Source organism: Kitasatospora sp. NPDC048298 (assembly GCF_043201465.1).
Taxonomy (GTDB): Bacteria; Actinomycetota; Actinomycetes; order Streptomycetales; family Streptomycetaceae; genus Kitasatospora.
The window spans coordinates 1-111,232 of sequence record NZ_JBICYZ010000013.1; the positions used below are offsets into that span (position 1 = coordinate 1).

The 111,232-nt window shown below is 75.0% G+C and carries 100 protein-coding genes and 2 pseudogenes (1 of these 102 cut by a window edge); 52 read left to right on the forward strand and 50 right to left on the reverse strand.

The window, feature by feature from the left end:
• Positions 1-94: 94 nt before the first annotated feature.
• Positions 95-1,171 (reverse strand): restriction endonuclease, encoded by a 1,077-nt coding sequence (locus ACGF0D_RS13010; RefSeq protein ID WP_392878099.1) that lies wholly within the window; start codon positions 1,169-1,171, stop codon positions 95-97.
• 110 nt (positions 1,172-1,281) lie between these two features.
• Positions 1,282-2,088, reverse strand: a complete 807-nt coding sequence (locus ACGF0D_RS13015; protein WP_392878097.1) for a hypothetical protein — start codon at positions 2,086-2,088, stop codon at positions 1,282-1,284.
• A 97-nt stretch (positions 2,089-2,185) separates the two neighbouring features.
• Here ACGF0D_RS13015 and ACGF0D_RS13020 point away from each other — a divergent pair, with 97 nt between their 5' ends.
• Positions 2,186-2,383, forward strand: a complete 198-nt coding sequence (locus tag ACGF0D_RS13020) for an inorganic diphosphatase (RefSeq protein WP_392915490.1) — start codon at positions 2,186-2,188, stop codon at positions 2,381-2,383.
• Between the two features lie 49 nt (positions 2,384-2,432).
• On the opposite strand, the gene ACGF0D_RS13025 is transcribed toward ACGF0D_RS13020, so the two are convergent.
• On the reverse strand, positions 2,433-3,701 hold the full coding sequence (locus ACGF0D_RS13025) for a pyroglutamyl peptidase (protein WP_392915493.1): 1,269 nt from the start codon (positions 3,699-3,701) through the stop codon (positions 2,433-2,435).
• A 168-nt stretch (positions 3,702-3,869) separates the two neighbouring features.
• Between ACGF0D_RS13025 and ACGF0D_RS13030 the strand changes: the two genes are divergently transcribed.
• Together ACGF0D_RS13030 and ACGF0D_RS13035 are read left to right on the forward strand one after the other, a co-directional pair.
• The gene (locus ACGF0D_RS13030) at positions 3,870-4,925 is read left to right on the forward strand and encodes a TerD family protein (protein ID WP_392915495.1); all 1,056 of its coding nucleotides are present in this window, start codon (positions 3,870-3,872) and stop codon (positions 4,923-4,925) included.
• A 129-nt stretch (positions 4,926-5,054) separates the two neighbouring features.
• On the forward strand, positions 5,055-5,657 hold the full coding sequence (locus ACGF0D_RS13035) for an SUKH-4 family immunity protein (protein WP_392878093.1): 603 nt from the start codon (positions 5,055-5,057) through the stop codon (positions 5,655-5,657).
• A 79-nt stretch (positions 5,658-5,736) separates the two neighbouring features.
• Here ACGF0D_RS13035 and ACGF0D_RS13040 read toward each other — a convergent pair whose 3' ends face one another.
• Complete coding sequence (locus ACGF0D_RS13040) at positions 5,737-6,414, reverse strand: TetR/AcrR family transcriptional regulator (RefSeq protein WP_392915497.1); 678 nt, start codon at positions 6,412-6,414, stop codon at positions 5,737-5,739.
• A gap of 117 nt (positions 6,415-6,531) precedes the next feature.
• Here ACGF0D_RS13040 and ACGF0D_RS13045 point away from each other — a divergent pair, with 117 nt between their 5' ends.
• On the forward strand, positions 6,532-7,569 hold the full coding sequence (locus ACGF0D_RS13045; RefSeq protein WP_392915756.1) for an aldo/keto reductase: 1,038 nt from the start codon (positions 6,532-6,534) through the stop codon (positions 7,567-7,569).
• A gap of 12 nt (positions 7,570-7,581) precedes the next feature.
• On the opposite strand, the gene ACGF0D_RS13050 is transcribed toward ACGF0D_RS13045, so the two are convergent.
• The 3 genes from ACGF0D_RS13050 to ACGF0D_RS13060 form a co-directional block, all read right to left on the reverse strand.
• Positions 7,582-8,547, reverse strand: coding sequence for a hypothetical protein (locus ACGF0D_RS13050; protein WP_392915500.1), 966 nt, complete (start codon positions 8,545-8,547; stop codon positions 7,582-7,584).
• Between the two features lie 103 nt (positions 8,548-8,650).
• On the reverse strand, positions 8,651-9,073 hold the full coding sequence (locus ACGF0D_RS13055; RefSeq protein WP_392878090.1) for a hypothetical protein: 423 nt from the start codon (positions 9,071-9,073) through the stop codon (positions 8,651-8,653).
• Positions 9,074-9,336: 263 nt separating this feature from the next.
• On the reverse strand, positions 9,337-10,311 hold the full coding sequence (locus ACGF0D_RS13060; RefSeq protein ID WP_392915503.1) for an NAD-dependent epimerase/dehydratase family protein: 975 nt from the start codon (positions 10,309-10,311) through the stop codon (positions 9,337-9,339).
• Between the two features lie 383 nt (positions 10,312-10,694).
• Here ACGF0D_RS13060 and ACGF0D_RS13065 point away from each other — a divergent pair, with 383 nt between their 5' ends.
• The 7 genes from ACGF0D_RS13065 (at position 10,695) to ACGF0D_RS13095 (ending at position 19,868) form a co-directional block, all read left to right on the forward strand.
• Complete coding sequence (locus ACGF0D_RS13065) at positions 10,695-13,439, forward strand: SdrD B-like domain-containing protein (protein ID WP_392915505.1); 2,745 nt, start codon at positions 10,695-10,697, stop codon at positions 13,437-13,439.
• A 129-nt stretch (positions 13,440-13,568) separates the two neighbouring features.
• Complete coding sequence (locus tag ACGF0D_RS13070) at positions 13,569-14,420, forward strand: hypothetical protein (RefSeq protein ID WP_392915508.1); 852 nt, start codon at positions 13,569-13,571, stop codon at positions 14,418-14,420.
• Between the two features lie 185 nt (positions 14,421-14,605).
• Complete coding sequence (locus ACGF0D_RS13075; protein ID WP_392915510.1) at positions 14,606-15,496, forward strand: ABC transporter substrate-binding protein; 891 nt, start codon at positions 14,606-14,608, stop codon at positions 15,494-15,496.
• Between the two features lie 31 nt (positions 15,497-15,527).
• Positions 15,528-16,529: an amino acid ABC transporter permease gene (locus tag ACGF0D_RS13080; RefSeq protein ID WP_392915512.1), complete on the forward strand. Its 1,002-nt coding sequence runs from the start codon at positions 15,528-15,530 to the stop codon at positions 16,527-16,529.
• 2 nt (positions 16,530-16,531) lie between these two features.
• A complete protein-coding gene (locus ACGF0D_RS13085) occupies positions 16,532-17,329 on the forward strand; it encodes an amino acid ABC transporter ATP-binding protein (protein ID WP_392878211.1) in 798 nt (265 codons plus the stop codon).
• Positions 17,330-17,370: 41 nt separating this feature from the next.
• Positions 17,371-18,999, forward strand: coding sequence for an amidohydrolase family protein (locus tag ACGF0D_RS13090; RefSeq protein WP_392915515.1), 1,629 nt, complete (start codon positions 17,371-17,373; stop codon positions 18,997-18,999).
• A complete protein-coding gene (locus tag ACGF0D_RS13095) occupies positions 18,996-19,868 on the forward strand; it encodes a serine hydrolase (protein ID WP_392915518.1) in 873 nt (290 codons plus the stop codon). Before ACGF0D_RS13090 ends, ACGF0D_RS13095 begins: the two co-directional genes overlap by 4 nt.
• Positions 19,869-19,911: 43 nt before the next feature.
• Here the strand turns inward: ACGF0D_RS13095 and ACGF0D_RS13100 are convergent, their stop codons facing one another.
• Positions 19,912-20,835, reverse strand: coding sequence for a LysR family transcriptional regulator (locus ACGF0D_RS13100; protein WP_392878076.1), 924 nt, complete (start codon positions 20,833-20,835; stop codon positions 19,912-19,914).
• A 9-nt stretch (positions 20,836-20,844) separates the two neighbouring features.
• A complete protein-coding gene (gene lysA, locus ACGF0D_RS13105) occupies positions 20,845-22,212 on the reverse strand; it encodes a diaminopimelate decarboxylase (protein ID WP_392915520.1) in 1,368 nt (455 codons plus the stop codon).
• Positions 22,213-22,402: 190 nt separating this feature from the next.
• Here lysA and ACGF0D_RS13110 point away from each other — a divergent pair, with 190 nt between their 5' ends.
• Positions 22,403-23,071, forward strand: coding sequence for a GntR family transcriptional regulator (locus ACGF0D_RS13110; RefSeq protein ID WP_392915523.1), 669 nt, complete (start codon positions 22,403-22,405; stop codon positions 23,069-23,071).
• Between the two features lie 86 nt (positions 23,072-23,157).
• Positions 23,158-24,411, forward strand: a complete 1,254-nt coding sequence (locus tag ACGF0D_RS13115; RefSeq protein WP_392915526.1) for an MFS transporter — start codon at positions 23,158-23,160, stop codon at positions 24,409-24,411.
• Between the two features lie 158 nt (positions 24,412-24,569).
• Here the strand turns inward: ACGF0D_RS13115 and ACGF0D_RS13120 are convergent, their stop codons facing one another.
• The gene (locus ACGF0D_RS13120) at positions 24,570-26,636 is read right to left on the reverse strand and encodes an MDR family MFS transporter (protein WP_392915528.1); all 2,067 of its coding nucleotides are present in this window, start codon (positions 26,634-26,636) and stop codon (positions 24,570-24,572) included.
• Positions 26,637-26,855: 219 nt separating this feature from the next.
• Here ACGF0D_RS13120 and ACGF0D_RS13125 point away from each other — a divergent pair, with 219 nt between their 5' ends.
• On the forward strand, positions 26,856-28,415 hold the full coding sequence (locus ACGF0D_RS13125) for an MFS transporter (RefSeq protein WP_392915530.1): 1,560 nt from the start codon (positions 26,856-26,858) through the stop codon (positions 28,413-28,415).
• Positions 28,412-29,053 carry a maleylpyruvate isomerase N-terminal domain-containing protein gene (locus tag ACGF0D_RS13130; RefSeq protein WP_392915533.1) on the forward strand — a complete coding sequence of 214 codons (642 nt, stop codon included), beginning with the start codon at positions 28,412-28,414 and terminating at the stop codon, positions 29,051-29,053. Before ACGF0D_RS13125 ends, ACGF0D_RS13130 begins: the two co-directional genes overlap by 4 nt.
• A gap of 88 nt (positions 29,054-29,141) precedes the next feature.
• Here ACGF0D_RS13130 and ACGF0D_RS13135 read toward each other — a convergent pair whose 3' ends face one another.
• Both ACGF0D_RS13135 and ACGF0D_RS13140 read right to left on the reverse strand, forming a co-directional pair.
• Positions 29,142-29,996, reverse strand: coding sequence for an ABC transporter permease subunit (locus tag ACGF0D_RS13135; protein ID WP_392915536.1), 855 nt, complete (start codon positions 29,994-29,996; stop codon positions 29,142-29,144).
• On the reverse strand, positions 29,993-30,916 hold the full coding sequence (locus tag ACGF0D_RS13140; RefSeq protein WP_392915539.1) for an ATP-binding cassette domain-containing protein: 924 nt from the start codon (positions 30,914-30,916) through the stop codon (positions 29,993-29,995). The genes ACGF0D_RS13135 and ACGF0D_RS13140 overlap by 4 nt, the downstream gene beginning before the upstream one ends.
• Positions 30,917-31,052: 136 nt before the next feature.
• Here ACGF0D_RS13140 and ACGF0D_RS13145 point away from each other — a divergent pair, with 136 nt between their 5' ends.
• Positions 31,053-32,252 (forward strand): sensor histidine kinase, encoded by a 1,200-nt coding sequence (locus tag ACGF0D_RS13145; RefSeq protein ID WP_392915541.1) that lies wholly within the window; start codon positions 31,053-31,055, stop codon positions 32,250-32,252.
• 5 nt (positions 32,253-32,257) lie between these two features.
• The gene (locus tag ACGF0D_RS13150) at positions 32,258-32,935 is read left to right on the forward strand and encodes a response regulator (protein WP_392878209.1); all 678 of its coding nucleotides are present in this window, start codon (positions 32,258-32,260) and stop codon (positions 32,933-32,935) included.
• A gap of 54 nt (positions 32,936-32,989) precedes the next feature.
• Here the strand turns inward: ACGF0D_RS13150 and ACGF0D_RS13155 are convergent, their stop codons facing one another.
• Both ACGF0D_RS13155 and ACGF0D_RS13160 read right to left on the reverse strand, forming a co-directional pair.
• Positions 32,990-33,829 (reverse strand): SAM-dependent methyltransferase, encoded by an 840-nt coding sequence (locus ACGF0D_RS13155; RefSeq protein WP_392878060.1) that lies wholly within the window; start codon positions 33,827-33,829, stop codon positions 32,990-32,992.
• A gap of 172 nt (positions 33,830-34,001) precedes the next feature.
• Positions 34,002-34,769 (reverse strand): hypothetical protein, encoded by a 768-nt coding sequence (locus tag ACGF0D_RS13160; protein WP_392915544.1) that lies wholly within the window; start codon positions 34,767-34,769, stop codon positions 34,002-34,004.
• A gap of 687 nt (positions 34,770-35,456) precedes the next feature.
• On the opposite strand from ACGF0D_RS13160, the gene ACGF0D_RS13165 reads away from it, so the two are divergent.
• Positions 35,457-37,892, forward strand: coding sequence for a hypothetical protein (locus tag ACGF0D_RS13165; RefSeq protein WP_392915547.1), 2,436 nt, complete (start codon positions 35,457-35,459; stop codon positions 37,890-37,892).
• Between the two features lie 83 nt (positions 37,893-37,975).
• On the opposite strand, the gene ACGF0D_RS13170 is transcribed toward ACGF0D_RS13165, so the two are convergent.
• The 3 genes and pseudogenes from ACGF0D_RS13170 to ACGF0D_RS13180 all read right to left on the reverse strand — a co-directional run.
• Complete coding sequence (locus ACGF0D_RS13170; protein WP_392915550.1) at positions 37,976-38,989, reverse strand: DUF1648 domain-containing protein; 1,014 nt, start codon at positions 38,987-38,989, stop codon at positions 37,976-37,978.
• Positions 38,986-39,333 (reverse strand): GntR family transcriptional regulator, encoded by a 348-nt coding sequence (locus ACGF0D_RS13175; protein WP_392915553.1) that lies wholly within the window; start codon positions 39,331-39,333, stop codon positions 38,986-38,988. The genes ACGF0D_RS13170 and ACGF0D_RS13175 overlap by 4 nt, the downstream gene beginning before the upstream one ends.
• A gap of 23 nt (positions 39,334-39,356) precedes the next feature.
• Positions 39,357-39,551 (reverse strand): annotated as a pseudogene (locus ACGF0D_RS13180) (oleate hydratase); the annotation flags it as partial.
• Between the two features lie 149 nt (positions 39,552-39,700).
• Here ACGF0D_RS13180 and ACGF0D_RS13185 point away from each other — a divergent pair.
• Together ACGF0D_RS13185 and ACGF0D_RS13190 are read left to right on the forward strand one after the other, a co-directional pair.
• Positions 39,701-40,264, forward strand: a complete 564-nt coding sequence (locus ACGF0D_RS13185) for a universal stress protein (RefSeq protein WP_392915555.1) — start codon at positions 39,701-39,703, stop codon at positions 40,262-40,264.
• 6 nt (positions 40,265-40,270) lie between these two features.
• On the forward strand, positions 40,271-40,732 hold the full coding sequence (locus ACGF0D_RS13190; RefSeq protein WP_392915558.1) for a hypothetical protein: 462 nt from the start codon (positions 40,271-40,273) through the stop codon (positions 40,730-40,732).
• Positions 40,733-40,936: 204 nt separating this feature from the next.
• On the opposite strand, the gene ACGF0D_RS13195 is transcribed toward ACGF0D_RS13190, so the two are convergent.
• Together ACGF0D_RS13195 and ACGF0D_RS13200 are read right to left on the reverse strand one after the other, a co-directional pair.
• Complete coding sequence (locus ACGF0D_RS13195; protein ID WP_392878046.1) at positions 40,937-41,365, reverse strand: RNHCP domain-containing protein; 429 nt, start codon at positions 41,363-41,365, stop codon at positions 40,937-40,939.
• A gap of 28 nt (positions 41,366-41,393) precedes the next feature.
• Positions 41,394-41,762: an RNHCP domain-containing protein gene (locus ACGF0D_RS13200; RefSeq protein ID WP_392915561.1), complete on the reverse strand. Its 369-nt coding sequence runs from the start codon at positions 41,760-41,762 to the stop codon at positions 41,394-41,396.
• Positions 41,763-42,044: 282 nt separating this feature from the next.
• Here ACGF0D_RS13200 and ACGF0D_RS13205 point away from each other — a divergent pair, with 282 nt between their 5' ends.
• On the forward strand, positions 42,045-42,641 hold the full coding sequence (locus ACGF0D_RS13205) for a GNAT family N-acetyltransferase (RefSeq protein WP_392915564.1): 597 nt from the start codon (positions 42,045-42,047) through the stop codon (positions 42,639-42,641).
• A gap of 91 nt (positions 42,642-42,732) precedes the next feature.
• On the opposite strand, the gene ACGF0D_RS13210 is transcribed toward ACGF0D_RS13205, so the two are convergent.
• Positions 42,733-43,716, reverse strand: a complete 984-nt coding sequence (locus ACGF0D_RS13210; RefSeq protein WP_392915567.1) for a S1C family serine protease — start codon at positions 43,714-43,716, stop codon at positions 42,733-42,735.
• Between the two features lie 184 nt (positions 43,717-43,900).
• Here ACGF0D_RS13210 and ACGF0D_RS13215 point away from each other — a divergent pair, with 184 nt between their 5' ends.
• Positions 43,901-44,410 carry a Clp protease N-terminal domain-containing protein gene (locus ACGF0D_RS13215; protein ID WP_392915570.1) on the forward strand — a complete coding sequence of 170 codons (510 nt, stop codon included), beginning with the start codon at positions 43,901-43,903 and terminating at the stop codon, positions 44,408-44,410.
• A 48-nt stretch (positions 44,411-44,458) separates the two neighbouring features.
• A complete protein-coding gene (locus tag ACGF0D_RS13220) occupies positions 44,459-45,139 on the forward strand; it encodes a GPP34 family phosphoprotein (RefSeq protein WP_392915573.1) in 681 nt (226 codons plus the stop codon).
• A 127-nt stretch (positions 45,140-45,266) separates the two neighbouring features.
• Here the strand turns inward: ACGF0D_RS13220 and ACGF0D_RS13225 are convergent, their stop codons facing one another.
• On the reverse strand, positions 45,267-45,683 hold the full coding sequence (locus ACGF0D_RS13225; protein ID WP_392915575.1) for a DUF3592 domain-containing protein: 417 nt from the start codon (positions 45,681-45,683) through the stop codon (positions 45,267-45,269).
• Positions 45,684-46,082: 399 nt separating this feature from the next.
• Here ACGF0D_RS13225 and ACGF0D_RS13230 point away from each other — a divergent pair.
• Positions 46,083-46,256: pseudogene (locus ACGF0D_RS13230) on the forward strand (sheath polysaccharide-degrading enzyme); the annotation flags it as partial.
• A gap of 17 nt (positions 46,257-46,273) precedes the next feature.
• Here ACGF0D_RS13230 and ACGF0D_RS13235 read toward each other — a convergent pair.
• The 4 genes from ACGF0D_RS13235 to ACGF0D_RS13250 all read right to left on the reverse strand — a co-directional run bounded on the left by ACGF0D_RS13235 (position 46,274) and on the right by ACGF0D_RS13250 (position 49,583).
• On the reverse strand, positions 46,274-47,536 hold the full coding sequence (locus ACGF0D_RS13235) for an NAD(P)/FAD-dependent oxidoreductase (RefSeq protein WP_392915578.1): 1,263 nt from the start codon (positions 47,534-47,536) through the stop codon (positions 46,274-46,276).
• A gap of 126 nt (positions 47,537-47,662) precedes the next feature.
• Entirely contained in the window at positions 47,663-48,094 is a 432-nt protein-coding gene (locus ACGF0D_RS13240) for a nuclear transport factor 2 family protein (protein ID WP_392878031.1), read from the reverse strand.
• Between the two features lie 7 nt (positions 48,095-48,101).
• Positions 48,102-48,905, reverse strand: a complete 804-nt coding sequence (locus ACGF0D_RS13245) for an MBL fold metallo-hydrolase (protein ID WP_392915581.1) — start codon at positions 48,903-48,905, stop codon at positions 48,102-48,104.
• A gap of 111 nt (positions 48,906-49,016) precedes the next feature.
• Entirely contained in the window at positions 49,017-49,583 is a 567-nt protein-coding gene (locus tag ACGF0D_RS13250; protein ID WP_392878027.1) for a hypothetical protein, read from the reverse strand.
• A 167-nt stretch (positions 49,584-49,750) separates the two neighbouring features.
• Here ACGF0D_RS13250 and ACGF0D_RS13255 point away from each other — a divergent pair, with 167 nt between their 5' ends.
• The 3 genes from ACGF0D_RS13255 (at position 49,751) to ACGF0D_RS13265 (ending at position 52,910) form a co-directional block, all read left to right on the forward strand.
• Positions 49,751-50,608 (forward strand): PhzF family phenazine biosynthesis protein, encoded by an 858-nt coding sequence (locus tag ACGF0D_RS13255; protein ID WP_392915584.1) that lies wholly within the window; start codon positions 49,751-49,753, stop codon positions 50,606-50,608.
• A 129-nt stretch (positions 50,609-50,737) separates the two neighbouring features.
• A complete protein-coding gene (locus tag ACGF0D_RS13260; RefSeq protein WP_392878024.1) occupies positions 50,738-51,976 on the forward strand; it encodes a phosphotransferase in 1,239 nt (412 codons plus the stop codon).
• A 19-nt stretch (positions 51,977-51,995) separates the two neighbouring features.
• The gene (locus ACGF0D_RS13265) at positions 51,996-52,910 is read left to right on the forward strand and encodes a LysR family transcriptional regulator (protein ID WP_392915587.1); all 915 of its coding nucleotides are present in this window, start codon (positions 51,996-51,998) and stop codon (positions 52,908-52,910) included.
• Between the two features lie 9 nt (positions 52,911-52,919).
• Here ACGF0D_RS13265 and ACGF0D_RS13270 read toward each other — a convergent pair whose 3' ends face one another.
• From ACGF0D_RS13270 to ACGF0D_RS13280, 3 genes are all read right to left on the reverse strand, one after another.
• On the reverse strand, positions 52,920-54,131 hold the full coding sequence (locus ACGF0D_RS13270; protein WP_392915590.1) for an MFS transporter: 1,212 nt from the start codon (positions 54,129-54,131) through the stop codon (positions 52,920-52,922).
• Positions 54,132-54,279: 148 nt separating this feature from the next.
• Positions 54,280-54,537, reverse strand: coding sequence for a ferredoxin (locus ACGF0D_RS13275; protein WP_392878018.1), 258 nt, complete (start codon positions 54,535-54,537; stop codon positions 54,280-54,282).
• Positions 54,534-55,748, reverse strand: a complete 1,215-nt coding sequence (locus tag ACGF0D_RS13280) for a cytochrome P450 (protein WP_392915593.1) — start codon at positions 55,746-55,748, stop codon at positions 54,534-54,536. The genes ACGF0D_RS13275 and ACGF0D_RS13280 overlap by 4 nt, the downstream gene beginning before the upstream one ends.
• 689 nt (positions 55,749-56,437) lie before the next feature.
• Between ACGF0D_RS13280 and ACGF0D_RS13285 the strand changes: the two genes are divergently transcribed.
• The 4 genes from ACGF0D_RS13285 to gndA all read left to right on the forward strand — a co-directional run bounded on the left by ACGF0D_RS13285 (position 56,438) and on the right by gndA (position 60,385).
• On the forward strand, positions 56,438-57,523 hold the full coding sequence (locus ACGF0D_RS13285; RefSeq protein ID WP_392915596.1) for an S-(hydroxymethyl)mycothiol dehydrogenase: 1,086 nt from the start codon (positions 56,438-56,440) through the stop codon (positions 57,521-57,523).
• Positions 57,520-58,161 (forward strand): MBL fold metallo-hydrolase, encoded by a 642-nt coding sequence (locus tag ACGF0D_RS13290; RefSeq protein WP_392915599.1) that lies wholly within the window; start codon positions 57,520-57,522, stop codon positions 58,159-58,161. The genes ACGF0D_RS13285 and ACGF0D_RS13290 overlap by 4 nt, the downstream gene beginning before the upstream one ends.
• Positions 58,162-58,258: 97 nt before the next feature.
• On the forward strand, positions 58,259-58,660 hold the full coding sequence (locus tag ACGF0D_RS13295; protein ID WP_392915601.1) for a pyridoxamine 5'-phosphate oxidase family protein: 402 nt from the start codon (positions 58,259-58,261) through the stop codon (positions 58,658-58,660).
• 285 nt (positions 58,661-58,945) lie between these two features.
• A complete protein-coding gene (gndA, locus tag ACGF0D_RS13300; protein ID WP_392878008.1) occupies positions 58,946-60,385 on the forward strand; it encodes an NADP-dependent phosphogluconate dehydrogenase in 1,440 nt (479 codons plus the stop codon).
• Positions 60,386-60,446: 61 nt separating this feature from the next.
• Here the strand turns inward: gndA and ACGF0D_RS13305 are convergent, their stop codons facing one another.
• The 7 genes from ACGF0D_RS13305 to ACGF0D_RS13335 all read right to left on the reverse strand — a co-directional run bounded on the left by ACGF0D_RS13305 (position 60,447) and on the right by ACGF0D_RS13335 (position 69,044).
• The gene (locus ACGF0D_RS13305) at positions 60,447-61,550 is read right to left on the reverse strand and encodes an NAD(+)/NADH kinase (protein WP_392915604.1); all 1,104 of its coding nucleotides are present in this window, start codon (positions 61,548-61,550) and stop codon (positions 60,447-60,449) included.
• A 213-nt stretch (positions 61,551-61,763) separates the two neighbouring features.
• Positions 61,764-63,089, reverse strand: coding sequence for an MFS transporter (locus ACGF0D_RS13310; protein WP_392915606.1), 1,326 nt, complete (start codon positions 63,087-63,089; stop codon positions 61,764-61,766).
• A 299-nt stretch (positions 63,090-63,388) separates the two neighbouring features.
• Positions 63,389-64,126, reverse strand: coding sequence for a class I SAM-dependent methyltransferase (locus ACGF0D_RS13315; protein WP_392915608.1), 738 nt, complete (start codon positions 64,124-64,126; stop codon positions 63,389-63,391).
• A gap of 214 nt (positions 64,127-64,340) precedes the next feature.
• Positions 64,341-65,543, reverse strand: coding sequence for an MFS transporter (locus tag ACGF0D_RS13320; RefSeq protein WP_392915611.1), 1,203 nt, complete (start codon positions 65,541-65,543; stop codon positions 64,341-64,343).
• 139 nt (positions 65,544-65,682) lie between these two features.
• Entirely contained in the window at positions 65,683-65,922 is a 240-nt protein-coding gene (locus tag ACGF0D_RS13325) for a hypothetical protein (protein ID WP_392915613.1), read from the reverse strand.
• 165 nt (positions 65,923-66,087) lie between these two features.
• The gene (locus ACGF0D_RS13330; protein ID WP_392915616.1) at positions 66,088-67,515 is read right to left on the reverse strand and encodes a glutamate-cysteine ligase family protein; all 1,428 of its coding nucleotides are present in this window, start codon (positions 67,513-67,515) and stop codon (positions 66,088-66,090) included.
• Positions 67,512-69,044: a flavin monoamine oxidase family protein gene (locus ACGF0D_RS13335; RefSeq protein ID WP_392915619.1), complete on the reverse strand. Its 1,533-nt coding sequence runs from the start codon at positions 69,042-69,044 to the stop codon at positions 67,512-67,514. The genes ACGF0D_RS13330 and ACGF0D_RS13335 overlap by 4 nt, the downstream gene beginning before the upstream one ends.
• Before the next feature lie 569 nt (positions 69,045-69,613).
• Here ACGF0D_RS13335 and ACGF0D_RS13340 point away from each other — a divergent pair.
• Positions 69,614-69,964: a hypothetical protein gene (locus ACGF0D_RS13340; protein ID WP_392877993.1), complete on the forward strand. Its 351-nt coding sequence runs from the start codon at positions 69,614-69,616 to the stop codon at positions 69,962-69,964.
• Positions 69,965-70,240: 276 nt separating this feature from the next.
• The gene (locus tag ACGF0D_RS13345; RefSeq protein ID WP_392915758.1) at positions 70,241-70,873 is read left to right on the forward strand and encodes a sigma-70 family RNA polymerase sigma factor; all 633 of its coding nucleotides are present in this window, start codon (positions 70,241-70,243) and stop codon (positions 70,871-70,873) included.
• A 37-nt stretch (positions 70,874-70,910) separates the two neighbouring features.
• On the opposite strand, the gene ACGF0D_RS13350 is transcribed toward ACGF0D_RS13345, so the two are convergent.
• Positions 70,911-73,823: a BTAD domain-containing putative transcriptional regulator gene (locus ACGF0D_RS13350; RefSeq protein WP_392915622.1), complete on the reverse strand. Its 2,913-nt coding sequence runs from the start codon at positions 73,821-73,823 to the stop codon at positions 70,911-70,913.
• Positions 73,824-74,097: 274 nt separating this feature from the next.
• Here ACGF0D_RS13350 and ACGF0D_RS13355 point away from each other — a divergent pair, with 274 nt between their 5' ends.
• The gene (locus tag ACGF0D_RS13355) at positions 74,098-76,782 is read left to right on the forward strand and encodes a BTAD domain-containing putative transcriptional regulator (protein WP_392915625.1); all 2,685 of its coding nucleotides are present in this window, start codon (positions 74,098-74,100) and stop codon (positions 76,780-76,782) included.
• Between the two features lie 342 nt (positions 76,783-77,124).
• Positions 77,125-79,557 (forward strand): ATP-binding protein, encoded by a 2,433-nt coding sequence (locus ACGF0D_RS13360; protein ID WP_392915628.1) that lies wholly within the window; start codon positions 77,125-77,127, stop codon positions 79,555-79,557.
• A 90-nt stretch (positions 79,558-79,647) separates the two neighbouring features.
• Here ACGF0D_RS13360 and ACGF0D_RS13365 read toward each other — a convergent pair whose 3' ends face one another.
• The gene (locus ACGF0D_RS13365; RefSeq protein WP_392915631.1) at positions 79,648-80,934 is read right to left on the reverse strand and encodes a serine hydrolase domain-containing protein; all 1,287 of its coding nucleotides are present in this window, start codon (positions 80,932-80,934) and stop codon (positions 79,648-79,650) included.
• Between the two features lie 333 nt (positions 80,935-81,267).
• On the opposite strand from ACGF0D_RS13365, the gene ACGF0D_RS13370 reads away from it, so the two are divergent.
• The gene (locus ACGF0D_RS13370) at positions 81,268-82,164 is read left to right on the forward strand and encodes an alkaline phosphatase family protein (RefSeq protein ID WP_392877983.1); all 897 of its coding nucleotides are present in this window, start codon (positions 81,268-81,270) and stop codon (positions 82,162-82,164) included.
• Between the two features lie 194 nt (positions 82,165-82,358).
• Positions 82,359-82,952, forward strand: a complete 594-nt coding sequence (locus ACGF0D_RS13375; protein ID WP_392915634.1) for a hypothetical protein — start codon at positions 82,359-82,361, stop codon at positions 82,950-82,952.
• Positions 82,953-82,987: 35 nt separating this feature from the next.
• Here the strand turns inward: ACGF0D_RS13375 and ACGF0D_RS13380 are convergent, their stop codons facing one another.
• Complete coding sequence (locus ACGF0D_RS13380) at positions 82,988-84,085, reverse strand: hypothetical protein (protein ID WP_392915636.1); 1,098 nt, start codon at positions 84,083-84,085, stop codon at positions 82,988-82,990.
• 136 nt (positions 84,086-84,221) lie between these two features.
• Complete coding sequence (locus ACGF0D_RS13385) at positions 84,222-84,704, reverse strand: DUF1348 family protein (RefSeq protein ID WP_392915639.1); 483 nt, start codon at positions 84,702-84,704, stop codon at positions 84,222-84,224.
• Positions 84,705-84,804: 100 nt separating this feature from the next.
• On the opposite strand from ACGF0D_RS13385, the gene ACGF0D_RS13390 reads away from it, so the two are divergent.
• From ACGF0D_RS13390 to ACGF0D_RS13400, 3 genes are all read left to right on the forward strand, one after another.
• Positions 84,805-85,368 carry a TetR/AcrR family transcriptional regulator gene (locus ACGF0D_RS13390; protein ID WP_392877975.1) on the forward strand — a complete coding sequence of 188 codons (564 nt, stop codon included), beginning with the start codon at positions 84,805-84,807 and terminating at the stop codon, positions 85,366-85,368.
• Between the two features lie 120 nt (positions 85,369-85,488).
• A complete protein-coding gene (locus ACGF0D_RS13395; RefSeq protein ID WP_392877974.1) occupies positions 85,489-85,632 on the forward strand; it encodes a hypothetical protein in 144 nt (47 codons plus the stop codon).
• The gene (locus tag ACGF0D_RS13400; protein WP_392877972.1) at positions 85,625-85,804 is read left to right on the forward strand and encodes a hypothetical protein; all 180 of its coding nucleotides are present in this window, start codon (positions 85,625-85,627) and stop codon (positions 85,802-85,804) included. The genes ACGF0D_RS13395 and ACGF0D_RS13400 overlap by 8 nt, the downstream gene beginning before the upstream one ends.
• A gap of 13 nt (positions 85,805-85,817) precedes the next feature.
• Here the strand turns inward: ACGF0D_RS13400 and ACGF0D_RS13405 are convergent, their stop codons facing one another.
• A complete protein-coding gene (locus ACGF0D_RS13405; RefSeq protein ID WP_392915641.1) occupies positions 85,818-87,089 on the reverse strand; it encodes a DUF5685 family protein in 1,272 nt (423 codons plus the stop codon).
• 231 nt (positions 87,090-87,320) lie between these two features.
• Here ACGF0D_RS13405 and ACGF0D_RS13410 point away from each other — a divergent pair, with 231 nt between their 5' ends.
• From ACGF0D_RS13410 to ACGF0D_RS13420, 3 genes are read left to right on the forward strand one after another with little or no spacing between them, the layout of a single operon-like run.
• A complete protein-coding gene (locus ACGF0D_RS13410) occupies positions 87,321-87,884 on the forward strand; it encodes a helix-turn-helix domain-containing protein (protein WP_392915644.1) in 564 nt (187 codons plus the stop codon).
• On the forward strand, positions 87,881-89,407 hold the full coding sequence (locus ACGF0D_RS13415; protein WP_392915647.1) for an MFS transporter: 1,527 nt from the start codon (positions 87,881-87,883) through the stop codon (positions 89,405-89,407). The genes ACGF0D_RS13410 and ACGF0D_RS13415 overlap by 4 nt, the downstream gene beginning before the upstream one ends.
• Before the next feature lie 28 nt (positions 89,408-89,435).
• A complete protein-coding gene (locus tag ACGF0D_RS13420) occupies positions 89,436-90,128 on the forward strand; it encodes an alpha/beta fold hydrolase (protein WP_392915650.1) in 693 nt (230 codons plus the stop codon).
• Between the two features lie 66 nt (positions 90,129-90,194).
• On the opposite strand, the gene ACGF0D_RS13425 is transcribed toward ACGF0D_RS13420, so the two are convergent.
• The gene (locus ACGF0D_RS13425) at positions 90,195-91,643 is read right to left on the reverse strand and encodes a DUF2252 domain-containing protein (protein ID WP_392915653.1); all 1,449 of its coding nucleotides are present in this window, start codon (positions 91,641-91,643) and stop codon (positions 90,195-90,197) included.
• Between the two features lie 244 nt (positions 91,644-91,887).
• Between ACGF0D_RS13425 and ACGF0D_RS13430 the strand changes: the two genes are divergently transcribed.
• Positions 91,888-92,322 (forward strand): DUF2809 domain-containing protein, encoded by a 435-nt coding sequence (locus ACGF0D_RS13430; protein WP_392915655.1) that lies wholly within the window; start codon positions 91,888-91,890, stop codon positions 92,320-92,322.
• A gap of 36 nt (positions 92,323-92,358) precedes the next feature.
• Here the strand turns inward: ACGF0D_RS13430 and ACGF0D_RS13435 are convergent, their stop codons facing one another.
• Positions 92,359-93,141: an SGNH/GDSL hydrolase family protein gene (locus ACGF0D_RS13435; protein ID WP_392877958.1), complete on the reverse strand. Its 783-nt coding sequence runs from the start codon at positions 93,139-93,141 to the stop codon at positions 92,359-92,361.
• A 217-nt stretch (positions 93,142-93,358) separates the two neighbouring features.
• Between ACGF0D_RS13435 and ACGF0D_RS13440 the strand changes: the two genes are divergently transcribed.
• Positions 93,359-94,252 carry a 4Fe-4S domain-containing protein gene (locus ACGF0D_RS13440; RefSeq protein ID WP_392915658.1) on the forward strand — a complete coding sequence of 298 codons (894 nt, stop codon included), beginning with the start codon at positions 93,359-93,361 and terminating at the stop codon, positions 94,250-94,252.
• Positions 94,253-94,478: 226 nt separating this feature from the next.
• Complete coding sequence (gene ddaH, locus ACGF0D_RS13445; protein WP_392915661.1) at positions 94,479-95,306, forward strand: dimethylargininase; 828 nt, start codon at positions 94,479-94,481, stop codon at positions 95,304-95,306.
• Here ddaH and ACGF0D_RS13450 read toward each other — a convergent pair.
• The 5 genes from ACGF0D_RS13450 to ACGF0D_RS13470 form a co-directional block, all read right to left on the reverse strand.
• Positions 95,293-96,012 carry a lactate utilization protein C gene (locus ACGF0D_RS13450; RefSeq protein WP_392915664.1) on the reverse strand — a complete coding sequence of 240 codons (720 nt, stop codon included), beginning with the start codon at positions 96,010-96,012 and terminating at the stop codon, positions 95,293-95,295. The genes ddaH and ACGF0D_RS13450 overlap by 14 nt on opposite strands.
• On the reverse strand, positions 96,009-97,403 hold the full coding sequence (locus ACGF0D_RS13455; protein ID WP_392915761.1) for a lactate utilization protein B: 1,395 nt from the start codon (positions 97,401-97,403) through the stop codon (positions 96,009-96,011). The genes ACGF0D_RS13450 and ACGF0D_RS13455 overlap by 4 nt, the downstream gene beginning before the upstream one ends.
• A 17-nt stretch (positions 97,404-97,420) precedes the next feature.
• Positions 97,421-98,182 (reverse strand): (Fe-S)-binding protein, encoded by a 762-nt coding sequence (locus tag ACGF0D_RS13460; RefSeq protein WP_392915667.1) that lies wholly within the window; start codon positions 98,180-98,182, stop codon positions 97,421-97,423.
• Positions 98,183-98,379: 197 nt separating this feature from the next.
• Complete coding sequence (locus ACGF0D_RS13465) at positions 98,380-99,561, reverse strand: globin domain-containing protein (protein WP_392915670.1); 1,182 nt, start codon at positions 99,559-99,561, stop codon at positions 98,380-98,382.
• Positions 99,562-99,634: 73 nt separating this feature from the next.
• Positions 99,635-100,096, reverse strand: coding sequence for an RrF2 family transcriptional regulator (locus tag ACGF0D_RS13470; RefSeq protein WP_392877948.1), 462 nt, complete (start codon positions 100,094-100,096; stop codon positions 99,635-99,637).
• Between the two features lie 265 nt (positions 100,097-100,361).
• Between ACGF0D_RS13470 and ACGF0D_RS13475 the strand changes: the two genes are divergently transcribed.
• Positions 100,362-101,972 carry a beta-propeller fold lactonase family protein gene (locus ACGF0D_RS13475; RefSeq protein WP_392915673.1) on the forward strand — a complete coding sequence of 537 codons (1,611 nt, stop codon included), beginning with the start codon at positions 100,362-100,364 and terminating at the stop codon, positions 101,970-101,972.
• 261 nt (positions 101,973-102,233) lie between these two features.
• Here ACGF0D_RS13475 and nagB read toward each other — a convergent pair whose 3' ends face one another.
• Both nagB and ACGF0D_RS13485 read right to left on the reverse strand, forming a co-directional pair.
• A complete protein-coding gene (gene nagB, locus ACGF0D_RS13480; RefSeq protein WP_392877944.1) occupies positions 102,234-103,016 on the reverse strand; it encodes a glucosamine-6-phosphate deaminase in 783 nt (260 codons plus the stop codon).
• A 308-nt stretch (positions 103,017-103,324) separates the two neighbouring features.
• On the reverse strand, positions 103,325-103,732 hold the full coding sequence (locus ACGF0D_RS13485) for a hypothetical protein (protein WP_392877942.1): 408 nt from the start codon (positions 103,730-103,732) through the stop codon (positions 103,325-103,327).
• A 265-nt stretch (positions 103,733-103,997) separates the two neighbouring features.
• Here ACGF0D_RS13485 and ACGF0D_RS13490 point away from each other — a divergent pair, with 265 nt between their 5' ends.
• From ACGF0D_RS13490 to ACGF0D_RS13500, 3 genes are all read left to right on the forward strand, one after another.
• Entirely contained in the window at positions 103,998-104,762 is a 765-nt protein-coding gene (locus tag ACGF0D_RS13490; RefSeq protein ID WP_392877940.1) for a serine/threonine protein kinase, read from the forward strand.
• Complete coding sequence (locus ACGF0D_RS13495; protein ID WP_392915676.1) at positions 104,759-106,300, forward strand: serine/threonine-protein kinase; 1,542 nt, start codon at positions 104,759-104,761, stop codon at positions 106,298-106,300. Before ACGF0D_RS13490 ends, ACGF0D_RS13495 begins: the two co-directional genes overlap by 4 nt.
• A 90-nt stretch (positions 106,301-106,390) precedes the next feature.
• Positions 106,391-107,491, forward strand: a complete 1,101-nt coding sequence (locus ACGF0D_RS13500; protein WP_392877936.1) for a calcium:proton antiporter — start codon at positions 106,391-106,393, stop codon at positions 107,489-107,491.
• A gap of 432 nt (positions 107,492-107,923) precedes the next feature.
• On the opposite strand, the gene ACGF0D_RS13505 is transcribed toward ACGF0D_RS13500, so the two are convergent.
• Positions 107,924-108,976 carry an LPXTG cell wall anchor domain-containing protein gene (locus tag ACGF0D_RS13505; RefSeq protein WP_392877934.1) on the reverse strand — a complete coding sequence of 351 codons (1,053 nt, stop codon included), beginning with the start codon at positions 108,974-108,976 and terminating at the stop codon, positions 107,924-107,926.
• Between the two features lie 433 nt (positions 108,977-109,409).
• Between ACGF0D_RS13505 and ACGF0D_RS13510 the strand changes: the two genes are divergently transcribed.
• On the forward strand, positions 109,410-110,786 hold the full coding sequence (locus ACGF0D_RS13510; protein ID WP_392915679.1) for a geranylgeranyl reductase family protein: 1,377 nt from the start codon (positions 109,410-109,412) through the stop codon (positions 110,784-110,786).
• Between the two features lie 212 nt (positions 110,787-110,998).
• A protein-coding gene (locus tag ACGF0D_RS13515) for a TNT domain-containing protein (RefSeq protein ID WP_392915681.1) crosses the window boundary here: on the forward strand, positions 110,999-111,232 show its beginning. It continues 423 nt past the right edge of the window; only the first 234 of its 657 coding nucleotides appear in the window; it begins with the start codon at positions 110,999-111,001; its stop codon lies off the right edge, out of view.

A 111,232-nucleotide genomic window follows, 5' to 3' on the forward strand; every position in this document is an offset into this window, starting at 1 on the left:
GGGTGCTTAGGGTTTGTGCCCAATGGTCGGGGCGCCCCCGGGGGGGGGTGGGGGGGGGGGGGGGGCGGGGGGGGCCCCGGGCCCCCCCGCCCCGTCACGCGTCCACGACCTCCAGCCCGTAGGCGGTCACGGCCTGGCGCAGCCCGCCCGGGTACCCGGCGAGCGCCGGGGTGAACTCCCAGTCCCCGGAGGGCTCGCGGTCGAACCGGCCGAGCCGCATCGCGGTGTTGGTCTCCGCGCCGTCCGCCAGGTGCACCACGGCCGCGTCCTGCCCGGAGCCGGCCTCCAGGATCAGCGCCGGCCCGGCGAACCCGCCCATGGTGGCCCCGGGGTGGTTCTCGGTGTCGGCGGCGGCGATCACGACCAGCCGGTCGACCTCGGCGGGCAGTGCGTCGAAGTCGACCATCAGGCAGGCGTTCGCGTCGCCGTAGCCGGTCACCAGCCGCACCGAACCGTCCGGCGTCGAGGCGTTGTTGTAGAACACCAGGTGGTCGTCGGAGAGCGCCACGTTGCCCGTGCAGACCAGGGCGGCGATGTCGTACTCCTCCTCCCCGGTCCAGTGCAGCAGCAGCCGCGAGGGCTCGGCGGCCACCTCGATGGCGGGCAGCCCGTCCAGGGCGTCGGCCTCGGCGGAGTCCCCGTCCTGGAGGGCCGCGAACACCTCGTGGAAGCCGTGGTGCTTGAGCAGCCCGACCAGCTCGGCGCCGTTGATCAGGCTGACCGGCTTGCCCGCGACGAACTGGTGCGAGCTGGGGCCGAACTTGCTGGTGGTGACCAGGACGGCCTTGGTCGCGTCCCGGTCGTGCCGCAGCGTGCCGTACAGGTCCCGCACCGCGGACGGCGCCACCGTGTCCCGGTACCGCTTCACCTGCACGATGACGTTGCCGCCGCGGAACGGGTCCGGGTCGATGCCGCGGACGTCCACCCCGCCGTCCCGCGACCGGGAGGTGAGCTCGACCTTCATGCCCATCGCCTCCATCAGCCGGGCGATGAGGCCTTCGAACTCGACCGGGTCCATCGCCAGCAGCAGCTGGAGCTCGCGGACGCGCTTGGCCATCCGGCCGCGGTTGGCGTTGGTGTCGTCGCGGAGGTGACGGAACAGCGCGCGCTGGGCGCGGCGTTCGTCGACGTCGGGGTTGCTGAGGCGGTGGAGCTTCCGGCTCCGGGACATGGGCGTGCCCCCTCTTGCATGGTGACGGTTGTTGCAGGCGTCACCGTAGAGGAATCGTGGACGAAGGGATGTCGGGCCGTCAGTTCCGCCGCACAATCGAGATCTGGAGGCTAGCCTGCGTGCAGGCCGAGGGTCCACGCGTGGGTGGTGTAGACGCCCATCCGGGTCGGGTGGCGCTCGACCAGGGTGACGGCGAGGCCGTCGGCGGTGCGGTGCAGCGAGCCGGTGTGGCGCGGCCGGTCCTCCGGGGCGAGGGGGAGCAGCTCGGCCAGTACGGTGTCGTCCAGGTCCCGGCCGACCGCGCGCAGCACGCCCGCGTCCAGCACCAGCAGGGTGCCGTCCGGCAGTACCAGCGGCGCCGGGGCCTGCGGGTCGGCCAGCAGCGGGCCGTGCTCGATCCGGCCGCCGGGCAGCAGCCGGACCACCCGGCTTCCGGTGGGGTGGCGGCGGTCCGTCTCGACCACCCGCAGGGCGCCGCCGACCACATAGTGGCCGTAGCTGGGCCAGGAGTCGACCAGGGTGCCGTCCCGGTCGTACGCCCGGGTGTCGAAGGCGCCTCGGCCCGCCGACCCGAGCAGGAAGCGGCCGCCGCCGAGGGCCGCGCCGCGCTCGCCGCGCAGCTCCGCGAGGGCGGCACCGTCGGCGAGGTCCAGCAGCAGGGCCGGGCCAGGCGCGGTGTAGCCGAAGGAGTCGGTGGTGACCAGCGCCCGGCCGGCCGAGAGGTGCGCCGCGTTCGGACGGCCCGGGCAGGGCCGCCGCCAGCGTTCCCCGCCGGTGGCGTCGACGCGGACGAGCCCGCCGTCCCGGACGTGCAGCTCCGTTCCGTCCCGGCGGGCCAGCGGCCCCTCCGGAAGGCCCTGCGGGCGTCCGCCCGCGCGGCGACGGTGATCCAGGACCGTGACCCGCCAGCTCCCCATGCGCCGGATGGTAGTGGGGCGGGTTGAACGGCGGGGGTGCTTTCGGTGGCCGTCCGGACGGCCGACAATTCCCCCGGAAACCGAGGAGGAGGCCGCGGTGGCGTTCGACGTGGAGTTCGAGGTCATGATCGAGATCCCTCAGGGGTCGCGGAACACGTACGTGATGGACTTCGTGGCGGGCCGGATCCGCCTGGACCGCATGCTCTTCACGGCCACCGCCTACCCCGCCGACTACGCCGAGATCGCCGAGTCGCGCGCCCGCGCGGCGGACGCCCGGTTCGCCGGCCCGGCCTGAACGGGCGCCCGGGGCGGGCCGGTTCCCACCGCCCGCCCCGGAGGCGCCGTCAGAGCCGGGCGGTGCTCAGGATCGCCCGCACCTCGTCGCCGATCGCGGCCTCGTTCTGCTCGAACTCCGGTGCGGTGAGCAGGCTCGGGTCGGCCGGCAGGCCGGTCAGGACCGGGGTGTGCAGATGCCCGCCGGGCAGCCCCGGGGCGAGGAGCGTGCGCAGCCGGTTGGAGCGGTAGGCGACCTCGTTGGACAGGTACCCGCCGCCGCCACCGGAGACCGCGCGGGAGCCGGGGGTGGGGCCGTCCGGCCGGAAGACGGGGTCGGTGGCACCCGCCGGGATCTCGGTGACGAAGGTATTGAGCAGTACCGGGAAGGGCTGCTGGACGGCCCTCATGGCGTCGGTCGGCAGGGTGGTGCGGACGAACTGCGGCCCGGCGGCCAGGCCGGGGGCGTCCACCGGGTGCCGGGTGGTGCCGCCGGAGAGCGCGGCCGCGTTGTCGGTGGCCGGGTCGGCGGAGCGGGCGCGCCCGGCCCACTCCTCCAGGGTGAACTTGCCCGGGTAGCCCTGGCTGATGCTGGTGATCAGGTCGGCGGACTGCCGGCCCGGCCGCAGGTGCGGGGTGAAGGCGCGCTCGACGATGCCCTCGTCGAAGTCCCGGTAGCGCACGGGGAGCACGACCGCCCGGACCTCGGCGGTGCTGCCGTCGGCGAGGGTGATCCGCTGCCCGTGCAGCTGCAGGACGGCCGAGCCGGAGGGGTTGGCGCGGCGCGGCTCGGCGTCCAGGCCGAACGGGTCGAAGCCGCTGACGAAGATCCGCCGGACGCCGGGGGCGGAGTCGAAACCGTCGTCGAGGCCGCGCGAGGCGTCCTCGAAGCGGGCCCGCAGGGCGGCGTGGTCGACGTCGAACCGGGGCTGCCACTGCGCGAGCCGGACGGTCATCGCGAGCCTGGTCCAGTACAGCGGGCGGTCGTCCCTGGCGGGCAGTTCGCCGCTCGGCCGCCGGCCCTGGGCGCGGTCCAGTCCGGCCTGCCAGAGCGTCCGGCCCCAGGTGGTGACCACCCGCTCGGCCTGCCGGGCGTCGCGGGCGGCGCACAGGGCGGACGGGAAGGCCCCGAGCAGCTCTCCCAGCCCGGAGCGCTCGGTGAAACCGGCTGTACGGGCGTCCTGGAGGCGGGCCTGCTCGGCGTCCGACGGCACCGTGGCCGAGGTGCGGCAGCCGGCCGGTGCGGCCGGTGCGGCCTGGGCGGCGGCCGGGGTCAGCAGGGCGGCGAGCGTTCCGGTGAGCGCGGCGGCCAGTCCCGCGGCGCGGCGTAGACATGTCATGTCCGCTGACAATAGGTCCAGACCTTACGGCCCGCCAGAGTGTCGGCACCGTACCTCGCACTGTTGCGGCCCTGACGGAAAGCTGACGGTTCGACCGGGAACCGCCGCGAGTTCTACAGCGTTGTCGTGGAAGAACAGCGGTACTCGTACGGTGGTGGAGGAAGTTCCATGAGCGTGGCCCTGACGAAGGGCGGCAACGTCTCCCTGGGCAGGCAGGCCCCCGGGCTGAGGGTGGTCCGGGTGGGTCTCGGCTGGACGGCCGGGGCGGGGTACGACCTGGACGCCAGCGCGCTGCTCTGCGGGGCGGACGGGAAGGTCGCCTCGGACCAGCACTTCGTCTTCTTCAACAACCTGCAGAGCCCGGACGGTTCCGTCCGGCACCAGGGCGGCTCCGGCGGCGGCTCCGACCGCGAGCAGATCGAGGTCCGGCTCGCGGAGGTCTCCGCCGGGGTGGAGAAGATCGTCTTCGCGGTGGCGATCTACGACGCGGCGCAGCGGCGGCAGTCCTTCGGGCAGGTCCGCGGCGCCCACATCCGGGTCCTCGACCCGGACGGTGGCGCCGAGGTGGCCCGGTACGACATCGTGTCGGACGGCGGCAGCGAGACGGCGATGGTGTTCGGCGAGCTGTACCGGCACGGCGCGGACTGGAAGTTCCGGGCGGTCGGGCAGGGGTACGCCGCGGGGCTCGCGGGCATCGCCACCGACTTCGGGGTGGACGTCCTGCAGCCGGCGCCCGCCGCCGCGCCGGTCGCGCCGCCCGTGCCGGTGAAGCCGCCCGTCGCGCCGGTCGCGGCCCCGGTGCCGACCGTGCCGACCGCCGCCGTACCCGCCGTTCCCACGACCCAGCCAGGGAGCTTTCCCGTGACGTGTTTCTTCGACCCCTCGCACGGCGCCGGCACCACGGCGGTGTACTGGTCGCCGCAGTGGGGCGTGCCGCGCCAGATCGAGGCCTGCGTGGCCTGCGCCCAGCGGGTGCAGACCAACGTCCCGCCGTTCTACACCCCGGCGCAGGCCGGCTACCCCCAGCCGGTCCAGCAGCCGGTCCAGCAGGGCCAGCCGCAGCTGCCCGGCCAGCAGGCCCAGGGCGGGCGGCGCTTCGGCACCGGCGCGCTGATCGGAGCCGGCGCGGCCGGCCTGGTCGGCGGCGCGCTGCTGAACGAGGCCTTCGACGACGACCCCCAGGTGGTCGTCAACAACTACTACGAGGACGACGGCTTCTTCTAGGCCGTCAGGCCGCGGCTGCGCTCGGGCCGCCGGGGATCCTCCCCGGCGGCCTAGAGGGCCTGTCCCGGCTGTCGGCGCGGTGCGCTTCAATGGCGGCAGAGCACCGTTCCGACCGGGGGAGACGCACCGATGACCACGCCCGATGCCGAGCTGCCGGCCGCCGCCGGGAACCCCACCGCCGCCTGGCTGGAGTCCTGCTTCGGCCCCGGCACGCTGTGGCGGCCCGAGCCCGGGGCGCTGCCCGAGCGGCTGACGTCGAAGGCCGCCCGGGCGTTCCTGACCGAGGTCGGCGTCCCGGCCGTCGAGCTGGACTTCCTCGGCTTCGACGCCACCGGCCTGCCCGAGCGCGGCATGTGGGAGGCGGACCTGGACGAGCTGTTCGGCGAGCGCACCCCGGACGACGACACCCCGCCGAGCAACTGGGGGTACTGCGTCGGCACGTTCCACGAGCGGCACCTGATGGTGTCCGGCGACACCGGCACCGTACGGATCTACCACCCGGACGGCTGGGACCACGGGGACGGCTACGGCGGCTGGGCGGCCGACTCGCTGCCCGGGCTGGTCGGCGCGCTGGCGCTGCTGGCCCGCCTGGAGGAGCGGATCCGCGACGGGGACGCCAAGGCCGCGCTGGACGAGTTCGCCGCGCTGGTCCAGGAGTTGGGGCAGGGGCCGGACGAGTCGGACCTCTGGTCGGGCCTGCTGGAGAACCTGCGCGACGAGTACGAGGACTGACCTTCCCCGGTCCCAGCCGGTTGCGAACGGCCGCACGGCGCTTCGGCGCTGTGCGGCCGTTCCTGTCCGACGGTACCTATCAGCCCTGGCGCCGGTACGCCCCGGCCCGGGCCGCCGCCTCGGCGGCCTGCGCCGCGCGGTCCGCGGCCGCCTCGTCCAGCGGCTCCGCGGTGGTGAGCATCCGGTAGTAGAGCGGTGCCGAGACCGCCCGGACGACCTCGAACACGTCGGTGTCCGACGGGAGTTCGCCGCGCTCGACGGCCGCGGTGACGCACGGCGCCCACTCCTCGACCCGGCGCCGGTAGAAGTGCCGCAGGGCCTCGGCCGCGTCGGGGTCGCAGGTCGACGCCACGATGACGGCGCGGAACAGCGCGCCCTGCCGGGGGTCGGCCAGGGTGCGCTGGACGAGCCGGGCGTTGGCCCGGAGGTCCCCGGCGAGGGAGCCGCTGTCGGTGCGCGGCAGCGACTGCTCGGCCATGTCCGCGAGCAGGTCCGCGACCAGCGCCGTGGTGCTGCCCCAGCGGCGGTAGACGGTGGTGCGGCCGACCTCGGCCCGCTGGGCGATGTCGCCGAGGTCCAGGCCGCCGAAGCCGTGCTCGACCAGGGCGTCCTCGGCGGCGCGCAGGACGGCGGCGCGGACCCGGGCGGTCCGGCCACCGGGGCGGACCGTACCGGGTGTGGAGGCCTCGGGCGAGGAGGGCTCCGGTGAGGAGAGCTCGGGCAGGGAGGGCTCGGGCGTGGAGGGCGCGACGGCCATTAACGGGATTCCTGTTCCATTAGCTGGGTGGAGTCTGCTAACTTCGAGACATCCTAACGGAACGGGAGTCCCATTAGGGGCTCCGAGGGGAGAATCGTCATGACCATCGCCACCGACATGGAGTACCGCCGGCTCGGCGCGTCCGGGCTCAAGGTGCCCGCGCTCAGCCTCGGCACCGGCACCTTCGGCGGCCGCGGCCCGCTGTTCGGCGCCTGGGGCACCACCGACGTCCAGGAGGCCCGCCGACTGCTCGACATCGCCATCGACGCCGGGGTCACCCTCTTCGACACCGCCGACGTCTACTCCGACGGCGCCTCCGAGGAAGTGCTCGGCCAGGCGGTCCGCGGCCGCCGCGACCAGGTGCTGATCTCCACCAAGGCCGGACTGCCCACCGGCGACGGCCCCCGGGACGCCGGCACCTCCCGCGCCCGGCTGATCCGCTCGGTGGAGGACGCGCTGCGCCGCCTCGACACCGACCACCTCGACCTCTTCCAGCTGCACGCCTACGACGCCGCCACCCCGATCGAGGAGGTGCTGGCCACCCTGGAGGACCTGGTCCGGGCCGGCAAGATCCGCTACACCGGCGTCTCCAACTTCTCCGGCTGGCAGCTGATGAAGTCCCTCGCCCTCGCCGACCGGCACGGCCGCCCCCGGTACGCCGCCCACCAGGTCTACTACTCGCTCGTCGGCCGCGACTACGAATGGGAGCTGATGCCGCTCGCCGAGGAGGAGGGCGTCGGTGCCCTGGTCTGGAGCCCGCTCGGCTGGGGCCGGCTCACCGGGAGGATCCGCCGCGGGCAGCCGCTCCCGGACGGCAGCCGGCTGCACGACACCGCCGACTACGGCCCGCCGGTGGAGGACGAGCTGCTGTACCGGGTGGTCGACGCACTGGACGAGGTCGCCGCCGAGACCGGCCGCACCGTCCCCCAGGTGGCGATCAACTGGCTGCTGCGCCGTCCGACCGTCTCCTCGGTCATCATCGGCGCGCGCAACGAGGAGCAGCTGCGCCAGAACCTCGGCGCGGTCGGCTGGTCCCTGACGGAGGAGCAGGTGGCCCGGTTGGACGCGGCGAGCGCCCGCACCGCGCCGTACCCGTACTTCCCGTACCGCCGCCAGGAGGCCTTCGCCCGGCTCAACCCGCCGCTGGCGGGCTGAGCCCCGGCGGAGTCAGGAGTGTCCGGCGGTCACGGCCCGGGCGGTCGCCAGCATGGCGTCGTTGCCGGCCTTCGCCGCCGTGAGCTCCGGCAGGCGGAGGCGGATCAGCTCGTTCTCGTAGGCGGTCTCGACGGTGAACCAGACCCCGACCACGTTGGTCCGCTCCTTGCACCGGACGTCCGCGGTGGCCGTGGCGATCTCCTCGGCGGACGGCCTGGTGTTCGCCCCCCACCGGGGGTCCTTCAGGGCGTCCCCGGGGGTGGCATAGGAGTGGCCCCGTTCCGCCATGCAGCGCGACCAGTCCTGGAAGACGGCCTTGACCCGCGGGTCCGACCTCGAACGCTCGAAGCCCTCGAAGTTGATCCCCACCGCGACGTCGGCGTCCCCGCCGGTGCCGCCGTGCGCGATCAGCTCCTGTTGTGCGGCGCTGATGCACCCGCCGGGCGGCAGCTCCTTCCCCCGGAACGAGGAGGCCGTCCCGGGGGCGGGCTTCCCGTCCGTCCCGAGGCCACTGCCGAGCACGGTGTTGACGTCAGGACTCAGCGTGGGCCCATCGGCGGGCTTCTTCCCGTCGGACGGGTCGGGCGAGTGGTAGCCGTTCACGGAGACGTCGGCGAGCTCGACCGGATCGTACCGGTGGGTGGTCTGGGTCCTGGACGGCGCTCCGCCGCCGGTCGGCCGGGTGTAGTCCAGGCCGAAGCCCCGGACGCAGCGGGTGACCAGAACGGCCTCCGCCGCGTGGTACTGCCGGTAGTCCTCCCTGCTCAGCAGGTAGGACTCGATCGGCAGCGTCCGGTCGGCCACCTGGCTCAGCCGGGGTGTGTCGCCGATCGGAGGCGGGTCCATCGGGGTGAGGGAAGCGGGCGGCGGGACGGGGGCGGCGGCGGGTCCGGAAGGGCCGGAGGCGCAGCCGGCGGCGAGGACCAGGGGGATCAGCAGCAGGGCCGGCAGCGAACGGCTGCGGCGGCGGGACGTCATGGCGGGGCTCCTCGGGGCCGGCTCGCGGGGTGGTGCGGTCGGTCGATGACGGCCGGACGGGTGCCGGACCCCCGGCGGGCGGGGGCCCGGCACCCGGTCAGGGCTAGATGTGCTCCCAGCTCTGCGAGTGGTTGTTGTTGCGCATGTCGATGTAGACGCCGGACCACCACACGGTGCCCAGGTTCGCCGAGTGGCCGGCCTGGACGTACTGGTTCGGCCCGGTGTCCCGGAGGCTGTACTCGCGGTAGTGCACGTAGAGGTTGTAGTTGTTGTCCATGTTCTTCACGGACGCGGCGTTGTTCATCACGGGCTGGCCGTTGCCGGCACCGCCGCCGCCGAAGTAGCCGTCGTAGTTGCCGTCCTCGCCCTTGCCGAAGAAGGCGCCCTGCAGGTTGGGGCTGTAGTACAGGCAGGCGTCGCCCGCGATGCAGCCGCCGCTGCTCGCGAGGGCCGGGGTGGCGGCGCCGAGGAGCACCGTGCCGAGGGTGGCCGCGGCCAGGGCGGCGGCTGCCAGCTTCTTCTTCATCCCACTGCCTTCCGTTGGGTGAACCGGAGGGTTTCCGGCTGCCCTTGAGTCTGTGGGGATTCGAAAGCGGGGCCTATCCAGTACCGGCCCCGTCGGGTGTCAAAAGATGGATAGCGTGCCGCTCTCGGGGGCGCTATCGCCGCGCGCGGCAGTGCGCCGCGGGGTGCGGGCGCGCCGTGGGGCCCCGGCCCGGGAGATGTCCGGGCCGGGGCCGGGCCGGCTGCCGCGGGGCGGCGGTCGGCCCGCCGGTGGCTGAACGGGCGTCAGGCCTGCCGGGCGTGCCAGGCGGCGAGCAGTTCGGCCTCCCGGTCGGGGGCGAGGGTCTCCGGCTGGGGCTCGAACGGCTCGATGTCGCGGGCGGTTTCGGCCACCGGGCGGAGGACGAGCCCGGTGGCGAGGGCGGCGGCCGGGTCGGCGGTGCTGGTGGCACGGACCGCCGGGTTGGCGGGCCACAGCGGGAGCGCGCGGTCGGGGACGTCGGTGGCGCGCAGGAAGTCCTCGTCCACCCAGGTGAGGGTGGTGCCGGGCGGGGCGACCGCCGAGGCGACGGCGTCGAGCAGGTCGCCCATGCCGAACGGCGGGGGAGTGGCGGCGTGGTAGGGGCCGGAGGCGCCCTGTTCGAGGAGGGCGAGCATCCAGGCGGCGAGGTCGCGGGCGTCGACCACCTGGAGCGGCGCGTCCGGCCGGCCCGGGGCGAGCACCTCTCCGCCGCGGGTGAGGCGCTGCACCCAGTAGTCGAAGCGGTGGGTGTAGTCCCGGGGGCCGATCACGTACGTCGGGCGCACCAGCAGCGTCTCCGGGCCGAAGGCCTGCCGGGCGGCGCGCTCGCACTGGGCCTTGAGGACGCCGTACGTCGCGGCGGTGACCTCCTCGGCCTCCGGGCCGTTGGAGGGCAGCAGCGGGGAGTCCTCGGCGTAGCCGGGGGCGGCCGGCTCGTCGTAGACGGAGAGGGTCGAGACCAGCAGGTAGCGCCCGGCCGCTCCGGGGTCGACGTTGGCCGCCAACTTCCATACCTGGCGCGGGAAGTAGGCGCAGGTGTCGACGGTGGCGTCCCAGTTGCGGCCGCGCAGCGCGGACAGGTCGTCGTCCCGGTCGGCGATCAGGTGCTCGGCGTCCGGGAGCAGTCCGGCGCCGGAGCGGCCCCGGTGGAGCAGCGTGACCTCGTGCCCGGCGGCAAGGGCCGCCTCGGCGAAGTGGAAACCGATGAAACGGGTGCCGCCGATGACCAGAATGCGCATCCTGACATCGTGCCAGTCCGTGGTGTGGCGGTGCCAATCGGAGTCCGGCTGTTACCCGAGTTGTGGGTGGGGTGCGTGAGCCGGGATCGGTGTGTGTGGTTCCGGTGGGAACTGTGTTCGACGCTCGACGGCCCGTGGCCGCGACCGTTGACGGGGGTGGGGACGCGCCGGAGCGGTCGTCGCTGGTAGGTTGCCCGATGGCGGGAGTGGGGGGCGGGGGTCGCGACGGCCTCGAAACGCCTGATGGGCCGTCAAAGTTCCTTGTTTCCCGGCGAACTTGTGTGAAGGCCCTTTAAGCTCCCGTTAACGATGGCGGTTTTTCGCCGCTCACGAACTCCCTCACGAGGTCGGGCGGAAGGCCCAACTTGACGATGAGAGCAGGGATGACGACGACTAGTGAACGAACGGCCGGTGTCGCGCGCGGCCCGGACCGGCGGCAGGGCGGGCTCGGTCGCACCGTGGCCGGCGCGGCGGCCCTGGCCGTGGTGATCGGCGCCGGCTCGTTGGCGGCGGCCCCCTCGGCCTTCCCGGCGGCCGGCGACGGCACCGTGAAGGTCCGGGTGATCCGGGCCGTCGACACCGACGGGGTGTGGACCCCCGGGCTGGAATCGACCATGGCGGGCGTGAAGGTGACGCTCACCGACGACGCCGGGGTGGCCGTCGAGGGCACCACGGCGGCCGACGGCACGGTGACGCTGGCGCCGGCCACCAGCAAGCTCACCGGCGGCAAGTACCGCGTCCAGGTGGCGAATCCGAAGCCGGGTGTGCTCTACCCGGCCTTCGCCTCGCGCGAGGGCCTGGACGGCGCCCCCAACAAGCTGAGCTCCAACGAGGAGTTCGTCGACCTCTCCGGCGGCAAGACGGTGGAACTCACCACGGGGCTCTGGAGCCCGGGTGACTACTGCCAGAAGAACGCGCCGCTGGTGTCGACCTGTCAGAACCCGCCCGCGGACGGGGACAACCAGCACACGCTGGTGTCCTTCCCGTACGAGTCCCGCGGAACGGCCGGTAAGGGCTTCACCCTGACCGACGTGGCCACGGCCGGGCAGACCGGGAACCTCTACGGCATCGCCTGGAACAGGGCCGACCGCAGGGTGTTCTCCTCGGCCCAGGCCAAGCGGACCACCAGCTACGGCCCCGGCGGCCCCGGCGGGATCTACGTCACCGACTGGGACAAGAAGAAGACCACGCTGTTCGCCACCGTCCCGGACGCGGGCACCACCCCGCACACCCCGGGCAACGACGACGGCTTCCTGGCCCCGGTGGGCAAGGAGAGCCTGGGCGGCATCAAGATCACCGACGACGGCAAGGACCTCTTCGTCGTCAACCTGCACGACCGCAAGCTCTACCGCTACGACGCCACCGCGGCGACGGCGGCCGCACCCAAGGCCGCCTACGCCATCCCGGACCCGGGCTGCCCGGCGGCGGGGGACTGGCGTCCGTACGGCCTCGGCATCCAGGACGGCGTCGGCTTCCTCGGCGGCGTCTGCTCGGGCGAGTCCACCCACAAGGCCTCGGACCTGCGGGCCGTGGTGCTGCCGTTCGACCTGGCGACCGGTGCGTTCAAGTCGGCGGTGCTGAACCAGCCGCTCGACTACACGCGCGGCACCACCGTCGGCGGGCCGTGCCCGGGCACCGGCTGGTTCCCGTGGCAGGACACGTTCCCGACCAGCCAGAACGGTCAGGCCTGCGGGGACAGCTACATGGCCAACCCCGAGCCGGCGGTCGCAGAGATCACGTTCGAGACGGACGGCTCGATGCTGCTCGCCTTCCGGGACCGCTTCGGCGACCAGTCGGCGGCCAGCCCGACGGGCGCCGCGATGGCCAAGGTCCTGCCCGGCGGTGACCTCCTCAAGGCCTGCCCGGCGAACGGCACGTACGTGCTGGACACCAACCTGGGCTGCGGTTCCACGGCCCGGGGCCAGCGGTTCTTCGACAACGCCCGGATCGGCCACAACAACCCCGGCAACGCCGGGATGGCGCTGTCCAAGGTCGAGGACTCCATCGTGACCTCGGGCTACGACAGCGACAGCCAGGCCTACGGCTACGGCAGCGCCTTCCAGAAGCGCAACGGCAAGGCGGACGGCGGCGTCCGGCTCAACACGGCCCCGGGCTCCCCGCCGTTCGGCAAGGGCGCCGCGATGGGCGACCTGGAGGTGCTCTGCGACCAGGCGCCGCTCCAGATCGGCAACCGGGTCTGGTACGACCCCGAGCGCAGCGGCCTCCAGCTGCCGGGCCAGAAGCCGGTGCCGGATGCCACCGTGCACCTGTACGACGAGGCGGGGAAGCTCGTCGGCACCACCAAGACGACCAAGCGCGGCGAGTACTACTTCGACGACGGCAACGTCGACGGAGGCCTCAAGCCGAGGACCAAGTACACGATCAAGCTGGACAACCCGGCGGACTACGCGAAGGACGGCCCCCTCTTCCAGTGGGTGCCGACCGACCACGACGTCGGTGACAACCACTTCGTCGACTCCAAGGGCATCGTCCCCAAGGACGGCAAGTTCCCGGAGCGGGCGCTGACCACCGGCGGCCCCGGCGAGAACGACCACACCTACGACTTCGGCTTCCGCCTGCAGGAGGGTGCGCTGCGCCTGGTCAAGCACGACCAGGACGGCAAGCCGCTGGCGGGCGCCAAGTTCCAGCTGTGGCACGAGACCAACGGGACCGACGGGCTCCAGCCGACCGGCGACAAGCCCGACACCAAGGTCGGCGAGCCCTGCACCACCGGGGCCGACGGCATCTGCCAGGGCACCGGAGTGCCGGGGACGTACTACTGGCAGGAGCTGAGCCCGCCGGACGGCTACTCCGCGCCGGAGGTCACCGTCTTCGGTCCACTGAAGCTGACCTCGGCGAACCTGGACGCCGGCGTGGAGGTGACGGCCGTCAACAAGCTGATCCCCAAGCCGACGCCCACCCCGACCCCGACCGAGACGCCGACCCCGGCGCCGACGTCGGCGGCTCCGGTGCCGCCCGCACCGCAGCCCCCCGCACCCGGGCACCTGCCCAACACCGGTGCGGGTGAGGGGATGCCGATCGCGCTGACCGGCGCGGCGGCGCTGATCGCCCTCGGCACCGCCATGGTGCTGGTGGTCCGCAGGCGCAAGGCCGCCCAGCGCGGCTAGCGGTTTCGCAGTGAGCGGGCCCGGTGGGGGAGACCTCCACCGGGCCCGAATCGGGCGGGTTCGTGGGACCGTTGGGTCCCCCGGACCCGCCCGACTGTCGTGTCCGACCGAGGAGAGGGAGCGGGCCGCATGCCCCGCAAGACGAAGGCCGAGGGTCGAGCGCCCCGTCGGGCCCGGGCCGGCTGGCTCAAGGCCGTGATCGCGATCGTGGTGTGCGGCGCCGCGGCGGGCGGCGTGGCCGTCTACCGGACGGTCTCCGACGAGGCCGTCGAACGCCCGGTGACCACCGACGAGGCGGGCCGGCTCGCCCTGTCGCGCCTGAACCTCTACCAGGCGAGCCCGGTGGCGGTGACGCTCACGGCCGACGAGGGCGGGGGCGTGAGCATCCGGGTCGACGGGGTCGTCGACTACCGCACCCACCGGGGGGTGGGCCGCTACCGGACCACCGGCGCGGGCGGACCGATGGGCCACGGCCTGATCGTCTGGGACACCGGCGGCCTCGGGCTGGCGCCCGACCAGGCCGGAACCGGCAGCACCGGCAGCCCCGGCAGTACCAACAGCCCCGGAAACACCGGCAGCCCCGGTACCGACGCCCCCGCCTGGCAGCAGGCCGAGCACATCCCGCGCCAGGGCTGGTCGCCGCGCACCTACACGGCGGACCCGCTGGACGCCGGACTGAACCTGCTCGTCCAACTCGGCGCGGACCGCCCCGACAACCCGCTGCTGCTCGCCCAGTCCGGCGCCCGCTGGCTGGGCCGGGACCGGATCGACGGCCGGGACTACGACCGCTTCGCCGGTCCGCGCGCCCAGGGCTCCGCGCCCGACGGCGCCCGCTCTCCGCTGACGTACTGGGTGGACGGCGACGGCGGGCTGCGCCGGGTGACGATGCGGATGCCGGGGCTGGGCACCCCGACCACCGTCGAACTCACCGGACGGCAGGCCGACGCCAAGCTGCCCGAGGCTCCCTGGCTCACCGGCTGACGCGCCGGGCCCGCAGGCCCGCAGGCCCGCAACCCCGCGGGCCCGCAAGCCATGCGGAACACCTCCGCAGGGGGCGATCAGCCGTACGAAAATCGTTGGTGAGCCAGCAATAGCTTCATCATCTTCCGTTCACCCGGACCCGGCTGCCAGCATCGGCGCACCGTCACCGCCCGAGGGAGTAGCCGATGAACCGCCCCCGTTCCCTGCGCTGTCTGGCCGCACTGTCCCTGGTCGTCCTGGCCGCCACCGCCTGCGGGCGCTCCGACCAGGGCGGCTCCCCGGCCGCCGGCGCGGCGCAGGCCGCGCAGAACTCCGGGAAGAGCGCCGCCGAGCTGCTCCCGGCGAAGAACAAGCAGAGCGGCGTGCTCAGAGTGGCCACCTCCGTCGGCTACCCGCCGATGGAGATGTACAAGCCCGGGACGACCGAGCTGACCGGCGTCGACCCGGACCTCGCCGCCGCCGTCGCCGGGCGGCTCGGCCTGAAGCTGGAGCTCGCCAACTCCTCCTTCGACGGCCTGATCCCCGGCCTCCAGGCCGGCCGCTACGACCTGGTGATGTCCTCCATGACGGACAGCGCGCAGCGCCGCCAGGCCGTCGACTTCGTCGACTACTTCCGCACCGGCGGCGTGATCATGACGAAGAAGGGCAACCCCGAGGGCATCAAGTCCATCGAGGACCTCTGCGGCAGGAAGGTGGTCCTCGCCAAGGGCAGCTCCAACCTGGAGATCGGCGAGCAGCAGAACGCCAAGTGCGCCGCCAAGATGGCGATCTCGCAGAGCGAGGACGCCCCGACCGGGCTGCTCCAACTGGACAGCGAGCGGGCCGTGGCCACCATCGTGGACTACCCGGTGGCGCAGATGTTCGTGCAGAACAGCGGCTCCTACGAGGTGCTTCCGGATCAGTACGGGACGGCGCCCTGGGGCATCGCGGTGGCGAAGAAGGACTCCGGGCTGCGCGACGCGGTGCAGAAGGCGCTCCAGGAGCTGATCGAGAGCGGCGAGTACCGCAAGGTGCTGGACACCTACCAGGTCGGCGGCAGCGCGGTGGAGCGCGCCACCGTCAACGCGGCGCAGTGAGAACGGCGGTACCGACGAGATGAGCACCGACATGAGAGACCCCGCGACGCCCAACGGCCCCGCGACGACCGCCCAGGCTAGCCCCGCGACGACCTCCGGGGGCGCCGCCGCCGACGACGACCTCGCCTTCGAGGTGACCGGCCGGCCCCGCCCGGCCCGCTGGTTCGCCGTCCTGGCGGCCGCCTTCGTCGCCGTCTGGCTCGCCTGGACCGTCATCGTCAACCCCAACCTGCACTGGGACATCGTCGCCAGGTACCAGTTCGACGGCGTGATCCTGGAAGGGCTCTGGGTGACGGTCCAACTCACCCTGATCTCCCAGGTGGTGGGCATCGTCATCGGCGTGGTGGTCGCCGTGATGCAGCTGTCCGACAGCCCGGTGCTGCGGACCACCGCCGGCGCGTACACCTGGTTCTTCCGCGGCACCCCGCTGCTGGTGCAGCTGATCTTCTGGTTCAACCTGGCGCTGCTCTTCCCGGAGATCAGCATCGGCATCCCGTTCGACGGGCCCAAGCTGGTCAGCTGGCAGTCCAACACCCTGATCACCGGCTTCGTGGCGGCGCTGCTCGGCCTGTCGATCAACGAGGGCGCCTACATGTCCGAGATCGTCCGGGCCGGCATCCAGAGCGTCGACCCCGGGCAGCGCGAGGCCGGTGCCTCGCTGGGCATGTCCAACCGGCAGATCCTCACCCGGGTGGTGCTGCCGCAGGCGATGCGGGTGATCATCCCGCCGTTCGGCAACCAGTTCATCTCGATGCTGAAGACCACCTCGCTGGTCTCCGTCATCGCCGGCGCCGACCTGATGACCGTCTCCCAGCACCTCTACCTCGCCAACTTCGAGGTGATCGCGCTGCTGATCGTCGCGTCCGTCTGGTACCTGGTGCTCACCACCATCGCGAGCGTCGCCCAGCACGCGGTGGAGCGGAGGTTCAACCCGGCCGGGGCCCCGCCGGCGCTGCACCGCCGGGTGCTGGCCAACCTGCGCCCCGGGCGCGGTGGAGCACGCAAGAGCGTCAAGAAGGGGGAGGGCAAGTGATGATGAGTGCGGACCTGGAGAAGCCGGCCACCGAGGTGGTCCTGTCGGCCCGGAAGGTGCGCAAGCACTTCGGGGACCTGGAGGTGCTGCGCGGCATCGACCTGGAGGTCAGGTCGGGGGAGGTGCTCTGCGTGATTGGCCCCTCCGGCTCCGGCAAGTCCACCCTGCTGCGCTGCTTCAACCACCTGGAGAAGATCGACGCCGGGCGGATCGAGGTGGACGGCGAGCCGGTCGGCTACGAGCCGCACGGCGCCTCCGGCAGCAGGCTGCGCGAGCGCCGCCCGCGCGACATCCGCCACCAGCGCGAGCGGATCGGCATGGTCTTCCAGCGCTTCCACCTCTTCCCGCACCGCACCGCGCTGCAGAACGTGATGGAGGGCCCGGTCGCGGTCAAGGGCCGCCGGCGGGAGGAGGCCGAGCGGCAGGCCCGCGAGCTGCTCGCCCGGGTCGGCCTGGCCGACCGCGCCGACCACTACCCGGCCCAGCTCTCCGGCGGCCAGCAGCAGCGGGTGGCGATCGCCCGGGCACTGGCCATGGAACCGACCCTGATGCTCTTCGACGAGCCCACCTCCGCGCTCGACCCGGAGCTGGTCGGCGAGGTGCTCGGGGTGATGCGCGACCTCGCCCGCAGCGGCATGACGATGATCGTCGTCACCCACGAGATGGGCTTCGCCCGCGAGGTCGCCGACCGGGTCGTCTTCATGGACCAGGGCGCCGTCGTGGAGGCCGGCAGCCCGGCCGAGGTGTTCACCGCCCCGCGGCACGACCGCACCCGGGCCTTCCTCTCGACGGTGCTCTGATGGGAGCGATGGGACCAGCGATGGCACAGATGGGAGCGGACGTGACCACGACCCCGGTCGACCTGCTGCTGCGCGGCGGCACCCTGGTGGACGGCACCGGGGCGCCCGCCCGCCCGGCCGACCTCGCCGTCGCGGACGGCCGGGTCACCGTGCTGCCGCCCGGCACCGCGGTGACCGCGGCCGAGACCCTGGACGTCACCGGACGGGTCGTCACCCCCGGCTTCATCGACGTCCACACCCACTCGGACGCGCTCGCCGCCCCCTTCGGCGGCGGCACCCACACCGACGGCGACGCCCTGGACGAGCTGCGGCTCGCCCCGCTGCTCCAGGGCGTCACCACCGAGATCAGCGGCAACTGCGGGATCAGCCTGTTCCCCGCGCTGCCCGAGCGGCTGCCCGAACTGGCCGGGCACCTACGGGTCTCCTTCGGCCTCGGGCCGGTGCTGCCCGCCGAGGACTTCGACGCCTTCGCCGCCGGCCAGCGGCCCGAACTGCGCCGCAACCACATCGCCTCGCTGGTCGGCCACGGCACGCTGCGCGCCGGGGTGATGGGCTTCGAGGACCGCCCGCCCACCGCCGAGGAGCTGGCCGCCATGTGCGAGCTGCTCGACCGGGCGCTGGGCCAGGGCGCGGCCGGGCTCTCCACCGGCCTGATCTACCCGCCCGGCGTCTACGCGGACACCGAGGAGATCGTCGCCCTGGCGAAGGTCGCCGCCCGGCACGGCAAGCCGTACGTCACGCACCTGCGCGACGAGATGTCCCAGGTGGAGAAGGCCCTGGAGGAGGCGCTGGAGATCGCGGTGCGCTCCGGCGCCCCGCTCCAGGTCTCCCACCACAAGACCGCGGGGCGGCACGCCTGGGGCGCCACCCTGCGCACCCTGCCGCGCCTGGAGCAGGCCCGCGCCGACGGCGTGGACGTGCTCTGCGACGTCTACCCGTACACCGCCGGCAGCACCGTGCTGCACGCGATGCTGCCGCCCTGGACCAGCGAGGGCGGGCCGGCCGCGCTGCTGGAGCGGCTGCGCAGCAAGGAGGTGCGGGACCGGATCCGCACGGACATCGCGAACGGCGTCGAGGGCTGGGAGAACACCGTCGGCAACGGCGGCTGGGACCTGATCTCGGTGGCCGCCGCCCCAGCCCGCCGTACGGCCGAGGGCCGCCGGATCGCCGACCTGGCCGCCGAGCGCGGCACCGACCCGGTGGAGTACGTCTGCGACCTGCTGCTGGAGGCGCAGGGCGAGGTGACCATCATCAGCCACTCGATGCGCGAGGACGACGTCCGCCGGGTGCTGGCCAGCCCGCTGTCGATGATCGGCTCCGACGGGGTGCCCAAACCCGGCCGCCCGCACCCCCGTTGGGCGGGCAGCTTCGCCCGGGTGCTCGGCCACTACGGGCGCGAGCAGGGGCTGCTGCCGCTGGAGCTCGCGGTGCACAAGATGACCGGCCTGCCCGCCGAGCGCTTCCGGCTGGCCGGGCGCGGGGTGGTCCGGGACGGTGCGATCGCGGACCTGGTGGTGCTGGACCCGGCGGCCGTCCTGGACGGCGCGACCTTCGAGCGGCCGCTGCTGCCGCCGGTGGGAGTGGAGACCGTGGTGGTGGCCGGGAGGGTCGCGGTGCGCGGCGGCCGGGCGACCGCGATCCGGGCCGGAGAGGTGGTGCGGGTCCGATGAGCCTCGCCCAGGTGGCGGCCGCCGCGCGCAGCTCGGCGGCGCTCCCGCTGACCCTCGCGGTGGCGGCCGTGGACGTGGACGCCGTCGGCCCGGCCGACGGCGCCGACGGCGGCTCGGTCGGCGCGGTCGGGGTGGACGACACCGTCGTGCTGCCCGTCGCCAGCGCCTCCAAGCTGCTGCTGCTCGCCGAGGTCGCCCGGCGGCTGGACACCGGGGAGCTGACGGCCGGGCGGTCGGTGGCGATCCTCCCCGAGGACGTCACCGGCGGCACCGGCCTGCTCGGCCGGCTGAGCCGGCCCGGCTGGACGGTGGAGGACCTGGCCTGGCTGACCGCCGCGGTCAGCGACAACACCGCCACCAACGCGCTGCTGCGGCTGGTCGGGCTGCCGGCCACCGCCCGGCTGGCGCGCGAGCTCGGGCTGGAGCGGCTCACCCTGCACGACCGGGTGCGCGACGAGCGCGGGCCGGACGTCCCGCCCGTCTTCGCCACCGGCACCGCCCGCGACCTGGCCCGCCTGGTGGCCCTCGCCGTCCGGGGCACCATGGCCACGCCGACGGCCTCGGCCCGGCTGCTCGGCTGGATGCGCGCCAACACCGACCACGGCCTGGTGCCCGCGCTGATCGACCACGACCCGTACGCCCCCGGCTTCCCCGAGCCGCTGCCCGGCCGCCTGCTGGTCGCCAACAAGACCGGCACGGACACCGGGGTGCGGGCCGACGCGGGCGTCATCGTGGGCGCCCGCCGGGTGGCCTACGCGGTCGTCGCGCACTGGGACGTGGCGCTCGGGCCCAGCACCGAACGGGCCGCCGTGCACGCCATCAGGGACGTCGGCCGCGCCCTCGCGGCCTGGGCCCAGCGGCCGGCCTGAGCCGGCTCGCCGCCGGCCTGATCCCCCGGCCCGGGCCGGGGGATCAGGCCCACCGCATGTCGAGCAGGGACCTGATCTCCCCGGCGGCGGCGCCGAGTTCGGCGAGGAAGTCCCGCAGCACCGGGTTGCGGTTGGTGGCCCGGGTGGCCACCCCGATCCGGCGGTGCAGCTGCGGATGGTCCAGCCGGCACACGTGCACCCCAGCGCTGTCGGCCAGGCCGAGCGCCGGGATCAGCGCGACGCCCATGCCGGCCCGCGCGAGGTTGATGGTCACCTGGTAGTGGTCGCTGCGGCAGCGCACCCGGGGGCGGAACCCCTCGGCCGCGCAGGCGCGTTCGAGCACCGGCTCGCCGGTGCTGCCGCCGTGGGTGCCGATCCAGCTCTCGCCCTCCAGCTCGGCCAGCCGCACCACCGAGCGCCGTCCGAGCCGGTGCCGCAGCGGCACCACGACCAGCTGCGGCTCCTCGAAGTACATCCGCACGTCCACCGCCGCCTGCCGGCACCACGGGTCCAGCGGGTGCTCGAAGACGACGGCCGCGTCCAGCCGGCCGGCCTCCAGGTCCGGGACCAGCTCGTGCGGCTGGCCCATGATGAGCTCCAGCTCCACCTGGGGGTGCCCGGCGGCGAACGCGGCCAGCGCCCGGGGCAGCAGGTCCAGCCCGGCGGAGGCGAAGAAGCCGATCCGCAGCACGCCGGCCGCGGCCTGGGCGTGCGCCCGCAGGTCGTCCTGGGCGACGGCCATCAGATCGGCGATCGCCTGCGCGTGCTCGGCCAGCCGGACCCCGGCCGGCGTCAGGCGCAGGGACTGCGGAGCCCGTTCCACCAGCGCGACACCCAGCTCCTGCTCCAGGCGGGCGAGCTGGTGCGAGATGGCGGACGGGCTCAGGTGCAGGGCCTGCGCCGCGGCCACGATGGTGCCCCGGCGGGCGATCTCCAGGAGGACGTGCAGTCGGGCGCTGTTCAGCATCGGCCCAGGTTAGAGGGTGTAGTACGCCGGCTGCGCGGCCACCGGTTCCCGGGTGCCGGCGGCGGCCACGTCCAGCCGGAGCAGGTCGTGCTCGGTCTCCCGGCGCACCACCAGGCGGGCCTCGCCGTCGCGGACGAAGACCACGGCGGGCCGCGGCAGCTTGTTGTAGTTGGACGCCATGGCGTAGCCGTAGGCGCCGGTCACCGGGGTGGCCAGCAGGTCGCCGACCCGCAGGTCGGCGGGGAGCGCGGCGTCGTCGATGATCACGTCGCCGCTCTCGCAGTGCTTGCCGACCAGCCGGGCGCGGGCCGGGCGGGGTGCCTGGGGGCAGCGGGGCAGGAAGGCCTCGTAGCGGGCGCCGTACAGCGCGGGGCGCAGGTTGTCGCTCATCCCGCCGTCCACGCTGACGTAGGTGCGCACGCCCTCGATCCGCTTGACGGTGCCGACCCGGTACAGGGTCAGCCCGGCCCGGGCGGCGATCGAGCGGCCGGGCTCGACGCCGATCTCGCCGCTCCAGCCGGCGCCGCGCACCGCCGCGCGGACCCGCTCGGTCCAGACGGCGAAGGAGGGGGCGCTCTGCCCACTCAGGTAGGCCACGCCCAGGCCGCCGCCGACGGTCAGCCGGCGCAGGCCGTGCTCCACCGCGAACCGGGCCACCGCGGCGGCGCCGTCGGCCAGTTCGGCCGGGTCGAGCACCTGGGAGCCGACGTGGGCGTGGACGCCCTCCAGCCGTACCGCGGCGGAGGCCTCGGCCCGGCGCACCGCGGCCGCGGCGGCGCCGTCGGCCAGGCCGAAGCCGAACTTGGAGTCGTGGCCGCCGGTCTGGATGGCCTGGTGGGCGCCGGCCGCGACCCCGGGTGCCACCCGCAGCTGGATCCGGGCCGGGGGCAGGCCCTCCTCGTGGTGCAGCCGTTCGATCCGGTCCAGCTCGTCGAAGCTGTCCACCACGATGTGGCGCAGGCCGACGGTCAGCGCGGTGCGCAGCTCGGCCTCGTCCTTGTTGTTGCCGTGCAGCACGATCCGCTCCGGGGCGACCCCGGCGTACAGCGCGGTGCGCAGCTCGCCGCCGGAGGCGACGTCCAGCAGCAGCCCCTCCTCGGCGGCGAGTCGGGCCATCGCGGTGCAGAGGAAGGCCTTGGAGGCGTAGGCGACGTTGCCCCGGCCGAAGGCGGCCACCGCCTCGCGGCAGCGGCGGCGCAGGTGCTCCTCGTCGTAGACGAACAGCGGCGTGCCGTACCGGCGGGCCGCCTCGGCGAGGAGCACGCCGCCGACGGACAGGCCCTCGGGGCGGAACTCGGCGGTGAGCGGCAGCAGGCCCGGATCGACGGGCGGCAGGGCCTGGTCGACGGGCGGCAGGGCCGGCGGCACAGGGGACACGGGCGACATGGGGGACAAGGCTTCCTCCCGGCAGGCTGTTGGCCCCGCCCATCCTCGGCCCTGCGGGAGGGGCTGAGAAAGCGCATTCTTCGGGCCCTGAGCAGTACCGAAACCGATGCTCGGGCTCCGCCGGAGGACCCTCCACGGCTGTTGCATCTAAGCTTGCATCTATGGTGCTACGGTGTGCTCCATGGCCGACACCCCGCCCCCCGCCCGCGTCCCGGCCGCGGACCGCGCCTACGAACTGACCAAGGACCTCATCCTCGGCGGCGGCCTGCCCGGCGGCACGCTGATCAGCGAGGGCGAGATCGCCGAGCGCGCCTCGCTCAGCCGCACCCCCGTCCGGGAGGCCTTCCTGCGGCTGCAGGCCGAGGGGCTCCTCCAGCTCTTCCCCAAGCGCGGAGCCGTCGTGGTGCCGGTCGGCCCCGGCGAGGCCGAGGACGTGCTGGAACTGCGCGAGGCGCTGGAGAGCACCGCCGTGCGCCGGATCACCCGCCGCCCCGACGGCCTCGACGCGCTGGTCCGGCAGCTGTCCGAGCTGATCGACCAGCAGCGCGGACCGGCCCGCCGGGCCGACCTCGGCGCCTTCGCCGACGCCGACGAGGCCTTCCACCGGGGCATCGTGACGGCCTCCGGCAACGAGCTCGCCGGACGGTTCTACGGGACGCTGCGCGACCGCCAGCGCCGGATGGCCGTCCAGCTGCTCCAGGTGCGGCCCGAGCGGCAGGCGGAGCGGCTGGCCTCGCTGGTCGAGGAGCACACCGTGCTCGTCGAGCGGATCGCGGCCCGTGACCCCGAGGGCTTCACCGCCGCCCTGCGCGCCCACCTGGACGCCCACCGGGCGGTCACCGACCGCTGACCCCCCTTCACCGCGCGCCGACGACCGTGCGCGCACACCCCCGACGGACCGCCGGGACCGACCATCCGACAAGGAGCAGCACCACCATGAGCACCACCCGGCCGCCGTCCGCCGGTCCCGTCGCACCGTCCGGCCGGGGGCGGCCGTGGCTGCTCGCGGCCCTGGCCATGCTCTGCTGCGGGTGGGGCGGCAACCAGTTCACCCCGCTGCTGCTGATGTACCGCCACCTCGGCGGCTACTCGGAGGTCACCGTGGACGCCTTCCTGGGGGCGTACGTCCTCGGGCTGGTCCCCGGGCTGCTGGTCGGCGGCGCGGCCTCGGACCGCTACGGGCGCCGCCCGCTGATGATCGGCGCGGTGGCCGTGTCGCTCGCCGCCAGCGCGGTGCTGTGCGGCGGCACCGCCGGTGAACTCCCCATCTACGCCGGGCGGTTCCTCACCGGCATAGCCGTCGGCATCGCGATGGCCGTCGGCACCAGCTGGGTCAAGGAGCTCTCCCAGGCCCCGCACGACCCGGCCGCCGACCCGGGCGCAGGCGCCCGCCGCGCCTCCCTCGCCCTCACCCTCGGCTTCGGCCTCGGCGCCGGGGTGGCCGGGGTGCTCGCCCAGTGGGGCCCCTGGCCGATGGTCACCCCGTACCTCGCCCACCTGCTGGTCACCCTGCCCGCGCTGTTCCTGCTCCCGAGGGCCGTCGAGACCCGGGCCCGCTCGGCGGCCGTCCGCAGCCTCTGGGCGGACCTCAGGGTCCCGGCGGCCGGACACCGGCGCTTCGTCCGGGTCGTGCTGCCGATGGCCCCGTGGGTGTTCGGCTCGGCCGGCGTCGCGTACGCGGTGACCCCGCAGCTGGTCGGCGACCGGCTCGGCGACTGGTCGCTGGCCTACGCGACCCTGCTGACCGTCCTCACCCTCGGCACCGGCGCCCTCGTCCAGCCCTTCGCCAAGCGCTTGGACTCGCTCTCCTCGGCGCGCGGCGTCATCGTCTCCATGGTGCTGATGGCCTGCGGCATGGCCGTCTGCGCCGGCGACGCGGCGGTCCGCTCCCCGCTGCTCGGCCTGGGCGGCGCGGTCCTGCTCGGCGCCGCGTACGGGATCGGGGTGGTCTCCGGACTGCTGGAGATCCAGCGCATCGTCACCCCGGACGACCTGGCCGGCATCACCGGCGTCTACTACGCGCTCTGCTACTCGGGCTTCCTGCTGCCCGCCGTGCTCGCGGCGCTCTCCTCGCTGGCCTCCTACACCGTGATGCTCACCGTGGTGACGGCCCTCGCCCTCGCCAGCCTCGCCGTGATCGTCCTCTCCTCCCGCCACCCCGCCCCGACCCCGGCGGAAGCCCCGCACTGACCTTCGTCCGCCGCTCTCCTGCCTCCCCGCCCGCTCCCGGGCGGGGAGGCAGAATGCGCTCGGTTCCGCCGAGAGCGGCCCGCATCCCTTCGGCACGCCCGTCCACCTCCCGGCGCCGTTCGACCTGGACCTCGACACCACTCGTCTGTAGGCGGTTCCTAGGCCCTCGCGTCGTCCGTCGGGCGGGCGTGGGCCGGGAGGCCGTTGGCGAGGTCCTCGACCAGGAGGCGCCAGGCGATGGCGTCGGCGGCGGCGCGCAGGCGGGGGCTGCGGGGGCGGCCGGCGTCGGCGTCGAGGCGGGCGTTGAGCCAGTCGGACCAGGCGTGGGCGAGGGTGCGGACCTCGTGGGTGCCGGCCTCGGTGAGGGAGAGGTGGTCGCCGTCGCGGAGCAGGTAGCCCTCGGCGGCCATCCGGTCGAAGACCGGCTCCAGGACCTCGGGCGGCACCCGCTTGCGGGCTCCGACGAGGTCCAGCGAGGCGTGACCGACGGCCTTGGTGTGGCCGGCCACCTCCATCAGCGCCCAGGCCCCGGCCAGGTCCACCCGGGTGCCGGCGCCGGAGACGATCGTCCGGACGGTGTCGAGGTCCACCCCTCGCACGAGCGTGGACACCGCGTACTCCAGGTGCGGGTCGGAGTCGGCGGTGGTCGGCTGGCCGAAGGCCTCGCCCATGTCGGTGGAGCCCGCCCGGGCGGTGTCGCGCAGTTGCACCTGTTTGAGGAAGAGCGACACCACGAAGCCGATCACGGCCACCGGGATGGTCCACAGGTACACGGTGTGCAGGGCGTCGGAGTAGGCCTGGACGATCGGCGCGGCCTGGTCGGCGGGCAGCTGGTGCAGGCCCTGGGGGCTCTGCGCGGCGTGGGTGAGCGCGGCCGGGTCGGCGCCGGTGAGCCGGGCTGCGGTGGCGATCCCGTCGGCGAGTTCGGTCTTCAGGCTGTTGGCGTAGATGGTGCCGAACACCGCTGTGCCGAAGGAGCTGCCGATGGTGCGGAAGAAGGTCACCCCGGAGGTGGCGGTGCCGAGGTCGGCGTAGTCGACGGTGTTCTGCACGGCGATGGTGAGCACCTGCATGCTCAGCCCGATGCCGGCGCCGAGCACGAACATGTAGAGCGAGGCGAGTACGGATCCGGTGCCGGGTTCCAGCCGGGAGAGCAGGTAGAGGCCGAGGGCCATCACCGCCGTGCCGACGATCGGGAACAGCCGGTACTGCCCGGTCTTGCTGACCGCGTTGCCGCTGGCGACCGAGGCGATCAGCAGACCGAGCACCATCGGCAGTGTCCGGACGCCGGAGACGGTCGCCGAGTCGCCGTCCACGTACTGGAGGAAGGTCGGCAGGAAGGTCAGCGCGCCGAGCATGGCGAAGCCGACGATGAAGCTGAGCACCGAGCAGACCGTGAACACCGGGTTGCGGAACAGCCGCATCGGCAGCATCGGTTCGACGGCCCGGGTCTCCACCCAGCAGAACAGGCCGAGCGCCAGCGCGCCGCCGACGAACAGGCCGATGATCACCCCGGAGCCCCAGGCGTACTGGTTGCCGCCCCAACTGGTCGCCAGGATCAGCGCGCCGGCGCCGGCCGCGACCAGCACGATGCCCAGGTAGTCGACGACCGGGCGGGTCGCCGAGCGGACGGAGGGGATGGTCCGGGCCGCGGCGGCGACCACCACGACCGCGAGCGGCACGTTGACGTAGAACGCCCAGCGCCAGGACAGGTGGTCGGTGAACAGCCCGCCCAGCAGCGGCCCGATCACCGTGGCGACGCCGAACACCGCGCCCATCGCGCCCTGGTACTTGCCGCGCTCGCGCAGCGGGATGACGTCCGCGATCAGCGCCATGGCGGTGACCATCAGGCCGCCCGCGCCGAAGCCCTGCACGGCGCGCCAGGTGATCAGCAGGGTCATGGAGGTGGCCAGACCGCACAGGAACGAGCCGGCGACGAAGACGATGGCGGAGATCTGGAACAGCAGCTTGCGCCCGTACAGGTCGCCGAACTTGCCGGCCAGCACGGTGGCCACCGTCTCGGCCAGCAGGTAGGAGGTCACCACCCAGGACATGTGCGCGGCCCCGCCGAGGTCCGCGACGATGGTGGGCAGCGCGGTGCCGACGATGGTCTGGTCGAGGGCGGCCAGCAGCACGCCGAGCACGATGGTGGCGAAGACGACGTTCCGCTGCCGGACGTCCAGCACCGGAGGGGCGGAGGGCGCGGTCTCGGTGGCGACGGTCATGCCGTCAGCCTCCGGGGTACGGGCGGCGGTCGCGATCCGGTTCGGCCGTTCGGGTGACAGTGGGTGGAATCCGCCCGGGTGGCGGGCAAAGGTGGGCCGGGCGACGATGATCCGAGCCAGGCCGACCGACGATCACCCGTCGACCCAGGACGCCCCATCGACCAGATGCCCCGTCGACCAGGATGTCGACCAGGAAGCCCCGGCCCCCGGGAGGCTCCCATGAACGCCGACCCCCCGCGCAGCACCACGAACCCCAAGCAGCCCGGATCCACCGCCGTGGGCGCCCGGGCCGCCGCCCGGCGTTGGCGGGCGCTCACCGTCTGCCTCGTCGCCGGCTTCATGACCCTGCTGGACGTCAGCATCGTCAACGTCGCGCTGCCGACCGTACGGGTCGGGCTGCACATGTCCGACAGCGGCCTGCAGTGGGTGCTCAGCGGCTACGCGCTGGCCTTCGGCCTGGTGCTGGTGCCCGCCGGGCGGCTCGGCGACGCGCGCAGCCGGCGGGCCGTCTTCCTCGCCGGGCTCGCCCTGTTCACCGTGGCCAGCGCGCTCGCCGGCGCGGCGCAGAGCCAGGAGTGGCTGGTGCTCGCCCGGCTGTTCCAGGGCGCGGCCGGCGGCGTGCTGGTGCCGCAGGTGTCCGGCTTCATCCAGGTGCTGTTCCAGGGCGCTGAGCGCGGCCGGGCCTTCGGCGCCCTCGGCGCGACCATCGGGCTGTCCACCGCCGTCGGACCGCTGCTCGGCGGGCTGCTGATCCAGGCCGTCGGCCCGGAGAACGGCTGGCGCTGGGTGTTCCTGGTCAACCTGCCGATCGGCGTCGCCCTGCTGCCGATCGCCTACCGGCTGCTCCCGGGGCCGCCGCCCGCCGACCGGCGGGCCGGGCACCGGGACTTCGACCCGGTCGGTGTGCTGCTGCTCGGCGCCGGGACGGTCTCGCTGCTGCTGCCGTTCGTCCAGGCCCAGCAGTGGCACGGCTGGGCCCGCTGGCTGCTGCTGCCGCTGGCGGCGGTGCTGCTCGCCGTGTTCGTCGGCTGGGAGCTGCACTACGGGCGGCGGCGCGAACCGCTGGTGAGCATGGCGCTGTTCGCGGTGCGGCCGTACGCGGCGGGAACGCTGCTGTCGCTGGTGTACTTCGCCGGGTTCACCGCGATCTTCTTCATCTTCACGCTCTACCTCCAGGCGGGCCTGCACTACTCGGCGCTGACGGCGGGCCTGGCCGTCACGCCGTTCGCGGTCGGCTCGGGGGTGTCCGCGACGGTGGGCGGGCGGCTGGTGAGCCGGCTCGGGCGGCGGTTGGTGGTGGCCGGACTGCTGCTGGTGCTGGCCGGGCTGCTGGCCTCGGCGCTGGCGGTGCAGCTGTGGTCGGGGCCCCGCGTGGGCTGGACGACGGCGCTGCCGCTGCTGGTCGCCGGGGCGGGCAGCGGGCTGGTGATCGCCCCGAACCAGACGCTGACCCTCCAGCAGGTGCCGGTGGCCCGGGCGGGCAGCGCGGGCGGGGTGCTGCAGACCGCGCAGCGGGTCGGGTCGGCGGTGGGCATCGCCGTCGTCGGCTCGGTGTTCTTCGCCCATGCGGCCGGGCCCCGCCCGGACTGGGCGCTGGCCTTCCAGCTGGGCGTGACGGTCGCGGCCGGCCTGGTGCTGGTGGCGCTGCTGGTGGCGGTCGCCGACATGGCCTCGGGCCGGGGCAGCTTCCGGGCCGCCGGGCCGAGGTTCGGGGACGGGCCGCGGGTGGGGGACGGGCCGCGCGGCGGAGACGGGCAGAGCCGCGGAGACGGGCCGTGACGGGCGCCCGGACGGACTTCCTGGCCGCCGCCGCGGCAGCCGAGGAACTGCTGCGCCGCCCGGAGGTGGCCCGGGCCTGGCGGCTGCCGAGCGCGCTGGCGCAGTGGAGCGTCGGCGGGCTGGCCGGGCACCTGGCCTACCAGGTCCTCTGCGTGCCGGAGGTGCTGGCCGCGCCCGAACCGGCGGAGCCGGTGGTCGGGCTGCTGGACCACTACGCCCGGTCGGCCTGGGTCGGCGCCGCGCTCGACGCGGACGTCAACGTGCGGATCCGGCAGGGCAGTGAGGCCTTCGCGGCCGACGGGCCGGCCGTGCTGCACCGCCGGCTCGCCGCCGTACTGCCGGAGCTCGCGGACACCCTGGCGGCGGCGGACGCCACCCGGTCCGCCCGGCTGCCGTTCTGGGGCCCGTGGGCACTGACCCTCGACGACCTGCTGGCCACCCGGACGATGGAACTCGCCGTCCACGGCGACGACCTGGCGGTGAGCGTCGCCGTGGACGGACCCGAACTGCCGCCGGAGACCGCCGAGTCGGTGATCGGCCTGCTGGCCCGGCTGGCCGTCCGGCGGCACGGCCGGGCGGCCGTGCTGCGGACGCTCAGCCGGGCCGAGCGGGCATCGGGCAGCATCGCGGCGTTCTGAGCTGCCGTGCTTCGCGCTGTGCCGCGTTTCGCACCGTGCCGCGTTTCGCGCTGTGCCACGTTTCGTGCTGTGCCGCGCAGGTGGGCCGTCAGTGGTCCCGGCGGTGGATGGCGAGTGCCGCGACGGCCACCGAGGCCAGCGACCACACCGCGAAGGTGGTCCAGGAGCCCGCGACGGTGGCCGGGTACTCGGACGGGCGCAGGCCCGCCAGGCTGGTCCGGGCCAGGCGCTGCCAGGCGGGCAGCGGCAGGGCGTGCAGTAGGTCGGCGCTCCAGCGGTAGCGCTCGGTGACCAGTGACGGGACGAAGAACAGCACCACGACGGTGGCCACCACGGCCCCCGCGCCGTGCCGGATCAGGGTGCCGAGGCTGAGGCCGACCAGGGCGCAGACCGGGCCGAACAGCACCGCCGCCGCGACGTACCGCAGCGCGGCCGGATCGGTGACGGACTGTCCGATGCCCGTCCCGGACAGGATCGCCTGGCTCCCGCCGAAGGAGGCACCGACGGTGAGCACCCCGAAGCCGAACAGCACGGCGGCCAGTACGCAGGCCTTGGCGAGGAGCACCGCCCGGCGGTCGGGCACGGCCGCCAGGGTGGTGCGGATCAGCCCGGTCGCGTACTCGCCCGCGATCGCGAGCGCGCCGAGGCCGCCCGCGACCAGCATCAGGATGTCGGCGGAGGCCATGTTGAACGCGGCGTTCAGCGCCACCTGTGCCATGGCCACGGGGTCGCCGTCACCCGGGGTGTAGTGATCGCGGGTGTAGAGCGCGGACTTGAGGTTGGCGGCGACGATCGCCACGGCGCCGAGGCCGAGCACCCAGGGGACCGAGCGCAGCGACCAGAACTTGATCCACTCGGAGGCCAGCAGGTCGCCGAAGCGGGCACGCGGTTCGGTGCGGGGCGAGGCGGGCAGGGTACGGGGCGAGGCGGGCAGGGTGCTCAACGGGGTTCTCCGGCGGGGTACTCGACGCTGTCGGCGGTCAGGTCCATGAACGCCTCCTCGAGGGAGGCGCCCCGGGTGGTCAGGGCGTGCAGCAACAGGCGCTGCTCCAGGGCGAGTTCGCCGATCCGGGTGGCGTCCAGGCCGCTCACCGCGAGTTCGCCGTCCGGGCCGGGCCGGACGGTGGCGCCGGCCGTCGTCAACACGGCGGTGAGCCGCTCGGGTTCGGCGGCCCGGACGGTGACGGCGCGCAGGCCCGCTCGGGCGGCGAACTCGGTGAGGCTCTCGTCGGCGAGCAGCCGGCCGCGCCCGATCACCACCAGGTGGTCGGCGGTGTGCTCCATCTCGGCCATCATGTGGCTGGAGACGAAGACGGTCCGGCCCTCGGCGGCGAGCCGCCGGAACAGCCCGCGCACCCAGAGCACGCCCTCCGGGTCCAGTCCGTTCAGCGGCTCGTCGAACAGCAGCACCGGCGGGTCGCCGAGCAGCGCGCCGGCGATGCCGAGCCGCTGCCGCATGCCGAGCGAGTAGCCGCGGATCCGGCGCCCGGCGGCCTCGGTGAGCCCGACCTCGTGCAGCACCTGCTCGACCCGGGCGGCCGGGATCGCGTTGGCGCGGGCCAGCGCCCGCAGTTGGGCCCGGCCGGTGCGCCCGCCGTGGGCGTCGCCCGCGTCCAGCAGGGCGCCGGCGTGCCGCAGGCCGCGCGGCCGGCCGCGGAAGGGACGGCCGTCCACGGTGACGGTGCCGGAGGTCGGGTCGCCCAGACCGAGGACCAGCCGCAGGGTGGTGGACTTGCCCGCGCCGTTGGGGCCGAGGAAGCCGGTGACCCGGCCGGGCCGGACGGTGAAGGAGAGGCGGTCGACGACGGTGCGGACGTGGTGGCCGCGGCCGTAGCGCTTCGTCAGCTCGGTGACTTCGATCATGTGCCCCACGGTGCCGGGGATCGTGGGGCGGGCACATCGGACCGGTGTCGACACCGCGGGCCACCCGGAGGCCACCCGGGGCCGTACAACCACGGTTGGATGACGGCGTCCCGGACCGTCGTTACGATCTCGGACCATGCCCTCACCCCCCTCCCCGCCGCTGCTCCGGCGGGTTCCGCCCGAGGCCTGGGTCGGCCTCGCCTGGTGCGTGGCGGCCGGCTACCCCGCCGTCCGGCTCGGCGGCCAGGCCTCGCAGCACCCCGGCGCCGCCGCCCACGGCGGCTGGGCGTTCACCCTGGCCGACACGGCGGTGGCCTTCGCCGGCGCGGCGCTGGTACGACGGCTGCCGGTGCTCTCCGTCGTCCTGCTGGTGGTCGCCGCGTTCACCGAGGCCGACGGCTGGGCCGGCGGCGCGCAGGTGCCGCCCGGCGCCCTGCTCGCGGTGGACACCGCGCTCTGCCTGATCACCGCGACCCGGCCGCGGCGCAGCTCCCGGGCCGCGTTCGCGCTGGTCATGGCCTTCCTGGTGCTGCACATCGGCATGGTGCACGGCGACACGGTGGGCATCTTCACCGGCACCCACATCGGCTCGGCCGACGGCGCCGCGCTGCTCGGGCTGGTCGCCTGGCTGGTCGGCCGCTCGGTGCGGCAGAACCGGGAGCACGCCGAGGTGCTCAGCGCCCGGGTGGCCGAGGAGGCCGTCACCGCCGAACGGCTGCGGATCGCCCGCGAGATGCACGACACCGTCGCGCACAGCCTCGGTATCGTCGCCCTCCAGGCCGGCGCCGCCCGCCGGGTGATCGACCGTCGGCCGGAGCGGGCCAAGCAGGCGCTGGGCGAGATCGAGACCGCCGGACGGGAGACCCTGGCCGCGCTGCGCCGGATGCTGGTCGTGCTGCGCCGGGCCGACGGCGAGGCCTCGGCCACGGTGCCGCAGGGCCTGGCGGACCTCGACCGGCTGGCCGGGGCGACCACCGCCGCGGGGGTACGGGTGGAGGTGCGGCGGCACGGCGAACCGGGGCCGCTGCCGCCGGAGGTCGACCTCGCGGCCTTCCGGATCGTCCAGGAGTCGGTGACCAACGTGGTGCGGCACGCGGACGTCGGCGCCTGCGTGGTCACGGTGGACCACCGGGCGGCGGGGGAGCTGTCGGTCGAGGTCACCGACCGGGGCAGTGGCTCCGGGGAGGGGCCGGGCGGCGGGTTCGGGCTGGCCGGGCTGCGGGAGCGGGTCGCCCTGCTGCGCGGCGAGTTCGAGGCCGGGCCGCTGCCCGGGGGCGGCTTCCGGGTGGCCGCCCGGTTGCCCGTGCCGGGTCCGATCAGGGAGGCGGGCGCGTGATCCGGGTGGTGCTGGCCGACGACCAGCCGCTGGTGCGCGCCGCGTTGGAGATGGTGATCGCGGAGACGGCCGACGTCGAGGTGGTCGGCGAGGCGGGCACCGGGGCGGAGGCCGTCCGGCTGGCCGCCGAACTGCGGCCGGACGTCGTGGTGATGGACATCCGGATGCCAGGCATGGACGGCATCGAGGCCACCCGGCTGGTGACCGCGGACGGCGGGCCGACCAGGGTGGTGGTGCTCACGACCTTCGACGAGGACGAGCACGTGTACGCGGCGCTGGAGGCGGGGGCGTCCGGCTTCCTGGTCAAGGACATGGCGCTGGACGACATCCTCGGCGCGGTGCGGGTGGTCGCCGCCGGGGACGCGCTGATCGCGCCGAGCGTCACCCGGCGGCTGATCGGGGCCTTCGCGGCTGCCGCCGCTCCGGCCACGGCCGCCATCACCGGCACCGCCTCCGGCACCGCCACCGAGCGGCGGCTGGCGGCGATCACCGGGCGTGAGCGGGAGATCCTCACCCTGGTCGGCCGGGGCCTGTCCAACTCCGAGATCGCCGCCGAACTGGTGCTCAGCATCGCGACCGTCAAGACGTACATGACCCGGCTGCTGGCCAAGCTCGACGCCCGGGACCGGGTGCAGCTGGTCATCCTGGCGTACGAGGCGGGCCTGGTCTCCGTGTCCGGCTGACCGGGCCCGCCATCGCGGGAACGATTCCGCGATCGGTCGTGGGGCGCCGGTCGCTCAGCGCTTGACGGCCACGCCCGCGTACATCGCGATGTCCTGGTCGCGGACGGGCGCGGCGCCGGCGTCCGGCCGCCAGTGGTGCACCAGCGTGACCCCCGGGTCGAGCAGCTCGTAGCCCGCGAAGAAGGCCTCCGTCTCGGCCTTGTCGCGGATCTGGAGCGGGATGCCGCGGGCGTTGTACTCGCGGCCCACGCCGCCGACCCCCACCGGGTCGGTGTCCCCGGTGAAGACGGTCAGGGCGAGGAAGCTGCCCGGTGCCAGGGCGTCCATGAGGCGGCGCACGATGCCCTGCGGGTCGTCCTCGTCCAGCACGAAGTGGACGATCGCGATCAGCGACAGCGCCACCGGCTGCGAGAAGTCGAGCACCTCGCGCAGCCGGGGGTCGCCGATGATCGACTCCGGGTCGCGGAAGTCCGCGTCCACGTAACAGGTGCGGCCCTCGGGCGTGCTGTCCATCAGGGCCCGCGCGTGGGTCAGCACGATCGGGTCGTTGTCGACGTACGCGACCCGGGCCTCGGGGGCGATCGCCTGGGCGATCTCGTGCACGTTCGGCGAGGTCGGGATGCCGGTGCCGATGTCGAGGAACTGCCGCACGCCGTACTGCTCGGCGAGTTGGCGCACCGTGCGCTGCATGAAGTCGCGGGTGGTGCGCATCGAGATGGGCAGCGACGGCCAGGCCTGCACCGAGGCGTGCGCCGCGACCCGGTCCGCCTCGAAGTTGGTCTTGCCGCCGATGAGGTAGTCGTAGACCCGGGCGGAGTGCGGAACGTCCGTCCGCAGGTTCACCGACGGGGCATCCTCGTGCGGACCGTGCTCGACCCGGATCTCGTTCGCCATGCTCGCTCTCCCGTTGCTGGGCATTCGTCATGGGCCGCGGTGGCAGCGGCCCATGGTGCGCATGGTAACGGTCTTCCAGTGTGATGAGATGACTAGCCCTCAGGCTCGACTCTCAGGCTCGACTCTCGGACTCTCTGACTCGACTCGCAGGCGCGACTCTCGGACGCGGCTCTCAGGCCTGTGCCTCGGGGTGCCTCTGGTCGGACGCGGCGACGTCCGACTGCCGGGGGAGCGCGGTGGTCCCGGTGTCGCCCCGGTCGGAGGAGGATCGGCGGCCGTGCGCCGCGAGTTCGAGTGCGGCGCCGATCCAGGCCATGCCGAAGGCCCAGGTCGCCAGCCACTCGCCCAGGTAGAGCGGCCGTACCGACCAGTCCGAGCCGACGCCCGTCGCCCCGGCCAGGACGGAGAGCCCCAGGGCGGCCAGGATCACCACCCCGGCCACCAGGTAGGCCGTGCCCACCCGGGCGGGCTGGGCGGAGCGTGGGTTGCGGAAGGAGTAGAGGCAGAACATCGCCAGCATGACGAACAGCAGGCCGGCGAAGACCAGGTGGAGCACCCCGACGGTGCGCTGGACACCGGACCCGCCCCCGGCGGACGTCGGGCACAGCGCGACCCCGAGCGCGAAGAAGCCGGCCGCCGTGCTCCAGCGGTCGTCCCTGCGGTCGAAGCGGTAGCAGATCAGGAACACCCCGAGGGCGCACAGCCCGCCGACGAAGAGGTTCCGGGTGTCGGTGTAGTACGAGGCGCTCATCGAGACCGGCCAGAAGCCGTCCGTGCTGCGCCCCGTCACCACGGCGGACAGCCAGTTGCCGAACGGCAGGGCCGGCGGCAGCAGGATGCCGATCAGGCCGACGCCGAGGCGCAGGATCGCGATGGTCCGAACGTCCTGGATGCTCCACCGGACGCCGGGGGAGTTCTGCGTGGGCGAGTCGTGAGTCACGGACGCCTCCTTGCCTTTCGCACGGGCCCGCGGGCCCGCTGGTCCTCCGGCCGCGTGGGACGGGGTGGGCGGTGCGGACGGGCGCCGCCACACACCTGAGCGACCGTCAACTGGTGTACCCGCATCAGCGTTCGAAGCACCACCGATTTGAGCGGTTTACGCCCCCGATGACCGTCAGGAGTTCCCCGGGGCACCATCTTTCACGGCTGCGCGCACCCGTTCGGTTCAACTCACCGCCGAGGTCGCCGAGGAGCGGCTCCCACCAGCCCAACCGCGCCTGACCGAACCGGAATTGATCTGTACGATCTCGCCCCGTGCAGGAGACGCTGACCACCGGGGCCGCCACCCCCGGCACCCCGAGAACCCCCGGCACCCCCGGGACCGCCCACCGCCCGGCGCGCTGGGTCCGCACCCGGCTGCGCGCCGACCCGGCGGCCGCCCTGCTCATGGCGGCCCTCGCGTTCGTCACCGTCCTGCTCTCCGTGGCCGTCCCCCGCCTCGCGGACCGGGGCGGGGACGCGGCCCTGCGGGACCACGTGCGGCAGAAGGGCATCCACGCGACCAGCCTGCAGGCCGTCGCGAGGAGCCGCCCCACCGACACCGCCGCCGACCTCGACGCCGTCCAGCGGGAAGCTGCCGCTCTCCGCGCCGGGCCACGCCCACGGCACCCGGACCGCGGCCGACAAGGTGTACAACCCGGACTTCGCGCGGCTCAACGCCGAAGTCCCCCCGCGGCTCTCCCTGATGTACCTGGACGGCTTCGCCGACCACGTCACCCTGATCGAGGGCAGCTGGCCGGGCCCCGCCACGGCCGGCGCGCCGCTGCCGATGGCCGTGAGCCGCACGGCCGCCGAGATGATCGGCATCAGGGTCGGCGACGTCGTCGACAGCGGCAGCAAGGGCGCGGTCCGGCGGACCAGCGTGGTGACCGGCATCTACCGGGTCGACGACCCGCTGGACCCGTTCTGGGACGACCTCGGCTGCCCCGGCCGCCCCTGCCTGGAACTCGGTCAGTACGGCGACGACTGGCTGAGCTTCACCGGGCTCGTCGACGGCGCGAGTCTGGCCGCGCTGACCGCCTGGGGCGAGAACGTCCAGAACTTCTGGCGGCTGGCCGTCGACCCCGCACCGCTGCGCGCCGACCGGCTGGACCGCACCCGGGCCGGCGTCGCCCACCTGCTCGCCGGACCGGACAACGACGCCCTGGTCGCCGCGACCGGGCGGGCCGACCTGCGGGTCAGCTCGTTCCTGCCCGACGTCCTCACCGAGGCGGCCGACCGCTACCGGGCCGCGACGGCGCTGAGCGCGATCGGCCCGACCGGGGCCGCCGGGGTCGCCGTGGTGGTGCTCTGCCTGGCCGCGGTCCTCGCCACCGACCGGCGCGCCGCCGAACTCCGGCTGCTGCGGGCCCGCGGCGGCTCGCTCGGCGGGGTGCTGCTGCGGCTGCTCGGCGAGGGCGCGGTGACCGTCCTGCCCGCCGCCGCACTCGGGGCGGCGCTCGCCCTGGTACTGCTGCCCACACCCCGGTGGGGCGCCGCGGCGGCGGCCGGCCTCGCCACCACTCTGCTCGCCCTGCTGGCCTTTCCGGCCAGGGCCGCGCTGCTCTGGGCGCGCCCCCGGACGGCCGGGCGGTGGCGCCGGCCGATCGGCGAACTCGCCCTGCTGGCCGCCACCGTCGCGGCGGTGGCCGAGGCCCGCCGCCGGGGCGTCGGCCACTCCGGCGCCGCCGTGGACCCCCTGCTGGTCGCCGCCCCCCTGCTGCTCGCGGTCACCGGCGGACTGCTGCTGGCGCGGATCGAGCCGCTGCTGCTCGGCCGGCTGGCCGCCCTCGTCGGCCGCGGCCGGGGACTGATCGGCTTCCTCGGTCTCGCCCGGGCCGCCCGCGACGCCTCCGGCCGTCGCCGGCCCAGCGCACTGCCGCTGCTCGCCCTGCTGATCGCCACCACCGCGACCGGCTTCGGCGCCACCGTGCTCGACTCGGTGGACCACGGGCGGCTGCGCGCCGCGCGCATCGCCACCGGCGGCGACGTCGCCGTGTCCGTCCCGGACTACGCGACCCTGCCGGACCGGTTCCTCGAGGCCGCCGGCGCGCTGCCCGGCACCCGGAGCGCGACCGGGATCCGGGTCGACCGCAGGGCCCTGTTCGTCGGCGCCGGTTCGAACAACTACACCAAGGTGACCCTCGTGGTCGCCGAGCCGGCCGCGTACGCCGAGATCGCCCGCACCCTCGGCGTCGGCGGCTTCGACCCGGCGAGGCTCGCCGGCACCCCCGGTGGCCCGGACACCCCGGTACCCGCGCTGTTCAGCCGCGACCTGGCCGCCCGGCTGGCCGCCGGCGCGCCGACGGTGCACCTGTCCACCGCGAACGAGCTGCGCACCACCGTCGCCGGGATCGTCACCGCGACCCCGGCGCTGCCGGACCCGAGCCTGCCGTTCGTCGTGGTGCCCTCCGGCCCCGCCGCGCAGCGCCTGCCGGAACTCGGCCGGGCGACCGGGTGGCTGGCCGTCGGCGACGTCGACCCCGAGCGGGTCAGGGCGCTGCTGCGGGAGCAGGGCGTGGTCCAGCCGACCGGCAGCGCCAAGCGGGTCGCGGAGGCCGCCGCGGCGGCCGGCAAGGGCAGCCACGGACTGCCGCCCGCCTACGAGGTGGGCAGCAGCCGCGAGTACGCCGGGCACCTCGCCGCCGACCCGTTGCAGCAGGCCGCCGGACGGCTGTTCTGGTACGCGGCCCCCGCCAGTGCCGGATTCGCCGTCCTCGCGGTCCTGTTGACGCTGCTGCGCGCCGCGCCCGACCGTACGGCCGTGCTCGCCCGGCTGCGCACCATGGGCCTGCGGCCCCGGCAGGGGCTGGCGCTGATCCTCGTGGAGGCGCTGCCGAGGACCCTGGTGGCGGCCGCCGGCGGCGGGCTGGTCGCGGTGGCGGCGGCCGTCCTGCTCGGGTCGGCCTTCGACCTCTCCACCCTGGTCGGCGCCGGGGCCGGCCACGCCCTGGATCCGGCGGCGCCGCCGGTGCTGCTGCCCACGGCGGTCCTGGCGCTGGTGGCCTGCCTCGGGGTGGTGCTGGAGACGCTGGTGGCCGGCCGGCGGCAGATCGCCACCGAACTGCGCGCGGGGGAGTCCTGACGGTGGCATGAACGGCGGGGCGGCCCGGTCATCACGACCGGGCCGCCCCGCCGTCCGAACCGCCGAACCGCCGAACCGCCGGTTCAGCCGGCGGGCTGCCGGGTGCGCGCGATCAGCGCGTTGAGCAGGGCCGCCCCGCGCTCGGCGTCGTCGACGCTGACCGCGAAGTCCGTCCCCCGGCGGGTGCGGACCACCAGGCAGGCGCCCCCGCGCAGCATCACGGTGGTGCCGAGCCCGTTGATCCGGTAGCCCCAGCCGCCCGCCTGGGCGGCGGTGCGCCGCTCGACGCGGGCGGACTCCAGCTCGGCGGGGGACCAGCGGCGGGCGGGCCACCCGAAGGGGCCGAAGCCGACGGTCAGGCCGGCGGCGGTCACCCGTACCCGCACCGAGGAGCAGACGAGCACGGTGAGGGCCGGGAGCGCGAGCAGCAGCACCAGCGGCAGGCCCACGTCGGCCACCCCGCTGGTGGCGGCCACCGCCACGGCCACCGCCGCCAGCCCGAACACCGCCGCGGTCAGCTGCAGCCACGGGTTGGCGGCGTGGGAGAGCCAGACGAGGTGCGCGCCCGGCGGCACCTCCAGCGCCGGCTCCCCGGTCGCGGGGCGCGGCGCGGGCCGGGCGCCGTAGTGGCGGCTCGCCAGCCGGGCGAGCAGCCCCGCGAGGCCGGTGGCCAGCAGGATCAGGACCACCTCGATGCCCATCGGCGCGGCGTCCTGCCAGCGGGCACGGTCCAGGTTGGCGTGCACGATGGAGGCCTGCGCGCCCGTCAGCAGCACCCCGCCGGCCGCCAGCGTGGTCGCCGCGGCGCCGGGCGCCAGGTTGCCCCGGTACCGCCGCAGGGCCACCGCGGTCAGCACCAGGACGGCCCAGAACGCCGCCGGGAAGAGCACGGCGGCCGTCAGCGACATCGAGTCGTCCGGTTCCCGTCCGCCCCAGTGGGTGGCCAGCGGGTCGGGCAGGCGGTCACGCGCCACCAGCGGCAGCGCGATCAGCAGGGCCAGCACGCCCGCCGACCAGGTCGCCGCCGCCCAGACCGCACCGCGGTGCGTCGGCCGCTCTGCCGCCGCCCTCGTCGAAGTCGTCCCCTCGTCCGTCACGACAGCCCCCTGATCATGTCCACGAGATCGTTCCTGCTGTAGCCGGCCTGGGCCGCGGCCTCGACCAACTGCCGTACCCGGTCCACCAGTTCGGAGCGGGTGTCGGCGCCGGTCGCGATCGTGATGCCGCGGCCCCGGCGGAACTCCAGCACCCCCTCGTCGCGCAGCGTGCGCAGCCCGCGCAGGACGGTGTTGGTGTTCACCCCCAGCGCCCGGGAGAGCTCCCGGGCCGGGGGCAGCTTGTCCCCGGGGGCGCACTCGCCCTCGGCGACGGCCCGTCTGATCGCGCCGGCGACCTGTTCGTGCAGCGGTCGGGTGTCCCCGATGTCCAGCTTCAGCAACATGGTGCTACTGACGATAGCACCATTCATGTCACTTGCGACTGCTCGGGGATCTCCCCGACCGGCACGCCCAGGTGGTACGGCCACTCCTGGGTGGTCTCCTCGCCGGTGCGGTCCTGCATCGGCTCGCGCACGAAGTCGCCGGGGCGGTCGACGAACGGCGAGTAGACCCGGACGACGATCCGGTCGGCGGGCTGCTGCTTGAGGTGCGGCTGGCGGTTGACCGTCCAGGTGGGCCGGGTGCGCCGCGTATGGAGAGCGTTGGGAACGACCCCAGGGACGTCAGGAAGGCGTCAAGGAGAGCAGGTCAGCCCCGTCGGCGGCGGTTGGGTGGAGGACGACGGAGAACGCGACCACACGAGGACGGATCATGCACGGCAACGGGCGGCACGAAGGCGGCACGGCACCCAGGGTGGTGGTCGGGGTCAGCGGATCGCTGGGGAGCCTCGCGGCACTGCACCGCGGCGTCGCCGAGGCCCGCGAGCGCGGCGCAGCCCTGGTGCCGGTGCTCGCCTGGGAGCCGCCCGGCGGCGAGCACGGCTACCGGCGCTCGCCCTGCCCACCGCTGCTCGCCGCCGTCCGGGAGGCCGCCGAACAGCGCCTGCGGGACGCCCTCGACGCGGCCTTCGGCGGTACCGACCCCGGGGTGCCGCTGCACCCGGTGGTGATCCGCGGCGAGGCCGGCCCCGCCCTGCTGCACGTCGCCGACCGGCCCGACGACCTGCTGGTCCTCGGCCGCAGCGGCGGCCCGCTGCGCCGCCGGCTGCGGCGCTCGGTGCCCGGCCACTGCGCCCGGAAGGCCGGCTGCCCGGTGCTGACCGTCCCGGTGCCCGAACTGCTTCACGACCTGCACCGGCTGGAGTCCGCGCACCGCCGCGCCCGCCGGCACCCGTCGGCCGGCCCCGCGCGCGAAGCCCTCGCGGTGAAGCGGTAGTCCGCGGTGCGGATGTACTCGGCCCGCCCCGGCGCCGACCGCTACCGCCCGGTGCTGGAGCGCCTCTCGGCCCCCACCGCGGGCACGGTGGCGCTGCTGGGCGGCGGCGCACTGGCACTCGCGCTCGCGGTTCTGCGCGAACTGCACTCCGGCCCGCTGCCGTACCTCGGCTACCTGGCGCTGTGCGGACTGGTCGGGCGCCGCGCCCGGCCGGGGGCCGCACCGCTGATCGGCCTGGCGGCCTGGCTCTGCTGCAACGCCTTCGCCGAGCACCGCCACGGCGAACTCGGCTGGGCGGGCCCGTGGCCGGAAGCCGGGCACTACGCGATGTTCACCGCGACCGCCCTGCTGGCGGCCCTGCCCACCGCCCTGCCGCGCCGCACCGTACGGGTGTCGCCGCTGCGGTTCGACGGCCCACGGCTTGTCGGCCGACGGCTCGACAGCCCGCGGCTCGACGGCCCGCGCTGAGGCGCCGCCCAAGGACGGTCCGCCCGTACGGACGGACCTCACCGGGGAACCGGGGCTCCGGCCGGTATCCGGAGCCCCCGGCGAACCGGTGGGGGCAGACGACCCGGGCGCGCGGAGTGGTCGCCGGTTCGGACAGCGGGCCCGCCCGTACGGACGGGCCCGCCGCGACCACCCCGCGCGCCCCGGTCGAGCCGCGGGCCCGGCCTACAGCGCGAGCAGGACGCGGTGGGCCAGGGTGGTGTCCCGCAGCGGTTCGAGGGCCAGGCGGACCAGGGCCAGGGCGTTGTCGTCCCCGGCGATCCGGTTGGCGCTCAACTCGCCGCAGGACAGGCACTGGTGGATGATCATCCACTCGCCGTCGGCGCGGACCGACAGGCCCAGCACGGCCATCCGGCCGCCGCAGCCGGCCGCCCGGTCACCGGGCCTCCGGCCGTCGACATGACGGCTGGCCAGGCAGTTCGGGCAGTGGTTGCGGTGCGCGGTGCCGGGGGCGTCCAGGGGGACGTCCAGCCGGCAGTCCACGCAGCGGAAGGCGTTCGCCCGGTGGCCGCCCTGCTCGTGCAGGACGTCCTTGTACCGCTGAGGGCGGCGGCCCTGTCGGCTCCGGCCGCCGGTGTTCTTGCGTCGTGGCATGCTTCGGTTCCCCTCTTCCGTGCGCGGCTCAGAGGGTGCCGAACGCTTCGAGCGGGAACGGCGGTTGGGCGAGCGGCCGGACGGCCATCCGCATCAGGATGAGCTGGTTGTCGTCCGTGCAGACCGGAGTGGACGTCAGCTCGTCGCAGCGCACGCACCGGTGGACGACCGTCCAACCGCCGGTGCGCAGCACGGCGATGGCGATCGGCGACATCCGGCCCCGGCAGTCGCTCGGGCCGCCCTCGACCTGGTCGAGGACGTGCCGTGACCGCAGGCAGGACGGGCAGTGGTTGCGCCGCGTGCCGTCGGCGGCGTAGGTGGAGACGGTCAGACCGCACCAGGCGCAGGCGAAGGTGGAGGTCTTCAGAGTGGGGGGAGTGCTGGAGGTGCTGGACACCCGGGGTGCTCCTTGCTGAGGGGTTTCTGCGATGACAGCAAGAGCAGGCCGAGTGGCCTCGACGGTTCGTCAGGCCTGGTCGTCAGGCGGTGTGGCGAGGCGCACTCGGCGCGGTCCGGGACATGAAGACACCCTCTCCGGTCGGGCGGTGGCCCGGGTCGATCGGTACGGAACGGAACGGCGTCAGCCTAACCACGCCGATCGCACGGGCACCAACGGTTATTTCCGCCCGCAGCCACCCTCGCCACCGGGCCGGAGATAAAGGGCGCGCAGGATGTCCGTGTGCAGATGACCAACACGCCGCAGCCGGCGACCCTCGATGACGCGTCGTCAGTCAGTCGATTACTGGCCCTGGCCTTCGCCGACGACCCGATGATGTGCTGGTTCCTCCCTGACCCGGCCACCCGGCAGGCGGGGCTGGGCGGTTACTTCACCACGCTGTTCACCCGGCAGTACGTCCGGCACGGGGTGTGCGAGCGGACGGCGGACGCGGCCGCGTTCTGGGTGCCGCCGCACGCGCAGGACAAGGCCGTACCGGACGAGGAGACGCTCCGGGAGCTGGTCGAGCCGCTCGGCGACCGGGCCGAGTCGTTCCGGCGGTCCGTCGAGGCGGCCGCCGACAACGTGCCGCAGGAGCCGCACTGGTACCTCGCGGTGATCGGCGCCGACCCCGTCGCCCAGGGCCGGGGGCAGGGTTCCGCGCTGCTGCGCTCCGGGCTGGCCAAGGCCGACGCCCAGGGGCTGCCGGTCTACCTGGAGTCCTCCAAGGAGGAGAACCTCGCGCTCTACGGGCACTTCGGCTTCGAGGTGCTGGAGGAGGTCCGGCTGCCGGGGGGCGGGCCGGCGCTCTGGGTGATGCGGCGTGGGGCCCGCGCGTAGCGGCGCTCTCGGGGCGGCATCGGTGGCGGCCCGGCCGAGACGGGCGGTGAGGTCGGTGGGGCCCGCGCGTAGTGGTGGCCCCGGGGCCCGGTCAGTCGTCGACGTGCAGCTCCGCGGGGACGGCGAGCACGTCGACCAGGGCCTCGCCGCGCAGCACGGTGAGCGGGAGCGGGCGGCCGATCGCGTCGGCCAGCATCAGCCGCTGAACGGCCTGGGCGCTGTCCATCGGCTCGCCGGCGGCGGTGAGCAGGAGGTCGCCCGCGTGCAGCCCGGCGCGGTCGGCGGGCGCGCCGGGCACCACCTCGACGATCCGCAGGCCGCCGCGCTGCCCGGTGCGATGGCGCAGGGCGGGCGGCAGGGGCGCGGGCACCCCGGCGAGGCCGAGGTAGGCGCGGCGGATCCGGCCGTCGGCGAGCAGGGCCGCGACGATCCGGCGGCTGGTGGCGTCGATCGGCACGGCCAGGCCGAGCCCGTTGCCGGCGACCGCCGTGGTGATGCCGACCACCTCGCCGTCCGCGGTGGCCAGCGCGCCGCCGGAGTTGCCCGGGTTGAGCGCGGCGTCGGTCTGGACCACGTTGTCGATGACCCGCACCGCGCTGCCGGAGCGGGCCGGGATCGAGCGGCCGAGGGCGCTGACCACGCCCGCCGTGACCGTCCCGGCCAGGCCCAGCGGGTTGCCGACGGCGACGACCAGCTGTCCGACCCGCAGACCGGTCGCCTCGCCGAGCGAGACCGGCGTCGGGGTCGGCCCGTCGGCGCGCAGCACGGCGAGGTCGGAGAGCGGGTCGGCGCCGATGGTGTGGAACGGGGAGGCGGTGCCGTCGGCGAAGGCCAGCGTCCCGGCGTCGGCGTGGCCGACGACGTGGGCGTTGGTGAGCAGGAACCCGTCCTCGGTGAAGACCACCGCCGAGCCGAGGGCGGTGCTGAACCAGCCGCCCCGGCCGCGCCGGGGGACCTGGAGCGCGGCGACCCGCGGGGTCAGCGCCGCGGCGACGGACGTGACGATCCGGGAGTAGGCGTCCAGCGGCGCCCGCGCCTCGGGGGCCGGACCCGGCCCGGGGAGCGTGTCGGCCATGGTGCTCACCCCTCTCGCGGAAGCGGTTCCCACGATGGCACCAGATGCCAACAACGGCGGGGCGCCCCGTCTTCCGCGCCCCGCGCCGGAGGAGTCCTGACGCGTTCTTGACGTGCGGGGAATTCCCAAGAGAAGGAAAAGCGGGAATATAGTCCAAGTAAAGCCGTCGTGGTGGGAGGGGTCGATGGACACGACCATGCTGGAGCCCGAAGGGCGAGAGGGCGCGATGCCGAGGGGTGGCGGCCTCGACCCGCTGCTGCGCCCCACCCGGGAGGCGATGCTGGCCCGCCGCGCGAACCCGGCGCCGCGCTGGAAGCGTGTGCTGCGGCCGGGCTCGTCCGGTCCGGCGGCCTGGATCCGGCCGGAGGCCGACGCCCAGGCCGAGCGCCTCGGGCGTCGGACGCCCGGCACCGAGCACGTCCTGCTCGCCCTGCTGGCCGTACGCGAAGTAGCCCGTCACGAGCCGCAGTTGGCACAGGAGGGCGGCGCCGATGAACTGCTCGCCGGGCTCGGCCTCGACTACGCCCGGGCGCACGCCGCGCTGGACTCCGGTGGGGTGACGCTGCCCGCCGACCCACGCTCGGTCGAGGCCTACCTTGCCGACATCGCAGGTCAGGGCACTGATCGACTGCTCCGGGCGTTGCTGGAAGAGGACACCAGGGCCCGGCGCCTGGTCGATGCACTGCGCGGTTGAGGCGCCGTCGGCGCAGCGAACCGCGGTACCGAGAGGAAGGGGCACCCGATGCACGTCACCCTCGCCGAGGAGCTGATGCTGCTCTCGCTGGACGACGAGTCCGGCGTGGCGAAGGACGCCGCCACCGCCGCCTGGGCCGCCGCGGGCGGCATGCTGGCCGAGCTGGTGCTGGCCGAGCGGGTCGCGATCGAGGAGGGACGGCTCACCGTCGCCGACCGGACCCCGACCGGCGAGCCGCTGCTGGACGGTCGGCTGGCCCGGCTCGACGAGTGGGCCGCGGGGCGCCGCTCCGGCAAGGCCAAGGCGGCCGACTGGCTGACCAAGGACCGTGCCACGGCCGTCGCCGACACCGTCGCGCGGCTGTGCGGGCGGGGCCTGGTGGTCGAGGAGCGGCGCCGCGCGCTCGGTATCTTCCCGGTCCGCCGCTACCCGGAGGCGGACGGCGGCGTGGAGCGCGAACTGCGCGAGCGGCTCGCCGCCACGGTGCTGAACGGCGCGGAGCCGGACCTGCGCACCGCCGCCCTGGTGGCCCTGCTGCACGGCTCCCGGCTGCACCGGCTGGCCTTCCCCGAGCTGCCCCGCAAGCAGGTCGAGCCGCGCTTCGCCGAGATCGCCGCCGGTGACGGGGCCGCGGAGTCGGTCCGCGAGGCGATCCGGAACATGCAGCTCACCATGGCCGCCGTCACCACCGCGGCGACGGTGGCGGCGACCACCGCCGCCACCGTCTGAGCGTGCGGGCGGGCTGCGTACCGAACCGCGCGGCCCGCCCGGTGCGCCGTCCCGGGGGCCCGACCGCGGGCGACCCGCCCGATGCGCCGCCTGATCCACGGCCCGATGCCCCGTTCCGGGCGCCCGGTCAGAGCACCGTGGCGCCGAGGGTGATCGAGCCGAGCACCACCAGCACCCCGAGCGCGAGGAAGCCGTACTCCAGCCCCGCGCGCTCCCGCCCGTCCACCAGGACCTGCCGCGGGTCCGCCGGGTCGTAGCGGACCGGGACGAAGCCGCCGTCCGGCAGGGGGTGGCGGGCGGTGGAGGGGACGGGGGAGAAGACCTCGACCACCCGGCCGTCCTCGGTCTCGAACTGGAGCAGCGGCCGCGGCGGCAGTGCGCGGTCCTCCGGCGCCGGGGCGCGCTCGCGCACCAGTGCCCGTGCGGGGACGCCGACCCGGCGCAGCCGCCGCAGTTCGCGCAGGCCGACCACCCCGGCGAGGTAGGCGACCACGCCGCCCAGCGCACCGAACACCACCACGGCGAACCCGGCCGTGCCGCCCATCGCCGCCTCCCTGTCCGCGACTCCGTGTCCGCGACTCCGTGTCCGCGGGGACTCCGGAGCCCCCCAGAGCTCCAGTATCACGCGGACGAGGCGCTCTTGATGCCCCGGAATGGTCCAGTCCACCCTGGCGAAGGCATGTTCCTGTCATTCACCGGCCGCGGTCACCCCGGCTGGCCCCGACCACCGCAAGGAGCACCGTCCGTGCCCCAGCGCCCCGCCGTCCCCGTCCTCCTCGCCGCGCTCACCGTCCTCACCCTCGGCTCGGCCGCCCCCACGGCCGTGGCCGCCGGCTCCGCCGCCCCCGCGGCCGCGGTCAAGGCGGCCGTGGTCAAGGTCGGCACCACCAAGCAGCTCCAGAGCGCGCTCGCCGCCGCCGCGCCCGGCCAGACCATCCAGCTCTGCGGCACCGTCTTCCGCGGCAACCGCTCCGACCTCACCGGCGCCACCGGGCCGGACCGGTACGCGATCCACGTGACCGCCTACGACGCGGCGAAGTGCAAGGTCACGATCGGCGCGGGCAACACCGTCACCGGGGGCCGGGGCCTGGTGAACCCCGGCATCCCCGTCGGCTGACCGTCGCGGCTCGCCGGCTACAGCGAGTCGAGCGGAACGTTCGGGTCGGCCAGCGCCTTGGCGTCCACCACCCGCCCCGAGCGCACCAGTTCGCGGATCGGGTCGGTGACGTCCCAGACGTTGACGTTCATCCCCGCGAGCACCCGGCCGCCGGAGAGCCAGAACGCGATGAACTCGCGGGTGGCCGGGTCGCCGCGGAACACCACCTGGTCGTAGCCGTCCGGCTCGACGTAGCCGACGTACTCCATGCCGAGGTCGTACTGGTCCGTGAAGAAGTAGGGGACACGGTCGTACACCGCGTCCGGCTGCCCGAGCAGCGCGCGGGCGGCGGTCTGCGGCTGGTTGAGCGCGTTGGCCCAGTGCTCGACCCGCACGTGCCGACCGAACAGCGGGTGGTAGGCGTTGGCGACGTCGCCGGCCGCGTAGACGTCCGGGTCCGAGGTGCGCAGGTGCTGGTCGGTCTTGACGCCGTTGTCGACCTCCAGGCCTGCCGCCTCGGCCAGGCCGGTGGCGGGGGCGATGCCGATGCCGATGACCACCGCGTCGGCCGCCACCGTGGTGCCGTCGGCGAGCCTCACACCGCTCACCGTGCCGCCGTCGCCGGTCAGTTCGGCCACCTTGACGCCGAAGCGCAGGTCCACGCCGTGCTCCCGGTGGAGGTCGGCGAAGACCTGGGCGACCTCCCGCCCGAGCACCCGCAGCAGCGGCAGTTCGAGCGCCTCCAGCACCGTCACCTCGGCGCCCGCCTCCCGGGCCGCGGCCGCCACCTCCAGCCCGATCCAGCCCGCGCCGACCACCGCGATCCTGGCCCCGGGCCGCAGCGCCTCCTTGATCCGGTCGCTGTCCTCGGCCCGGCGCAGGTAGAGCACCCCGTCCTGGTCCGCGCCGGGCACCGGCAGCCGGCGCGGCACCGAGCCGGTGGTCAGCAGCAGCTTGCCGTACTCCACCTGGCCGTTGTCGGTGAGCGTCACGGTGTGCCCGGCCGGGTCGATCGAGGCCACCGACGTGCCCAGCCGCAGCGTGACGTCGTGCTCCGCGTACCACTGCGGCGGGTGGACGTAGATCTTCTCCCGGGGCGTCTTGCCCTGCAGGTAGCCCTTGGACAGCGGCGGCCGCTCGTACGGGCGCTCGTGCTCCTCGCCGATCAGGACGATGCCGCCCCGGTACCCGGCCTCGCGCAGCGCCTCGGCCGCCTTCGCACCGCCCAGGGACGCCCCGACGATGACGACCGGGCGCTCCCGCCCGCCCGCTCCGGTGGTCCCGGTGTCCGTGCCCGCCATGCTCGACTCCTCGTTCTCCGGCCGTGGTCGGGCCCAGCCTGCCGCCGTCCGGGTGGTCTGTCGAGACCGCGCCTGGCGCGCCGCGCCGCGCTCGCCCGTACGGGTGAACGTGGGCCACGGCGGGCCTCACGCCGTCATCGCGTCCCTGACCAGCGCGGTGTCGGTGAACTGCTCGAAGCGGACGATCCGGCCGCCGCGCACGGTGAAGCGGTGGGCGACCCGGACCGCCAGCGGCTTCCGGGTGGCCTTGTGGACGGCCGTGTACCGGCCCAGCACCACCACCGTCTCCCCGTCGACCACGTAGGTGTCGTCGTGTGCCGTCCAGTCGTCCCACTCGGCGGCCAGCCGCTCCATCACGTTGGCGGTGACGCCCTTCGGCGTGCGGTAGGTGCCGGCCAGCGGGAAGCCGGCCATCTCGGTCCACTCCACGTCCTCGGCCAGGGTGGAGCGCAGCGCGGCCAGGTCGCCCCGGGCGGAGGCCAGGTACTGGCGGCGCACCACGTCGGCGGGGGAGGGCGACTCGGCGAAGGAGGCGACGTCCCGGGGGATCTCGATCATCGTCCGCTCACCCCCAGGCCATCTCGCCCATGACGACCTTGGTGCCGATGTCCACCGCGATCCGCAGCCCCAGCGTCGGGAACCGCCGCTCCAGCGCCTCCTTGGCGGCGTCCGCGTCCGCGGCCCGGCCGATCTCGGTCTCGAAGGCGCGCAGATAGGCGCGGGTGTGGTCGACGGCGTTCAGGTCGGTGGGCGCGCCGGCGATCCGGTGGCCGGCCGCGACCCAGGTCGGATGGAGTGCCTCGATGCCGTCCAACAGGTCGATCCAGGCGGCCCGTTGGGCGGAGGTCGGGGTGTCGGCGGTCCACACGTGCAGGCCCTCGAAGAGCAGCACCCCGCCCAGCACGGCGCGGTGGTGGTGCTGCCAGAGGTAGTGCCGGTCCGGCAGGTGGAAGTCGGCGCCGCGCAGCTCGAAACGGTGGCCCTCGAAGACCAGCTCGTCACCGTGCAGCGCCTCGGGCCGCACCAGCCGGGTGGGCAGCTCGGGGCCCAGGTGCGCCCAGGCGCGCAGCTTGGCCTCGTACGTCTCCTGGATGTGCTCGACGGTCGAGGCGGTGGCCACGAAGCGGGCCTGCGGGAAGGCGTCCTGGACCTCCTGGGCGCCGAAGTAGAAGTCCGGGTCGCCGTGGCTGACGAAGACGGTGGTCAGCCGCTTGCCGCTCGCCCTGACCCGCTCCACCAGCCGGCGCCCGTCGGAGCGGGTGAACCCGGCGTCCACCAGCAGGGCGTCGTGGGGGCCGGTGACCAGGACGGAGGTCTTGTTGAGCGAGCTGTCGGGGCTGTCGATGATCTCGAAGTCGAGAGCACTCACGTTGTGGCTTCCTTCCTCGGGCCGCGCACGCCTCGCCGCCAGCATCGGCGCTCGGCGCGCCGTCCGCATCCGGAAGCCGGACGGGCCCGGGAAGGATCGGCGGGGCAGGTCCTAGCCGCGGGTCCAGAGCGCGAGGTCGCTGCTGGTGGCCACCGCGAGGGTCCGGCCGGTCGGGGAGAAGCCGGCCGCCCGGAAGGTGGACCGGTCGGCGTCCAGGACCAGCCACCAGCTCTCGCCGTGCTCGCCCTCCCACGGCCCCCGCCCGTTGGCGAGCAGCACCCGGTGGTGCGGCCACTCCGGGGCGGCCACGCTGACGTGCCAGCCGCCCTCGGCGGCGGTGTGCAGCCCGCCGCCCCACAGCCCCGCCACCGGGACACGCACGTCCGTGACCTGGCCGAGTCCGGGGCAGGCGAGGTCCGGGCCGTCCGGGTCCTCGGCGGGCTCGTGGTCACGGGCCAGCTTGAGGCCGGTCACCGCGTCGAACAGGCCGTGGCCGCCGTGGGAGACCGTCAGCACCAGGTCGTGGCCGCTCTCCGGGTGGACGGCGAAGCCGATGCCGAGCAGCCCGCCGACCGCGAGCACCCCACGGCCCACCGGCCGCCACGGCTCCGGTGGGGCGGTCACCTCGGCGGCCATGATCCGGTCACGGAGGTGCCGCTGGTGCGGGGTCAGGGCCATGCCGCAGATCATCCCACCGGGACGGGACGGCCGCGTCCGATCGACCGGCCCCGCCGCAGGTCGCCGGGCCCGGCAGCGCGGGCGCGACCGGTGCGGTGGCCGCGCCCGGACGGCACACCCGCAGCGCCGACGGGAACAGCCCGCGCGCCCGGCGCGTTCGTCCGATCATGACCGACGACGCCGCTCCCGAGATCCTCCGCTACGCCGCCTTCGCGACCCGCCCCGAGGGCGGCAACCCGGCCGGCGTGGTGCTCGACGCCACTGGGCTGACCGACGAGCGGATGCTCGCCATCGCCGCCGAGGTCGGGTATTCCGAGACCGCCTTCCTGACCGCCGGCCCGGCCGAAGGGTCCTACCGCGTGCGGTACTTCAGCCCGCTCGCCGAGGTGCCGTTCTGCGGCCACGCGACGGTCGGCTCCGCCGTCGCCGTCGCCGAGCGCACCGGCCCCGGGCAGTACCTCTTCGAGACCGCGGCCGGGGAGGTCCCGGTCGAGGTCGAGCGCGGAGCCGACGGGCTGCTGCGCGCCACCCTGACCAGCGTCGAGCCCAAGGTCGAGGAGGTGCCGGCGGCCGACGTGGCGCAGGCGCTCGCCCTGCTCGGCTGGTCCGCCGCCGACCTCGACCCGGCACTGCCGCCCCGCGTCGCCTACGCGGGCGCCCGGCACCTCGTCCTGCCGGTCGCCACCCGCGAGCGGCTGGCCCGGCTCGACTACGACTTCGACGGCCTCGCCGACTTCATGCGCGCCCGCGACCTGACCACCCTGCAGCTCGCCTGGCGGGAGAGCCCCGAGGTCTTCCACGTCCGCGACCCGTTCCCGGTCGGCGGCGTGGTCGAGGACCCGGCCACCGGCGCCGCCGCGGCCGCCTTCGGCGCGTACCTGCGGGAGCTCGGCGCGGTGGAGGCCCCGGCGGTGCTGACGCTCCACCAGGGCGCCGACCTGGGCCGCCCGGGCCTGCTGCGGGTCGAACTGCGCGCCGAGGACACCCGGGTGCGGGTCTCGGGTACCGCGGTGGCCATCGGCTAGCGCGCCGCGCCGGCCTCAGGGCGGGGGCTGCGGCACGACCGACTCGCCCTCGCCCCGGGGTCCGCGACATCGGCACCACGCCCGGAAAACCGTTGGCGTCGGCCCGACCCCGTCGGCGAAGCTGCTCCGATGCAGCGAGCGAGCAACCGGACCGTGACGGTCGATCTCACCTACGGCGACGAGTACTTCGGGCAGTTGGGCCCCTTCGAGGTGGAGCTCGGCTGGTGGTCCTCCGTGGACGAGGTGGTCGCGCGGGCGACGGAGGCGGCCGGCGTGCCGGTGCTGGTGGCGCGGCTGGTCGACGGGCGGAGCGAGGAACCGGGCCACGGCGGGCGGGTGCGCTACCACGCCGAGGCGCTGGAGCGGCCGAAGGCGCTCGACTCCCGCCCCCCGGAAGCCGGGACGGCCGCGCTGCTCGGGCCCGCCGAACGCCGCGCCGCCTGGGCCACGCCCGCGGGACTGCGGGAGGCACTGGCCTGGGCGCAGACGGAGCTGGCCGCCGTCGGCCGCGCGCCGGCCGCGCCCGCGCGGCAGATCCGGACCTGGAACCTCTCCGGTCTCTTCCGCCTCCCCACCGCCGGCGGCGTCGACGCCTGGCTGAAGACCACGACGCCCGCCTTCAACGCCGACGAGGCCGCGGTCATCGGGCTGCTCGGCGGCGTCGACCGCGCGCTCGTCCCGACCGTCCTCGCCGCCCACCCCTGCGGCGGGCGGCTGCTGCTCGACCACGTCCCCGGCGAGGACTGCTGGAGCCCGTCCGCCGGGACGGTCGCCGACGTCGTCCCCCGGCTGGTCGCCGCCCAGGCCGCGCTCGCCGACCGCCCGGCCGACCTGGCCGGCCTGCGCGACCGCACCCCCCGCGCCCTGGCCGCCCAGCTGACGGCCCTGCTGGGCCGGCTCGCCGAGGAGACCGACCTGACGCCCGAGGAGCTGGACGGCCTGGCCGGCTTCGCCGCCGGCCTCCCCGGACTGCTGGACCGGCTCGCTGACTGCGGCCTGCCCGAGACCCTGCTGCACGGCGACTTCCACCCCGGCAACTGGCGTTCCGACGGCACCGGCACGGTGGTCGTCGACTACGCCGACTCCTGCCTCGGCCACCCCGCCCTGGACGGGCTGCGCCCCCGCGCCTACCTCGGCGAGGAGGCCTGGCAGCACCACGTCCGGGTCTGGACGGAGGCCTGGCGGCGCCACGCCCCCGGCTCCGACCCGCGACGCGCCCTCGAACTCGCCGAGCCGCTCTACCACCTGTCCTACGCCCTGCGCTACCAGGAGTTCCTGGACCACATCGAGCCGAGTGAACGCCCGTACCACGAGGGCGATCCGGCCGCCGAGCTGCGCGCCGTACTGGCCTGCGGGGCGGCCGGGTAGCCGGACGTAGACTGCCGAGGTGGAACGACCGCCCCCGGCCCTCGCAGCCTCCGCCGTCCTGCCCGAGCTGCCGCTGCAGGAGTTGGAGTGCTTCTCCGTCCTCGTCCACCAGCTGCACTTCGGGCGGACGGCGGAGCTCCTCGGTGTCTCGCAGGGGCGGGTCTCCCAGCTGATCAAGCGCCTGGAGAGCCGGATCGGTGCCCCGGTGTTCCGACGGACCAGCCGCCGGGTCGAGTTGACCGAGCTGGGGCGGGCGCTGGCCGAGCAGGTGGTGCCCGCCTTCGAACGGCTCCGGGACGGCTACGACGCCGCCCGGGCCGGGGCCGCGACGGCGAGGCCGCTGCGGCTGGGCTTCCAGTGCGCGGTGTACGAGCCCGTCGCCCGGGTGGTCGCGAGCCTGCCGGAGGGCGCCGCGCACCTGGTCGAACTGCCGTGGGCGGACCCGTTCTCGCACCTCGCCCGGGGCGAGGTCGACCTGGCGATCGTGCTCGCCCCGTGCCGGGAGCCGGGGCTCGAGGTGCTGCTGGAGTTCTCCCGGCAGCCGGTGTACGTGGCGGTCTCCGCCGCGCGGAGCCCCGGCGGGGCGGACGGTGTGAGCGCCGCCGAGCTGGCCGCCATGCCGCTGATCGAGCCGCGCGGCCCGGCGCCCGAGTACTGGCGGCAGGCGAACGCGCCCCGACGGATGCCGGACGGGCGGGAGTTGGCCTACTCGGCGGGTGCGGCCACCCTCCAGGCGGGCCTGTCGATGGTGGCCGGTACCCGCCAGGGCCTGCTGCTCTGCGAGCGCAGCACGACGTACGTCCGGCGGCCGGACATCCGCTTCCTGCCGGTGCCCGAGCTGGAGCCGACCGCGCTGGAGGTGGTCCAGCACGAGCGGCGCCCGCACCGGCTGGCGGCCGGGTTCGTCGAGCTGCTGGCCGGGCACGTCGACTGAGCCGCGGGGCTACCGCCCGCTTCGCCCGCTCGGCCCGCCGTCGTGCGGCCGGGAGAGCAGGGTGAGCAGCAGCCCGGCGGCCGCCAGTGCGGCCGCGGTGAGCAGTACGGCGTGGGTCCCGGCCCGGTCGACGACGAGGCCGCCGGCGAAGGAGCCGAGCGCGATGCTCGCGTTGAACACGCCCGCCCAGACCGCGGCGGAGGCCTCGATCCGGGCCGGATCGGCGATGCGGACCCAGGTCTGGGTGGAGACCGACACCCCGCCGTACGAGGCGCCCCAGACGACCAGGACGAGCAGCACGGCGACGACGCCGGTGGCGTACGTGAGCAGGGCGGCGGCCAGGGTGACGCCGGTGAGCGCGAGGGTGACGGCGGTCTTCGGGCGGCGCCCGGACAGCGGGCCGAGGGTGAAGTTCCCGGCGACGCCCGCGAGTCCGTACACCAGCAGGCAGGCGGCGATCGCGCCGCTGCCCAGGCCGGCGTCGGCTTCGAGGACCGGGCGGACGTAGGTGTAGCCGGCGAAGTGGCCGAGCACGACGAAGGCGGTGATCGCGGTCCCGGCGGCGACGCCCCGGTGGCGCAGGGCGCCGGCCAGTCCGCCGAGCCGTCCGCGTTCGGGTACGGGCAGCGCGGGCAGGGTGGCGGCGAGCACGGCGGCGGAGGCGGCACCGAGCAGGGCGAGCGCCCAGAACGCGGCGCGCCAGTCGAGGAGTGCGGCCAGGTAGGTGCCCAGCGGGACGCCGAGGACCGAGGCGATGGAGACGCCGGAGAAGATCAGCGTCATGGCGAGCGCGATGCGCGGCCCGTCGGCGAGGCGCGGGCCGAGGCTCGCGGCGAGGCCCCAGACGATGCCCATGGCGGCGCCGAGCAGGACGCGGCCCGCGGCCAGCACCGCGAAGTTCGGTGCCATCGCCGTCACCGCGTCGGCCAGGCCGAGCAGCAGCATGAAGGCGACCAGGACGGTGCGGCGGTCGCGCAGCCCGACGAGCAGTGGCGCGAAGGGGGAGAGGACGGCGGCGATCAGGCCGGTGACGGTGAGGGAGAGGCCGGTGACGCCGTCGGTCACCCTGAGGCTGTGGGACATCGGGGTGAGCAGGCCGACCGGCATCATCTCGGAGGACACCACGGTGAAGGTGGCGAGCGAGACGGCGAGGACCGGGGACCAGCGGTGCGGGGCGGTCGGTGAACCGGCCGGTGGGGCCAGGGTTTCGGCGTTCGTCATGCGGCCAGCTCACCAGCCGGCGGGAGGGCCGAACAAGATCGATGAGCTCATCGACCTATTAGCAGGGCTCATCGATCGCCCTGCCGGGAGAGGCGTTCCGGATGGTGCCCGCCGCGGTTCGTCGTGGCGGGCACCACCCGGGTCGGACTCACTCCGCGGGGGCGATCCGGTAGCCGCCGCGGGCCGAGTGGAGGCTGAGCGCCTCGACCGGGCAGTAGTCCACCGCCTCGCTCAGCCCGTCCGTCAACTCCGCGCCGCCGTCCGCGTACGCGGCCAGCGGCGCGGCCAGCCCGTCGGCGCCGAGGACCAGCGAGTCGGGGGCGCTGAGGGCGCACATCCCGGAGCCGATGCAGCGGTCCCGGTCGACCCGGACGACCACCGGCTCGGTGTCCGCGCGGCCCGTCACCAGGCCACCTGCAGGGAGTTGGGGCTGCGGGTGAGCAGGCCGCGCCGCCAGTCGATCCGCTCGACCGGGTCGGCCAGCCGCAGGGCGGGCAGGCGGCGGGCCAGCCGGTGCAGGGCGAGTTCCAGCTCCATCCGGGCGAGCCAGGCGCCCAGGCAGTGGTGCGGTCCGGCGCCGAAGGTGAGCGTGGGGCCGGTCAGCGGGGAGAACAGCTCGGCGGGCAGGTCCCCGGCGAACACCTCCGGATCGTGGTTGGCGGCGGCCGGGTCGGCGGCGACCACGCTGCCGGCCGGGATGACCACGCCGCCGATCTCGACGTCCTCGACGGTGCGGCGCAGCAGTCCGGGCATGCGCTCCTGGCGGTCGCCCAGCGGGACGGCGCGCAGCAGCTGCTCGGTCGCGACCGTGGCGCTGGCCTCGTCGGAGGCGAGCCGCTGCCAGGCCTCACGGTCGTCCTGGAGCAGGTAGACCAGGGCGTTGCCGAGGCTGGTCATGGTGGTCTCGTGCCCTGCCACGACCAGGCCGATGACCAGCAGGACCAGCTGGCCCTCGGTGATCGAGCCGTCCTCGGCGGCGGCCGCGAGCAGGCCGCTGACCAGGTCCTCGCCGGGGGCGGCCCGGCGCTCGGCGATCACCTCGGCGCCGAAGGCGGCGAACTCGGTCATCGCCGTGCCGATCTCCTCGGCGCTGTAGGCGGTGGCGGAGAGCGCGTGGTCGCTCCAGTGCGCGAGCCGCTTGCCGTCCAGGTTGTCCAGGCCCATCAGCCGGCTGATCACCGCGACCGGCAGCGGGCGGGAGTAGGCGGCGATGATGTCGGCCGGGGAGCCGTGGTCGATCAGCTCGTCGATCAGCGACTCGACCACCGAGGCCACCCAGGGCCGCCAGCGTTCGATCGCGCGCGGGGTGAAGGCGCGCTGCACGGTGCGGCGCAGCCGCTGGTGCTCGGCGCCGTCGATGTTCAGCATGCCGTCGGGGTCGTCCAGGATGTTGGGCGTGACCGCGATCGGCGGGGCGTCCGGCGCGTAGAGCGGGGCGCGGCCCAGCCGCGGGTCGGTCAGCACCTGGCGCACGTCGGCGTGTCGGCTGACCAGCCAGACCGGCGTGCCGGTGGGCAGCGCGGCGAGGCGGGGCGGACCGGGTTCGAGCAGGCGGATGCAGTGCAGCGGGGGGAGCGGGGCGGGGCCGGCGCTGGTCGCACTGTTCTCGGTGGACATCCGTACTCCAGACTCCAGGGTGGTGGGCCGCGGAACGTGACCCGACGGAGGGTGAATCCGGGGATGGTGCGGGGCGGGGGACGGGTGATGCGGCCGGCTGGCGGCTCGACAAGGGCCGGGTTCGGTCGGGCTCCTGCGGAGGGTGTGGCGCGAAATGTGCGGGCGCGCACGGTCGGTACGCACCCGGCGCGACCGGCTCGCGGTCGCGCGCCGACGGGTGGTGCGGGTGTGCTGAGCGTGGTCGCGTGGACCGTCTCAGCTACGACCGTACGTGGGCGGCGGGCGCCCGTCTGCGGCACTTCCAGCCAACGCCGGTGCTTTCCGGGCACTTCGAGAGGGGCTGACAGGCGCTCAGTGCCACTTGTGCGCCCCCGTCGTCTCCGCCGCGCCGGGTTGTCGCCGGGCCCTCGGTGGATACCCGGCGGGCACATGCCGGCTGAGCGCCCGTGAGCCGACGCGACGGCGCCGGAAGTGCCGGAAGTGCCGAAAGTGCCGGGGCGTCGAACGGCGTCGAAGCCGCCGTCGAGACGTCCGGTGCGCCGTATCACACCGCGTCACACCGGATCGCCCCGGGCGCTCCGCAGGTGGTCGGCGGGTGGGCGATACGCTTCGTGGGCAGTTCGTCTTGCAGTCTTTTGTCGCAGGTCACGCCGGTGCAGAGTCGCACCGGCCGACGGAGGTGGAATCGGATGCCCCAGCAGGTCAAGGCAGTCATCGCGCGCGCCAAGGGCGCTCCCGTGGAGGTGACCACGATCGTGGTGCCGGACCCTGGCCCGGGCGAGGCGGTGGTCCGGATCCAGGCGTGCGGCGTCTGCCACACCGACCTCCACTACCGGGAGGGCGGCATCAACGACGAGTTCCCGTTCCTGCTCGGCCACGAGGCCGCGGGCATCGTGGAGTCGGTCGGCGAGGGCGTCACCGAGGTCGAGCCCGGTGACTTCGTGGTCCTCAACTGGCGCGCGGTGTGCGGCCAGTGCCGCGCGTGCAAGCGGGGCCGCCCGCAGTACTGCTTCAACACCCACAACGCCAAGCAGAAGATGACGCTGCTGGACGGCACCGAGCTGTCCCCGGCGCTGGGCATCGGCGCGTTCGCCGAGAAGACCCTGGTCGCGGCCGGCCAGTGCACCAAGGTGGACCCGGCCGCCGAGCCGGCCGTCGCCGGCCTGCTGGGCTGTGGCGTGATGGCGGGCCTCGGCGCCGCGATCAACACCGGCAACGTCGGCCGGGGCGACTCGGTCGCGGTGATCGGCTGCGGCGGCGTCGGCGGCGCGGCCGTGATGGGCTCCCGGCTGGCGGGCGCGGCGAAGATCATCGCGGTGGACATCGACGACCGCAAGCTGGAGACCGCCCGCAAGCTGGGCGCCACCCACACCGTCAACTCCCGCACCACCGACCCGGTCGAGGCGATCCGCGAGCTGACCGGCGGCAACGGCGCGGACGTCGTGGTCGAGGCGGTCGGCCGGCCGGAGACCTACAAGCAGGCCTTCTACGCCCGCGACCTGGCCGGCACCGTCGTCCTGGTCGGCGTGCCGACCCCGGAGATGACGCTGGAGCTGCCGCTGCTCGACGTCTTCGGCCGCGGCGGCGCGCTGAAGTCCTCCTGGTACGGCGACTGCCTGCCCTCGCGCGACTTCCCGATGCTGATCGACCTCTACCTCCAGGGCCGCCTGGACCTCGGCGCCTTCGTCACCGAGACCATCGAGCTCGACAAGGTCGAGCAGGCCTTCGAGCGCATGCACCAGGGCGACGTCCTCCGCTCGGTGGTGGTCCTGTGAGCGAGAGCGGCACGGCGCGCGTCGACCGGCTGGTGACCGCCGGGACCTTCGAACTCGACGGCGGCAGCTGGGAGGTGGAGAACAACGTCTGGATCGTCGGGAACGACGAGGAGGCGGTGGTGATCGACGCCGCGCACGACGCCGAGGCCATCGAGGCCGCGCTCGGCGGGCGCCGGCTGCTGGCGATCGTCTCCACCCACGCGCACAACGACCACATCGACGCGGCCCCGGCCCTCGCCGCCCGCACCGGTGCGCCGATCCTGCTGCACCCCGACGACCTGCCGCTGTGGAAGCTCACCCACCCCGAGCGGCTGCCGGACGGCGAACTGGCCGACGGCCAGCGGATCGAGGTGGCCGGCACCGAGCTGACGGTGCTGCACACGCCGGGCCACGCACCGGGCGCGGTCTGCCTGTACGCACCCGGGCTGGGCACCGTCTTCACCGGCGACACCCTGTTCCAGGGCGGCCCCGGCGCCACCGGCCGGTCGTTCTCGCACTTCCCGACGATCGTCGACTCGATCCGCGAGCGGCTGCTGACGCTCCCGGCCGAGACCGTGGTGCGTACCGGCCACGGCGACCCGACGACCATCGGCGCCGAGGCCCCGGCCCTGCCGGAGTGGATCGCGCGCGGCCACTGACGGATCGCGCGGGCACGCCCGTACTGCCCGCCCGGCCTGTACGGCCCGTACGGCCCCCGCGGAACGCGCGTTCCGCGGGGGCCGTACCATCGCGACCATGGCCCACGACCCGCGCGACCTCGACGAATCCTTCCTCGCCTTCTGGCGGGAGCGGCACATCTCCACGCTGACCACCGTCCGCCCGGACGGCACGCCGCACGTGGTGCCGGTCGGTGTGACGTACCAGCCGGAGACGGGGACCGCCCGGGTGATCACCAGCCGTACCAGCCGCAAGGCCCGCAACGTCGCCGAGGCCGGGTCCGAGGGCCTGCGGGTCGCGGTCTGCCAGGTGGACCGGGCCCGCTGGTCGACCCTGGAGGGCGTGGCGGTGGTCCGCGACGAGCCCGAGCAGGTCGCCGAGGCGGAGCGCCGCTACGCCGAGCGCTACCGGGAGCCGCGGGTCAACCCGGACCGGGTGGTCATCGAGATCGCCGTCGACCGCGTCCTCGGCCGGGCCTGAGAAAGCCCGCTCCCGGGAGTGGCCGTTCCTGGGAACGACCGTTCCCGAGAACGCTCGTTCCCGCTTCCGGAACGAGCGTTCCGCGCGGCTCCGGCCGATCCCGGCGGCACCTGAACGGGTCAGCTCCCCGCGCGGGCGCCGGGCGCCGCCGGTGAGCATGAGGATCGCCCGCCCCGGGCGCCCGGTGCTGTGCGCGCAGCGCGCCGGCGGGTGGAAACGGCCGGCCCAGGCCGCGGCGCGGCCCTTCCGGCCCGCCGGGAACCCCCGAGGAAGGAAGCAGCCGCCATGGAGGCATCCGCACAGATCGGCGTGACGGGGCTTGCGGTGATGGGCCGCAACCTGGCGCGGAACTTCGCCCGCAACGGCTACACGGTCGCGGTGCACAACCGGACCGCGGGACGGACCGAGGCGCTGATCGAGGAGTTCGGCCACGAGGGCGCGTTCGTCCCGGCGCGGTCGCCGCAGGAGCTGGTGGCCGCCCTGGAGCGTCCCCGCCGGCTGCTGATCATGGTGAAGGCCGGTCAGCCCACCGACGAGGTCATCGAGGAGTTCGCCCCGCTGCTGGAGGCGGGCGACATGATCATCGACGGCGGCAACGCGCACTTCGCCGACACCCGCCGCCGGGAGCGGGCGCTGCGCGAGCGCGGCATCCACTTCGTCGGCAGCGGCGTCTCAGGCGGGGAGGAGGGCGCGCTGCACGGCCCCTCGGTCATGCCCGGCGGCTCCGCCGAGTCCTACGCCGTCCTCGGCCCGATGCTGGAGAAGATCAGCGCCCACGTGGACGGCGACCCGTGCTGCACCCACATCGGCACCGACGGGGCCGGCCACTTCGTGAAGATGGTGCACAACGGCATCGAGTACGCCGACATGCAGCTCATCGCCGAGGCCTACCACCTGCTGCGGGAGGTCGGCGGCTACGCCCCCGCCGAGATCGCCGAGATCTTCCGGAACTGGAACAAGGGCCGGCTCGACTCCTACCTGATCGAGATCACCGCCGAGGTCCTCGCCCACACCGACGCCGCCACCGGCCGGCCCTTCGTCGACATCGTCCAGGACGCCGCCGAGCAGAAGGGCACCGGGCGCTGGACCGTCCAGACCGCCCTCGACCTCGGCTCCCCGGTCACCGCCATCGCCCAGGCCACCTTCGCCCGGGTCGCCTCCTCCCGGTCCGAGCTGCGCGCGGCCTACCGGACGCTGCCCGGCGGCACCCGCCAGGAGCTGCGCCCGCACGAGGCCGAGCGCTTCACCCGGGACGTCGAGCAGGCCCTCTACGCGTCGAAGGTCATCGCCTACGACCAGGGCTGGACCATGATCCGCGACGGCGCGGCCGAGTACGGCTGGGACATCGACCTGGGCGCGGTGGCGCGGATCTGGCGCGGCGGCTGCATCATCCGGGCCGCCTTCCTCGACCGGATCCGCGCCGCCCACGCCGCCAACCCCGACCTGGTCAGCCTGCTCGCCGAGGAGCAGTTCGCGGCGGAGGTCTCCGACGCCCAGGCGGCCTGGCGCACGGTGGTGGCCGGCGCGGCCCAGCACGGCATCCCCGTACCGGCGTTCTCCGCCGCGCTGGCCTTCTACGACACCCTGCGCAGCGAGCACCTGCCGGCCGCCCTGATCCAGGGGCAGCGCGACTTCTTCGGCGCCCACACGTACCGCCGCACGGACCGTCCGGGCAGCTTCCACACCCGCTGGGCCGAGCCCGGCCGCCCCGAGGTGACGGCGTAGGGCCCCGGGGCGACCGCGTAGGCGCGGCCCGCTCGGGCCGCTTCCCGCGGGGCGCGGCGGGTCAGGCCCCGCCGTCGGCCCGGCGCACCACGGACGGGAGGTTCCTGCCCTTCTGCAGCGTGGGCAGGTTGAGGTGGTCCAGGTCGTGCGGCGGCGGAGCGGTCAGCGGCCAGACCGGCGGCACCTCGCCGTCGTCGGCGGCGGCGGGCGCGTCGGTCAGCCGCAGCCGCGTGCGCAGGCGGCCGTAGAAGTCGGTCGGCCCCAGCCGGACCGCCCGCAGCCGGGTCGGCGCGGCGTAGACGCCGATCCAGTCACCGGGGTCCAGCACGCCGCGGAGCTGGCCGTCCACGCTGACCGCCGCGCTGCCGGAGTGCGGCAGCAGGCGCATGGCGATCGGCTCGTCCGGTGCGGTGAGGACCGAGCGCTCGAAGACCATGTGCGCCGCGACGGGGGTGAAGACGAGGACCTCCGCCCGGGGCGAGACCACCGGCCCGCCCGCGGCGAAGCTGTACGCGGTCGAGCCCGTCGGGGTCGCCACCAGCAGCGCGTCGCCCGCGTAGGAGGCGAGCAGCCGCCCGGCGAAGTAGACCGCGGCGGCGACCCGGCCGTCCCGGGCGAACTTCTCCACGACGACCTCGTTCAGCCCGAGCAGGTCGAGGGCCACCCCCCAGCCCCCGCCGGCATCGCAGCCCGGGCGCACCTGTGGCGGGGGCAGGGCTGGCCGGCGGCCGTAGAACTGCGCCAGGCCCTCCTCCTCGGGCGGCGACAGCGGTCGGGAGGCCCGCATGGTGAGCAGCATCCGCTCCTCGACCGTGGTGCGGGACTCCTGGACGGCGTCCAGGGCCTGGAGCACGTCCCGCGCGGGCACCTCGGTGAGGAAGCCGACGTGCCCGAAATCGATGCCGATCAGCAGCGAGCCGTTGTGCGCCGCCAGGCGCGCGCCGCGCAGAAAGGTTCCGTCGCCGCCCAACGTGACGATGAGGTCCGGATTCCCGGCGGCGGCCATCTCCGCCCCGGCGCTGCGTCGCTGGACGCCCGCGTTCCACACGTCGATCTCGGCGCACGGAACGCGGTGGTCGTCGCACCAGGCCCGGACCAGGTCCGCGGCGGCCACGGCCTCGGGCCGCCCCTTGTGCACGACGAGTCCGAGGCGGTGGACCGCCATGGCGTGTCCTCCCAGGCGAGGGGTGGGGTCCTCTCCAGGATGCGCCCGGGCCGGCAGCCACGGCGACTCGTCCCCGCCCCAGGGGCCCGGACCAGCCCCGCCGTCGGGCTCCCACGGCCCGGTGCCGTCGGGCCCGTAAAGGCCGGTACCGTCGGGTTCCCCGGGCCCGGTGCCGTCGGACTCCCCACGGCCCGGTACGAAGGGTGACGGGGCTCAGGCGGCCTTCTGCTCGGCCGCCCGCTCGATCCCGGCCAGCATGTCGCGCGGGAACCAGAGGCTGCTCGCGCCCGCCAGGGCGACGGCCGCCGCCCCGACCAGCACCGGCACGATGCCGACCCGGGCGGCGAGCCACCCGCCGACGAAGGCGCCGACCGGCAGGGTGGCGGTCAGCACCGCCTGGAGGAAGGCGTTGACGCGGCCCAACAGGTGTGCGGGGGTGACAAGTTGGCGCCCGGTGGTCATGGCGATCGACCAGATGGTGGCCAGCAGTCCGAACAGCAGCTGGTAGAGCACCAGCACCGGGAAGGACAAGCCCAGGGAGGCCGCCGGGATGAGGAAGAGGGCGGCCCCCGCGCCGACCGCGCACAGCCGGATGGCCCGGGCCATGCCCAGCGCCCGGGTGACGGAGGCCGCGACCAGTACGCCGGTGCCCATGCCGACGGCGTACGCGGCGTAGACCGCGCCGAGCTGCCACGCGGGCAGTCGCAGCTCCCGCTCGGCGTACAGCACGAACAGCCCGGCGCCGGCGCCGCCGCCGAGGTTGAGCCCGGCGGCGGCCAGGGCCTGGCGGCGCAGCAGGGTCTCACGCCGGATGACCGCGAGGCCCTCCCGCAGGGCTTCGAGTCGGGACCGCGCGCCGTGGCCGGCCTCGTGCGCGGGGCGGTTCAGTGAGGCCGGCAGCGCGAGGAAGAGGGCCCCGCCGACGAGGTAGGCGGCGCACTCGACCAGCAGCGCGGGGGCCGGGTCGACCACGCCGATCAGGAGGCCGCCGAGTGCCGGCCCGCCGATCAGGCCGATGGTCCTGGCCCCGGTGAGCGAGGAGTTGGCCGGCAGCAGGCGCTCCGCGGGCACCACCCGGGGCAGGCAGGACTGCAGCGCGACGCTCTGGGCGGAGCCCAGCGCCCCGGAGGCGGCGGCCGCGGCGAACAGGTGCGGCCAGGTCAGGCCGTCCAGCGCGGCCGCGAGCGGCACGCTGCCGACGGCGGGGACCTGCAGCCAGGACACCGAGACCAGCATCCGGCGCAACCGGGCCCGGTCGACGGCGACGCCGATCAGTGGGCTGAGCAGGACGCCGGGCAGGTAGGTCATCGCCAGCAGCGCGGAGGCGCCGAGCGGGCCGGCGCGCAGGTGGGCGATGGCCAGCAGCGGCAGCGCCAGTGCGGTGACCTGGCGTCCCACCGAGCTGCTCAGCTGCTCCGTGACGAGCAGCAGCAGCGGACGGTGCCGGCGCAGCGGTACGGGTTCCGGGGCCGGGGGCGCTGTCGTGGGCGGGCCGGACTCCGCCGGTACGGACGACCCCTCGGCCGTGGAAGATCCCATGCGGGGAAGCAAAACACGGCAGGGTCGTCCGCCTGCCCGCTTTTGCCGCCCCTCCTGCACGATTGCGCCAATCTCCCGGTGCTCCAGGGGACTTGAGCGGTTCGCCGGGGGGCGGATGCTGACCAGCGGAGATCGGGAACGGCCGGGCCGTCGGCGCGGCCCGGCCGGAGGGTCCGACCGGACACGGAGGATGGCCGAAAGCCGGTGGATCGTCGGGTTCCCGCTCGCCCGGCCCTGCGGGCCGGGGCGTGTCCGACCATTCCCGTCGCACGCCTGGCGCGAATTGTCGGACACGCCCTCTAGGCCGGCGCGGAACCGCGCGGCCCGGCGACCAGCCAGTGCGCGGGCAGCTCGATCCGGGTGCCGTCGGGGCCGGACTCCGTGGTGGCCAGCGGCAGTTCACCGGTGGCGAGGACGTCCAGGCCGGCGGCGTGGAACAGCTCGGGGAAGGCCGAGTCGGCGACTCCGGCGGGGGCGAGCCCGTGCGAGAACACCAGGCGCAGCTTCGGGGGCGGTCCGGCCGGCCCGCGGGCGAGCTCGGCCAGCACGCCCTTGGCCGCCTCGGCGAGCTCGAACACGAAGGCCCGACCGCGCGCCCCGAGCAGGATGCGAACGGCGTCGACCACCCCGGGGCGGTCGGCCGGTTCGCTCTGGTGGATCACCCCGCGCACGTACACGTTCGCGTCGCCGAGGCGGTGGTGGAGCTCCCGGACGGCCTCGGTTTCGGTGGCGTCCAACCGGGCGAACTCGGCCCGCCCGGCCGGGTCGCCCCGCCGGGCGAGGTCCAGCGCGGCGGCGGACAGGTCGACCCCGAGGACGACGGGGAAGCGCTCGGCGAGGAAGCGGGTCTGGGTGCCGTTGCCGCAGCCCAGGTCGACGACGGGCAGCGCGGGGTCGGCCAGGTGGGGGCGGAACAGCGTGAGGTGGCGTTCGGCGCCGAGGGCCGGTTCCGCGTCCCAGATCACCGAGCCCGGTTCCTCGGGCGCATCACGCCAGAAGCCCTCCCAGGCGCCCAGGTAGCGACTCGTCACGGTCATGGTGGGAACCTCCGGGTGTCACGCAAGGTGTCTGGCTCGTGTCTATCGGTCCCCGGAGTGGGCGGCAAGCGCGTACGGGCGGCCGGCGGCGTTCGCGCGCGGGTGGCGTACGGCGGGCGCGTACGGCGGCGCGCGGGACGGCCTGCGGCGTGCTGGTCGGTGCGCGGGCCGGTGCGGGGCAGTGCGGGCTCGCGCGCGGGCCGGTGCGCGCGCGTCAGCTCGCGGTGCGCGCCTGGCGCAGCAGGTAGAGGCCGGAGACGGCGGCGAGCACGCCCATGCAGGCGGCGAAGACCAGGCCCGCCTGGGCCAGGCCGAGCGGCCCGGCCAGCAGGCCCACCCCGATGACCGGGATCGAGATGCCGAAGTAGGCGACCACGAACAGCGCCGAGAGGGCGCCGCCGCGGTGCTCGGTGGCGGCGGCCGCCGCCACCTCGCCCACCGCCCCGCGCAGGCCCATGCCCTGGCCGGCGCCGCCCACCAGGGCGCTGAGCACCAGCAGGGCGAGGACCTCCCGGGCGAGCGAGCCGGCCAGCAGCGCCAACCCGGCGATCAGCACCAGGCAGCCCAGTGGGATCGCCCGGGCGGTACCGAGCCGGGGCACCAGGAGCTGGCCGAGGGTGGAGGCGAAGAAGACCGTGAAGACCACCAGGCCGACCACCGCGCGGTTGTGGACGCCCAGGTCGGTGGCGAGGAAGGCGGGGCTGACGGAGGTGAACAGGCCCAGCAGGGAGAATCCGGCGAAGGCGGCGACCGCGGCCGGCACGAACACCCGGCGGACCTCCGGCGGCAGGCTCGGCCGGTTGGGCCGGGCCGTGCGCAGCGGGCGGGCCCCGGCGACCGTCTCCGGCAGCAGCCGGGTGAGCGCGAACGAGACGGTGACCAGGCCCAGGTGCACGGCGAACGGCAGCACCAGCGGGTGCGGCGCGTACTGCGAGAGCACGCCCGACAGCAGCGGTCCGCAGCCGAGTCCGCCCATGTTGGCGGCGGTCGCGACGAAGCCCGCCCGGGCCCGGTGCCCGGGCGGGGCGAGCTCCAGCACGTACGCCGTCCCGGTGCCGGTGAACAGGCCCGCCGAGAACCCGGACAGCAGGCGGCCCAGGTAGAGCACGGCCACGCTGTCGGCGGCCATGAAGACCACGGCGCTGGCGGCCGAGCAGGCCAGCCCGCAGAGCAGCACGGGCCGGCGCCCGACGGTGTCCGAGACGTTGCCGACCAGCAGCAGCACGCCGATGACGCCGAAGGCGTACACCGCGAACACGACCGTCACCGTCAGCTCGGAGAAGCCGAGCTTCTCCTGGTACAGCCCGTAGAGCGGGGTGGGCAGGGTGGTGCCCGTCATGCAGACGGCGAAAGCGGCGGCGGCGACGAGGTGGCCCACCCGGGCGACGCCAGGCCGGGCGGTCCGACGATCGGTCATTCGCCCACCATAGGTGCGGCCCCGGACCGGGGCCGTGCCGTGCGGGGGAGCGCTGCGCCGAATGGTTGTCCGCGCCCGGCGCCCGTCCGGGACCGGTCGCCGCCGGTCGCGGACGGGCACGAACGGGCGCCCGGTGGCCTCAGCGGTCCGGGTGCCAGGCGGCTTCGAGGGCGGTGGTGCCGTCCGGCCGGGCCACCGGGTGCCACCGGGCGCGCGGCCCGGCCGGGCGGGCGGACGGGCGGGGCGTGCCGATCGCGCCGAGCACGGTGTTGTCGAGCGGGCTGGCGGCGAGGCGGTCCAGCACCCGGGTGACGGCGGTGCGCAGGCCGTGGCGGCGCACGTCGGGGAGGACGGAATGGAACGTGGCGGGGACGGACATGCGGCTCACCTCCGGGACGACCTGCGGGGCTTGCAGGTGTGATGGGTCCAGCTTCCGCCCGCCCGCGCCCGCCGGGGCCCGGATTGACGCACTGCTGACACTCCGCTGACGACCTGCTGACGCGGAGGTGCCCTCCACGTGGTCGGCCGGTGGTCCGCCGGTGCCTCAGACCCGGTACGCGGCGACGTAGCGGGCCGGGTCGCGGCGCAGTTCGCCGTGCCAGCGCTCGCGGCACTGTTCGGCGAAGGTCCGGCCGGTGGCGAGGACCTCCTCCAGCGGGTCCAGGTACCCGAGCACGTGCGGCGGTTCGAGGCCGGCCGCGATCCGGGCGGCGAGGCCGGCCCGGGCCAGCCGCAGCAGTTCGGCGGCCAGCGGGCGGACCGGGTCTCCGCCGAGCCGGGTGGCCAGGCCGAGGGCGGGCAGTTCGGCGAGTGCGGCCCGGTGGTCGTGCAGGGTGTGACGGCGGAGCAACTCCCAGGCGGCGTCGCAGGATTCGGGGTGGTAGCTGAGCCCGGCCCAGAGCGCGGGGACGGCGGGGATGAACGGGTACGGCGGGCCGTCCGAGGCGCGCAGCTCCAGGGTGTTGCGGACCCTGGTGTTGGTCCAGAGCTGGTTGAGGTGGGCGGCCCAGTGCGCCGGGGTCGGGCGCGAGCCGTCCGGGTAGCCGTGCCGGAGCAGTTCGGCGAAGGTGCGCTCCGGGGGCGCCGGGTGGTAGCGGCCGTCCGGGGTGCGGTAGTGGATCAGCGGGATGCCGAGCGCCCAGTCGACGACGGACTCGACGGTGACGTCGGGGCGCAGCGCGGGCGGCAGCACTCCGCCCCGGCGCGGGTCCATCCGCTGCCAGGCCCAGCACCGGTGGGACAGTCGCCCGCTGGAGGAACTCCCCTCCTGGAGCGGTGAGTTGACGAGCATCGCGGAGACCACCGGGGCGGCGGCCATCTGCATCCGCAGCTTCCGGGTGAAGTCGGCGGGGGAGAGGTAGTCTAGGGTCACCTGGGTGGACAGCGACAGCGCCATCACGTACCGGGCGCGGCTGCCGGGCTCGCCCAGTCCGGTGAAGTAGTCCCGCATGATGGCGCCCCGGGTCATCGGCACCCACTGCATGTCGGCGAGCCGGTCGAAGGGCAGGTAGGCGCCGGGCAGCAGGGCGAGGCCGAACCGGCCGACCAGTTCGGCGAGTTGCTCCAGTGCGGCGCGCATGTCGTCCACCGCCTTGGCCACCGAGGACGCGGGCGTGGAGGAGTACTCCAGCTGGCCGCCGTGTTCGAGGGTGATCTGGCTGCCGTCCGGGAGCAGTACCCCGGTCAGTCGCCCGGCGTCCTCCTGCGGCTCGCCGCCCCACCGGGCCAGCACCGCCTCCAGGACGGCCAGCACACCGTTCTCGCCGGCGTAGCGGGCGGCCAGCCCGGTGGCCGGGTCGACCAGGCCGCACTCGACCTCGATGCCGACCAGCTCACCACGGCCGGGCCGGAACGGGGCGAGCAACTCGGCCCGGCCGAGTGCCGGGGCGGGGGTCGGGCCCGGTTCCGGTTCCGGGGCGGCTGCGGGGCCGGATGCGGTGCCCAGCGCCGGGCCGGGGTCGGCGACCGTCACACCGCCCCCACCCGGGTGACGACCCGGGGGTGCCCCGCCCGGTCGAGCAGCGCGCCCACCGCGCCGAGGGCGGACTGCGCCGCGCCCTGGCACCAGGCGTGGGCGCCGGACAGGTGCTCTCCGGCGAAGAAGACCCGCGGCCGCTCCGCCGGGTACGGGGAGCCGAGCACGCTCAGGTAGCGGCTGTGCTCGCCGGGCGTCAGATGGGCGAACGCGCCGCCGCCCATGCCGCTCTGCACGTCCCAGTTGCAGTGCACGATGTCGTCCACGTCCGCCGTGATGCCCGGGTGGAGCCGTTCCAGGCAGTCCAGCACCAGCGCGTCCCGGTCGGCCGGATCCAGCGCGGCGAAGCGGCGGGCGTTGGCACCCCACAGGTACGCGCCGAGCAGGGCCGTCGGTTCGGCCGAGCGCAGCGGGTCGCGCGCGACCCAGTGCGGGCCGCCGCTGCCGTTGACCCCGTCCTTGCCCTGCACCGCGTTGTCGGAGGGGTACCAGCACTGCTGGATCGGGAGGTCGGTGAAGCTGCCGCCGCCGTGGATGCCGTCCTCCAGCTCCCAGCGGCGGCGGGTGAGGTGCAGGACGGTCTTGATGCTGCTCGCGTAGCTGATGCCGCGGATGGCGTGCCGCTGGGCGTGCGGCAGGCCCGGGGTGACGGTGATCTGGTCGAGCGCGGGTGCCGGGACGCAGCACACCACGTAGTCGACGTCGTCGTGCAGCCGGGCGCCGATCCGCCGGCCGTGGAGCCGGACGCCGTCCGCGGTCAGCGCCAGCTCGTCGACCTGGGTGGAGAGCTGGAGCGTGCCCGGGCGCAGCGACTCGACGAAGGCGTGGATCAGCGCGTCCAGCCCGTCGACCAGCTCGACCTGCCCGCGGTGGAACAGGCCGAAGTAGTCGACCAGCACCTCCAGCAGCGAGGACTGCTCGTAGTGGGCCAGGCCACTGGCGTGGCCGAAGAGGTCCCAGGCGTCCTGCGACAGGTGCTCGTGGACGAACTGCCACAGCGACACCGAGGCCGCCCGCTCCAGCGCCGGGTCGTCCCAGTGGCCCTCCAGGGTGCGGCGCTGCTGCTCCACGGTCAGGGTGCGCCACACCGAGCCGAGCAGGTGGTCCAGCACCGGGGTCGGGGCCTGGCGCTCGGCCGGGCGCAGCTCGTACGCGGGGAACAACGACGCCACGTCCTGCACCCGGACCCGCCGGCCGCGCAGGTGGTAGTAGGCGCGCGGGTTGGAGTTGACGAACGGGCGGGTCGCCAGCCGGAACCGGGAGACGTAGTGCAGCACGCAGTGGTGGTTGCCGGGGATGCGCATGGCGCCGAGGTCCACGTGGGTGCCGTCCCAGAACCGGTGGGTGCGCACCCGGCCGCCCGGCCGGTTGGCCCGTTCGTACACGACGACGTCGAAGCCCCGGCGCTGCAGCTCGTACGCGCACACCAGCCCGGCGACGCCGGCTCCGACCACGGCCACCCGCCCGCGGGCGCCGGCGACCGGTTGCAGCAGCGAGCGGGGGAACGCAAAGCTCGTTTCGAACATCGGCACCGTACCCATCTGAGGCGAGACCCCCGGGCCCAGCCTTGGCCAGGCTGCCCTCGGATGCCACTTCGCGACGCCGATGCGGGTGACGGGCGGGTGACGGGGCGGGGGTGCGGCGGGATGGAGCGGCCGTGGCGGCCTCGTGGCTTCTACCCGAGGTCCGTCCGTCCATTCGCGGGTCTTCGGAAGGGCGTCCTCACCCGGATGCCGCAGCCGGTCGGCGGGCGCGGCCGCCCGGGCCGGGCCGTGTTTTCGGCTCCGGCCGGGCCGTGTGCCCGGCTCGTTCCGGCCCGTACGGCCGGGAGCACGGCTGAAGGAGTTCCTCCGGTTCACCTGAACCGCTGGCGGCGGAGGGCTCGTTGAGCGGGACGGGGTGCACGGAGCGTCCCTTGTCACTTCGGGAGGGGCCGCATCGGAAAACCCTCCGCTCGACCGGCTACCGATCGGTACCTTCGTTCCGGTGGCACCCGGCGCCCGCCGAGTGCCACCGGACACCACCGAGTGCGATCGAGTGCGACCGAGTCGGAAGGAGCGTGAGTCCCGTGAACGGGACGGGGGAGGGACCCGGTATGACCGCGGACGGACCGGAGGCCCGGGAGTTCATCGCGGCCCTGGTGCGGTCGGGAGCGCCGAGCGTGGCCGGGCCGGCCACGTTGGCGGTGCCCGAGGCGGCGGCGGGAGAGGTGATCGCGGTCGCCCGGCGGCTGGCGCTGCGCGCGGTGCCGGAGGGCCGGCTGTGGCCGCGGCCCGCGCCGGGGCTGCTGGGCCTGGCGACGGCGCTGGTGGTGGACGAGCACCCGTCCGCACCCCGGTGGTCGGCGGCGGAGCGCCAGCGGCTGGCGACCTGGGTCGCGATGCTGATCGAGCACCGCGGCGAGGACGGGGTGAGGGAGCTGCTCCGGGTGCTCGCCGAGGACTGACCGGCCCGGGCCGGCGGGGCCCCGACGGAGCCGCGGCCGACGGCCGCTAACGACCGGCCAACGGTCGTCGGCGTCCGCCAACGGCGGCGTCCGCGGCCGGGCGGAGCGCTGCGCGCGGAGGCGTTGGCCGATCCTTGGCGCGGACTTGGCGGCCTCCGGCAGTGTGCTGGTGCAGCCACCGCCGGGAATGCCCGGCCGGTGCCCAGCACGCCTGCCCGTGCTGCGACCTCTGCCCGTGCTGCGCCCCTTGCCCGACCTGAGAGGTAGCGCGTGTCGATGCCGCCCGTCGCCCAGTCAACGTCCGCCACTCCGCCGCCCGGGGGTCCCGCGGACGCGCCGGAAGGTACCGGCGCCCCGGCCCGTCCCACCCTCGACCCCGACACGCTCGCCGAGATCCACCGGCTGCACGGCGGCTACCTGCTGCGCTCGCTGCTGCGAGCCACGGGCGGGGACCGGGGCAAGGCCGAGGACATCCTCCAGGAGACCCTGCTGCGCGCCTGGCAGCACCCGGAGGCGCTGGCCGCCGGCCCGGCGGCGAGTCGGCCCTGGCTGTTCACCGTGGCCCGGCGGATCGCGATCGACCACTACCGGATGGCCGCCGCCCGCGCCAAGGAGGTGATCGGCGAGCCGGTGGAGGACCGGCCGCTCGCCGACGACCCGTACGAGCAGGTGGTGGTGGCCCGGGACATCGCGCTGGCGCTGCGCCGGGTGCAGAAGCACCACCGCGAGGTGCTGGTCGAACTGCACCTCGAGGACCGCTCGGTGCTGGAGGCCTCGGCCCGGCTGGGGGTGCCGCCGGGGACGGTCAAGTCCCGCAACTTCTACGCGATCCGGGCGCTGCGCCCGGTGCTGGCGGCGGAGCACGGGTACGCCCCGCCGGAGCACGGGGCCGCCTCGGCCACCGGCTGACCGGGCCGGCGGTGGCCGAGGCCCCGGGCGACACGCCTCAGTCGTGCGCGGGCCGCCGGCCGGCGCGGAGGTCGAGCGACTCCTCCAGACCCGTGGTGAACTCGCTGAGGTAGCCGGCCTGCCGGTCGTGCGCGCGGAAGCGGTCCAGCGCCCTGCGCAGCCGTCCTCCGGCCTCCGGCTCCCGGCCCCGGGCCGTCAGGTGGGCGGCGTAGGCCTGTTCGGTCACCGCGTGCAGGTACAGCAGGCCGGCCTCCTCGCACGCGGCGAGCAGCCGGTGCCAGGCGAGGTCGGCGGCGTCGTCGCGGACGGTCGGCGGGAGGGCCTGGGCCTCGGTCAGCAGCGACCAGAGGTGGACCTGGGTGACGGGCGTGGCGGGCAGCAGCTCCCGGGCCTCGCGGGACCGGCGCTGGGCGCCCTCCCGGTCCCCGACGGCCAGGCTCACCCAACCCTGGTGCACCTTGGCGTCGACCAGCCGGCGGCGGTCGCCGGACTCCAGCGCGAGCGCGGTGGCGGAGGCCGCCAGCCGTTCGGCCTCGGCGCGGTGGCCGAGCATCACGGTGACCAGCGCCAGCGTGGCGAGCGCCCGGACGCGCGCGGACGCGGCGGCGGGCCCGGTCGCCGACTCGACGGCGGCCACCGCCCTGCGCGCCGCCTCCGCGGACTCCGGCCGGCGTTCCAGCGCGACCAGGGCCTGGGCCCGGCAGGTGAGCAGCAGCGCGACCGCGACCGGGTCGCCGCACCGTTCGGCCGCCGCCTGCCCCAGCCGGGCGCCGGCGAGCCAGTCGGTGAAGCGGCTGGCGCCGTAGTAGAGCGAGCCGCAGGTCAGTGCGAGCCGCCAGGCGCGGGCCGGATCGGTGTCGGGGGACGCGACCAGTGCGGAGATCGCGGGTTCCTCGGCGTCGAACCAGTCGAGCGCGGTGCGGATGTCGACGGCGGCGGGCACGGCCTGCGCCGGAGCGGACGGTGCGGCGGCGGGCGGGGCGGTGTCCTCCTGGCCGGGGTCGAGGAAGGAGCCGCAGTGCCGCAGGGCCGTGAGGTAGTGGTCGGCCAGGCGTTCGCGGAGCAGCCGGCGGTGCTGTTCGGGCCGTTCGGCGAGCAGACCGGTGCCGTACAGCCGGACCAGGTCGGTACGGGCGTGGCGGCCCGGGGCGGTGCCGGTGAGCAGGTGGTGGGAGGCCAGTTCGCCGAGCGCCCGGTGGGCGGTGGCGGTGTCGCTGCCGAGCAGCGCGGCGCTCGCCTGGGCGTCCACCTCGCGGCCGGGGTGCGCGGCCAGGGCGGTCAGCAGCTCGGCAGCGGGTTCGGAGAGCCGGCGGTGGGTCAGCCGGAGCCGGCCGGCGACGGAGAGCGTTCCGTCGGCGTCCAGGACGGCCAACCTGGTCCGCTCGTCGGCGAGTTCGGCGACCAGACCGGCCACCGTCCAGTCCGGCCGGGCGGCGAGGCGGGCGGCGGCGATCCGCAGGGCGAGCGGCAGGTGGTCGCAGAGCCCGGCGAGCCGGGCGGCGGCCTCCGGCTCGGCGCGCAGCCGCTCCGGCGTCAGGGCGCGCTCCAGCAGGTGCAGGGCGTCGTCCTCGGGCAGCGCGGCCAGGCGCAGCAGGCCGGCCCCCTCCAGGGCGACCAGGCCCTCCAACGGGCCCCGGCCGGTGACCACGGCGGTGCCGGTCGGTCCCGCGGGCAGCAGGTCGGCGACCTGCTCGGCATCGGCGGCGTCGTCCAGCAGCACCAGCAGCCGCCGGCCCCTGGTGCGCTCGCGGTAGAGCGCGGCCCGGGCGGCGCGGTCGGCGGGGATGTCCTCCTCCGGCACGCCGAGCGCGCGCAGGAAGCCGGCCAGCACGGCCTCGGGCCGGGCCGGGGCGTCCGGGGCGTTCGGGCTGCCCGGGGCGTTCGGGTCGGCCAGGGCGCCCGGGGTGTTCGGGTCGGAAGGGGCGAGGCCGTGCAGCTCGGCGTGGAGCACACCGTCCGGGAAGCGGCCGGCGGCCCGGTGCGCCCAGGCGGTGACCAGCGCGCTCTTGCCGACCCCGGCCGGGCCGACCACCAGCACCGGGCCTTCTCCGGAGCGGTCGGGGCCACAGGCCCGGTCGAGGCGGGCCAGGTCGGCGAGACGCCCGACGAAGTCCGGGTCGCGGCGCGGGAGTTGGCGTGGGGTCGGCGGGGCCTGCGGGGTCGGCGGTGCCGGTTCGGCGGCCGGCGGAGCGACGGGCGGCCGCTCCGCCGCACGGTCGTCGGCCAGCACCTCCGCGAGCGCGGCCCGCAGCGCCGGGCCGGGGTTGATGCCCAGCTCGTCGGCCAGCCGCACCCGGGCCCGGTGGTAGGCCGTCAGCGCCTCGGCGGGCCGGCCCGCCTGGTGCAGGCAGCGCATCAGCAGCGCCACCAGCTCCTCGCGCAGCCCGTCCACCCGTACGCCCTGTTCCAGCAGCGGTACGGCCGACGCCCCGGTGCCCTGGCCCAGCCGCAGGTCGGCCCAGCGGACCAGCACGGAGGTGCGGGACTGCTCCAGCCGGTCCACCGCGGCGGCGCGCAGGGGAGTGTCGGGCAGGTCGGCCAGCGCCTCGCCGCGCCACAGCCCCAGCGCCTCCTCCAGCAGCGCGACCGCCGCGGTGCGGTTGTCGAGCCAGGCCTGCCGGTCGGCCGCGGCCGCGAGCTCCTCGAAGCGCAGCGCGTCCACCGCACCGACCGGCCCGTCCAGCAGGTAGCCGGAGTCCCGGGTGTGCAGTTCGAACGGGGTGTCGGCGAGCACCTTCCGCAGCGCGGCGACGTGCCCCTGCACGGCCGCCCGCGCGCTCGGCGGCGGCTGCTCGTCCCACAGCATCTCGCACAGCTGCTCCATGGTGACCAGACGCCCCAACCGCAGCGCCAGCAAGGCCAGTACGGCCCGCCGCTGCGCGCCCGCCACGCCGTCGAAGCCGTCAGCCCCGACCCGCAACTCCACCGGCCCGAGCAGCCGAATCCGCACCAGTACCCCCGTTTCACCGCGAACCGCACATCACACCCGAAGCCTCGGGGTGGAGCAGTGTAGTGCGACATGGTGTCCCGTCCGAGCCGGACGGGGCTCCCGCCGCAGGCCACCCCCCTCCGAGGGGATGCCACCGAGGCGCCCGGCGGTTGCAGGGGCGTGGACGCCGCGCCCGGTGTCGTATCCGCCGGGTACCGTACGGCGGAGGTCAAGAGCCCGGTCGGCCCTATCCTCGATCCGGCCGGGAACCGATGGTGGGGAGGGGAACGGGCGCGTGCACATCGATCTGCTCGGACCGATGGCGGTGCGGCGGGAGGACGGGACGGCGGTGACGCCCTCGGCGCCCAAACGCCGGGCGCTGCTGAGCGCGCTCGCCGTCCGGCTGAACCGGACGGTGGCCACCGAGGAGCTGATCGAGCTGGTCTGGGAGGGCAGCGCCCCGCCCACCGCCCGCGCCGCCCTGCAGGGCCACGTCACGGCGCTGCGCCGACTGCTGGACGGCTCCGGCCTGGAGCTGGGCACCCGAGGGGCCGGCTACCTGCTGGCCGGTGAGCCCGACCGGGTCGACGTGCTGCACTTCGGCCGGCTCTGCGACCAGGCGGGCGTGCTGCTCCCCGAGCCCGCCGTCCCGGGGGAGGGCGCCACGGCGGACCGGGCACTGTTCCGGCTGCGCGCCGCGCTGGACCTGTGGCGCGGCCCGGCGCTCGCCGACTGCGGCTCCGCCCTGCTGCGCGAGCGGATCCTCCCGTACCTGACCGACCTGCGGCTGCGCGCCCTGGAGCGGCTGGCCGACGGCCTGCTCCGGGCCGGGCGGGGCGGCGAGCTGGCCGCCGAACTCGCCGAGGCCGCCGACGGCCACCCCGCCCGGCAGGAGCTGGCCGTCCGGCTGGTGCGCTGCCTGGAGCAGGACGGGCGGAGCGCCGAGGCCCGGGCGCGGTACGAGCGCGCGGTGGCCCGGCTCACCGGGCCGCCCGGCCCGGAGCTGCGCCGGGCCGGCGAGCGGTACGGTGCCAGGCCCGAGGGCAGCCGGACGGCCGGTGCCGGGCCCGCCGGTGCCGGGCCCGCCGCCGACCCCCGGCCCGCCGCGGACCCCCGGTTCGTCGGCCGGAGCGCCGAACTCGCCCGGCTGGAGCAGGTGTTGCCCGCCGCCCGGGACGGCCGCCCGATCCTGGTCACCGGCCCCGCCGGGGTCGGCAAGACCAGCCTGGTCCGGTACTGGACGGCCCGGCGCGGCGACGCCCACTTCCCGGACGGCATCCTCCGCGCTGACCTGCGCGGCTTCGACCCGGAGGGGCCGCGCCGACCCGCCGAGGTGCTCGGCGAGCTGCTCACCGCCCTCGGCGTCGCCCCGGACGCGCTGCCCGCCGAACCCGAGGACCGCGCCCGCCGCTACCGCGAACTGACCGGTGGTCGGCGGATGCTGGTCGTCCTGGACGACGCCGCCGACTACCCGCAGCTCGCCCCGCTGCTGCCCGACCCGCCGGCCACCGACAGCGAGCCCGCCCCGGTCACGATCGTCACCAGCCGCAGCCGGCTGCGCCACCTGCTGGTCCGCACCGGCGGCATCCCGCTGCCGCTGGGCGTGCTCGGCCCCGATGAGGCCGCCGCCCTGCTCGCCCGCACCCTCGGCGCCGACCGCACGGCCGACGAGCCGGAGGCCGTCGCCGAACTCGCCGAGCGCTGCGACCACCTGCCACTCGCGCTGCGGCTGGCCGCCGCCCACCTGGCCGCCCGGCCCGACTGGTCCGCGGCCGACCTCGCCGCCGAACTCGCCGACGAGCAGAGCGGCCTGGCCGCCCTCTCCGGCACCGGCGCCACCCACGGCCCGCTCGGCCTCACCGCCGCGCTGGACCGGACGTACCGCACCCTGGCCCCCGACGCCGCCCGGCTGTTCACCCTGCTCGGCCTGCACCCCGGCGCCGAGATCGGCACCGACACGGCCGCCGCCCTCGCGGACCTCCCGCCCGCCATCGCCCGCACCCTGCTGAACCGGCTCGACGCCGTGCACCTGCTGGAGGAGACCGGCCCCGGCCGGTACGCCCGGCGCGAGCTGGTCCGCCGGCACGCCGCCGCGCAGGCCGCCGAACTCGGCTGCGAGGAAGGGGTCCTGGCCCTCGACCGGCTGATCGCCCACTACCTCGACGTCACCGCCGGCTGGACGTCCGAGGGCACGGCGGCCGACGGCCGGGCGGAGGACTGGTTCCGCCGCGAGGAGAGCGCCCTGCGCGCGGTGGTGCTCTGCGCCGAGCAGAAGGACCGGCCCACCGCGGCCTGGCAACTCGCCCACCGGACCTGCCCGCTGTACGAGACCACCGACCACGACCGGACGCACTGGCGCGCCGTGGTCGAGGCCGGGCTGCGCGCCGCGCACGCGGACCGGGACGAGGCGGCGATCGCCCGGCTTGCCACCGACCTCGCCGTCCTGCACGTCGACCGCGCGGCCCACCGCACCGCCGCCGACCAGCTGGAACGCGCCCTCGCGGCCGCCGACCTGGCCGGTGACCGGGCGCTGCGCCACCACTGCCGCAGCCGGGTGGCCACCGCCCTGCTGCGGGCCGGCCGGTACGAGCGCGCGGTACCCATGCTGGGCGACCTGGTGGCCGCCGCCCGCACCTCGGCCACCGACCACCTGCTGGTCCGCGCGCTCACCGACCTCGCCGACGCACTGGTCCTGGCCGGCGAGCCCGAGCCCGCCCTGCGCCACGCCGACGAGGCGGTGCGCGCCGCCACCGCCCGCTCCGGCGGTGCCGAGGCCGTCCTCGCCACCCACAGCCGGGCCCGCGCCCTCCACGCCCTCGGTCGCCGGGACGCCGCGCTCTCCACGGCCCGACTCGCCGTCGCCCTCGGCCGCACCGTCGGCGACCCGGCCCTCGAAGCCCGTTCCCACACCCTCCTCGCCGACCTGCTGGACGCCCTCGGTCGCACGGCCGAGGGCGCGGAGGCGAGGCGGCTCGCGTAGGGAGGTGCCGCCGAACTCCGCCCCGGTCCGTCGGCCGCCGACGTCCCCGGTCGGTCGGCCGCCGGTGGCGGAAACCGCCGATCGGCCGGCGGAACCACAGGCGGAACTATCGGCGGTTCGCCCGACGAGGAACCGCCTGTATCCCTCCACCCCGTCCACGTCCGACCCTCCTGACCTGGGCGGATACCCGCGGAGCGGGCCGAGTAGGAGGAACCCGGCCACCGGGGCATACTTCTGCCTGGAAGGATCCGCCGGAGGCGACTCCAGGCAGAAGTGCGGAACTGAGCGGGACCGAGCGAGTGGGGGCGGGGCATGGCGGCCGGGGGCGGCACGGACACGGACGTGAACGAGTTCAGCCGTCTGCTGGCCGGACACCGGGTGGCGGCGGGCCTGACCCAGGAGGAACTCGCCGCGGCCGCCGGGGTCAGTCTGCGCGCCCTCGGCGACATGGAGCGCGGCCGCACCCGCGGACCGCAGCGCCGGACCGTACGGGCCCTGGCCGAGGCGCTCGGGCTGGACGGCGCGCAGGCGCGGGCGCTGGACGGAGCCGCGCAGGCCGGACGCCCGCGCGGGGCACGGCAGGCCCTCGCGCCCGCCGCGAGCCCCGCCCGGCCCGGCTGGTCGGCCCCGCGCGCGGACGCCTCCGCCCCGAGTACGGCCGACACCCCGAGTGTGGCCGACACCCCGCCCGCGGCCGACGCCCCGCCCGCGGCCGACGCCCTGCCCGCGGCCGACGCCCTGCCCGCGGCCGACGCCCCGCCCGTGGCCTCCGCCGAGGCCGGCCAGAGCGCGCTCGCGCTGCCCCGCGACATCGCCGACTTCACCGCCCGCGAGGACGCCCTCGCCCTGCTGGCCCGCCTGGCGGAGGACGAACGGCCGGCCCACCCGCGCGTGGTGCTGGTCAGTGGTCAGCCCGGCCTCGGCAAGACCTCCTTCGCCCTGCACGCCGCCCACGCCCTGGCGCCGCGGTTCCCGGACGGCCAGCTCTCCCTGGACCTCGGCGGCATGTCCCCGCAGCCGCTGTCCGCCCGGGACGCGCTCGGCCAGGTGCTGCGTGCCCTGGGCGTCGCCGACGCCGCGGTGCCCGCCGGGACGGAGGAGCGGGCCGGCCTCTACCGGGCGCTGGTCCGCGAGCGGCGGCTCGTCCTGGTGTTGGACAACGCCGCCGACGAGGGCCAGGTGCGCCCGCTGCTGCCCGGTTCGGGCCCGGCCGTGACCATCGTGACCAGCCGCAACGTGCTGCCCGGCCTGGAGTCGGTGCACCGGCTGAACCTGGACGTGCTGTCCCCGGCCGAGGCGGCCGGCCTGCTGGCCAGGATCGCCGGCCGGGAGCGGATCGAGGCCGCCCCCGACGCCACGGCCGAGCTGGCCAGGCTCTGCGGCTACCTGCCGCTCGCGCTGCGGATCGCCGGGCAGCGCCTGGTCGCCCGCCCACAGCAGCCGGTCGCCCACCTGGTGCGCCAGCTCGCCGCCGAGGAGAACCGGCTGGACCTGCTGGAGACCGGCGACCTGGCCGTCCGCCCGGCCTTCGAGCTGTCCTACCGGCGGCTGCCCGAGGAGTCACAACTCGTCCTCCGGCGATGTGCCCTGACGGCCGGTCAGGACTTCACCGCGGAGATCGCCGCGGCCTACGCGGGCCGGTCGGCGGCCCGCACCGAGCTGGTGCTCGAACAGCTCGTCGACGCCGGCCTGATGCAGGCCGCCACCCCGGACCGCTACCGCCTGCACGACCTGGTGCGGCTCTACGCGGGCGAGCGGCTGGCCGCCGACGAGACGCCCCAGGAGCTGGCCGAGGCCCGTACCCGGGCCGGCCGCTGGATCCTCGGCCGGGCGGCCGACTACGGACTGCGGTTCGACCCGGACCACGCCACGGCCGGGACCGGCACCGACGGCCCCGCACCCGCGTACCTCACCGAGGCCGCCGCCTGGCTGGAGTACGAGCACCCGGAGTGGCTGGCGGCCCTGCACCAGGCGCAGCGGGCCGGCCGGTACCGGGAGGTGGTGGACACCGCCGAGGCGATGCACTGGTTCTCGGACCGGCTGCTGAGCTGGGGCATCTGGGTCGAGGTGTTCCAGCTCTCGGCGGACGCCGCCCGGGCGATCGGGGACCGGCGGGTCGAGGCGGTGCACGTCAACTACCTGGCCTGGACGCACGTCACCTGCCTGCACCGCTACCAACGCGGCATCGAACTGGCCGCCGAGGGACTGGAGCTGGCCCGCGCGGTCGGTGACCGGGAGCAGGAGGCCTGGGCGCTCACCTACCTCGCCTCGGGCCTGCGCTACCTCCAGCGGCACCGCGAGGCGACCGACGCCTTCCACCGGGCGGCGGACGCCTTCGCCGAGGTGCCCAGCCGCTCGGCGATGATCGGCCGGCTGGTCACCCTGCGGGGCGCCGCCAACTGCCTGCGGGAGTCCGGCCGGGCGGAGGAGGCGGTGGAGTCGCGCCGGCGGGCGCTGGCCGGGGCGCTGGAGCTGGTGGAGCGCTGGTCCTCACCGCTGATCCACCTGCTCGCGGCCATGACCGCGCACGAACTCGGCCTGGACCGGGCGGCGTTGAAGCGGTGGCCGGCCGCCGAGAAGGCCTACCGGCAGGCCCTGCTGCACTTCGAGGCGGTGGGCCGCCCGGACAGCATGACCAAGACGCTGACCGAACTGGGCACCGCGCTGATCGAGCAGGGCCGCGCCGAGGAGGCCCGCGAGCTGCTCACCGAGGCGCTCACCGACCTGAGCGCGGAGGGCCCTCGCCCGGCACTGACCCGTACTGACCCGTACTGACCGGCACCGACCGGCGCGCCCGCCCCCGGTCGTACCGGGAGCGGGCGCGGGGGTGGGACCGGGTGCGGGCGCGGGCCGAGGGGGCCGGCGTCAGATCCGGGTGTCCTCCACCACCGGCAGCGAGTTCACCGGCGCCGAAACCGGGCCGTCGGCCGGCGCCGACGACGGCGCGAAGGCCGTCCGCGACTCGGCGGCGGGCCGCTTGCCGCAGAAGGCCGGCTCCAGGGTGTTCATCAGCCCCTGCGTCACCGAACCGTTGTTGGAGGCGTTGGCGAAGACCACCACGCTGCGCCGCCCGTCCGGGGTGGTGAAGGACTGGCTGTTGAAGCCCTGCACGATGCCGCCGTGCCCGTACACGTCCCCGCAGGAGAGCGAGATGCGGCGCAGGCCCAGGCCGTAGGAGATCTTCGCGGTGGGCGTGGGCAGGGCGGCGGTCATCTGCCCGAGCGAGGCGTCCGAGACGAGCCCGCTGGCGCCGCCGGCCGTCAGCGCGGTGAGGAAGCGGTCGAGGTCCTCGGCGGTGGAGATGACGGCCCCGGCGCTCCACACCCAGGAGCCGGTCTGCTCGGTGGAGTCCAGCAGCGGCTTCGTCCGGTCGTCGTTGGTGAGGTAGCCGGTGACGTGGGCGCCGCGGATCGCCTGCTCGGGCACCACGAAGGAGGTCTTGCGCAGGCCGAGCGGCTTGATGATCCGCTCGTTCAGCACCTCCGGGAACGGCCGGCCGGTGAGGTGCTCGACCGCCAGGCCCATCAGCACGAAGTCGGTGTTGGAGTAGGAGTAGCGGGTGCCGGGGGTGTACTGCACGCCGTGCTTGACGGACATCGCCACCAGCTCGCGCGGGTCGTACACCGTGGTGCGGATGCGCGCCTCGAACGCGCTGGTGGTCTCCTCGCCGGCCTGCTCCAGCAGGTCGTTGGTGTGGTCGAAGATCCCGGCCCGGTGCTCCATGACCTGGCGGCCCGTCATGGTCCAGCCCTCCGGCAGGGTGCCCTCGGGCAGGTACTCGCGCAGCGGCCGGTCGAGGTCGATCCGGCCCTCCTCCACCAGCTGCATCACGAGAACGGCGGTGAACATCTTGCTGTTGCTGCCGACCCGGAACCTCCACGAGGAGTTCATCAGGGTCCCGTCCAGGTCGGCCAGGCCGACGTTCACCGAGCGGGTCCGGTCGATGGTGCCGTGGTCGCGGATCACCGCGAAGGCGCCCGGGGCACCGGCCGCGGTGGTGGCCTCCAGAGCGGCGCGCACGCCGGCGAGGTCGGGGGCGGTCGCGTCGGTGGTGTCCCGGCCGGCCGCCGCGGCGGGCAGGGCGCCGGTCGCCACCAGGACGGCGCCGGCGGCGGCCACCGCGAGCGGACGCAGAAGGCTGGTCTTCGCCATGTTCCTCGGCTCTCTCGTCAGCTGACACGGTGTCGGACCGCATCGTTCGAAGATCACTATCACCGTCCCGGCGGCCGCTGGCAATGTGAACCGATTCGCCCGCTTTCTCCGTTGTCGGTGGGGGAATCGACCGGTCTCACCGTCCGTTTCCCACGCCGGGGCCAAGGTTTCACCTGCCGTCGCCTACCCGCGTCCACGGCGGCGCCCCATGCTGTTCGGGCGCCTTTCGTGCCGGTCGTACCCCAGGCGCCGCACCGGAACGCCACATCCCGGCGGCAGGCACCTCCCGTCCCGGGCCCGCTCACCGGGCCGTCTCCCACCCGAGGAATTGTCATGACTTCGTCCATGAAGGCACCGAGTCCCCGCTCCCGCCGCACCGCGACCGCGATCGGCTCCGCCGTCGCCCTGCTGGCCGCCTCCGCCGGCCTCTGGGCGGCGACCGCCACCACCGCGCAGGCCGCGGCCCTGCCCACGCCCGACCACGTCGTCGTGGTGGTGATGGAGAACCACGCCTACTCCCAGGTCGTCGGCAGCAGCAGCGCGCCGTACCTCAACAACACCCTGATCGCGGGCGGCGCCAACCTCACCCAGTCGTACGGCATCACCCACCCGAGCGAGCCGAACTACTACGCGCTGTTCTCCGGCTCCACCCAGGGCCGGGTCGACGACAGCTGCGTGAAGGTCGGCGGCTTCCAGAGCGCCAACCTCGCCTCCGAGGTGATCGCCGCCGGCAAGACCTGGGCCAGCTACAACGAGACCCTGCCCAGCGAGGGCAGCACCGTGTGCAGCAGCGGCAAGTACGCGCAGAAGCACAACCCCTGGTTCGGCTTCGGCAACGTCCCGCTCAACTCGGCCAAGACCTTCACCCAGTTCCCGACCGACTACAGCACCCTGCCGAACGTCTCCTTCGTGGTGCCGAACCTCTGCAGCGACATGCACGACTGCTCGGTCGGCACCGGCGACACCTGGATCAAGAACAACCTGGGGGCGTACGCCACCTGGGCGCAGACCCACAACAGCCTGCTGGTCGTCACCTTCGACGAGGACAACTCGCTGTCCGGCAACCGGATCCCGACCGTGCTCTACGGCGCCCACGTGACGCCCGGCAGCAGCAGCTCCACCACCTACAACCACTACAACGTGCTGCGCACCCTGGAGGACCTGGCCGGCACCACCGGCCACGCGGGCAACGCGGCCTCGGCCGCCGACATCACCGGCATCTGGAACTGACCTGCGGTGATAAGGACTTGAACCCGGTCCGGGCCTCGTCCCGGGGCGGAGCCGGGTTCCGAACCCGAGCCCGGGCCGGTGGCCGTTCGGCCGCCGGCCCGGGTGCGGTCACGGGCTCGGCCCCGAGGGGTAGCGGCACCCGCCCCGGCGGCCGGGGTCGACCGGTGGGGGCCGTCCCTGGTATCGATAGGGGCGTGCGATTCGAACTTGTGCCGGTGCCCGACGAGGTGGGGGCGCGGCCCCGGGACGGGCGGGGCTACCCGGTGCCGGCGATCACGCCCTGGCAGGGCGACATGCCGCAGTTCGCCCTGACCGACCACGGGCGCAGCGCCGACTGCGCGCTGGAGCGGCTGTGCTCGGTGTGCGGGCGGTTCATGGAACGCGGCCCGGTGTGGCGGGTGGTCGGCGCCGCCGAGAGCGCCGCGATCGCCGGGGCGCTCGCGGCCGGGCAGCCGTACCGCAACCTCGCGCCCACCATGGAGGGGCCCGGCCACCGGGCCTGCATGCTCTACGCCGCCATGGTCTGCCCGTACCTGGCACGTCCCAACGCCCGGCGGCGGGCGAGCGCCGAGGACGCGGCCGACGAGCTGACCTCGGCCGCCGTCCGGGGCGCGGCGCGCGGCGGGACGGGCGCGGTGGTCGGGTTCGGCGACTACGAGTACGCCGTCACCGAGGCCAGGGTGCTGTTCCGCTTTCTCGACGTGGTCGAGTTCCTGCCGCACGAGTCGGCCGACGAGCACCTCGCCGAGCTGCGCGCCGAGTTGGCGAAGCCCTCTCGGGCCGGGTAGCACCCGGCGGCCCGGCCGGGCGTTTCCGCGTACCGTCAGGGGCGGTAGGAGGGCAGGCCCTTGATGGTGGAGACCTGGGTCGGCGCGACCGAGCCGTCGGCGGGCAGGGTGCTGATGCCGTCCGGTGTGCGGAACGCGATGGTCCTGCCGTCGGGGGACCACGCGGGTTGGGTGTAGTCGGTGGCGGCGGACGGGGTGAGGTCCTTCTCGGCCTTCTGGTCGCCCTGCGTGGAGCGGGTGAACAGGTGGTCGTGCCCGTTCACCGAGCGGACGAAGACGAGGTGCTCGCCGTCCGGGGAGAGGGCCGGCTGCGAGCCCTTGCCCATCTCCCGGGTCGACGGCCGGATGTAGTCGTCGTACAGGTACACCTCGTTGGCCGGGGTGTTGGCGTAGACGATCTCGCCCCGGTGGCCGCCCGCGTTGGCCCAGGTGTTGCCGGTCTGCGGCGGCTGCGGGATCGGATCGCCGCCGCCCTCGGAGCTGCTCGGGGTGAGCACCTCGGGGGTGGCGCCGGGGGACTTGGTGGCGACCTTCTCCAGCCGCAGCGTGCCGCCCTTCTCGGAGGTGAAGACGATCGCGGCGAACCGCTCCAGCGCCTTGTCGCCGGTGTCGGTGACGATCGGGTCCTTGGTGGCGTGCCGCCAGGTGGGGTGGGACCAGGTCTCGCCGCCGGGGTTCTTGGCGAGGACGACCTTGCCGCTGCCGTCCGGGTTGGCGGTCACGAGGTCGCCGTCGCCGTTGACGAAGGCGGCCTTCCTGCCGTCGGGGGACCAGGCCAGGTCGCGGACGACGGTGCCGAAGTCGACGGTGGTGCCGTTCAGCGCGACGGTCCTGGTGCCGGTGGAGATGGTCAGGTGGTTGGCGGCCGAGGTGCCGTTGACCTCCTTGCCGCCGGGCGCGGCGCTGCCGGAGGGGGCGGGGGCGCCGGGCGCGGCCGTCCCCGGCGCCCCCGCCCCGGGGGCGCTGCCGGTCGGGGCGGGGGCGGTCGGGGCGGCGCTGCCGGTCGGGGCGGCGGTGGGGGCGGAATCGCCGTTCTCGGGGCCACAGGCGGACATCAGGACGGTGCCGACGCTGACCATCAGGGCGATCGCCGCGGTGGTGCCGAATCGGTTCCGCATGGAGCTGTTGCGCACGGACATCTTCCTGGTCCCCCTCGATTGCTGTTCGCTTTCGGTAAGGAGCCTCGCAGCGCGAGGTCAGCGGCGGATGCCCGCCGTGTCACAGCCGTGGAACAGCGCGGGTGCGCCCGGGCCCCGCGGAGGGCACCGTTCAGAGCCCGAGCTCGGTGAGGCCCGGGTGGTCGTCGGGGCGGCGGCCGAGCGGCCAGTGGAACAGGCGCTCCTCGGCGGTGATCGGCAGGTCGTTGATGGAGGCGTGCCGACGGGCCATCAGGCCGTTCCCGTCGAACTCCCAGTTCTCGTTGCCGTAGGAGCGGTACCAGTGGCCGGCGTCGTCGTGCCACTCGTAGGCGAAGCGGACCGCGATACGGTCGCCGCCGTACGCCCAGAGTTCCTTGATCAGGCGGTACTCCAGCTCGCGCCGCCACTTGCGGGTGAGGAGGTCGGCGATCCGCTCGCGGCCGGCGAGGAACTCGGAGCGGTTGCGCCAGCGGCTGTCCGGTGTGTAGGCGAGGGCGACCCGCTCCGGGTCCCGGGTGTTCCAGGCGTCCTCGGCGGCCCGGACCTTCAGGCGGGCCGAATCCTCGGTGAACGGGGGCAGGGGCGGGCGCTGCTCGGTGCCGGTCTCGGGCATGGAGGCTCCTCGGAATGGGTGTTCCGTTGATGAGAACGATCGTTCTCACTGGTGTGGCTACCATAGGAGAACCATCGTTCTCACGCAAAGGGCACGGCAGATGGAGCAGGACGACCAGCGGACCCGGATCCTGGACGCGGCCGAGGAGCTGTTCTACGGGCAGGGCATCCAGGCGGTCGGCATGGACGCCGTCCGGGCCGCCTCCGGCCTGACCATGCGCCGCCTCTACCAGCACTTCCCGTCCAAGGGCGAGCTCGTCGAGGCCTACCTGCGGCGCCGCGACGGCCGCTGGCGGGCGAGCCTCGCCGTGTACGTCTCGCGCACCGGCGGCACCCCCGGGGAGCAGCTGCTCGCGGTCTTCGACTGGCTCGGCCGGTGGTTCGCCGAGCCCGGGTTCCGGGGCTGCGCCTTCGTCAACTCGCTCGGCGAGCTGGGTGCCGTCAGCCCCGCGGTGGTGGCCGCGGCCCGGCACCACAAGGAACAGTTCGGCGGCTACCTCGCGGGCCTGGCCGAGGCCGCCGGAGCCCCGCCCGCCACCGCCGTCCACCTGGCCCTGCTGGCCGAGGGGGCGATCACCAGCGCCGCCGTCCACGGCGACCCGACGGCCGCCGCCGACGCCCGGGAGGCCGCCCGGCTGCTGCTGGGCGCGACGGCGGCCCGGTAGCCCATCGCCCGGCCGCCCCGGACAACCGCCCTACGTCCGGGCCGGACCGCGCCGGGCAAGCACATTTCGCGTCAACGCGCGTTTATCTCCCATTGATCGTCGCCGCCTAGCCTCGGGCACATGGACGAGAGAGCGGCCGAGTGGCCGGGGGCGTTGCCCGAGGGGCGGATGACGGAGCAGGACACCGAGCGGTTCCGGCAGTTGCTGGCGCGGCTGGAGGACTCGCTGGCGGTGGACCGGAAGGCGGCGGGGCGCGATGCCTGAGTGCGCCGAGCTGTGCCCGCCGGCGGTGATGCCGGTGGCCGTCCTGCCGCTCTGGCGGCGCGGCGAGGCCGGGCAGGACCGGAACGCGGACCGGCCCGGGGTGCTGCGGGGGCACCCCGGGCCGGTGGCGGCCGGTCAGGAGCGGGAGGCCGACGCCGCCCGGAGGGGCTGACCGGCCGGCCGCGTCAGCAGTCGCACCCGCAGTCGCACCCGCCGCAGCAGTCCCCGTCGCAGCAGTTGCAGCAGTCACAGCAGCCGGAGCAGTCGCAGTCGGGGCAGTCGCAGTCGTGCCGCTGGCAGAAGCCCTCGCGGCGCTCGCGGCTGAACGGGTCGTTGTGGTCGCAGCAGAGCAACTGGCAGCTGCAGGCCATCAGCGCCCACACCGCGCACCCGGCGAGCAGGTTGCGCGGGTTCGGCGGCTTCTCGCCGGGCGGGGTGAAGCCGGGGCCCTGCGGCACCCACGGCGGGACCGGCGCCTGGCCGGGGGGCGTCTCCCGCGGCGGAGCCTGGTGCGGGTGCTCGCCCGTGGTGCCGCCCGCCGCACCCGTGGCCGCGGCATCGCCCGCCGAGTCCGGACGGCGGCAGCTCGCCCCGTGCCGGGCCGGGCCGAAGACCCGCTCCACCGCGCGCTCGGTCTCGTGCGCGAGCAGGACGTGCACCAGCGCGCGGTCGGTCAGTTCGACCTCGCCCAGCGCGAGCCGGATGCCGTGCACGGCGTCCCGGCAGAGCCGCTCGGCCTCGGCGCGGTCGGTCCCGGTGGCGGTCAGCGGGTTCCAGGCGCCGGAGGCCGCGTCGGCGGCCTGGTCCTCGGCGGCGTCCAGGAGGTGGGCGAGCCGGCCGAACAGCCGCCCGGCCTCGGCGAGCGGGGCGGCGTTGCCGGGGCGCCCGGCGATCACGGCGGTGTGCGCGAAGGCGGCCGCGGTGGCGGTCTCGGTGGGCTCGGTGACCAGCAGGACGGAGCCGCCGGGCCGCAGCGAGCGCTCCAGCTCGCCCTGCCGGGAGGCCGCGTCGAGCAGCACGGCGGTGTCGAAGCCGACGATCGAGGCGCTGCCCGCGCTCTTCCGGTCCCAGCGCCGGGTGACGGCCCGGGCTCCGGCGGCGACCGGGCGGCGGGCGAAGACGCCGTCACGGTCCTCGACGTGGTCGCGGATCTTGACCGAGGCGAGTGCCAGGGACACGGCGGCGGCGAGGCGGGCGCCCTCGCCCTTGGCGACGGAGGCGGTCCGCATGCCGCGCAGCGGGCAGGGCCCGGCGGTGCGGCGCCAGGAGGAGTCCTCCCGGGCGGTCTGGGACTCGACCAGCACGGAGATGATCAGACCGTCGTAGTTGGTCGCCGTCCGGGCGAGCTGCCCGTGGTCGTCCCGCAGCGCGAGGCAGAGCCCGCACAGGTGGGCCATCCACGAGGTCTGCAGTCGCTCGGACAATCGATGCCTACACGGTCTGATGATGCCGAACACGCTGGTCCCCCTCGCTTCACGGGCCGCCGACCGGCCACGATTCGGCGCACATCATATGATCGGCGCCCCTCGCGGGCCGAGGCCCCGTCAAGCCGCGGCTTCGAGCGGGACGACGGTCGCCCACCGCTCCTGGGGTTCCGGGGGATCGCGTCACTCCTGAGGTTCCGGGCGGACGGATCCGCCGGCCCACGCCCGGTGAGTGGATCTCAGATCCGGGATAGCATCACGAATATGGGAATCGACACGGCCGCCGACGAGCGGCTGGCACAGCGGCTCGCCGAGCTGAGGCTGGAACACGGGTGGACCCTGGAGGAGTTGGCCCGGCTGGCGGACGTCAGCCGGTCGACGCTGTCACGGGTGGAGCGGGCGGAGGTCAGTCCGACGGCCGCGCTGCTCGGGCGGCTGTGCGCCGTGTACGGGCGGACCATGTCGCGGCTGCTGGCCGAGGTGGAGTCCGGCCCGGACCGGCTGGTGCGGGCCGGGGAGCAGCAGGTCTGGCGGGACGGGACGACCGGCTTCGTCCGCCGGTCGGTCTCGCCGCCGCACGGCTCGCTGCGGGCGGAGATCATCGAGGGCCGGCTGCCGGCCGGCGCGGACATCGCCTACGACCGCGCCTGCCCGCCCGGCCGGGAGCACCACCTCTGGCTGTTCGAGGGGAACCTGGAGCTGACGGTGGACGGCGAACCGCAGCCGCTGGGCCCCGGCGACTGCCTGCGCTACGTCGGCGCCACCAACCGCTTCCGCAGCCTCGGCCCGGGCGAGGCCCGGTACGCGCTGGTGGTGGTCGAACCGTGAGCGCCGCCACCGGCCCGATAGCCGAGGAGCCCGGGAGGAGCAGGGCCCCCGAGGGGCCCGGGAAGTCCCAGCAGCCCAAGGAGCGCTTCGACGCCGCCGGGCGCCGGGTCCTGCTGGTCTGCGTCGCGGGCGGCTTCACGACGCTGCTCGACCAGTCCGTCCTCAACACCTCCATCCCCGCCCTGCGCGAGACCCTGCACGCCGGGCCCGCCGACCTCCAGTGGATCGTCGCCGGCTACTCGCTCGCCTTCGGCCTCGCGCTGATCCCCGGCGGGCGGCTCGGCGACGTCAGGGGCCGCAAGTGGTTCTTCGTCACCGGCCTCGCCCTGTTCACCCTGGTCAGCCTGGTCTCCGCGACCGCCACCGAACCCGGCGTGCTGATCGCCGCCCGGCTGGTGCAGGGCGCGGGCGCCGGCCTGGTCAACTCCCAGATGATCGGCACCCTCCAGGACGTCTTCGACGGACAGCTGCGGGCCCGCGCCCTCGGCATGTACGCCGTCACCGGCAGCCTCGCCTTCGCGCTCGGCCCGCCGATCGGCGGCGCGGTGCTGGCCCTGGCCGGCCCCGAGCACGGCTGGCGGCTGACCTTCCTGCTCAACGTCCCCTTCGGCCTGGCCACCGTCGTCCTGGCGGCCCGTCACCTGCCGAAACCCCGCCCCAGCGCGCGGAACGCCAACCTCGACGTCCTCGGGCTGCTGCTGGTCGCGGCGCTCACCCTGGCCCTGATGCTGCCCTTCGTCCGGCCGCCCGGCTGGACCGGCTGGCTCGCCTTCGCGGCCGCCGCCCTGCTGCTGCTCGGCGCGCTCGCCTGGTGGCAGCGCCGCTACGCCCGGGCCGGCGGCCGGCCACTGATCCACCCGGCCCTCACCCGCTCCGCACCGTACGCGCTCGGGACGGCCACCGCGATGGCCCAGTTCGGCTCCTCGCTGGCCGCCTCGCTGGTCCTGACCATGTTCCTCCAGGACGGCCTCGGCCTCTCCCCGATGGGCGCCGCGCTGGTCGCGCTGCCCTCCGCCGTGGCGATGGGCGTGGCCTCCGCGCTGGCCTGGCGGGTCGTCCAGCGCCACGGCCGGCGCACCGTCACCGCCGCGATGGCCGGCTCCGCGCTCGCCATACTGCTCAGCGGGCTGCTCGCGCACTGGGCGTCCGTCACAGTCCTGCCCTGGCTGCTGGCGCTGCTGCAACTGCTCGGCGGCGCCTCGATCGGCCTGATGGGCTCCACCAACCAGGCGTACGTGCTGCGCCACGCGCCGGCCGAGGCGGCCGGGGTGAGCGGGGCGATCCTGCAGATGGCCCAGCGGATCGCGGCGGCCGTCGCGGTCTCGGCGCTGTCCGGGGTCTACCTGCGGGAGACCGCCGGCGGCGGCGGGCACCGCTCCGCCTACCTGACGGCGAGCGTGGTGTGCGCCGCGGTGGCCGGACTCGCCGTCCTGACCTCGGTGTTCGCCGGCCGGGCCGCGGCGCGGGAGCAGCGCGAGGAGGAACCGGTCGCGGTGAGCCGAGGGCGAACGCCGGTCCGCTAGCCGATGCCAGGACCGTACTGTGGCGGGCATGACCGACGTACGGAACCGGACCGTGGACCTGCCCGGAGCGACGCTCGCCTACCGCGAGAGCGGGCGGCCCGGCGGACCGCCGCTGGTACTGCTGCACGCCCTCGGCGAACGCGCCGCCGACTGGGACACCGTCCTGCCGGACCTCGCCCCCGCCCACCGCGTGTACGCGCTCGACCTGCGCGGCCACGGCGACAGCTCCCGCACCGCCTTCTACTCCCTGGAGGCGATGCGGGACGACGTGCGGGCCTTCCTCGACGCCCTCGGCCTCGCCCGGGTCGACCTGGTCGGCCACTCGATGGGCGGCGCCGTCGCCTACCTGCTCGCCCAGGCCGCGCCGGTGCGGATCGACCGGCTGGTCCTGGAGGACATCCCCGCGCTGTACCCGCGCCCGGCGAGCGCGCTGCCCGAGGACCCGGACGCGGACGTGCACTTCGACTGGGCGATGGTCCGGGCGGTCCGGGCCCAGCTCGACGACCCCGACCCGGCCTGGCGGGCGGGCCTGGCCCGGATCACCGCCCGCACGCTGGCGGTGGCCGGCGGCCCGGCCAGCCACATCCCGCAGGAGCGGATCGCCGAACTCGCCCGGCTGATCCCGGACTGCCGCCTGGTCACCGTCGAGGCCGGGCACCTGGTGCACGCGGCCCGGCCGGCGGAGTTCGTCGCCGCGGTGGCGCCGTTCCTGGCCCGCTGAACCGCCGGGGCCGGGCCGCTGAACCGGGGGCCGGGCCACTGAACCGCCGGGCCCGGGCCGGGCGGATCAGACGCCGTGCTCGACGGGCAGCCGCCCGTTGCGCACCGCCGTCAGCAGGTCCGCGTGGTCGGCCTCGGTGCGGTCCGCGTAGGCCACCGCGAAGGCGGCGACCGCCTCGTCCAGCGCCTCGCTCTTGCCGCAGTACCCGGCCAGCAGGCCCGGGTCGACGGTGTGCGAGTGCGCCCGGGCCAGCAGGGCGCCGGTGATCCGGGCGTAGTCGTCCAACTGCGAGGGCTGCAGCGCGGCCGGGTCGACACTGCCCTTGCGGTTACGGAACTGCCGTACCTGGTACGGAAGTCCGTCGACGGTCGTCCAGCCCAGCAGGGTGTCGCTGACCACCTGCATGTGCTTCTGGCCGAGTACCACCCGGCGGCCCTCGTGCCCGTCCGGCTCCGACTGCGCCCCGGCCGGCAGGTACGGCAGCAGCGCGGACGGCCGGGCCTCCTTCACCTGCAGCACCAGCGGCTGGTCGCGGTGGTCGGTGAGCAGCACCACGTACGAGCGGGTGCCCACGCTGCCGGTGCCCACCACCCGGAACGCCACGTCCTGCACCCGGTAACGGGACAGCAGGGTGCGCACCTCGGCCGGCACCGTCTCGACGTACGGGCCGAGCGCGTGGGCGACGGCGCGGGCGGTCGCGTCGGTCACCTCGGTGAGCACCGGGGGAGCGGCCGTGAAGCGCCAACCGCCGTCCGCGGTCCGGGTGGTGCTGCGGGCGGCGAACCGCGCGCTGGTGTTGCCGAGCGCCTTCGCGCCGACCTTCCGCAGCACCTCGGCGAGGTCGTGCGCCTCGGCGAAGGAGACCAACTGCTCGTCCGCGATGGCGTTCCAGGCATCCAGTCCGGGGAGCTTGGCGAGCGTGCGCACGGTCCGGCGGTAGGAGCCCGCCACGTGCTGGGCGGCCTCGCGCGCGGTGGCCTCGCTCGCCCCGGTCTCCCGGGCGGCCAGCACCAGGCTGGCGGCGAGCCGCTTGAGGTCCCACTCCCAGGGACCGCGGACGGTCTCGTCGAAGTCGTTGATGTCCAGCACGATCTGGCCGCGCGCATCGCCGTACAGGCCGAAGTTCGCGGCGTGCGCGTCCCCGCAGAGCTGTGCGTTCACCCCGGTCACCGGGGTGAACGCGAGATCGGCGGCCATCAGCCCGGCCGAGCCGCGCAGGAAGGCGAACGGGGTCGCGGCCATCCGGCCGACGCGGATCGGCACCAGCCGGGCTATTCGGCCGGTGTTGGAGGCCTCCAGCGCGGTCACGGCCGTCGGCCGGTCGGGCGCGGGCGTGAACTCCGCGTGCCGCTCCCGGGGCACCCGCGTCCGCAGCTCCTTGCCGCGTTCCCGCGCCCGCCCGTCCTGCGCCGAGGCGAACCCGGCCACCGCGAACCCGCGCCGGGTCCGCTCGTCCCGCCCCGCCGTCGGCCCCGACTGTGCCTCGACCACCTCGGCCCCACCCACGTGCGCCACTTTCCCAGCCCGTCCCTTCCGGTCCTCACCCCGCCCGCGACCTGCGCGGACGTTCGTCCGGGGGATGGACGTACGGGGTGGCGCGGTGGTTCCGGGGGAGGGCGGTCCGCTTGCGGTGTGCGGCGGTGGTGCGGGGGGCGGGGAGGAGCGCGTGGGGCATGGGGGCGGACGTTGTGGGCAGGTGAAGGCCCCTGGGGGCAGCGTGCGTTCGGGGGAGGGTGAGGTGCCGGGTAGCGTGGTGCGGATGAACGATCTCGGGGGGAACGGTCTTCGGGCGCACCGGCGTACGCGCCTGGCGGCGGGGTGCGCCGCCGTGCTGACGGTGGTGGCCGGGCTGGGCGTGCGGGCGGTGCTGTGCGGGGAGTTCGCCAAGTGCGCCGGGGACGCGCTCTACACCGTCCTGCTGTACGCCCTGCTGGTGCTGGCCGTGCCGAGGGTGCGCCCCGGCCGGGCCGCCCTGCTGGCCGCCGCGCTCAGCTGGGCCGTGGAGCTGTTCCAGCTCACCGGTCTGCCGGACGCCTGGGGGCGGCACAGCACACTGGCCCGGCTGGTGCTGGGCTCGACCTTCAACCCGCCGGACCTGCTCTGGTACCTGGTCGGCGCGGGCTGCGCGGGCCTGCTCCACCGGCTGTTGCGGACCTCCCGGGTCGCAGCAGCCGGCGGAGCGGAAGCCGCCTGAGCGGAAGCCGCCTGAGCCGACCGTCCTGACGGGCCGTCAGAACGGAAGCAGCTCCGGTCGCTTGGGCTCGAGGTGGTCGCCCGATGACTCGCCGCGCAGGCGCCGGCCGACCCAGGGCAGCAGGTGCTCACGGGCCCACTGGATGTTCTCCCGCCGCTGGTCGGCGGGGCTGAGCGCGCGGGCGTTCGGCCACGGGGCCTCCGGGTCCTGCTCGGTGCGCAGGCCCAGCGAGCGGGCGGCCAGCAGGGCGACCCGCTGGTGGCCCTCGGGGGACAGGTGCAGGCGGTCCTCGCTCCACGCGTGGCGGTCCTGCACCGCGCGCAGCGACCACAGGTCGGCCACCTTGCAGCCGTTGCGGTCGGCGACGGCGCGCATGTGCCCGTTGTAGGTGGCGATCTTGCCGCGCAGGTGCTTCAGCAGCGGCACGTCCTTGGTGTCGAAGCCGGTGCAGATCAGCACCGTCCCGGCGTTCTCGGCGAGTTGGACGACGGCGGCCTCGAAGCGCTCGGCGACCTCGTCCGGGTCGGCGCCCGGCCGGAGGATGTCGTTGCCGCCGGCGCAGAAGGTGACCAGGTCGGGCTGGAGGCGCCGCACCTGCGGCACCTGCTCGGCGGTGATCTGGTCCAGCAGTCGGCCGCGCACCGCGAGGTTGGCGTAGCGGAAGGCGCCCGGCGGGCGTCCGGCGGCGAGGAGCCCGGCGAGGCGGTCGGCCCACCCGGCGAACCTGCCGTCGACGCCGGGATCGTTCAGGCCCTCGGTGAAGCTGTCCCCGAGGGCGGCATACGAATCGAGGTCAAGGGTCTCCTGGAGATTCGGCATGAAGGAGATAGTTCACCCAATCAAGTGACCTACGCCACCGTAGGTGACCCCGGCGGCACGTGAGATGGGCCACGTGCCCTCCTGGGGCCCTCCACGCGCTGAGAGAGCCGGTCCCCGGAAAGCACAAGATCCGCTCCCCCTTCCGCTTTCCGGCCGGTCCGGCGGATCCTCGAAGGGAGCGGCCGGACCGGCCGCCGTCCTTCTGGGGAAGGCATCCATGACCACCGACCCGCGCCCCGACCTGCCCGAGCACTGGTTTATCGACGACCGCTGCACCAACTGCGACGTCGCCCGGCAACTCGCGCCCGGCCTGGTCCGCGAGCACGAGGGCCGCTCCGAGCTGGTCCGCCAGCCGCGCGACGCGGCCGAGCGCCGGCAACTGCTCGCCGCCGCCCACGCCTGCCCGACCCGATCCATCCGCCCCGGCTCCGGCGCGCTGGACCGGGCCGGGGACCCGTTCCCGCTGGCCCTCGCCGACGACCTGCTGCTGCTCGGCCACAACTCCCGCCGCACCGCGGGCGCCAACTCCTACCTCTGCCGCCGCCCGGGCGGCTGGGTGATGGTGGACACGCCGCGCTACAGCGAGGCCCTCGCCGCCCGGTACGCCGCGCTCGGCCCAGTCACCGACGTCCTGCTCACCCACCGCGACCACGCCGCGCACGGCCGGGCGTACGCCGAGCGGTTCGGCGCCCGGCTCTGGATCCACGAGGGCGATCTGGCGGCCGCCCCCGACGCCGACCGGGTGCTGTGCGGCACCGGGCCGACGGAGGTCTCGCCCGGCCTGGTCGCCCACCCGTTCCCCGGCCACACCCGGGGCAGCGTGCTCTACCTCGCGGACGAGCGGTACTGCTTCAGCGGCGACAGCCTGTACTGGTCCCGCACCACCGGGGACATGGAGGTGGTGGAGTCGGTGACCTGGTACTCGATCGAGGAGCTCGCCGCCTCGCTGCGGCGCGGCATCGGTGTGCTGCGCTTCGAGTGGCTGCTGCCCGGCCACGGCGACCGCCGCCGGATGCCCGTCGAGGAGGCGGACCGCCGGCTGCGGGCGCTGGCCGAGCGGTGCGCGGAACTGCGGCCCGGGCCGGTGGACTTCGGCGCGGTGCGCTGGTAGCGACGGGCCGCCGGAGGCCCCGAAGGTCCCGGGTGCCCCGAAGGTCCCGCAGGCCCGGTGCGCCGGTGCCTGCGCCGGGTGCGCGGGGGCGTGCGACCGCTGGGAGCGCCCGTCCGGGTGTGCGAACGGTTCCGTCGGGGCAGCCGCCTTGGGAACGAAGGTGTTCGGCCCCGTGAACCCCGAACTCCGTGCGACGAACTCCCCGCGATCCAAGGATGGTTGAGCCATGCTCACGCAGACTCCGGAGCGCCACGCCCGGCCGCGGCGCTACCTGATGTGCCGGCCGACGCACTTCACCGTGGACTACGCGATCAACCCGTGGATGGACCCCTCCCAGCCCACCGACACCGCGCTCGCTCTGCGCCAGTGGGAACGGCTCTACTGGACGTACCGCCGGCTCGGCCACACCGTCGAGCTGATCGACCCGGTGCCCGGCCTGCCCGACATGGTGTACGCCGCCAACGGCGCCACCGTGCTGGACGGCCGGGCCCTGGTCGCCACCTTCCGCCACCCGGAGCGGGCCGCCGAGTCGGAGGCCTACCAGGCCTGGTTCCGCGAGCGCGGCTACCGCGAGGTGCGCCGCGCCGGGCACGTCAACGAGGGCGAGGGCGACCACCTGGTGGTGGGCCGCCGGATGCTCGCCGGGACGGGCTTCCGCACCTCGCGCGCCGCGCACGCCGAGGCCGGGGAGCTGTTCGACGTCCCCGTGGTCAGCCTGACCCTGGTCGACCCGCGCTTCTACCACCTGGACACCGCACTGGCGGTGCTCGGCGACGACCACGTCATGTACTACCCGGAGGCCTTCGACGCCGACAGCCGCTCGGTGCTGCGCGCGCTCTACCCGGACGCGATCCTCGCCGACCGCGCCGACGCCGAGGTGTTCGGGCTCAACGCGGTCTCCGACGGCCGCCGGGTGCTGCTGCCGGAGGCCGCCAAGAACCTGGCCGGCCGCCTGGTCGAGCACGGGTACCAGCCCGTCCCGGTGGACGTCTCGGAGCTGCTGAAGGGCGGCGGCGGGGCGAAGTGCTGCACCCTGGAACTCAGGCCGGAGTGAGGGTCCGCCCGGAGCCGGTTCCCGGCGCCGTGACCAGCAGCACCTCCAGGGTGCGCGGCCCGTGCACCCCCTCCACCCGGTCCAGCTCGATGTCGCTGGTGGCGGACGGCCCGGAGATCCAGGTCTGCGGCCGTACCGGATCGAGCCGCGGCAGCGCCAGCGGCACCGAGGCGACGACCTGCTCCGGCGCCCGCACCACACAGACGTGGTGGTCCGGGACGAGCGAGAGCAGCCGTCGCCCCTGGCCGGGGCCAGCGTCCAGCACGATCGTCCCGGTCTCGGCGACGGCCAGCGCGCAGCCGGTCACCACGCTGTCCACCGCGTCCAGCCGGGCGGCGGTCAACGTCCCGTCGTCCGGGAGGAGTTCGATCCCCTCGGCCTCGGCCGCGGTGAGCCAGGCGGGCGGCAGCCCGGCGGGCACCACGGCCGTCCGGCTGCCCCGCTCGACCAGCAACCCGGCGATCCTCCGGGGCAGTTCGTCCTCGGGGCAGCGGTGCACCAGGGCCCGGTAGTCGGCCAGGTTGCGGTGCAGCAGGTCGAGCAGCGCCGCCGGGTCGTCCGTCGGCACGTGTGCGGTCAGGTAGTCGCGGGGCAGTGGCTGTTCGGCGACGGCGGCGCTGTCGCCGAGCGCGGCCCGGATCCGGCCGAGGACCAACTCTCGGGAGCCGGAGGGCCGTTCGGTCGGGTTGCGGTCGGACGTGGTCATCTGCGGTTCCTCCGCCACCAGTCGCGGAACGGTTCGGCCGGCACCTCCGGCAGGTCCCGGGTGTCGCTCCAGGCCCGTCCGGGCCCGGGCAGCCGGCGCGGGTGCAGCCGCCGGGTGCGGCCGGCCAGCCGCTCGGCGGCGGTGAGTGCCGCCGGGTGGTCCAGCACGAACCCGGCGGCCGCCATCGCGGCCCGCTCCAGCGGGTGCCCGCCCTGCTCGGCGACCCGCTCGCGCAGGTGCACCAGCACCTCGGGGATGTCGATCGCCACCGGGCAGACCTCGTAGCAGGCCCCGCAGAGCGAGGAGGCGTACGGCAGCGAGGCGTCCACCGGGCTCGCGGTGCCGCGCAGTTGGGGCGTCAGGATGGCGCCGATCGGCCCCGGGTAGACCGAGCCGTAGGCGTGCCCGCCGGCCCGCTCGTACACCGGGCAGACGTTGAGGCAGGCCGAGCAGCGGATGCAGCGCAGCGCCTGGCGGCCGACCTGGTCGGCGAGCGCGGTGGTGCGGCCGTTGTCCAGCAGCACCAGGTGGAACTCGGACGGGCCGTCGCCCGCCGTCGTCCCGGTCCAGAGCGAGGTGTAGGGGTTCATCCGCTCGGCCGTGGAGGAGCGGGGGAGCAGTTGGAGGAAGACCTCCAGGTCCCGCCAGGTCGGCACGACCTTCTCGATCCCGACCACCGAGATCAGCGTGCGCGGCAGGGTGAGGCACATCCGGCCGTTGCCCTCGGACTCGACCACCACCAGGGTGCCGGTCTCGGCGACCATGAAGTTGGCGCCGGAGACGGCGACTTCGGCGCGCAGGAACTTCTCCCGCAGGTGCAGCCGGGCGGCCTCGGCGAGTTCCGCGGGGGAGTCGGTGAGGCCCTCGGGCGCCGGGCGGCCCCAGGCGGCCATCCGGTCGGCGAAGATCTCCCGGATCTCGGCGCGGTTGCGGTGGATCGCCGGCACCAGGATGTGCGAGGGCCGGTCGTCGCCCAACTGCACGATCAGCTCGGCGAGATCGGTCTCGTAGGCGGTGATCCCCTCGGCCGCCAGCGCCTCGTTGAGCTCGATCTCCTGGGTGGCCATGGACTTGACCTTGACGACCTCGGTCCGACCGGTGGCCCTGACCAGTCCGGCGACGATCCGGTTGGCCTCCTCGGCGTCGGCGGCCCAGTGCACGGTGCCGCCGGCCGCCGTGACGGACTCCTCCAACTGCACCAGGTAGCGGTCGAGGTGGCGCAGCGTGTGGTCCTTGATCGCCTTCCCCGCGGCGCGCAGCCGCGCCCAGTCGGCGAGTTCGGCGACGGCCCGGGCCCGTTTGTCGCGGATGGTGTGGGTGGCGTGCCGCAGGTTGGCGCGCAGCCGCTCGTCCCGTACGGCCCCGGCGGCGGCCTCGGGGAAGGCGGGCATGCCGAGGAACGCGTGACTCACGACGGCCTCCAGGGGTCTTCCTCGGTGCCGGCCAGGATCTCCGCCAGGTGCAGCGGCCGCAGCGGTGCGCCCCGGCGGCGCAGGGTGCCGCCGAGGTGGAGCAGGCAGGAGTTGTCGGCGCCGCACAGCACGCGGGCGCCGGTGCCCAGCGCGTTGGCGATCTTGTCCTCGGCCATGGCGGCCGACACCGCCGCGTTCTTGACCGCGAAGGTGCCGCCGAAGCCGCAGCACTCCTCCGCCCCGGGCAGCTCGACCAGTTCCAGGCCCCTGACGGCGCCCAGCAGCCGGCGCGGGCGCTCGCCGAGGCCGAGCAGGCGCAGGCCGTGGCAGGACGGGTGGTAGGTGACGGTGTGCGGGAAGTACGCGCCGACGTCCTCGACGCCGAGCACGTCGGTCAGGAACTCGGTCAGTTCGACCACCCGGGGCACCAGCGCGGTGGCCAGGTCGGCGAGTTCGGTGCCCCGGCCCTCGGTGGCGGCCCGGGCGCCGATCCGGGGGTAGTTGTCCCGGACCATCGCCACACAGGAGCCCGAGGGCGTCACCACGTGGTCGTACCCGGCGAAGGCCCTCGCCGTCCGCCGGAGCAGCGGCTCGCAGGCTCTGCGGTAGCCGGTGTTGTACTGCGGCTGCCCGCAACAGGTCTGCCCGGCGGGGAAGTCCACCGTCACGCCGAGCCGTTCCAGCAGCCGGACGGTGGCCACCGCCGTGGCGGGGAACAGCGCGTCGTTGACGCAGGTGGCGAACAGCGCGACCCGCATCCGGGCTCCCTCCTGCCGAGCTCCTGCCGAGCTCCTGCCGAAATCCTGCCGAACTCCCGGCGGACGTACGGACGTACGCGCGCACGGACGGCGCCGGAAGCCGAACGGCACCGGGCCGCTCGTGATCGTACCGAGCGGACCGGTGCCGCGGTGGGACGTCGGGCGCCGAGCCGGGGCTCAGGCCCGGGGGCCGGGACTCAGGCGCCGAGCCACAGGTCCGGGCCGAACACCTCGTAGTGGATGTCCGCCGCCGGGACGCCCGCGGTCAGCAGCTGCTCGCGGACGGCGCGCAGGAAGGGGAGCGGGCCGCAGAGGTAGGCGGTGGTGCCGGCCGGGACCTCGACGGTGGAGAGGTCCACCCGGCCGGTGCGCTCGGCCGGCCACTCGCCGAGCGGCTGCTCGTAGAAGACGTGCGAGGTGGCGTTCGGCAGCGTGGTGGTGAGCTGCGCGAGCTCGGCCCGGAAGGCGTGGCTCAGCTGGTCGCGGTCACCGTGGACGGAGACGATCCGCCGGGTGGAGCCGGTGGCGGCCAGGTGGTCGAGCATGGCGGTCATCGGGGTGTTGCCGATGCCGGCGGAGGCGAGCAGCACCGGGCCGTCGCCGTCGGCCAGGGCGATGTCACCCAGCGGGGGCGCCAGCTCGATGGAGTCGCCGGCCTTCAGGTGGTCGTGCAGGTGGCCGGAGACCTCGCCGCCGTCCTCGCGCTTGACGCTGAAGCGCAGCGCGCCGTCGGCGCCGCCGGAGAGGCTGTACTGGCGGATCTGGTGGGCGCCGTCGGCCAGTTCGGTGCGTACCGAGACGTACTGGCCGGGGCGGAAGGCGGGCACCGGGTGGCCGTCGGTCGGGCGGACCAGGTAGGTGGTGACGGCCTCGGTCTCCTGGACGCGGGCGACGACGGTGTAGGTGCGCCACAGGTCGGCCGGGTCACCGCCGGCGGCGACCTCGGCGCGCAGCCGGTCCTCGATGGCGATCAGCGCGTTGGCCATCAGCCAGTAGACCTCGTCCCAGGCGGCGGCGACCTCGGGGGTGACGGCCTCGCCGAGCACCTCCACGATGGCGGCGAACAGGTGCTCGTGGACGATCTTGTACTGGTCGTTGCTGATGCCGACGGAGACGTGCTTGTGGGCGATGCGGGCGAGCATCGCGTCCGGCCGCTGGTCCGGGTTGGCGATCAGCGCGGTGGCGAAGGCGGCTATCGAGCCGGCCAGGGCCTCGCGCTGGCTGCCGTTGGCCTGGTTGCCCCGGTTGAAGAGGTCGCGCAGCAGCTCCGGGTGCGCGGCGAACATCCGGTCGTAGAAGCGCGGGGTGATGTCACCGATGGCGGCGCCCACGACGGGCAGGGTGGCCTCGATGACCTCGGCGGACTTCGCGGACAGCATCAGACGGCTCCTAATTGGTATCTGAGATGCGTATTAAAGGCCGCAGGGTGGTGCGCGGCCCGGGGTGGGCTGATCAGCCGGTGGGTCCGGCGGTCCCGGTGGGTGCGGTGGTCAGGTTGAGCAGGACCGGACCGGTGGGGGAGGCCACCAGATCGGCGACCGAGAGGTGGTCGAGTGCCGCGAAGAACGCCTCCTGGGCGCCCCGCAGTGCCCCGCGCAGCCGGCACGCGGCCCGCAGCGGACACGGTGGGTCGTCCTCGCAGCCGACCACGTCGCCGACCCCCTCCAGCTCCCGCAGCAGCAGCCCGAGCGAACCGGTCCGCCCGGCGAAGGTGAGCATCAGCCCGCCGCCGCGACCGCGTCGGGCCTCCACCACTCCCAGGTGCTGCAGCCGGCTGACCACCTTCGCCGCGTGGGTGTACGGCACACCGACCGACTCGGCCACCTCGCGGGTGGTCGGGGTCTCGCCCTCGCCCAGGACGGCCAGTCGCATGGCGATCCGGAGGGCGATGTCGGTGCTCTTGGTCAGCCTCACGTTCGAAACGCTATCGAATGCGACTCTCCAACTCCAATTTTCTGCACGACTTCGATCGAGACCCTCGTCACACCGGTTCGAAGGGGGTGCTTGCGATCGAATCTGAACAGTTGGCGACATTAGTGGTCACTCCCTGACGGAATGTCAGGGCGGCTCTTACGCTTCCCCCGGCTCCGAACGCCACCACATCCGCACCGTTCGTACCGCCGAGCAGCTGGAGAGATCCGTGAGAACAGCCCGCACACCCCGTCGTACCCGGACGGCCGTGGCCGCGATAACCGCGACCACGGCCGCGCTGCTGGCGCTGCCCGCGACGGCCGAGGCCGTCACGCCGCCGCCGAGCGTCGCCGCGCACGTGGCGGTGGCGCCGTACCCGGCGGGCGTCGCGCTGACGCCGGACGGCCACCACGCCTACGTGACCAGCCAGAGCAGCGGCGCGGTCAGCGTGCTGGACACCGCGAGCAACACCGTTTCCGGCACCTTCACCGCCGGGACGGGCTCGTACGCCGTGGCCGTCTCGCCCGACGGGCACCGGGCCTACCTGACGCACCACCTGGACAACACCGTCAGCGTCGTGGACACCGCCACCGACACCGTCACCGCGACCGTCCCGGTCGGCGCCCAGCCCTGGGGCCTCGCCCTCTCCCCGGACGGCTCCCGCGCCTACGTGAGCAACGCCGCCGCCGGCACCGTGAGCGTGCTGGACACGTCGTCCGCCACCGTGACCGCGACCGTCCCGGTCGGCGCCGAACCGCACGGACTGGCCCTCTCCGCGGACGGCACCCGGCTGTACGTCGCCGCCTCCGGCGCCAAGGCGGTCACCGTGGTCGACACCGCGACCGGCACGGTGAGCGGCACCGTCCCGGTCGGCCACAGCGCCTTCGGCCTCGCGCTCAGCCCGGACGGCACCCGGCTGTGGGCCGCCGACGGCGACGACGCCACCACCGCGGTGATCGACACCGCGGCCGGCACGGTCCTCGGCACCGTCGCGGTCGGCTCCGGCCCCTACGCCGTGGCCCTCTCCCCGGACGGCGCGGCGGCCTACGTCTCCAACTACGCCGACAACACCCTCAGCGTGGTGGACACCGCGAGCCGGACGGTCACCGCGACCGTCCCGGTGGGCGCGAGCCCGTACAGCCTGGCCCTGACCGCCGACGGGCGGCACGGCTACCTCGCCGACTTCACCGGCAACGCCGTCGACGTGGTGAACTTCCCGCTCCCGGTGCCGGACGTGACCGCGATCAGCCCGAACGGCGGCTCCGGGCTGGGCGGCACCACGGTGACCATCACCGGCACCGACCTGGCCGGCGCCACCGGTGTGACCTTCGGCGCGGCCGGCGCCGCCACCTCCTTCAGCTGCACCAAGGCGAGCTGCACCGCGACCGCCCCCGCCACCACCGTCACCGGGCCGGTGGACGTCCGGGTCACCGCGCCCGGCGGTACCAGCGCCGTCGTCGCCGCCGACCGCTTCACCTACACCGCCCCCGCCGCCCACCTGGGTGTCGCCCTCACCGCGACCCCGGTGACCGGGCTGCTCTCCAGCCGGGTCGACTACACCGTCACCCTCACCGGCCAGGGCCCCGACCCGGTGACCACGGCCACCGTCGCCGCCGACCTGCCCGCCGGGCTGAGCGCGACCTCTGGCGACTGCACGATCGCGGGCGGGAAGCTCGGCTGCGCGCTGACCGCGCCGCTGGCCAAGGGCGCGAGCACCACCCGGCACTTCTCGATCACGGTCGGCCTGTTCTCGCTGCTCCGCAGCTGGGACGTCACCGTGGCCCGCACCGCCGGGGTGCCCGCCGACCCGTCGCCCGCCACCAGCCGGGCCACCCGCAGCTGCAGCGCCGTCCTCGGCCTGCTGGTCACCTGCAAGTAGCGCCTGCCGGCCGCGTACGGGCAGCCGCGTCAGGCCCCGCCGAAACCCTTCGGCGGGGCCCGACGCGTCCCGACGCTGCCTGACGCCGGCCTGGCCGGCGAACACCGACCGGCTCCGCAGGTGCCGAAGCACGTGGAAAGCGGCCGGGGCGCCGGCCGCCGAGGGGATCCGGTGGCCGGCGCCCCGGGTGTCACGGCGTCGGAACGCTCAGAGCCGTCGGAACGCTCAGGACTGTCGGAACGCTCAGGGCTGTCGGAACGATCAGAGCTTCTGCCAGGCCGGCTTGGCCGCGTAGGTGTCGCGGAAGTAGTCGGCGAGCTTGAGGCGGGAGGCGGCGGCCTCGTCCACCACCACGGTGGCGTGCGGGTGCAGCTGGAGCGCGGAGGCGGGGACGGCCGCGGACAGCGGGCCCTCGACGGAGAGCGCGACGGCCTCGGCCTTGGCCTCGCCGGTGGCCAGCAGGACCAGGTGACGGGCCTCCAGGATGGTGCCGATGCCCTGGGTGATGACGTGGTGCGGGACCTGGTCGATGCTGTCGAAGAAGCGGGCGTTGTCCTCGCGGGTCTGCCGGGTGAGGGTCTTGATCCGGGTCCGGGAGGAGAGCGAGGAGCAGGGCTCGTTGAAGCCGATGTGGCCGTCCGTGCCGATGCCGAGCAGCTGGAGGTCGACGCCGCCGGCCTCGGCCAGCGCGCGGTCGTAGGCGGTGGCCGCCGCGGCGATGTCGGACGCGTTGCCGTCCGGGCCCAGGAAGGACTCCTCGGTCAGGCCGAGCGGCTCCACGACCTCGCGCAGCACCACCGAGCGGTAGGACTCCGGGTGGCCGGCGGGCAGGCCGACGTACTCGTCCAGCTGGCAGATGCGCGCCTCGGCGGCGTCCAGCCGGCCGTCGCGGACCCGCTCGGCCAGGGCCTGGTAGATCGGCAGCGGCGTCGAGCCGGTCGCCACGCCGAGCAGGGCGTCGGGCTTGTCGGTCAGCAGATCGGTGATCGCCGCGGCGATGAGTTCGCCGGCCGCACGGGCGTCAGGGACGATCACGATTTCCATACTGGGTCCACCGTTCTGAGGCGAGTCTGAGGTCTAGACCTCCGAGGTCTAGACCAGTTTGCCGTGTGGGGGTGCCCCAGGTCCACCCGGGTTCGGGCCCGGGTGATCTTCCGACTGTCGCGCCTTCTGCCTGGTGGGAACGGTGGGGGGGGGGGGGGGGGGGGGGGGGGGGGGGGGGGGGGCGCCCCCCCCCCCCCGGCCCCGGTGGCCCTGCTGTTCACTGCTTCCCGCCCCGGGTCGTCCGGACGGCTGCCCGGTCGTACGGACGGCGTGGGGGTGGCGGGTGCGGTGCCTCGGCGGCCCCGCGGTCAGAACGGGTTGGTACAGGTGGTGGTCTGCTTGGTGATGTCCAGCGCGGGGCCGGCGGTCGCGCAGATCATGCGCGGGGCGGTCGCGGTGACCCGCGGGGTGACCGCCTTGGCGGAGCCGAACTGCACGGTGGTCGCGGTGGCGACCGTCTCCCACGGGCTGCCCCAGGCGGACTGGGTGCGGACGTCCACCCGAACCATCGTCAACTGACCGGGGTCGGCGCTGACCTGGGCGACGCCCACGATGCCCGCGCCGTCGGCCTGGTGCGAGATGCAGGGTCGGTTGAGCACCGAGGCGCAGACCGCGGCGTCGGTTCCGGTCGTGGTGGTGGCGGCTATCGCCGGAGCCGCGGCCAGGGCGGTGATCCCTGCCGCCGCCAGTGCCACAGCTGCGATCCGAGCGCGCATGATGCGAACCTCCTTGGAAATTAAGGGAATCTCACTCCTTGAGATGAGTCTTGCACACATCATGGACGTCGTGTGTGTGCGTTGCGTCACACTCATGGTGACCGTTCAACTACATCCTGCAACCATTCGGCATTCGTTCAGCACACGGACAACTCCCGTCCTGACGGACGATCGGTTCGTGAGCGTCCTCACCCGTCCGGGTGGTGGGTCTGCCTCCGGGACGAATGGGACGGATACCATCGAGCCGATCCCACGGAGGTGCCGCGTGGACACGGTCATCGTGCAACTTCCCGCCCCGGGGCCCGAGATGGCGCCGCCCGGCGCAGCCCCCGCCCTGCTGCGGATGGGCCCGGGCGAGGCCGCGGTGTTCGGACGCGGGGAGCCCGGCCGGCCGGTCCCCATCCCGCTGCCCGACCAGGGCGTCTCCCGCCGGGCGGGGGAGGTGGTCGCGGCCGAGGACTACTGGCGGCTGTCCAACTTCAGCGCCTCGGCCACCTACGTGGTGGAGAACCTGGAGGGCGCGGGGGAGCACGTCAAGGTGGCGCCCGGCCGGCTCGGCGCGCCCGTCCCCTTCGAACTCTCCCGGGTGCTGCTGCCCGCCCTCGGAGAGCCCGCCGCCTTCAAGGTCTTCGCCCCGCAGCACGCCTACCTCGACGACCGGCCCGGCGGCGCCGACGGCGAACGCACCGTCAGCCCGTTCGCCCTGGACCCGACCGCCAAGTACTTCCTGGTCCTGCTCGCGCTCTGCGAGCCCCGGCTGCGCTCGCCCTCCGTCGCGGCCGTCCCCGGGGTGAGCGAGGTGCTCGCCCGGCTGCGCCCCGTCCCCGGCTGCCGCGGGCTGAGCCGCTCGGCGGTGAACTACCACATCGACTACCTGGTGGAGACCAAGCTGCGGCTGCGCGAGCCGTACGAGGAGGGGGCGGCCGGCGGCAAGCGGGAGGAACTGGTCGCGCTGGCACTGAAGTTCGACCTCGTCCGGGAGGAGCACCTGGCCCTGCTCCCGCCCCGGCGGCCGGCCGCCCGGCCGTGACGCCCGGCGCTCCGCCCGGCGGCCCGCCCTTCCCCGTCCCCGAGGGCTACCCGGTCGCCGGGTACCGGCTCGGCGCCCTCCTCGGCGCCGGCGCCTGGGGCAGCGTGCACGCCGCCGAGGGCCCCGACGGCAGCCCGGCCGCCGTCAAGATCCTCTGCGCGGCCCGGTTCAGCCCCGGCCAGCGCCGGACGGTGGCCCGGATGGCCCGCAGCGAGCAGCGCTTCGGCCGCCGCGCCGACCACCCCCACCTGATCCGCACCCTCGCCGTGGTCACCGTCGAGGACCCGGACCACCCAGCGCTGGACGGCGCCGTCGCCCTGGTGATGGAGCGCGCCGCCCGCAGCCTCCAGGACCTGCTCGCCGAGGCCGGGCCCGGTACGGCGGTGCCCGGCGCCGAGCGCATCCTGACCGAGGTCTGTGCCGGACTGACCCACATGCACCGGGCCGGCTGGGTGCACGGGGACCTGAAACCGGCCAATGTCCTGCTGATGCCCGACGGCACCGCCAAGATCGCCGACTTCGGCCTCACCGCCGAGCTGGAGGGCACCCACGCCTACGCCCCGCCGCTCGGCTCGCCCGACCACGTCCCGCCCGAGTGGTGGTCCGAGCGCACCGGCGCCCGCGGCGTCGCGGTGCGCCCCAGCGCCGACGTCTGGGCCTTCGGCGTGATCGCCCACCAGCTTCTGACCGGCGGCCTGCACCCCTTCCTCGGTGCGACCGCCCGGGCCCGCTCGCTGGCCGCCCAGGCGTACGCCCGGGGCACCGCGCCGCTGCGGCTGGACGAGTCGCTGCCGGTGCGCTGGCGGGCCGTGGTCGCCGCCTGCCTCGCCCCCGGGCGGGCGGAGCGGCCCGGGGCGGAGCTGGCCGTGCTGGTCGCCCGGGCCGCCCGGGCCCCCGTGCCGGCTCCCGCCCCCGCGGCCCGACGCCGCCGCGCCGCCGTCCGGGCCGGCGTCGGCCTGCTCGCCTGCGGACTCGCCCTCCTCGGCCTGGCCGGCGGACCGGAGCTCGCCGGACCGCCGGCCGTCGGGTCGGACGGCGGCGGGCCGGAAGGCGTCCGCGCCCCCGCGCCCCCGCTGCCCGGTGCGATCCCGGCCGGCTCGGACGTCCCGGCGGCCTACCGGGGCATGATCGAGACGGCGGCGCGGCGCTGCCCCGAGCCGGAGGTCACCCCGGTGCTGCTGGCCGCCATGCTGAAGGCCGAGAGCGGCTTCGACCCCAACGCCGCCCGTCCGGAGACCGGCGAGTACGGCATCGCGATGTGGACGCCCTCGGTCTTCGAGGCCTGGGGCAGGGCCGCCACCCACACCGGGCCGAAGTCCTACTGGGATCCGGGCGACGCGATCGCCGCGATGGGCAACTACGCCTGCTGGCTCGACCAGCAGATGAAGGGCCACGGTTTCACCCGCGACCTGCCCGCCCTGGTCGCGGCGGCGTACCGGACCAGTGACAAGACCGTGGCCGCCGCCGGGGTCGTCCCCGAACGACTTCGGCAACATGTCGACAAAGTGCTTCAGTATCTTCACGACTACGGTGGGTGAGCACCAAAACGGGATGAGTTATGCCACATCCATACGTATCCCGGCGCGGGCACCCGGGTGACGGGGCTGCGGTCTGGGATCCTCGGCGGCATGATCACGAAGCTCCGCGCCGTTGCCGCGCAATGGACCGTCGTCATTCCGGTGGTGTCGTTCCTCGTCCTTGTCCTGACCTGGCACGAGGAGCTGCCCGGCTGGGTGGTGGCGGTGGTCGCCTGCTTCCTGGTGGGCGCCGTGCTGTCCGCCGTGCACCACGCCGAGGTCATCGCGCACTGGTCGGGGGAGCCCTTCGGATCGCTCGTCCTGGCGGTGGCGGTCACCGTGATCGAGGTCGCGCTGATCGTGACGCTGATGGCCGACGGCGGGGACAAGTCCTCCACCCTGGCCAGGGACACCGTCTTCGCCGCCGTGATGATCACCTGCAACGGCATCCTCGGACTGTCCATCGTGGTCGCCGCCGTCAAGTACCGGACCGCCGTCTTCAACGCCGAGGGCACCGGCGCCGCGCTCGCCTGCATCGCGACCCTCGCGACCCTCAGCCTCGTCCTGCCGACCTTCACCACCAGCTCGCCCGGCCCGCAGTTCTCGACCACCCAGCTCACCTTCGCGGCCACCGCCTCGCTGGTGGTCTACGGCCTGTTCGTGGCCACCCAGACCGTCCGGCACCGGGACTACTTCCTGCCCGTCACCCCCGAGGGCCGGGTGCTGGACGAGGAGGAGCACGCCTCCCCGCCCACCATCCGGGCCGCCGGCATCAGCCTGCTGCTGCTGGCCGTCGCCCTGGTGGCGGTGGTGGGCCTGGCCAAGGGCGTATCGCCGACCATCGAGAAGGCGGTGGACGACGCCGGCCTCCCGCACGCCGTGGTCGGCGTGGTGATCGCCATGATGGTGCTGCTGCCGGAGACCATCGCGGCGCTGCGCGCGGCCGTCCGCAACCGGGTGCAGACCAGCCTCAACCTCGCCCTCGGCTCGGCGCTCGCCAGCATCGGCCTGACCATCCCGGCGGTCGCGATCGCCTCCAGCTGGCTCTCCGGCCCGCTCGTCCTCGGCCTCGACCCGGCGCACATGGTGCTGCTGACCCTGACGATCGTGCTGCTCACCCTCACCGTCATCCCGCGCCGGGCGACCCCGCTCCAGGGCGCGGTGCACCTGGCGGTGCTGGCGGGGTACGTGGTGCTGGCGTTGAACCCGTGAGGGCCCGCCGCCCGTAGTCGAGTACGGAAGCCCCTGGTCGTCCCCCGTGCGGCCAGGGGCTTCCGGCGTTCCCGGGGCCGGACCGGGCGCGGTCCGGCCGGGCGGGGCGCGGGTCGGGCCGAGCCAGGTGGGGCCGGTGGGGCCGGTGGGACTCGTGGTGAACCCGGGGAGAGGCGGCGGCCGTGGTTTCAAGTGAGGGCCCGCCCCCCGTGGCCGGGCCCTCGTCGAACCCGGTGCGACCGCCGGTGAACCCCCGAGGGGGTGCGCACCGTGGAACGGCAGGGAGCCCCTGGTCCCGCAGCTGCTCGCGGGCCAGGGGCTCAGTGGCGTGTCCGACGGTTCCGTTCGGGTGCGCGAATCATCGGACACGCCCTCGTGGCGCGCCGCGGCTCAGCCGCGGCGCGCGGCCCGGGAGGCCCCGGGCGGGTCAGCTCAGGAGCTGGTGCGGCGACGGCGGGCGTAGACCACCGCGCCCGCACCGCCCAGCAGCAGCACGGTGCCGGCGCCCGCGTAGAGCAGGGTGCCGTCGCTGCCGGTGGTGGCCAGCTTCTTGCCGTCCGTGGTGGCGCCCGGGATCGGGGTGGGAACGCTGACCTTGTCCGGCTTGATCAGCGGCTGCTCCGGGTTGACCGGGGTCTCGGTGGACGGCTTGTGCACCGGCACGGTGCCGGTCGGCGTGCTCGACGGGGCCGGGCTCGGGGCGCCACTGGGCACGGCCGTGGGCTCCTCGGTGGGCTCGCCGGTCGCCGGGGTGGTGGCCGGGGTGGTGGCCGCCGGGCTGGTCGGGGTGGTGGTCGGCGGCACCGGCTTCGGGGTGGCGGTCGGCGTCTCGGCGGGCTTCGTGCTCGCGCTCGTGCTCGGCGTGGCCGAGGGGGTGGCCGGCGGGGTGGTCGGGGCCGGGGTCGTGGCGGGCGTCGTCGCCGGGGCGGACGGGCTCTGCGAGGGCACGGTGGTCGGGCCGGTCGACGGCGTCTTCACCGGGGTCGGCGTCACGGTCGGCGAGGGCTTACCGGTCGGGGTCGGGCTCTGTCCGCCGCAGTCGACCTTGAACACCTTGTGCTTGGGCTTGTTGAGCTCGGCGTTCTCCGGCAGCTGACCGTTCACCAGCTCGACCGACTGCCAGTAGAGCTTGTAGTGGCCGTCCGGCAGGTGGATGTCCTCGGTCCGCACGTGCCCGTGCGGGTCGACCGGGATGTCCCCGTACGCGGCGAGGGTCTCGCCCTTGGGGCCGACGGTGGCGATCGCCCAGATCACGTCCTGGTTGGCGTCGAAGCCGAAGGAGTCCAGGTAGAAGGTGCAGACCTTGGGCTCGTTGCGCACGTCCTCCTGTCCGGTGGCGGCGTCGTGGATCTTGACGGTGCCGTTGTTGCCGGGGGCGCCGCCCTTGCCGCCCGCGACGGCGTGTGCGGCGGGGGCGAGCAGCAGGAGCGCGGCGGCGGTCGGGACGGCCACCAGGGAGCGCGCGGCGGTGGAGCGGAGGTGCATCAGGGTTCCATCGGGTACGGCCGGGCCGGGACGGGCCCGCGCGGTGGGAGAGAGCCTCCGTCGCCGTTCGGCGGGGAGCCGGTGCCGTGCGACGGGAGGGGCACAACAGTCCCCGTAGCGGGAAACGTGACGCAAGGGAGGTTTGGCCGAAATGCATCGCTAACGGCGATTGGTCCGACTAGTTCATTACAACGATCTGATTACCTGGTTGTGATCATTTCACCGGTGTCAGAGCCGGTCGAACGGTCAACCCCCGGCCCCGGTCCGGCGGGTGAACCCGCGAGCCCGCGGTGGCCGGTATTGACCGGTCCGTGGCGGCGGCCTGCGTGTCGGGGCGGCGGGCGGGTGCCGGGGTTCTCTATCGTCCGTCCGGAACCGCCCAGTCCGAGGACTCCGTCGTGTGAACAGCCGATCCGACCCGTGGGAGAGTGCGATGCCCGGCCCAGAGCAGACCGTCCGGCCCGAGGAGACCGTCGAGGGCGAAGGGGCCGTCAGGGGCGAGGACAGGAGCGAGGACGCCGTCCGGGACGGCGAGGGGGCCGACGCCCCCGCGGAGAGCGCCGACGTCATCGTGGTCGGCGCCGGGCCGGCCGGCTCCACCGCCGCCGCCCACCTCGCCCGGGCCGGACTGGACGTCCTGCTGCTGGAGAAGTCCGCCTTCCCGCGCGAGAAGGTCTGCGGCGACGGCCTCACCCCGCGCGCCGTCAAGCAGTTGACCGACCTCGGCATCGACATCTCCGAGGAGGCCGGCTGGCTGCACAACCGGGGCCTGCGGCTGATCGCCGGGCACCGCTCGCTGGAGTTCGACTGGCCCGAGCTCTCCGCCTACCCCGGGTACGGACTGGTCCGGCGCCGCGCCGACTTCGACGAACTGCTCGCCCGCAAGGCCGCCGCGGCCGGTGCCCGGGTGGTCGAACGCGCCAATGTGACGGGCCCGTTGCTGGACGAGCGGACCGGCCGGATCACCGGCGTCACCGCCAAGCTGGGGGAGGAGCGCCGGCCGGCCGTCTACCGGGCCCCGATCGTCGTCGCCGCCGACGGCAACTCCACCCGGCTGTCGGTGGCGATGCGGCGCTACCGCCGCACCGACCGCGCGATGGGTGTCGCCTACCGGACGTACTTCACCACCCCGCGCCACGACGACCGCTACCTGGAGGCCTGGCTCGACCTGCGCGACCCCAACGACCCGGCCCGGCGTCTGCTGCCCGGCTACGCCTGGGTGTTCGGCATGGGCGACGGCACCGCCAACGTCGGCCTCGGCGTCCTCGACACCGCCGGGACCGAGGTGGACTGGCGGGAGCTGCTGCGCCGCTGGTGCGACGGCCTGCCCCCGGAGTACGGCTACACCCCCGACGCGGTCACCGAGCCGATCCGCGGCGCCGCCCTGCCGATGGGCCTCAACCGGCAGCCGCACTACGCCGACGGCCTGCTGCTGGTCGGCGACGCGGGCGGCACGGTCAGCCCGGGCACCGGCGAGGGCATCGCCTACGCGATGGAGTCCGGCCGCTTCGCCGCCGAGACCATCGTCCAGGCCCTCGCCCGCCGCACCGACCGCGGCCGCGACCTCGCCCTGCGCGCCTACCCGCAGGCGCTGCGCTCCGCCTACGCGGGCTACTTCGCGCTCGGCCGGGTGGCCGCCGACCTGCTGGGCCGGCGGAAGCTGCTCGGCGCGGCCGGAGCCGCCGGGCTCGGCCACCCGGCGCTGCTGAAGGTGGCGTTCCGGCTGATGGTCAACCTGACCGAGCCCAACTCCAAGGACGCCCTGGACCGGCTGCTCCACCTGCTCGGCAAGGTCGCCCCGGGGCGGTGATCCGGCGGCACCGGACCGCCCATCCTCGCGGACGGGCGGTCCCGGTGTCCCGGCTTCGGCCGAATCCGCGGAGTCGAACGCGCAGTTGTTCTGATCATGTTGACGAATGATCAGATGATCCGATTGCCTGGTGTCGAACCAGCCACGCAGGGTGAGCACAACGCCCCTCCGTGGCTCCTCTCTCGACCCCTGACCCGTTCGACGGAGACACCGTGCGCCTTCGCCTTCGCCTGCTCGTCGCGCCGCTCGCCGCGGCCGCCGCCCTCACCGCCGTGAGCACCCCCGCCGCCGTCGCGGCCCCCGCGGCCACCCCCTCCGACCAGTGCTCCGCCGCGTTCCGCCACGACGACGCCCGCCTCGGCCCCGCCGACCTCCCGACCACCGGACCGGTCGGCCGCCAGCTCACCGGCTACCAGCGCACCGGCGGCGCCGGCGAGCAGGACTTC

Excerpts from the sequence above, each read along its gene's own strand:
- ACGF0D_RS13185 (WP_392915555.1), top strand. The coding sequence starts at position 39,701 with ATGCACGGCAACGGGCGGCACGAAGGCGGCACGGCACCCAGGGTGGTG.
- ACGF0D_RS13060 (WP_392915503.1), bottom strand. The coding sequence starts at position 10,311 with ATGCGCATTCTGGTCATCGGCGGCACCCGTTTCATCGGTTTCCACTTC.
- ACGF0D_RS13310 (WP_392915606.1), bottom strand. The coding sequence starts at position 63,089 with ATGGGATCTTCCACGGCCGAGGGGTCGTCCGTACCGGCGGAGTCCGGC.
- ACGF0D_RS13100 (WP_392878076.1), bottom strand. The coding sequence starts at position 20,835 with ATGCTGAACAGCGCCCGACTGCACGTCCTCCTGGAGATCGCCCGCCGG.
- ACGF0D_RS13450 (WP_392915664.1), bottom strand. The coding sequence starts at position 96,012 with ATGACCACGTCCGACCGCAACCCGACCGAACGGCCCTCCGGCTCCCGA.
- ACGF0D_RS13325 (WP_392915613.1), bottom strand. The coding sequence starts at position 65,922 with ATGTCCGTCCCCGCCACGTTCCATTCCGTCCTCCCCGACGTGCGCCGC.
- ACGF0D_RS13430 (WP_392915655.1), top strand. The coding sequence starts at position 91,888 with ATGAACGATCTCGGGGGGAACGGTCTTCGGGCGCACCGGCGTACGCGC.
- ACGF0D_RS13225 (WP_392915575.1), bottom strand. The coding sequence starts at position 45,683 with ATGGGCGGCACGGCCGGGTTCGCCGTGGTGGTGTTCGGTGCGCTGGGC.
- ACGF0D_RS13385 (WP_392915639.1), bottom strand. The coding sequence starts at position 84,704 with ATGCCCGAGACCGGCACCGAGCAGCGCCCGCCCCTGCCCCCGTTCACC.
- ACGF0D_RS13115 (WP_392915526.1), top strand. The coding sequence starts at position 23,158 with ATGAGCACCACCCGGCCGCCGTCCGCCGGTCCCGTCGCACCGTCCGGC.
- ACGF0D_RS13260 (WP_392878024.1), top strand. The coding sequence starts at position 50,738 with ATGCAGCGAGCGAGCAACCGGACCGTGACGGTCGATCTCACCTACGGC.
- ddaH (WP_392915661.1), top strand. The coding sequence starts at position 94,479 with ATGCTCACGCAGACTCCGGAGCGCCACGCCCGGCCGCGGCGCTACCTG.
- ACGF0D_RS13080 (WP_392915512.1), top strand. The coding sequence starts at position 15,528 with ATGAGAGACCCCGCGACGCCCAACGGCCCCGCGACGACCGCCCAGGCT.
- ACGF0D_RS13045 (WP_392915756.1), top strand. The coding sequence starts at position 6,532 with ATGGAGTACCGCCGGCTCGGCGCGTCCGGGCTCAAGGTGCCCGCGCTC.
- ACGF0D_RS13505 (WP_392877934.1), bottom strand. The coding sequence starts at position 108,976 with ATGCACCTCCGCTCCACCGCCGCGCGCTCCCTGGTGGCCGTCCCGACC.
- ACGF0D_RS13420 (WP_392915650.1), top strand. The coding sequence starts at position 89,436 with ATGACCGACGTACGGAACCGGACCGTGGACCTGCCCGGAGCGACGCTC.
- ACGF0D_RS13055 (WP_392878090.1), bottom strand. The coding sequence starts at position 9,073 with ATGAAGAAGAAGCTGGCAGCCGCCGCCCTGGCCGCGGCCACCCTCGGC.
- ACGF0D_RS13345 (WP_392915758.1), top strand. The coding sequence starts at position 70,241 with ATGCCGCCCGTCGCCCAGTCAACGTCCGCCACTCCGCCGCCCGGGGGT.
- ACGF0D_RS13435 (WP_392877958.1), bottom strand. The coding sequence starts at position 93,141 with ATGCCGAATCTCCAGGAGACCCTTGACCTCGATTCGTATGCCGCCCTC.
- ACGF0D_RS13255 (WP_392915584.1), top strand. The coding sequence starts at position 49,751 with ATGACCGACGACGCCGCTCCCGAGATCCTCCGCTACGCCGCCTTCGCG.
- ACGF0D_RS13340 (WP_392877993.1), top strand. The coding sequence starts at position 69,614 with ATGACCGCGGACGGACCGGAGGCCCGGGAGTTCATCGCGGCCCTGGTG.
- ACGF0D_RS13085 (WP_392878211.1), top strand. The coding sequence starts at position 16,532 with ATGAGTGCGGACCTGGAGAAGCCGGCCACCGAGGTGGTCCTGTCGGCC.
- ACGF0D_RS13335 (WP_392915619.1), bottom strand. The coding sequence starts at position 69,044 with ATGTTCGAAACGAGCTTTGCGTTCCCCCGCTCGCTGCTGCAACCGGTC.
- ACGF0D_RS13400 (WP_392877972.1), top strand. The coding sequence starts at position 85,625 with ATGCCTGAGTGCGCCGAGCTGTGCCCGCCGGCGGTGATGCCGGTGGCC.
- ACGF0D_RS13240 (WP_392878031.1), bottom strand. The coding sequence starts at position 48,094 with ATGATCGAGATCCCCCGGGACGTCGCCTCCTTCGCCGAGTCGCCCTCC.
- ACGF0D_RS13500 (WP_392877936.1), top strand. The coding sequence starts at position 106,391 with ATGATCACGAAGCTCCGCGCCGTTGCCGCGCAATGGACCGTCGTCATT.
- ACGF0D_RS13155 (WP_392878060.1), bottom strand. The coding sequence starts at position 33,829 with ATGGCGAACGAGATCCGGGTCGAGCACGGTCCGCACGAGGATGCCCCG.
- ACGF0D_RS13195 (WP_392878046.1), bottom strand. The coding sequence starts at position 41,365 with ATGCCACGACGCAAGAACACCGGCGGCCGGAGCCGACAGGGCCGCCGC.
- ACGF0D_RS13410 (WP_392915644.1), top strand. The coding sequence starts at position 87,321 with ATGGGAATCGACACGGCCGCCGACGAGCGGCTGGCACAGCGGCTCGCC.
- ACGF0D_RS13460 (WP_392915667.1), bottom strand. The coding sequence starts at position 98,182 with ATGCGGGTCGCGCTGTTCGCCACCTGCGTCAACGACGCGCTGTTCCCC.
- gndA (WP_392878008.1), top strand. The coding sequence starts at position 58,946 with ATGGAGGCATCCGCACAGATCGGCGTGACGGGGCTTGCGGTGATGGGC.
- ACGF0D_RS13070 (WP_392915508.1), top strand. The coding sequence starts at position 13,569 with ATGCCCCGCAAGACGAAGGCCGAGGGTCGAGCGCCCCGTCGGGCCCGG.
- ACGF0D_RS13315 (WP_392915608.1), bottom strand. The coding sequence starts at position 64,126 with ATGACCGTGACGAGTCGCTACCTGGGCGCCTGGGAGGGCTTCTGGCGT.
- ACGF0D_RS13370 (WP_392877983.1), top strand. The coding sequence starts at position 81,268 with ATGACTTCGTCCATGAAGGCACCGAGTCCCCGCTCCCGCCGCACCGCG.
- ACGF0D_RS13120 (WP_392915528.1), bottom strand. The coding sequence starts at position 26,636 with ATGACCGTCGCCACCGAGACCGCGCCCTCCGCCCCTCCGGTGCTGGAC.
- ACGF0D_RS13125 (WP_392915530.1), top strand. The coding sequence starts at position 26,856 with ATGAACGCCGACCCCCCGCGCAGCACCACGAACCCCAAGCAGCCCGGA.
- ACGF0D_RS13440 (WP_392915658.1), top strand. The coding sequence starts at position 93,359 with ATGACCACCGACCCGCGCCCCGACCTGCCCGAGCACTGGTTTATCGAC.
- ACGF0D_RS13390 (WP_392877975.1), top strand. The coding sequence starts at position 84,805 with ATGGAGCAGGACGACCAGCGGACCCGGATCCTGGACGCGGCCGAGGAG.
- ACGF0D_RS13250 (WP_392878027.1), bottom strand. The coding sequence starts at position 49,583 with ATGGCCCTGACCCCGCACCAGCGGCACCTCCGTGACCGGATCATGGCC.
- ACGF0D_RS13025 (WP_392915493.1), bottom strand. The coding sequence starts at position 3,701 with ATGACATGTCTACGCCGCGCCGCGGGACTGGCCGCCGCGCTCACCGGA.
- ACGF0D_RS13065 (WP_392915505.1), top strand. The coding sequence starts at position 10,695 with ATGACGACGACTAGTGAACGAACGGCCGGTGTCGCGCGCGGCCCGGAC.
- ACGF0D_RS13485 (WP_392877942.1), bottom strand. The coding sequence starts at position 103,732 with ATGCGCGCTCGGATCGCAGCTGTGGCACTGGCGGCGGCAGGGATCACC.
- ACGF0D_RS13175 (WP_392915553.1), bottom strand. The coding sequence starts at position 39,333 with ATGTTGCTGAAGCTGGACATCGGGGACACCCGACCGCTGCACGAACAG.
- ACGF0D_RS13040 (WP_392915497.1), bottom strand. The coding sequence starts at position 6,414 with ATGGCCGTCGCGCCCTCCACGCCCGAGCCCTCCCTGCCCGAGCTCTCC.
- ACGF0D_RS13215 (WP_392915570.1), top strand. The coding sequence starts at position 43,901 with ATGGACACGACCATGCTGGAGCCCGAAGGGCGAGAGGGCGCGATGCCG.
- ACGF0D_RS13305 (WP_392915604.1), bottom strand. The coding sequence starts at position 61,550 with ATGGCGGTCCACCGCCTCGGACTCGTCGTGCACAAGGGGCGGCCCGAG.
- ACGF0D_RS13145 (WP_392915541.1), top strand. The coding sequence starts at position 31,053 with ATGCCCTCACCCCCCTCCCCGCCGCTGCTCCGGCGGGTTCCGCCCGAG.
- ACGF0D_RS13285 (WP_392915596.1), top strand. The coding sequence starts at position 56,438 with ATGCCCCAGCAGGTCAAGGCAGTCATCGCGCGCGCCAAGGGCGCTCCC.
- ACGF0D_RS13210 (WP_392915567.1), bottom strand. The coding sequence starts at position 43,716 with ATGGCCGACACGCTCCCCGGGCCGGGTCCGGCCCCCGAGGCGCGGGCG.
- ACGF0D_RS13050 (WP_392915500.1), bottom strand. The coding sequence starts at position 8,547 with ATGACGTCCCGCCGCCGCAGCCGTTCGCTGCCGGCCCTGCTGCTGATC.
- ACGF0D_RS13030 (WP_392915495.1), top strand. The coding sequence starts at position 3,870 with ATGAGCGTGGCCCTGACGAAGGGCGGCAACGTCTCCCTGGGCAGGCAG.
- ACGF0D_RS13010 (WP_392878099.1), bottom strand. The coding sequence starts at position 1,171 with ATGTCCCGGAGCCGGAAGCTCCACCGCCTCAGCAACCCCGACGTCGAC.
- ACGF0D_RS13110 (WP_392915523.1), top strand. The coding sequence starts at position 22,403 with ATGGCCGACACCCCGCCCCCCGCCCGCGTCCCGGCCGCGGACCGCGCC.
- ACGF0D_RS13455 (WP_392915761.1), bottom strand. The coding sequence starts at position 97,403 with ATGCCCGCCTTCCCCGAGGCCGCCGCCGGGGCCGTACGGGACGAGCGG.
- ACGF0D_RS13280 (WP_392915593.1), bottom strand. The coding sequence starts at position 55,748 with ATGTCCACCGAGAACAGTGCGACCAGCGCCGGCCCCGCCCCGCTCCCC.
- ACGF0D_RS13510 (WP_392915679.1), top strand. The coding sequence starts at position 109,410 with ATGCCCGGCCCAGAGCAGACCGTCCGGCCCGAGGAGACCGTCGAGGGC.
- ACGF0D_RS13295 (WP_392915601.1), top strand. The coding sequence starts at position 58,259 with ATGGCCCACGACCCGCGCGACCTCGACGAATCCTTCCTCGCCTTCTGG.
- ACGF0D_RS13035 (WP_392878093.1), top strand. The coding sequence starts at position 5,055 with ATGACCACGCCCGATGCCGAGCTGCCGGCCGCCGCCGGGAACCCCACC.
- ACGF0D_RS13095 (WP_392915518.1), top strand. The coding sequence starts at position 18,996 with ATGAGCCTCGCCCAGGTGGCGGCCGCCGCGCGCAGCTCGGCGGCGCTC.
- ACGF0D_RS13075 (WP_392915510.1), top strand. The coding sequence starts at position 14,606 with ATGAACCGCCCCCGTTCCCTGCGCTGTCTGGCCGCACTGTCCCTGGTC.
- ACGF0D_RS13395 (WP_392877974.1), top strand. The coding sequence starts at position 85,489 with ATGGACGAGAGAGCGGCCGAGTGGCCGGGGGCGTTGCCCGAGGGGCGG.
- ACGF0D_RS13235 (WP_392915578.1), bottom strand. The coding sequence starts at position 47,536 with ATGGCGGGCACGGACACCGGGACCACCGGAGCGGGCGGGCGGGAGCGC.
- ACGF0D_RS13015 (WP_392878097.1), bottom strand. The coding sequence starts at position 2,088 with ATGGGGAGCTGGCGGGTCACGGTCCTGGATCACCGTCGCCGCGCGGGC.
- ACGF0D_RS13465 (WP_392915670.1), bottom strand. The coding sequence starts at position 99,561 with ATGCTGTCCGCGAAGTCCGCCGAGGTCATCGAGGCCACCCTGCCCGTC.
- ACGF0D_RS13320 (WP_392915611.1), bottom strand. The coding sequence starts at position 65,543 with ATGACCGATCGTCGGACCGCCCGGCCTGGCGTCGCCCGGGTGGGCCAC.
- ACGF0D_RS13140 (WP_392915539.1), bottom strand. The coding sequence starts at position 30,916 with ATGATCGAAGTCACCGAGCTGACGAAGCGCTACGGCCGCGGCCACCAC.
- ACGF0D_RS13220 (WP_392915573.1), top strand. The coding sequence starts at position 44,459 with ATGCACGTCACCCTCGCCGAGGAGCTGATGCTGCTCTCGCTGGACGAC.
- ACGF0D_RS13365 (WP_392915631.1), bottom strand. The coding sequence starts at position 80,934 with ATGGCGAAGACCAGCCTTCTGCGTCCGCTCGCGGTGGCCGCCGCCGGC.
- nagB (WP_392877944.1), bottom strand. The coding sequence starts at position 103,016 with ATGGAAATCGTGATCGTCCCTGACGCCCGTGCGGCCGGCGAACTCATC.
- ACGF0D_RS13270 (WP_392915590.1), bottom strand. The coding sequence starts at position 54,131 with ATGACGAACGCCGAAACCCTGGCCCCACCGGCCGGTTCACCGACCGCC.